The following is a 96,180-nucleotide window of genomic DNA, read 5'->3' as shown; positions in this document are numbered from 1 at the left end:
TGCGCGGTGTCCGCCGTGCTGCCGGCCGCCGCGCTGTTTTCCTCGGTCATCTGCGCGATGCGTTCCACCTGCTGGGCGATGCTGGAGCTGGCTGCGCTCTGCTCGCGGATCGCCTCCGAGATCTCGTTCACCATCGCCACCGTCCGCTCGGCGCCGTTCTCGATCTCCCGTACCGAGCGCTCCGCTTCCTCGGCGTGGCCGACGCTGCCCACCACCTGTTCCACCGCGGTGTTCATCCCCTTCACCGCGTTGCGCGCGCCATTCTGCATGCTGGCCATGGTGGCCGAGATTTCCTGCGTCGAGGCGGCCGTGCGCTCGGCCAGCTTGCGCACTTCGTCCGCCACCACCGCGAAGCCCCGCCCCTGCTCGCCGGCGCGGGCGGCTTCGATGGCGGCATTGAGCGCAAGCAGGTTGGTCTGGTCCGCCACTTCCTTGATCACCGCCACCACCGCGTTCACCTTGGCGCTCTCCGCATCCAGGCTGGCGACGATGTCCGCCGCCTCGCTCACCGCGCGCTCGATGCGCTTGATGTCGCTCAGCGTCTTGCCGATCACCTGGGCTCCGGTCTGGGCGACCGCGCCGGAGTGGGTGGCGAGTTGATTGGCTTCGCCTGCACGGTCGGCCACATGGTTGATGCTCACCGTCATCTCTTCCACCGCCGCCGCCATGCTGGACGAGGCTTCGCTCTGCTCGCCCGAACTGGTGGAAACCTGGTTCGCCGAGGTGGCCAGCCGGCCGGCCGCCGCCGAAACGTCGCCGGCGTGGCGCACCATCTGGCCCAGGCTCTGCTGCACCGTGTCCAGCAGGCCGTTGAAGGCGCGGGTGGTGTCCGCCACTTCGTCGTTGCCGCTCACCGCGACCCGCCGGGTGAAGTCCAGGCTGCTGGAGACGCTGGCCACCACCTCCTTCATCCGGTTCAGGGAGCCGACCACCGTGCGGTAAGTAAGGAAGCCGAAGGCAATGCCGACGATGGCCGCGCCCAGGATCACCCCGGCCAGCACCCAGACGCTGTGCCGGGCACTCGTCTGGGCCTCGGCGGCAAAGGTCTCAGCCATCCACTTGTTGTAATCGGCATGCGCCTCGAAGGCGTTCACCGCGCCATCCACCGTAGCGCGCGCCTTGGCGATCACCGCAAGCGCTTCATCCCGGCGGTCCAGCCGCGATAGCGGCAGCACTTCTTCGAGGAATTTGTAGTACTCATCGACGCGGGCCTTGTCGTCTTCCAGCAGGCCGCGATCGGTCTCGTCCCAGACGAACTTGTCGTACTGGGCGAGCTTCTCGGCGATCAGCTTGCGGCTGAGTTCGATTCGGCGGTCCAGATCTTCCATCTGATCGGCGTTGTTGCTGGCGATATGCGCCAGCACCCGGGTGCGCAGTTCGAAGAAATCCCGCGAGGCGGCGTTGATGAGCTGGATGCTGGGCAGAACGTTATCGCTCTCCTGCCGCAAGGTCTCCTGCAGGCGCTGCATCTGCACCAGCGCCACACCTCCCACCGCGACCAGCGCGCCGACCAGCAGCAGGATCAGCAACGCCATACGTTTTGCAATCGTCAACTTCTCACCTCGTTCAATCGGATCCCCGGCCGGAGAGCGCGCAAACAAAAAGGGCCGGCACCACCAGAGGCGGGCCGGCCCGGTCATGGCATACCACCTTATCGGCAGCGTGCGAAACGAGTTTAGGGATGGATGATTGAGACCTCAAGCAGGCCGGCCGCGGCGGCCCGCATCACGGGCATACCGCCAGCTCAGACCCGGTAGCGCGCCACTTCGCTACGCATTGCCTCGGCCAGGCTGTTCAGTTCGTGCGCGGTGTCCGCCGTGCTGCCGGCCGCCGCGCTGTTTTCCTCGGTCATCTGCGCGATGCGTTCCACCTGCTGGGCGATGCTGGAGCTGGCTGCGCTCTGCTCGCGGATCGCCTCCGAGATCTCGTTCACCATCGCCACCGTCCGCTCGGCGCCGTTCTCGATCTCCCGTACCGAGCGCTCCGCTTCCTCGGCGTGGCCGACGCTGCCCACCACCTGCTCCACCGCGGTGTTCATCCCCTTCACCGCGTTGCGCGCGCCATTCTGCATGCTGGCCATGGTGGCCGAGATTTCCTGCGTCGAGGCGGCCGTGCGCTCGGCCAGCTTGCGCACTTCGTCCGCCACCACCGCGAAGCCCCGCCCCTGCTCGCCGGCGCGGGCGGCTTCGATGGCGGCATTGAGCGCAAGCAGGTTGGTCTGGTCCGCCACTTCCTTGATCACCGCCACCACCGCGTTCACTTTGGCGCTCTCCGCATCCAGGCTGGCGACGATGTCCGCCGCCTCGCTCACCGCGCGCTCGATGCGCTTGATGTCGCTCAGCGTCTTGCCGATCACCTGGGCTCCGGTCTGGGCGACCGCGCCGGAGTGGGTGGCGAGTTGATTGGCTTCGCCGGCACGGTCGGCCACATGGTTGATGCTCACCGTCATCTCTTCCACCGCCGCCGCCATGCTGGACGAGGCTTCGCTCTGCTCGCCCGAACTGGTGGAAACCTGGTTCGCCGAGGTGGCCAGCCGGCCAGCCGCCGCCGAAACGTCGCCGGCGTGGCGCACCATCTGGCCCAGGCTCTGCTGCACTGTGTCCAGCAGGCCGTTGAAGGCGCGGGTGGTGTCCGCCACTTCGTCGTTGCCGCTCACCGCGACCCGCCGGGTGAAGTCCAGGCTGCTGGAGACGCCAACTACCACCTCCTTCATGGAATTGAGCGCCCCAACCACCGTCCTGTATGTATAAATACCCAAAGCCATCCCGGCGGAGGCTGCGACAAAGATAACAACTGCCATCAGCCAGAAACTGCGTCTCGCTCCTGCGCTGGCCTCCTCCGCATAGTCCTCCGCCATACGAGCGTTGAAATCGATGTGCGCGTCCACCGCCTTCACCACCCTGGCACTTATCTGGCGAGCACTGGCACCCATTGCTAACGCTTCGTCCTTCCGGCCCTCGCGCGACAGCGCCAAGGATTTATCGATCAGTCCGTAGTAATCCCGGATCGCCACCTTGTCCTCTTCCAGCAAGGCGCGATCGGCATCGTTGGAGATGAACTTCTCGTAGTCCCGCAGCTTCTGGTCTATCGCCTGGCGGCTGGCAGTTATCGCCTTGTCCAGTTCTTCCATGGTCTTGCTGTCGGTAGAGGCGATGTGAGTCAACATGCGGGTACGCAGATCAAGGAAGTCTCGCGCAACCCCTCCAACTGTCTGGATGCTGGGCAGGATGTTCTCACTCTCATAATGAATCAGCTCCCCCATGCGGCCCACTTGCATCAGCGCCACTGCGCCGACGACCAACGCGGCACCGACCAATAACAGTACTAATAGGAAGATCCGCCTCGCTATCGTCATTCCCTTCTCCTCATCAGTTGATCTTTCGTTCTACCAGCAGACCATCTCGCGCCATCCTCTCCGGAACAGCTCAACTTCCTTCATCTTGGCTCAATATCGGCATAACTCTCGTGCGAATTTAACTATGTCTAAAGAAATAAAACGCATCGCCGTCCAGCCACCTTCGCAACAACGCGCCGAGGTCGTCAAACGCTGACAGCCTCGGCGCAAACCGCCATAATTGCGCCCCGCTCTGTGCAGTAATTCCGCTTTTTCCCCACCGCCGTGTCCCTGTCCCCTGCCCTGCTCCTGCTCGGCCCCACCGCCAGCGGCAAGACTGCCGCCGCGCTCGCGCTGGCCACGGAAATGCCGGTGGAGATCATCAGCGTAGACTCCGCGCTGGTGTACCGCGACATGGACATCGGCACCGCCAAGCCGAGTGCGGCGGAGCAGGCGAGCTGCCCGCATCATCTGATAGACGTGGTCACGCCTGAAGAGGCCTATTCCGCGGCGCGCTTCTGCGCCGACGCCGCCCGCTTGATGGCGGAGATCACCGCCCGCGGCCGCATTCCCTTGCTGGCCGGCGGCACCATGCTGTACTTCAAGGCGCTGCGCGAAGGCTTGTCCGACCTGCCCCCGGCACACCCCGCGATGCGCGCCGCCATCGACGCCGAAGCCGCCGCCCGCGGTTGGCCGGCGCTGCATGCCGAGCTCGGGCGGCTGGATCCGGACGCCGCCGCCCGGCTGGAACCTACCGACGCGCAGCGCATCCAGCGCGCGCTGGAGATCGTCCGCCTGACCAGCCGGCCACTAGCCGAAAGTTATGCCCGGCGCGAGGCCGGCGAACTGCCCTGCCGCCTGCTGCCGATCGCGCTGGTACCGTCGGACCGCAGCGTGCTGCACCAGCGCATTGCCGACCGCTTCGAACAGATGCTGGACGGCGGCCTGCTCGCCGAAGTCGCCATGCTGCGCGAACGCTATGCGCTTACCCCCGACATGCCCTCGATGCGCTGCGTCGGCTACCGCCAGGCCTGGGCCTACCTGGATGGCGAATGCGATCTCGATACCCTGCGCTTCACCGGCATCGCCGCCACCCGCCAGCTCGCCAAGCGCCAGCTCACCTGGCAGCGGCAGTTCCGCGAAAACTGGCCCGACATGGCGGAACTCGACTGCCTGCGCCCCGACCTGGCCAGCGCGGTGAGAGACACCGCCCTGCGCCTGCTCGCCGCCTGAACCCTCAAGAAAGGAATTTCCATGGACCGCTCCGCCTTCGAACGCCAGGTTGCCGACGACGTCGCCCGCTGGCTGGACGATGTCGTCATCGGCGAGAACCTCTGCCCCTTCGCCGCCCGGCCCCGCGCCGAGGGCCGCATCCGCATCCACGTCAGCGCCGCCGCCACCGAGGAGGCGGTGCTGGAAGACATGCAGAAGGAACTGGAGCACCTCTCCGACACGCCGGTGAAGGAGCTGGAAACCACGGTGATGGCGCTGCCTGACGTGCTCGCCGATTTCGACGACTACAACCAGTTCCTGGACCTGGTCGACCTCTGGCTGCAGCAATTCGGCTGGGAAGGCGAATTCCAGGTGGCGAGCTTCCACCCCGACTACCAGTTCGCCGAGACCGAGCGGGACGACGCCGGCAACCTCACCAATCGCTCGCCCTGGCCGCTGCTGCACCTGATCCGCGAGGAAAGCCTGGAGGCGGCCCTGGCCCACTTCCCGGACCCGGAAAACATTCCGGCGCGCAATGTGCAGCGGATGGAATCGCTGACCGCGGCCGAACGGCAGAAGCTGTTTCCCTACCTGTTCGGCTGAGCGCTGGGCGGTTTGCGTGCGCCACAGCGTTATCGGCAGCCGCTGGCGCAGGGCAATCCGTCAGTACAGCAACGCAAACGAAAGGCGCCCCCCCTGGGGGAGCGCCATGAAGGTTCGGATCAAGCAGAGGAAAGCGGCAGGGATTCCGGCCGCCGGATTCAGACCGCCACCCGCACCGCGGCGGAAGCCTGCTGGCCGCTAGGCAGGGCTGCGTTCTGCAAATAAAGCTGCACCGCCTGATTGCCGGCACTGGACGCGGCGTCCGCCGGGGTGTCGGCCCTGGCCGCACCGGCCAGCCCCGGAGGCCCGCTGGCGGCGCTATTGGCCGCATTGGCCGCATTTCCTTGGGCCGGAGCAGCCGTAGCGGCCGCGTTGGCGATGCCTTCTATTTCAGCGGTACGCGCCAAGGCTTCGGCTCGCTCACCGGCCGTGGTGGGCGTTACCGCAGTGGCGAGTTGCACATCGGGCCGGGTCAGCGGCTCGGTGCGCTGCATCTGCTCGGCGGCAGCCAGCATCTCGCTACGCTGAGCCTCCAAGCGCTGAGCCTCGAGGCGTTGGGCCTCCACCCGCTGCGTCTCGGCCGCGGTCTGCTGGATCTCGTTGTTGCGCGCCTCAGTCTCGGTGCGCTGCACATCCTGCCGGCGCTCTTCGGCGGCTGTCCGCTCCAGCTGGTCGGAGCGCGCGGCTTCCTGCACCCGCTCGGTCTCGATACGGCGCTCTTCGGCCGCTTCCTGCTGGTCGTTACGCAGCGCAGCTTCCGCCCGTTGCGCCTCCGCTTGGCGGTCTGCGGCGTCCGCCTGCTGCAGCTGGCGGTCGCGCACCACTTGCTCGGCCTGCTCGGCCTCGGTCCGCTGAGCCTGTGACTCGGCTCGCGCCTGTTGCGCTTCGCGGGCAGCTGTGTCGGCGCGGTCGGCCTCGACTTGCCGGTTGAGCGCCTCCGCGCGGTCGGCCTGGGTCTCGTTTGCCGCGGCTTCCGCCTGCTCCGCCTGAGCCTGCGCCGTTTCCGCACGCTGCGCGGCGGCTTCCGTACGCTGGGTTTCGGCTTCCCGGGTGGCCGCATCGACCTGGGCAGCCTGGGCCTGCTGCGCAGGATCCACGGCGTCGGGCTGGTTCAACGGATCGGCGGCGCCGGCTGCGTTCGCTTGCTGGATGGCATCCGCCGCCGTGAGGGGACGGGCAGTGACGGCTTCAAGCCCGGATGCGGGCGTTTCCGCCACCCTCAGGGCGGCCGCGGCCTGCTCCACTGCTTCCGGCCGCATCAGCACATCGTTGGCGCCCTGGGCATCTGCATTCTGCAGCGCCGCCCGCGCCTGCTCCAGCGCACTCGGCGAGGCCGAGCCCTGCTGCAGCTGCGCCGGCTGCTCATTCGCCGCCTGGGCTGCAGCCTCGGCCTGAGCGGCGACCTCATTCAGGCCACTCCCGGGGGATAAGCCGGCGGTGGAGCCGGCCGCCAGCCGGGCGGTAGTCGTGGCCTCAACAGTAGGCATGGCATCCGGCGCCGGGGCACTGGCCTGCTCGGCAGCCTGGAGCAGGCCGGGGCGGGAAGCGGGTTCCGCATTTGCCTCCAGCGCTGCGGCCTGACGGCCCTGCGCGCTGAGGTCGACGACGGCGCTCGGTCCGGCTGGCAGGACATCCGCCGTGAGCGCCGTTTCAGTGACGCCCACGCGCGCAGCCCCGACCATTTGCACGGCCGGGTCATAGACGGGCGAGATGCGTAACGAAGTGTCGATCACTTGCAGCTCCAGCTTTCTCTGGCTGACAACGGGCTCAAGCGTGGGCGGAGAGCTTGCCCTCCACCTGCACTACGGCCGGGCTGGGATCCCGGCGCTTGAATAAAGTATAGACGGTGGGCACAACGAACAAGGTGAACAAGGTCCCGAGCAGCAGCCCGCCGACGATGACCCAACCGATCTGCTGCCGGCTCTCGGCGCCGGCGCCGGTGGCCAGTGCCAGCGGGATGGCGCCCAGCACCATGGCGCCGGTGGTCATCAGGATGGGCCGCAGCCTCAGCACCGCCGCCTCGGTTACCGCCTCACGCATCGCCGTGCCGGTTTCGCGCAACTGGTTGGCGAACTCGACGATCAGGATGCCGTGCTTGGTGATGAGGCCGACCAGCGTCACCAGGCCGATCTGGCTGTACACATTGAGCGTACCGCCGGTGAGGTAGAGCGCGCCCAGCGCACCGGTCATCGACAAGGGTACCGTGAGCATGATGATGAAAGGGTCGCGGAAGCTCTCGAACTGGGCAGCCAGCACCAGGTAGATGAAGGCGAGCGCGAGACCGAAGGCCAGCGCCAGGCTGGCGGAGCTGGTCTTGAACTCGCGCGACTGGCCTTCGTAGTCGAAGGCGTAGCCGGCGGGCAGGATGCGGGCGGCGGCCTCTTCCATGTAAGCCAGCGCCTCGCCCAGGGTGTAGCCGGGCGCCAGGTTGGCGGAGATGGTGACCGCGCGGCGCTGGCCGAAGTGGTTGAGCTCGCGCGGGCTCACCGTCTCGTTCACCCGCACCAGGCTGGAGAGCGGAATCATCTCGCCGCTCTTGCCGCGCACGAAGATGCCGCTGATGTCGCGCGGATCGGCGCGGGCGCCGGCGCCGACCTGCACGATCACGTCGTACTGCTCGGCGTCCTTCTTGTAGCGGGTGACCTGGCGGCCGCCCAGCATGGTCTCCAGCGTGCGGCCGATGACGTCCACCGGCACGCCGAGGTCGGCGGCCTTGTCCCGGTCCACCTCCACCGCCAGCTCCGGCTTGGTCAGCTTGAGGTCGGTGTCGGGCGAGACGAAGCCGGGGTTCTTGCGCATCTCGTCCAGCATGCGCTCGGTGTATTCGTTGAGTTCCTCGTAGCTGGCGGAGGTGACGATGACGAAGCCCACCGGCCGCACCCGCGGACTCTGGCCGAAGGCGGCCGGCAGCACCGGGAAGGCGTGGATGCCGGGAATGGCACGCAGCTTGGGGTCCAGCTCGGCGGCGATGGCGCTGGACTTGCGCGTGCGCTCCGCCCAGTCGACGAAGGACGCGTAGGAGATGCCTTGGGACACGGTCGGGTTGCCAACTGCGACCATGTAGCCGGAGATCTCCGGCAGGCCGGCGTACAGCGCCTCGATCTCGGCAGCGTAGCGGCTCATGTAATCCACCGTGGCGCCTTCGGGGCCGGAGAAGCTGGCGAGGATGCGGCCCCTGTCCTCCACCGGCGCCAGCTCGGTCTTGAGCACGCCCAGCAGCAGCACCGAGCTGCCGGCCACCACTGCGAAGGCCAGCATCACCAGCCAGCGCAAGTCCAACGCCCGGGTGAGCGCGCGGCGATAGGCGGAAGTCAGCCCTTCGAGGAAGCGTTCGATGCCGACATAGACCGCGCCATGCTTCTTCTCGTGGCGCAGCAGCTTGGAACACATCATCGGCGACAGCGTCAGCGCGACGAAGCCGGAGACGATGACCGCGCCGGCCAGGGTCAGCGCGAACTCGGTGAACAGCTTGCCGGTGCGGCCGGTCATGAAAGCGACCGGCGCGTACACCGCCGCCAGGGTGACGGTCATCGCCACTACCGCGAAGCCGATTTCCTTGGCGCCGCGGAAGGCCGCCGCCACCGGCTCCATACCCTCTTCCACATGGCGGTAGATGTTCTCCAGCACCACGATGGCGTCGTCCACCACCAGGCCGATGGCCAGCACCAGCGCGAGCAGCGTCAGCGTGTTGATGGAAAAGCCGAACACCAGCATCAGCGCAAAAGCGCCGATCAGCGACACCGGGATGGTCACCAGCGGCACCAGCATCGCCCGCCAGTTGCGCAGGAAGAAGAAACACACCACCGCCACCAGCACCACCGCTTCCCAGATGGTGGAGAACACCGACTTGATGGAGCGCTCGATGAACACGGTGGAGTCGTTGGCGATGTTCATGCGCATGCCGGCGGGCAGTTCCTCCTCCAGCCTGGGCAGCATCTCCATCAAGCCGCGCTTGAGGTCCAGCGGGTTGGCGGTGGACTGCTTGATGAGACCGATGGACACCGCCGGCCTGCCCATGAAGCGCACTGAGGTGCGTTCGTCCGCCGCCGCTACCTCCACCCGGCCGATGTCGCGGATGCGCACCGGGTAGCCGGCCGGCGTCGCCGGCTCCCGCACCACCACCGCACCGAACTGCTCGGCCTCGGCCAGGTCGGTGCGCGCCACCACCGAGAACTCGCGCTGCCGGCTTTCGATGCGGCCGGCCGGCAGCTCCACGTTCTGCTTGCGGATGGCGTCTTCCACGTCCTGCGGGGTAAGGCCGTAGGCGGCGAGGCGGTCGCGGTCCACCCAGATCCGCATGGAGTAGCGGCGCTCGCCATAGAGGCGGGCATCCGCCGCGCCCGGCAGGGTCTGCAGCCGCGGCTTGACGATGCGGTTGGCGAAGTCGCTGACTTCCAGCGGGGAATGGCGGTCGGAGGAGAAGGCGACCCAGATGATGGGGTTGGCATCCGCCTCCACCTTGGCGATCACCGGCTCGTCCACATCGTCCGGCAGGCGGCGGCGCACCCGGGAAACGCGGTCGCGCACGTCGGCGGCGGCACTGTCCGGGTCGCGCTCGATGCGGAAGCGCACCGTGATCTGGCTGCGCTCCTGGCGGCTGATGGAGGACAGCACGTCCACCCCTTCGATGCCGGCCAGCGAATCCTCCAGCGGCTTGGTGACCTGGGACTCGACGATCTCGGCGCTGGCGCCGGTGTAGGTGGTATCCACCGTGACCACCGGCTCGTCGATGGCCGGGTACTCCCGCACGGTGAGCCGCGACCAGGACATGATGCCCACCAGCAGCACCAGCAGCGACAGCACGGTGGCAAACACCGGCCGCTTGATGCAGATCTCGGACAGGACCATCGCCGCCGCCCTCAGCCCGCCGCCGCGGCCGCCGAAGGCGCGGCGATGCTGTCGCTGGCGGCGCCGTTGCCGCCGGACCGCAGCACCCGCACCGTGGCGCCGTCGCGCAGCTTCTGGTGGCCGGCGGTGACCACGGTGTCGCCTGGCACCAGGCCGCGCACGATCTCCACCTTGGCACCGCGCCGGCTGCCGGTCTCCACCTCCACCCGGCGCACCACGTTCTGGTCCACCCGGTAGACGTACTGCACCGTGCTGGAAGACGGCATCAACGCCTGTTCGGACACCACCGCCACCGACGGCCGCTCGCGCAGGATGAGGCGCACGCGGGCGAACATGCCGGGCCGCAGCCGGCCCTCGTCGTTGGCCAGGCGGGCGCGCATCACCACCGAGCGGCCCTGGGCATCCACCAGCGGGTCGATGGCATCCACCGAGGCGGCGAAGGACTGGCCGGGCAGCGCGTCGCTGCTCACCTCAACTGCCTGGCCGGGGCGGATACGCTGCAGGTAGTGCTCCGGTAGGCGGAAATCCACCTTCAGCGTCTTGATGTCCTCGAGGTTTACCAGCGCCGCGCCTTCCTGCACGTAATCGCCGACGCTGACATTGCGGATGCCGACCACGCCGGCGAAGGGCGCACGCAGCCGGGTGCGCTCGTAGCGGGCCTGCGCCAGCGCGGTGGTGGCGCGCGCCACCTCCAGCCGCGAGGCAGCTTCGTCCCGCGCGCTCTGGCTCACGAACTTGCGCGAGAACAAGTCTTCCGAGCGCCGGTAGTCCGCCTCCGCCAGCGACAGGCTGGCCTTGGCCTGCTGCAGTTCCGCCTGCTGTACCGCCGCATCCAGCTCCACCAGCACCTCGCCCTGCTTTACCGCCGTGCCCTCGCGGAAGCGGATGGCCGAGATGCGCCCGGCCACTTCCGGCCGCAGCACTACCGCCTCGTTGGACAGCAGCGAGCCCACGGCGCTGACGTCATCCGGCATCGCCTGGGTGGCGACCACCTCCACCTCCACGCCGATGGCTGCCGCAGCCTCGGCCGGCGCCGCGGCAGCGCTGCCCTTGGGAGAGACCGGCGCACGGTTGGCATACCAGGCGTAGGCGCCAAGGCCGGTCAGGCCGACGATACAGAGAGCGAGTACGAGGGGACGGCGAGACGACATGGGGGAGGGAAATTCCAGCGAATGGGGAAAGCAGTGAAAACGCAGGGGAAGCCAAGGATTGAAACAGAAAAAGGCGTGCAGATTGTTGCATATCGTAGCCGGCCGGCTATGCGCTTCCTCTGCGTTCCATCTCACGCGAACTGCCAGTTTCGGAGTGCCGCCCGGCGCTGTGGTTCCGCGGCTTTGGGCAGCCGGACCGCCACCGCGGCACAACCTTCCGCTCCCGGACAGATGGCCATTGCTGAAGCAGCCGCATCGCCCGTCCCGTGAAGCGGACCGCCGCCGCGGAAAGCCAGGACGAAAAAAAGCCCGCGGCGCATCAGGCGCCGCGGGCTGGGAGAGGTGCCGGGCCGGCCTCAGCCGACGATGGTCTGGGCTTCGCCCTCGCCGCGCTTGTCGATGCGGCCGATGCGATACACCGTCTCGCCGGCGGCGCTCAGCTGGGCGGTCACCTTGTCGGCATCCGCCTCGGCCACCACCACCGCCATGCCGATGCCGCAGTTGAACACCCGGTACATCTCCTGGATGTCCACGTTGCCGGCCTGCTGCAGCCACTGGAACAGCGGCGGCAGCGCCCAGCTGGCGGCGTCGATGCGGGCGGTCAACTCGTCGCGCAGGATGCGCGGCACGTTCTCGGTGATGCCGCCACCGGTGATGTGGGCCATGCCCTTCACCGCGCCCGGCAATGCCTGCATCAGCGCCAGCAGCGGCTTCACGTAGATGCGGGTGGGCGCCATCACCACGTCGCGCAGCGGGCGGCCGTGGAAGTCGGCATCCAGGTCGGGCTTGGCGACATCGATGATCTTGCGCACCAGCGAGTAGCCGTTGGAGTGGGCGCCGCTGGAGGCCAGGCCGAGGACCACGTCGCCGGGGATGATGCGGCTGCCGTCGATGATGTCCGCCTTCTCCACCGCGCCGACCGCAAAGCCGGCGAGGTCGTACTCGCCGTCCGGGTACATGCTGGGCATCTCGGCGGTTTCGCCGCCGATCAGCGCGCAGCCGGCCAGCTCGCAGCCCTGGGCGATGCCCTGGACGACAGTGGCGGCGGTGTCCACGTCCAGCTTGCCGCAGGCGAAGTAGTCGAGGAAGAACAGCGGCTCGGCGCCTTGCACCAGGATGTCGTTCACGCTCATCGCCACCAGGTCCTGGCCGACGGTGTCATGCTTGTTCAGCTGGAAGGCCAGCTTCAGCTTGGTGCCCACGCCATCGGTGCCAGACACCAGCACCGGCTCCTTGAACTTCTTCGACAGCTCGAACAGCGCGCCGAAGCCGCCGATGCCGCCCAGCACTTCCGGGCGCATGGTGCGCTTGGCGAAGGGCTTGATGCGGTCCACCAGGGCGTCGCCGGCGTCGATGTCTACGCCGGCGTCGCGGTAGGAAAGGGAAACTTGCTGGGACGGATTCGGAGCGGTCAAGATCGTTCCTCTGACTTGCAGGATGCGGGTTTCGGGCCGGTCGGCATGCGACGGAACTTGAGGGTGCAGGGCCAACTGGCTACATTTACGGGTTTCGCGGGTAATCTGCCCCCGCGCCAAGCCCGCGATTTTACTTGAAAATGACCCCGCGCCGCGCCGATCGTCTGCAAACCGCCGCATGGGCCGCAGCCGGCCTCGCCCTCGTCGGCCTGTTCTGGCTGCTGAGCCCCATCCTCACGCCCTTCGTGGTGGCCGGAGTCTTCGCCTACATCTGCGATCCGCTGGTCGGCTGGCTGGTACGGCGGCGCCTGCCACGGCCGCTGGCGGTACTGCTGGTGATCCTGATCGCCTGCCTGGTGCTGGTGGCCCTCACCCTGGTGCTGGTGCCCATGGTGTATCGCGAGGCGATGACGCTGGCCCAGCGCCTGCCCGATCTCATCGAGCTCTTCAATCACCATGTTTCGCCCAAGCTGCGCCAGCATCTGGGCGTGCAGCTGCAGCTGGACGCCAGCCAGCTGCGCAAGCTGATGACCGAGAACTGGTCGACCGCGCAGGATCTCATCCCCATCCTGCTCGCCCATCTGAAGACCGGCGGCCTCGCCCTGGTCGGCATGCTGGCCAACCTGTTCCTGATCCCGGTGGTGATGTTCTACCTGCTGCAGGACTGGCCGCGGCTGATCGCCGGCCTGGAGCGGGCGGTGCCCCGCCCGTGGCTGCCCCGCACCCTGCGCATCATCGGCGAGATCGATTCGGTGCTGTCCGAGTTCCTGCGCGGCCAGCTGTCGGTGATGCTGCTGCTGGCGGTGTTCTACAGCCTCGGCCTGTGGATCGCCGGCCTCAACTTCGCGCTGCCGGTGGGCGTACTCACCGGCCTGCTGGTGTTCATTCCCTACGTCGGCTTCGGTGGCGGCCTGGTGCTGGCCATCCTCGCCGCGCTGCTGCAGGGCGACGGCTGGTCGCCACTGATCGGCGTGGCGGTGGTCTATACCATCGGCCAGGTGGTGGAGAGCTTCGCCCTCACGCCCTACCTGGTCGGCGAGCGCATCGGCCTGCATCCGGTGGTGGTCATCTTCGCGCTGATGGCCTTCGGCCAGCTGTTCGGCTTCGTCGGCGTGCTGGTGGCGCTGCCGGTCAGCGCCGCGCTGCTCGTGGGTCTGCGCGAGGTGCGCAGCGCCTGGTTCTCCAGCGCCCTCTATCGCGGCCATCCGGGGCCAAGGGAATGAAGCCGGTGATGAAGCAACTCGTTCTCGACATCCATCCGGACGCGCCCCCCACGCTGGACAATTTCGTCGCCGGCAACAACACGGAGCTGATCGCCGCGCTCTCCCTGCTGGCCGCACGCGACCAGGCCCTGCCCGCCCGCCACCTCTTCCTGTGGGGCGCGCCCGGCAGCGGCCGCAGCCACCTGCTGCGCGCCACCGTGGCGCTGGCCGAGGCCGCCGGCCGGCCGGCACATTGTCTGGCCGGTGCCACCCAAGGCGCCCAGCTGCCGGAGACGCCCGGCGCGCTGGTGGCGGTGGACGATGTGGACCGCCTGTCGCCAGACGCCCAGATCGGCCTCTTCAATGCCTTCAACCGCTCGCTCGCCAATGGCCAGTCGCTGCTGCTCTCCGGCGCCAGCGCGCCACTGGGGCTGACGCTGCGGGAGGACTTGCGCACCCGCATCGGCCAGAGCCTGATCTACGAAGTGCAGCCGCTGGACGACGACTCCCGCAGCGCCATCCTGCGTACCCTCGCTGGCCGCCGCGGCCTGCCGCTGGCCGACGAGGTGGTGGACTTCCTGCTGCGCCACGGCCGCCGCGACCTGCCCAGCCTGCTGGCGGTGCTGGACGCGCTGGACACCGCCTCGCTGGAACGCAAGCGCCCGGTCACCGTGCCGCTGCTGCGCGAAATGATGCAGCAGGGCCTTTCCATCTGAACGGCCGCCAAGCGCTCCGCTCACTCACCTGGAACACATTGTGGATCTCGTACTTTTCGACCTCGACAACACCCTGCTCAATGGGGACTCCGACTTCGCCTGGGCCCAGTTCCTGATCGCCAAGGGCGTGCTCGACCGCGAGGTGCAGGAGGCGAAGAACATCGCCTTCTACGAGGACTACAAGGCCGGCACGCTGGACATCTTCGCCTTCCTCGACTTCCAGCTCGCCCCCCTCGCCCGCCATCCGCGCGCGCAGCTGGACGCCTGGCACCGGGAATTCCTGGAGACCTCGATCCGGCCGATGATCACGCCGCAGGCGCGCCAACTGGTGGATGGCCACCTCGCCAGCGGCGCGCTGGTCGCCATCGTCACCGCCACCAACAGCTTCGTAACCGGCCCCATCGCCCGCGAATTCCGCATTCCCCACCTGGTCGCCACCATTCCGGCGCAGGAAGGCGGCGCTTTCACCGGCAAGGCGCGCGGCGTGCCCGCCTTCCAGGCCGGCAAGATCGAGCGGGTGGATGCCTGGCTGGAGTCGCTGGGCCTCTATGCCGGCAGCTTCGAGCGCAGTTGGTTCTACAGCGATTCGCGCAACGATCTGCCGCTGCTGGAGCGGGTGAGCAACCCGATCGCGGTCGATCCGGACGACACTCTGCGCGCCCACGCGGTGGAACACGGCTGGCCGGTGATCTCGCTGCGCGCCTGAGGCGCCACCGGCCACGGACGCAAGGCGAAACGCCCCGGAAATCCGGGGCTTTTTTCTTTCCGCCGCGTCAGCCGACCGTGGTGGTGGTATCCGAGTAGCCGCTCATGAGCCCCGCTCCCGCGCTTGACCAAGTTCCCGCTACCGCTGACGACCCCGTTCAGGTCGAAGTCGTTGCGGCCGAGCACCGTCTGCGCCGAATTGAGCACGGTCGCATTGCCCGCATTCGGAGCCGACTATTTATCTCCAAGGAGAAAACTCAATCGACATCGATCCAACTCAGCGAATATCGCGGCGGCGCCATCTGGCGGATTCCAAACCACACCATCCGGCAACTGACGGTGTAACCCGAAAGGATCAATCCCCGAGTGCAACGGAAGAAGCAGGCCGTCCGTCGCGACGCAACAGATCCCAGGCCGGCGAAGCAAGGGCTTCCAGCCCCACCTCCGGGCGAGCCGCCGCTATTTCCGCGCCTTGCCTTGGGTTATGATCCCCGCCTTATGTCGCAAGAACCCGCCACCTTCCGATGATCCGCAAGCTGCTGCGCAAGGTCTTCAACCGCACCGCGACCCCGCCCGCACCCGAACCCGCCCTCATCCCGGTAGAACAGCACGGCATCCGCCGCGACCAGTTATCCCCGGCAGCGCGCAAGGTCTGTGCGGTATTGCAGGAACACGGCCACAAAGCCTTCGTCGTCGGCGGCGCCGTCCGCGACCTGCTGATCGGCCATCCGCCCAAGGATTACGACGTCGCCACCAGCGCCACGCCCGAGGAAGTGCGCGGCCTGTTCCGGCGCTCCCGCGTCATCGGTCGCCGCTTCAAGATCGTTCACGTGATGAGCGGGCCGGAGACCATAGAGGTCTCCACCTTCCGTGCCAGCCAGGACGCGGTCACCGACGAGCACGGCCGGGTGCTGCAGGACAATGTGTTCGGCACCCAGCCGGAGGACGCCACCCGCCGCGACTTCACGGTGAATGCGCTGTACTACGACCCCGGCACCGAAACCATCGTCGACTACCACCACGGCGTGGCCGACATCCAGCAGAAAACCCTGCGCATGATCGGCGACCCGCCCACCCGCTACCGCGAAGACCCGGTGCGCATGCTCCGCGCGGTACGCCTGGGCGCCAAGCTGGGCCTGACGCTGGACCCCGCCGCCCGCGGCCCCATCCGCGAAATGTCGGTGCTGCTGGAGAACGTTCCGGCCGCGCGCCTGTTCGACGAGATGCTGAAGCTGCTGCTCTCCGGCCACGCGGTGAAGTGCCTGCAGCAGCTGCGCGAGCAGGGCCTGCACCACGGCCTGCTGCCGCTGCTGGATGTGATCCTCGAACAACCGATGGGCGAGCGCTTCGTCTGGCTGTCGCTGGAGAACACCGACGAGCGCGTCCGCCAGGACAAGCCGGTCTCCCCCGGCTTCCTCTTCGCCACCCTGCTGTGGCACGAGGTGCTCGCCGCCTGGGAGGCCAAGAAGCGCGCCGGCGAGCATCCGCAGCCAGCCCTGTTCGCCGCCATGGACGAGGTGCTGGACGCCCAGGCCGGCAAGCTGGCCATTACCCGCCGCATCGTCGGCGACATCAAGGAAATTTGGGCGCTGCAGCCGCGCTTCGACAAGCGCTCCGGCAAGATGCCCTACCGCCTGCTGGAACAGCCGCGCTATCGCGCCGCCTGGGATTTCCTGCGCCTGCGCGCGCAGTCCGGCGAGATTCCGATGGCCGTACCCGACTGGTGGGACCGGTTCGCCCACGCCGGCCAGGACGACCGGGAGGCGCTGCTGACCGAAGCTCCCGCCACCGAGGCACCGGCACGCAAGCGCCGGCGTCGCCGGCGCAAGCCGGGCAGCGGCGAAAGCGCCCCCGCTCCTGCCGAAGCCTCGTGAGGCAGGCCGCCTGCGGCGGCGGCGCGCCTCAAGCGGTCCGTGCCTATATCGCCTTCGGCGCCAACCTCGGTGACCCGGCGGCCGCATTCGACCAGACCCTGGCGCAGCTGAGCGCGCTGGCAGCCACCCGCCTCGCCGGCCGCTCCCGGCTCTACCGCAGCGCACCGGTGGACGCCCCCGGCCAGCCGGATTACATCAACGCCGTCATCGCGGTGGATACCGGCCTGGCGCCGCTGCAACTGCTGCACGCCCTGCAGGAGCTGGAACTGGCCGCCGGGCGCAGCCGGGCCTATCGCAACGCGCCCCGTCCGCTGGACCTGGACCTCCTCCTGTATGGCGAGACCCGGTGGCACGATGGCGAGCTGACCCTGCCCCACCCGCGCATGCATCAGCGCGCCTTCGTACTGCGCCCGCTGGCCGAGCTCGCTCCCGGCCTGCACATTCCCGGCCACGGCGATCTGGCGACCCTGCTCCCGGCAGTGGCGGACCAAGCCGCAATCCCCCTGTAACGCACCCCTTCAAGAGTTCCGGCATGCCGTCCTGGTTGCAATCGATTCCGGTGTGGGCCCAGACCGCGGGCCTGCTCACCCTCGCCAACGTGTTCATGACCTTCGCCTGGTACGGGCACCTGAAGAACATGCAGCATCGCGCCTGGTATCTGGCGGCGCTGGTCAGCTGGAGCATTGCCCTGTTTGAGTACATGCTGCAGGTGCCGGCCAACCGCATCGGCGCAAGCAGCCTCACGCTGCCGCAGCTGAAGATCATGCAGGAGGTCATCACCCTGCTGGTCTTCATCCCCTTCGTCGTGCTCTACATGAAGCAGCCCCTCAAGCTTGACTATCTCTGGGCCGCCTTGTGTATGCTGGGCGCGGTCTATTTCATCTTCCGCAGCTGATTGTCCATGCTCGACAAAGCCCGCTACATCGTGGTCGAGGGGCCCATCGGGGCCGGCAAGACCTCCCTCGCCCGCCGCCTGTGCGACCGGCTCCCGGCCGAAGGCATGTTCGAGCAGCCGGAAGCCAACCCCTTCCTCGGCCGCTTCTATCAGAATGCCGACCGCTGGGCGATGTCCACCCAGCTCTCCTTCCTGTTCCAGCGCATCGACCAACTCGCCGCCCACATGGCCACGCCCCCGGCGGACGAGGACCGCCGGGTGGTGTCCGATTTCATCCTCGACAAGGATCCGCTGTTCGCCGGCCTCAACCTCGCCGAAGAGGAACTGGCGGTGTACCAGCGCATCTTCGACGCCATGAAGCCACCGGCGCCGCCGCAGCCGGACCTGGTCATCTACCTGCAGGCCCGGCCGGACACGCTGATGGACCGCATCCGCCGCCGCGGCCTCGATGCCGAGCGGCGCATCACCGAGCACTACCTGGAGCGGGTCGCCGAGCGCTATGCCCGCTTCTTCTACCAGTACGATGCCGCGCCCCTCTTCGTCGTCGATGCAGGCGTGCTGAACCCGGTGGACAAGGACGAGGATTTCGAGCTGCTGCTGGACCGCCTGCGCCACATGCGCAGCTACCGCGAGTTTTTCGGCTACGCGGAATGAGCGGGCGAAAAGCAATGCACCAAAGCAGCTAACACCCTTGTGCATTGCACCAGTTTGGGGAAAACTCGCGCCTCCGCACAGGAGTCTCCCATGAGCTATCTGCAGGACGACAAACCCGTCACCTTGTTCGAGCTGGGCAGAATGCGCGCCGAAGGCCGCAAGATCGCCATGCTTACCTGCTACGACGCCAGCTTTGCTGCGCTGCTCGAGCGTGCCGGCGTGGACGTTGCGCTGATCGGCGATTCGCTGGGCAACGTCCTGCAGGGCCAGAAATCCACGCTGCCGGTCACCCTGGAGCAGATGGCCTACCACACCGAGTGCGTGGCCCGCGGCAGCAACCGCCTCTTCGTCGTCACCGACATGCCTTTCGGCAGCTACCAGGAGAGCCCCGAACAGGCGATGCGCAATGCCGCCCGCCTCATGGCCGCCGGCGCGCAGATGGTGAAGCTGGAAGGCGGCGAATACATGGCCGAGACAGTGCGCTTCCTGGTTGAGCGCGGCGTACCGGTCTGTGCCCACATCGGCCTCACCCCGCAGTCGGTCCACCAACTGGGCGGCTATCGGGTGCAGGGCCGCGGCGAGGATGGCGCCGCCCGCCTGAAGGCGGATGCGCTCGCGCTGGAGCAGGCCGGCGCCGCGCTGGCCGTGCTGGAAATGGTGCCCGCCACGGCCGCGGCCGATATCACCGCCAGCCTGAAGAGCATGGCCACCATAGGCATAGGCGCCGGGCCGCAGTGTCACGGCCAGGTGCTGGTGCTGCACGACATGCTGGGCGTCTATCCCGGCAAGAAGGCGCGCTTCGTCAAGAATTTCATGGCCGGCGCCGCCAGCATCGAGGAAGCGGTAGCGGGCTATGTGGCCGCGGTACGCGACGGCAGCTTCCCCGCCCAAGAGCACTGCTACTGAGCAGTCGATTCCTCCCCCGCAGATCCCCAGCATGCAGATCCATACCACGATAGAAAGCCTGCGCGCCGCCCGCGCCAAGGCCGGCAAGGTCGCCCTGGTGCCGACCATGGGCAATCTCCACGACGGCCACATCACCCTGATGCGCCAGGCCGGCAGCCACGCCGACAGCGTGATCGCCAGCATCTTCGTGAATCGCCTGCAGTTCGGCCCCGCCGAGGATTTCGACAAGTACCCGCGCACGCTGGCGCAGGACTGCGAGAAGCTAGAAGCCGCCGGTGTCGCCCACCTGTTCGCGCCGGACGAAACGGTGATGTACCCGCAGCCCCAGCGCTACCACGTCGACCCGGCGCCCGCCCAGACCAGCATCCTCGACGGTGAATTCCGCCCTGGCCATTTCCGCGGTGTCGCCACCGTGGTGCTCAAGCTGCTCAACATCGTGCAGCCGGACGTAGCGCTGTTCGGCAAGAAGGACTACCAGCAGCTGATGGTGCTGTCGAACATGGTCCGCGAGTTCGCGCTGCCGGTGGAGGTGCTGCCGGGCGAAACCGTGCGCGCGGAAGACGGCCTCGCCCTCTCCTCCCGCAACGGCTACCTCTCTGCCCAGGAACGCGCCGAGGCGCCGCGCCTGTACCACCTGCTCTCCACCATCTGCCAGGCGGTGCGCGGCGGCGACCACGACTTCCTCAAGCTCGAAACCGATGCCATGGACGAACTCGCCCGCCACGGCTGGGTGCCTGACTACATCACCGTGCGCCGGCGCGCCGACCTGCAGCCGCCGGTACACGCCGACGACCCGCTGGTGGTGCTGGCTGCCGCGAGGCTGGGCCGCACCCGCCTGATCGACAACCTGGAAATCTGAACACCGCCGCCCTGACGCGCAGGACGCTGCGCCAAAAGCCTTGCGGCTTGTGGTAATAATGGCCGCCATCGCGGCCGCCTCCCGGCCGCAGCGTCCCGTTCCAGAGCAATGAGTTCACTTCCCGGAAGTCCGCCCCTCGGCGTCGCCGACGCCCGATCCGCCATCCTCGAACGCGTCCGGCCGCTAAGCGGCGTCGAAATCCTGCCCTTGCCCGCGGCGCTCGGTCGCGTACTCGCGGCCGACGTCATTTCCCCGCTGGACGTCCCCGCCCACGACAACTCGGCGATGGACGGCTACGCCCTGCGCGCCGCCGACCTAGCCATCAACAGCGAAAGCCGGCTGCAAGTGGCCGGCACCGCCCTCGCCGGCAAGCCCCATGACGGCGAACTGGGCAGCGGCCAGGCCATCCGCATCATGACCGGCGCCGTCGTCCCTGCCAGTGCCGACACCATCGTCATGCAGGAAGTAGTGCGGCGGGAGGGCGAACTGCTGTTCGTGCCCCCCGGCCAGCAGGCCGGCCAGAACCTGCGCCGGCGCGGTGAAGACCTGGCGGCGGGCAGCATCGCCCTGCCCGCCGGCCGTCTGCTCGGCCCGGCCGAGCTCGGCCTGGCGGCATCGCTGGGGCTGGCCGAACTGAGCGTCCTCCGGCGGCCCAGGGTGGCCGTGTTCTCCACCGGCGACGAGATCGCCTCCATCGGCACGCCACTCGCCGCCGGCCAGATCTATGACAGCAACCGCTACACCCTGCACGGCCTGCTCACCCGGCTGGGCTGCGAGATCGCGGACCTCGGCGTGATCCCGGACCGCCCTGCCGAGCTGGAAGCGGCCTTCCGCCACGCCGCCGCCAACGCGGATGCGATCGTTACCAGCGGCGGCGTTTCGGTGGGCGACGCCGACTTCGTGCGCGACATCATGGCCCGGCTGGGCGAAGTCGCCTTCTGGCGCATCTCGATGAAGCCTGGCCGGCCGATGGCCTTCGGCCGCCTCGGCGCGGCGCTGCTGTTCGGCCTGCCCGGCAACCCGGTGGCAACCATGGTGGCCTTCTACCAGTTCGTGCGGCCGGCTCTGCTCAAGCTGATGGGCGTGTCGCCCACCCCCGAGCCGCAACTGTTCGAGGCCGTCAGCAGCGAGACCATACGCAAGCCTGTGGGCCGCACCGAATTCCTGCGCGGCCGCCTGAGCCGCGTGGACGGCCGCCTCAGCGTCAGCCTTACCGGTGCGCAGGGCTCGGGCATACTGCGCTCCATGTGCGAAGCCGACTGCTTCATCCTGCTGGACGAAGCCCGGGGCGATGTGCAGGCCGGCGAGACAGTGCCCGTGCAGCCCTTCCACGGACTGATTTGAATTACCCACCAGGACAGCCCATGACCCAGGACGAACTCAAGAAGGCCGCCGCGCTGGCCGCGCTCGACTACATCGAAGAAGGCAGCATCGTCGGCGTCGGCACCGGCTCCACGGTGAACCATTTCATCGACGGCCTGGCCGGCATCAAGTCACGCATCCGCGGCGCCATCTCCAGCTCCGAGGCCAGCGCCCGCCGCCTCGCCGCGCACGGCATCCCGCTGCTGGACCTCAACGACGTCACCGAACTGCCGGTGTACGTGGACGGCGCCGACGAAATCGATAGCGGCTTCAGCATGATCAAGGGCGGCGGCGGCGCGCTGACGCGCGAGAAGATCGTGGCCGCGGTCGCCAACCGCTTCGTCTGCATCTGCGACGCCAGCAAGCTGGTGTCTCCGCTGGGCCGCTTCCCGCTGCCGGTGGAGGTCATCCCGATGGCCCGCGCCCAGGTTGCCCGCGCGCTGGCCGCGCTGGGCGGAGAGCCGCGCCTGCGCGAAGGCTTCGTCACCGACAACGGCAACATCATCCTGGATGTGCACGGCCTCTCCATCACCGATCCGCTGGCGCTGGAGAACCGCATCGACCAGATCGTCGGCGTCGTCACCAATGGCCTGTTCGCTCGCCGCGGCGCGGATATGCTGCTGCTCGCCGGTGCCGGCGGCGTCGAGCGCCGGGCCCGCAGATGAAGCCGCCAGGCTGAAACAAATCCTTAACCCGGGCGTGCTAGCCTGCCCCACTCTTGGATAGTGCAATGGCGAAAATGAGCGAACATACCCACAAGCAGTTCGATGCCGAACTCGAGGCGATCCGCACCGGCGTGCTGCAGATGGGCGGCCTGGTGGAAACCCAGGTTGCCAACGCCCTGGAAGGACTGAAGACGGGCAACGTCGGCCTGCTCGACCGCGTCATCGAAGGCGACCACCGCATCAACCTGCTCGAAGTCGACCTGGGCGAGGCCTGCCAGCACATCATCGCCAAGCGCCAACCGGCGGCAGTGGACCTGCGCCTGGTGATGACGGTGATCAAGTCCATCTCCGACCTGGAACGCATCGGCGACGAGGCCAAGAAGATCGCCAAGGCCGGCAAGCGCCTGCATGCCGGCGAAGTGCCCTTCATGCCTCGCGTCGAACTCGGCTACGCGGCCGGGCTGGCGCTGGACATGCTGCGCAGCGCGCTGGACGGCTTCGCCCGCGCCGACGTCACCAACGCGCCCGTCATCAAGAGCCAGGACGAAGAGGTGGATGCCAGCTTCAAGGGCATCATGCGCCAGCTCATCACTTTCATGATGGAAGACCCGCGCACCATCTCCAACAGCCTGGAAGTGCTGTTCATCGCCAAGTCGATCGAACGCATCGGCGACCATGCAAAGAACATTTCCGAATACGTGGTTTTCCTGGTGCAGGGCCGCGACATCCGCTATGCGAAGTCGGCCCAGAGCGCAGCGGCAAAGGGCGAATAAGCAACGCCTGAGGGCTTGGGCAGCATCCGAAAGCGCGATCTGAAGCAAAAAGGGATGGCCCGCCAGGGCCATCCCTTTTTCATTACGGCGGCCGCCCCTTGAGACGGCCGCACGGCAAGGCGTTTACTGAGCCGGGGGCGGCACGAAGCCGCCGATCTGATCCGCACCGCCGTCGAAGAAGTGCTTCTCCATTTGTTCGGCGAGGTATTTGCGCGCACGCGGATCCATCAGGTTCAGGCGATTTTCGTTGATCAGCATGGTCTGGTACTTCACCCACTGCTGCCAGGCTTCCTTGGACACGTTTTCAAAGATCCGCTTGCCGAGCTCGCCCGGCACCGGCGGCAGGTCCAGCCCTTCCGCTTCCCGGCCGAGCTTTACACAGTTGACCATGCGAGCCATCGTTTCTTCCTTCCCTGAAAAGTTCATCAAATTCGGAGCACTGCATTTTAGCAGCCCGGGCGCCACCGGCGCGGCATCGGGCTACGCAGCTTCCGTGCCCGGCTAGCGGCTTCCGGTATTCAGGGGCGCAGCCAGATTGTTCTTGGGGTGCGCCACCGACCACTGATTGCGCCCACCGCTCTTGGAGCGGTACATCGCCTCGTCCGCCGCCGCCATCAAGGCCTCGCCGTCGCGGCCATGGGCGGGATAGAGCGCGATGCCGATGCTGGCTGTCACCCCCACCGTTTCGCCGCAGAACTCGAACTTCAGCGCATCCACTCCATCGACCAGGCGTCCGGCGAGTTCCGACAATTCGCGCTCATTGGTGTCGGGAACCAACACACCGAACTCGTCGCCGCCGAGACGGAAGAACATCTCGTTGCGGCGAACGATACGCCCCACGCCCTCGGCCAGACCGATCAGCACCTCGTCGCCAGCCTGGTGACCGAAACGGTCGTTGATCGGCTTGAAGCCGTCCAGGTCTATCGCCACCAGGCCCACCTGCACGCCATGGCGCTCGGCTTCCGCCAGCAGGCGCTCCAGTTCTTCGTGGAAGCGGCGGCGGTTGTAGAGATTGGTCAGCGGATCGCGCTCGGCCAGCGACACCAGCTGGGCAGCGATGCGGCGCTGCTCGGTGACGTCCTCGTAAATCCACACCCGGCCGATGCCGCGCCGCCCTTGCCCGCCCTCGACCACCGCCGAGATGTCGGTGACGATGCGGCCATCGCGGAAGCGCTGCTCATGCCGGTCGCTGACCGCGACGCGGGCGCCAACGATGGCCTGGACATGAGCGAAAAAGGATTCCGGCTCTTCCAGCAGCGCCCCCACCTTGCTCTGCAGCACCACGTCGCGCATGCCGATCAGGTTCTCGTCCGGCGGGAAGCCCCAGATCTCCAGCATCGCGCGGTTGAAATAGAGCACCCGGTGATCGTGGTCGATGAACAGGATGCCGAGGCGGATGACATTCAGCAGCGCCGCCAGGCGCTGGCGTTCGTCGTTGCTGCGCGACAGGTAGTGCTCGCGCAGCGCCTGGGCGCGGCGCAGCTCGGCCACCGTCTCCAGCAGCTTGTACTCCGCCTCCTTGCGGCCCTGGATGTCTTCCGCCGACATGCGCAGGCCTTCGATCTCGCCATCCTCGCCGATCACCGGCCGCCAGTGGCAGGCCACCCAGCCGAAGCTGCCATCGCGGCGCACCAGCCGCATCTCGAAGTCGTGCTGACCGCCGCCGGACAGCACCTGGTCGGCCACCCGCATGCAGTAGCGACGGTCCGATTCATGGACGAGGAAGCTGATGGCCTCCTCCGCCGACAGGCAATCCGACGGTGAATAGCCGGTCAGGCGCTCGATGGAGGGGCTGATCCAATTCAACCGGCAACGGCGGTCGAACAGCGCCTCGACGCCATAGACGCCTTCCGCCACCTGGCGCAGCAGGGCGAGGTGGTGGGAGGCATGCTCGATCTGGCGCAAGGGGCAGGCGCGCTCCGGCGTCTGTTCTTCATCGCCCACCCGGCCGATGGCGCCGGCGGCATGCAGGCCGTCGATGCGCGCCGCCAGCTCGGCCGCTTCCAGCTGGCGGCGGGTGACCTCGGCCTTCAGGTGACAGCGCATGGCAAAGGCGGCGAGCAGGCCAGCGCCCAGGGCCGAGGCTCCCGCCGGCCCCCAGCTGTCGGGAGGCGCCAGGCCGGCGCCCAGCATCACCGCCAGGGCGACACCGACGCCACTCAGGGCAGGCAGCACCTGCGGCGACATCATGCCCCCCTGTCCCGAGCGGGCTGGGCGAAGGGAAGCAGGAGCCCGCAGATCTGCTTCATAGGTTCTTCACGAACACCTTGGAGCGACGCTGGAAGTTGTACAGCTCGCGCTTCTGCCGCGGTAGCGCCTCCGGCCCGATTTCGTTGAAACCGCGTTCGCGGAACCAGTGGGCGGTGCGGGTGGTGAGCACGAACAGGCGCTCCAGGCGTTGTACCCGGGCGCGTCGCTCTATACGGCGCAGCAACTGGTCGCCCAGGCCGGCGCGACGGTACTCCGGCGTGACCGCCAGGCAGGCCAGCTCGGCGGCGTTGTCCTCGCTGAAGGGGTAAAGCGCCGCGCAGCCGACCAGCACTCCATCATGCTCCACCACGGTGAAGCGCTCTATCTCCTGCTCCAGCAACTCCCGGCCGCGCCGCACCAGCGTGCCATCCGCCTCCATCGGGCTGATCAGCGCCACCAGCGCGCCGACGTCCTCCACCGTAGCCTCGCGCAGGCGGAACAGGGGATCGCGCGACAACACCGTGCCGACGCCGGCGTGGGTGAAGAACTCCAGCAGCAGGCCGCCATCCTTGTCGCGGTCTATCAGGTGGGCGCGGGAAACACCCTTGCGCACCGCGCGGATCGCGCAGGGCAGGTAGAGGTGCAGATCCTCGGTCAGGCCCTCGCCCGCCTCCAGCTTGCTCTGCGCCTCGTCGGCGGTGACGGACTCGATCAGCTTGCCATCGGCGTCCAACAAGCCCGGCGCGTCGCACAGGTAGATGAGCTTCTCCGCCTTAAGGGCCACCGCCACTGCTTCCGCCACCTCTTCCATGCACAGGTTGAAGATCTCGCCGGCAGGCGAGACACCCAGTGAGGTGATCAGCACCACGTTCTGCTGGTCGAGGTCGGCGTTGATTTCCTCGGCGATGACCTTGCGCACCGCGCCGGTGTACTGGAAGTCCACCCCGTCCACGACGCCGAAGGGGCGCGCAGTGATGAAATTGCCGCCGGTCACCCGCATGTAGCTGCCGGCCATGGGCGTGTTGGGCAAACCTTGCGACAGCAGCGCCTCGACTTCGAAGCGGGTCACCGCCATCGCCGCCTTCACGCACTCCAGCGCCGCCGCGTCGGTTACCCGCAAGCCGTTGTGGAAGCGCGGCTCCAGCCCGCGGCGGGCGATCTCGATATCGATCTGCGGCCGGGCGCCATGCACCAGCACCAGGCGGATGCCGAGGGCCGCCAGCAGGTTGCAGTCGTAAGCCAGGCTCTGGGCGCCATCACCCGCCACCACCTCACCGCCGAAGCCTACGACGAAAGTCTTGCCCCGAAAGGCATGGATGTAGGGGGCTGCGCCCCGGACCCAGGAGACGAACTGGGAGGTGGAAGCATCGACGGCAGCGACGCTGGCCGCCGCAGCTGCAGGCTGTGCGGGAGAGGATTCGGCGTTCAAGCGTTTACCTGGCAAGTATCCAGGGGCTGGCAGGGAGGATATATCGCTCACGGCGCAGCCTCCCGGAGGGTTTTCATGACCGGATTCTAGCGGAAGCATGACTGCTTGTTGGCTGCTACACAGTGGCAGGTTTGCAACATTTGATTCGTCTCCACAACAGCAGCCGCCACGGCGCTCACTTGCCTAACGCTGCCTCCAGGCGCTCGCATAGCGTGCGCAGCACCTTGATACGGGCGTAGTACTTGTTCTCCGCCTCCACCAGGTTCCAAGGCGCAATCTCGGTGCTGGTGCGATCGACCATGTCGCACACCGCGTGGGCGTAGTCCTCCCACTTCTCGCGATTGCGCCAGTCTTCCTCGGTGATCTTGAAGCGCTTGTGGGGCTCGGCCTCCCGTTCCTTGAAGCGGACAAGTTGCTCGTCCTTGCCGATGGCCAGCCAGAACTTCACCACCACCGCGCCGGCGCCGACGAGCTGATCCTCGAAGTCGTTGATCTCGGCATAGGCGCGCATCCAGTCCGCTTCGGAGCAATAGCCCTCGACGCGCTCGACCAGCACCCGGCCGTACCAGGAGCGGTCGAACAGCACCACCTTGCCCTGCCGCGGCAGATGGCGCCAGAAGCGCCACAGATAGGGCTGGGCGCGCTCTTCCTCGCTGGGCGCGGCCACCGGCACGATGCGGTACTGGCGCGCATCCAGGGCGGCGGTGACGCGCCGTATGGCACCGCCCTTGCCGGCCGCGTCCGAGCCCTCGAACACCACCACCAGCGAGCGCTTGCGGAACGCCGCCTCCCGCGTCAGCAGCGCCAGCCGGCCCTGGTAGCGCTCCAGTTCGTCCTCGTACTGCTTGCGCTTCATCTCCTGGCGCAGCTTGAGGCTGCCGAGCAGGTCCAGGGTATCCATCGCAGTGGCCAGCGGCGGGGCCACCTGGCGCGGCGTCCAGGGATGATGGGCCAGTTCCAGCCGGCGGCGCAGGATCTGCAGCAGGCTGCGGCCGACGAAGAGGGCGCGGAAACGCGGGTCGCTGCCATCCACGATCTGCCAGGGCGCGTCGCCGGTGCTGGTCTGGCGCAGTGCGTGGCTGGCGACGTCGCGGTAGCGGTCGTAGTCCTCGTAGAAACGCCAGTCGCGCTCGGTGACTCGCCAACGGGTGCGCGGGTCCTTCTCCAGTTCCTTCAGCCGCGCCTTCTGGCCGGGTTTGGAAAGATGGAACCAGAACTTCACCAGTAGCACGCCTTCGCGCACCAGCATGGCCTCGAAGCGGCGGATCTCGGCCAGGCGCTGCTCCAGGCGTGCCTTCTTGCGCTTGTGGAGAACGGCGTCGGTGATCGGATCGGTGTACCAGTTGTTGAAGAGCACGCCGATGCGCCCCTTGGGCGGCAGCGCGCGCCAGAAACGGTACATGAAGGGCCGCTCCGCCTCTTCCTCGGTGGGCGAGTCGAAGGCCCAGGTCTGGATGTGGCGCGGGTCCATCCACTCGTTGAGCAGATTCACCGTTTCGCCCTTGCCGGCGCCATCCATGCCGTTGATCAGCACCACCACGGCGAAATTCTTCAGGTCCAGCAGCTCGAACTGGGCGTCCAGCAATGCGGCGCGCAGCGCAGGCACCGCGGCGGCATAGCTTTCCTTGTCCGTCTTGTGACCAAGCTCGGCGGATTCGAACATGCGCGGCGACTCCTGGAAGAGAGGGGAAAAAAGTCAGCAGACGCGGCGCTCAGTCCACCGCAGCGGCGAGATCGCCCCACAGAGTCTGCAGCGCCGCCAGCGCGGCCAGACCAGCCGTCTCGGTACGCAACACCCGCGGACCGAGACCGATCGCCATGCAGCCGGCGGTGCGGCATTGCGCCAGCTCGGTCTCGCTCCAGCCGCCTTCCGGGCCAATCAGCAGATGAACCCGCCCGTCCGGTCGCGGCAGCTTGGCAAGCACGCCCTCGCCGCCCGGAGCCAGCACTAGCTTGAGTTCGTCCCGGTGCGCCGCCAGCCAGGCGTCCAGCGTTGTGACGGGCGCGACTTCGGGAACACGGTTGCGGCCGCACTGCTCGCAGGCGGACACCACCACCTGTTGCCAGTGGACGCGGCGCTTGTCGGCACGCTCGCCAGCCAGCTTCAGCACCGAGCGCTCGGTGGCCAGCGGCACGATGCCGGCGGCGCCCAGTTCCACCGCCTTCTGCACGATCCAGTCCATCTTGTCGCCACTGGCCAGTCCCTGTATCAGCATCAATTGCAAGGGCGACTCCCGCTCCACTTCGCTGCACGACTGGATGGATGCATGGACGCGCTTGCCCTCCGGCCGCAGCGTGGCAATGCACTCGCCGCCCTCGCCGTCGAACAGCACCAAGGGCTCGCCCTCGCGCAGGCGCAATACACGCAGGGCGTGATGAGCGATGGATTCGGGGAGGAGCACTTCACCGCTGTCGGGCAGGCGGCCAGGGAAATGGAAGCGTGAAATCATCGTAAGATTATAGGCGCGCGCCTTTCCCGGCTGACACGCCTGGCGTCCCGACCCCATTGCCGTTCCCCAGCGGCACACCGCCCGGACTCTCCTGGAGTTGACATGTCCACCGCCGCCCAACGACTCGCCCGCGCTCGCGCCCTCGAATCCCTGGCCCGTGACATCGCCCGCGAGGAAATCCTGCCGCGCTACCTGAAATCCGCGCGCAACCGCAAGGCCGACGGCACCCTGTTCACCGAAGCCGACCTGGAATCCCAGCGCCGCTTCAGCGAGGCCCTGCCTCAACTCATTCCCGGCCCGGTGCTGGGCGAGGAAATGACCGCCGAAGAGCAGGCCCGCCTGTGGAGCGAAGGCCGCCGCGGCCTGTGGTGCATAGACCCGATAGACGGCACCACCAACTTCGCCAACGGCATCCCCTTCTTCGCCGTCTCCATTGCCTATCTGGTGGATCATGAGCCGCGCTTCGGCGTGGTGTACAACCCCATCACCGACGAATCCTTCTATGCCGCGCAGGGCGCCGGGGCCTATCTCAATGGTGCGGAACTGCCTCTGCGGCCGGCCGCCGCCCGCTTGGCCGACGCCGTCGCCGGCGTGGATTTCAAGCGCATCAGCCACCACCTGGGCGACGAGTTGGCCGTCCGCCCGCCCTACTACTCCCAGCGCAATTTCGGCTCCAGTGCGCTGGAATGGTGCTTCGTCGCCGCCGGCCGGCTGGACGTCTACATCCACGGCGGCCAGATGCTGTGGGATTACGCCGCCGGCCGGCTGATCCTGGCCGAGGCCGGCGGCGAGGCCGCCGCGCTGGACGGCGGCTCGCTGATGGCCGGTCCGGCGGTAAAGCGTGCAGTGGTGGCCGCTGCCAGCCCGGCGCTGTTCACCGAATGGCGCACCTGGCTGCAGTCCCACTCCTGATCCGATCGCCCGCCATCCCTCACGCTGCGCCGCACAAGCCCGCGTTATCATCCCGGGATTGCAGCCGTACGGAAACGCCATGTCCGAAACCAGTTCCGCCATCCAATCTGACCGCCAGGAGCGCCGTCGCTACCTCAACGTCCGCGACATCTTCGAGGAAGCCTGCAACCTGGTAGCGCCCTTCTTCGCCCCGGAGAACCGCTGGGCCAACGTCACCCTGGACCACCTCGCCTACCGCGTGGTGCGTGACCACTACCCGGATCTCTCCTTCGAGGAAGTCCACGTGCTGGTGGTCGCCGCGCGCCGGGTGCATGGCGGCGACATCCGCTGACGCCCTCCTTTCCCGATCCACGACGCCGCAGCAGCCGGAGCCCGCCATGTCCATGAAACACCCGATCATCGCCGTCACCGGCTCCTCCGGTGCGGGGACGACCACGGTCAAGCACACCTTCCAGGCGATCTTCCATCGGGAAAACGTGAACGCGGCCATCGTCGAGGGCGACAGCTTCCATCGCTACACCCGCAGCGAGATGAACGCGCAGATCGAAGAGGCCGAGCGCCAGGGCCTGCGCGGCGCCAGCCATTTCGGTCCGGAAGCCAACCTGCTGGAAGAGCTGGAGACGCTGTTCCGCGCCTACGGCGAATCCGCCACCGGCCGCCGCCGCTACTACATCCACGACGAAGCCCAGTCCATGCGCTGGAACCTTCCCATGGGCAGCTTCACCGAATGGGAAGACCTGCCTGTGGGCACCGACTGCCTGTTCTACGAAGGCCTGCACGGCGCGGTAGTGACCGACAAGGTGGACGTCTCGCGCCATGTGGACCTGCTGATCGGCGTGGTGCCGACCATCAACCTGGAGTGGATCCAGAAACTGCACCGCGACACCCGCGAACGCGGCTACTCCGCCGACGCGGTGCAGGACACCATCCTGCGTCGCATGCACGATTACGTGCATTACATCGTTCCGCAGTTCTCCCGCACCCACATCAATTTCCAGCGCATCCCGGTGGTGGACACCTCCAACCCCTTCATCGCCCGCGACGTGCCGACCCTGGACGAATCCATGGTGGTGATCCGCTTCAAGGACCCGCGCGGCGTGGATTTCCCCTACCTGCTGCGGATGATCCACGACGCCTTCATGAGCCGCGCCAACACCATCGTGATCCCCGGCGGCAAGCTCGACCTGGCGATGCAGCTCATTCTCACGCCCTTGATCTGGAAACTGATGGAACGCCGCCGGCAGTGGGTTTGAGAGCGGCGCCGGACCCGCATCCCACGCCATGCGGGAAAACCCGGATTCACCTGATGTGCCAAAGACTTACATCTCCGGAAACACTGGCGGCCCTGTAAAGGGCCTGCGAAATCGGCGATAATGCCGGTTTTTTCCAGCCGCCCCACCCGGCTTCGAGGAAACCATGCAGTCGTCCAGAAACGTCAAGCCCCCGGTCTTCAATCCCCTCACCGGAGCCATCCGCGCCCTGGCGATGGATGCAGTGCAACAGGCCAACTCCGGCCATCCGGGCGCGCCGATGGGCATGGCGGAAATCGCCGAGGTACTGTGGCGGCACCATCTCAAGCACAACCCGGCCAATCCGCAGTGGGCCGACCGCGACCGCTTCGTGCTCAGCAACGGCCACGGCTCCATGCTGGTTTATGCCCTGCTGCACCTCAGCGGCTACGACCTGCCGATCGAAGAGCTGAAGCGCTTCCGCCAACTGCACAGCAAGACGCCGGGCCATCCGGAATACGGCTACACCCCGGGCGTGGAGACCACCACCGGCCCGCTGGGCCAGGGCATCACCAACGCGGTCGGCATGGCCATCGCCGAAAAGGTGCTGGCGGCCGAATTCAACCGCCCCGGCCATGAGATCGTCGACCACCGCACCTGGGTCTTCCTCGGCGACGGCTGCCTGATGGAGGGCATCAGCCACGAAGCCTGTTCCCTCGCCGGCACCCTGGGCCTGGGCAAGCTGGTGGCCTTCTACGACGACAACAACATCTCCATCGACGGCCATGTGGAAGGCTGGTTCACCGACGACACGCCGAAGCGCTTCGAAGCCTACGGCTGGCAGGTTATCCGTGACGTGCAGGGCCACGACGCCGCCGAAATCGAAGCCGCCATCCAGCAGGCCAAAGCGAACACCTCCCAGCCCACGCTGATCTGCTGCAAGACGGTGATCGGCGCCGGCGCGCCCAACAAGCAGGGTGGCCATGATGTGCACGGTGCGCCGCTGGGAGCCGCCGAGATCGAAGCCTGCCGCGCCTACATCGGCTGGAGCCATCCCGCGTTCGAGATCCCGGCCGACGTCTATGCTGCCTGGGATGCACGCCCGGCCGGCGCCAGCGCCGAATCTGCATGGAACGACAAGTTCGCCGCCTACGCCGCAGCCTTCCCCGAACTCGCCGCCGAGTTCAAGCGCCGGGTGCAGGAGCGCAAGCTGCCGGCCGACTGGGCCGCCCACGTCGAAGCGGTGCTCACGAAGGTCACCGAAAAGGGCGAGACCATCGCCACCCGCAAGGCCAGCCAGAACAGCATCGAAGCCTATGCGCCCAAGCTCCCTGAACTCATCGGCGGCTCGGCCGACCTGGCCGGCTCCAACCTCACGCTGTGGTCCGGCGCCAAGGGCGTCAGCCGCGACAGCGGCGGCAACTACATCTACTACGGCGTGCGCGAGTTCGGCATGGCGGCCATTGCCAACGGCATCGCGCTGCACGGTGGCCTGATTCCCTACACCGCCACCTTCCTGATGTTCAGCGAGTACGCCCGCAACGCCCTGCGCATGGCGGCACTGATGAAGGTGCGCCAACTCTTCGTGTTCACCCACGACTCCATTGGCCTCGGCGAGGACGGCCCCACCCACCAACCGGTGGAACAGACCGCCACCCTGCGCCTGATCCCCAACATGGACGTCTGGCGCCCCTGCGACACGGTGGAATCGGCCGTCGCCTGGGCCCACGCCATCGAGCGTGCCGACGGCCCCTCCTGCCTGCTGTTCTCGCGCCAGAACCTGCCCTTCCAGACCCGCGACGCGGCCCAGGTCGCCGACATCCGCCGCGGCGGCTACGTGCTGTCCGAGGCTGCCGGCGGCAAGCCGGCCGCGGTCATCATCGCCACCGGCTCTGAAGTGGCGCTGGCCATGGCGGCGCAGAAGGCGCTGGCCGGCGAAGGCATCGCGGTGCGCGTGGTCTCCATGCCCAGCACCAATGTGTTCGACCGCCAGGAAGGCGCCTGGCGCGCCAGCGTGCTGCCGGCAGGCGTGCCGCGGGTGGCGGTGGAAGCCGGCGTCACCGACGGCTGGCGCAAGTACGTGGGCCTGGAAGGCGCGGTGGTCGGCATCGACCGCTTCGGCGAATCCGCGCCCGCCAGCGAGCTGTTCAAGTATTTCGGTATCACTGCCGAGGCAGTGGCCGCCGCGGTCAAGGCCGTGCTCTGAGCGCGCCGGCCATCACACAGATTCGTAGAGAGGAGAGACCCCCATGTCCATCAAGGTTGCGATCAACGGCTTCGGCCGCATCGGCCGCTGCACCCTGCGTGCCATTTACGAGCAAGGCCTGCAGAGCGAACTTGAAGTCGTCGCCATCAATGCGTCCGGTGACCTGGCCACCAACGCCCACCTGCTGAAGTACGACACCACCCACGGCCGCTTCGCCACCGCAGTGGACACCGAAGGCGAGAACACCCTCATCCTCGACGGCCGCAAGATCCCCTTCTACTCCACCAAGGATCCGAAGGGCGTGAACTGGGCCAGCCACGGCGTGGACGTGCTGCTGGAGTGCACCGGTGCCTACACCACCAAGGCCAAGGCCCAGGCGCTGCTGGAGCAGGGCGCCAAGCGCGTGCTGATCTCCGCGCCGGGCGGCGACGATGTGGACGCCACCATCGTCATGGGCGTGAACGAGAACGTGCTCAATGCCGGCATGACGGTGGTTTCCAACGCCTCCTGCACCACCAACTGCCTGGCCCCGGTGGCCAAGGTGCTGGCCGAGAGCGTCGGCATCAAGCAAGGCCTGATGACCACGGTGCACGCCTACACCAACGACCAGGTCACGGTGGACGTGCGCCACAAGGACCTGCGCCGCGCCCGTGCCGCCGCCGCCAACATCATCCCCACCAAGACCGGCGCAGCCAAGGCCGTCGGCCTGGTGCTGCCGCAACTGGTGGGCAAGTTCGACGGCTTCGCGCTGCGCGTGCCCACGCTCAACGTTTCGCTGGTGGACCTCACCTTCACCGCCGAGCGGGCCACCACCAAGGAAGAGATCAACGAGCTGATGACCGCCGCCGCCAAGGGCCCGCTGAAGGGCATCCTGGCGGTGAACACCGAGCCGCTGGTGTCCTCCGACTTCAACCACACCACGGTGTCCTCCACCTTCGACGCCACCCAGACCCGCGTGATCAAGGGCGAGGATGGCTCGGTGCTGGTCAAGGTGCTGTCCTGGTACGACAACGAATGGGGCTATTCCTGCCGCATGCTGGACGCGGCGCGCGCCTGGATGGCAGCGCGCTGACCACAGCCCTGGGCAAACGGCCCGCCCGGCATCCGGGCGGGCTTTTTTCATGTCGCCGGCCGGCGCGGCACAGGCCGCTCCACCCGCCCTCTCCGCCGGTCGGACGACAGATGGCATACACGCTAGAATACGGCGCTTTCCCGGCCACTGACCCGGTCCTCCCGTGCCCCGCAACGCCTCCAACCCGGTTCGCATCGCCATCAACGGCTACGGCCGCATCGGCCGCTGCTTCCTGCGCGCGCTGTACGAATCTCCCTGGCGCGATGAATTCGAAGTAGTCGCCATCAACGAGCCGGCCGACCTCGCCAGCATCGTCTACCTGACCCGCTTCGACTCCACCCACGGCCGCTTCCCCGGCCAGGTGGACGCCACAGCGGACGCACTGCTGATCGACGGCCGCCGCATCGCCGTCAGCCATGCGACCACGCCGGAGGAAGTCGACTGGGCGGCGCTGGGCATCGACCTGGTGGTCGAATGCTCCGGCCGCTACGCCAGTCGCGCCGAACTGCAGCGCTTCATCGACGCCGGCTGCCCGCGGCTGTTGCTCTCCCACCCGGCCAACAGCGGCGAGGATGTGGACGCCACCGTGGTCTTCGGCATCAACCACGACGCCCTGCGCGGCAACGAACGCATCGTCTCCAATGCCTCCTGCACCACCAATGCGGTGGTCCCGGTGCTGGAACTGCTGGACCGCGCCTTCGGCGTCGAGCACGTCATCCTCACCACCGTGCATTCGGTGATGAACGACCAGCCGCTGATCGACGGCTACCACCACACCGACCTGCGCCGCACCCGCTCCGCCATGCAGTCCATCATCCCGGTCTCCACCGGGCTGGCGCGCGGCGTGGAACGCCTGCTGCCGCGCCTGGCCGGCCGGGTGCAGGCCAAGGCGCTGCGGGTACCGACCACCAATGTATCGGCCATCGACATCGCGCTGTCGCTGCGCGAGGCGGTGGACGTGGCCGCGCTCAACGCCTTGCTGCGCGGGGCCGCCGGCAGCAGCCACGCCGGCCTGCTCTCCTACTCCGAGCAGCCGCACGCCTCCATCGACTTCAACCACGAGGCCTATTCCGCCATCGTGGACGGCGGCCAGACGCGGGTGGGAGGCCCGCGCATGGCCAGTCTCTTCATCTGGTTCGACAACGAATGGGGCTTCGCCAGCCGCCTGGTCGACGTCGCCCGCCACTGGCGCGCGCGCTGGCAGCCGGCCGGCTGAAGCCGCAACAAAAACCACCCTGGAGCCCCGGAATGAAAGTACTCAAGCTCACCGACATCGACGTACGCGGCAAGAAGGTCTTCATCCGTGCCGACCTCAACGTCCCGCAGGACGAGGCCGGCAACATCACCGAGGACACCCGCATCCGCGCCTCCATCCCGTCCATCCAGTACTGCCTGGACAATGGCGCGGCGGTGATGGTGACCTCTCACCTCGGCCGCCCGACCGAGGGCACGGTGGGGCCGGACGACACCCTGGCGCCGGTCGCGGTGCGCCTGGGGCAACTGCTGCACAAGCCAGTGAAGCTGATCACCGACTGGGTGGATGGCGGCTTCACCGTCGAACCCGGCCAGATCGTGCTGCTGGAGAACTGCCGCTGCAACAAGGGCGAGAAGAAGGACGACGAAACGCTGGCGACCAAGATGGCCGCGCTGTGCGATGTTTACGTGAATGACGCCTTCGGCACCGCCCACCGCGCCGAAGCCACCACCCACGGCATCGCCCGCTTCGCGCCGGTGGCCTGCGCCGGCATCCTGATGGGCGCCGAGATCGACGCCCTGTCCAAGGCCCTGCACGAGCCCGCTCGCCCGCTGGTGGCCATCGTCGGCGGCGCCAAGGTGTCCACCAAGCTCACCATCCTCAAGACCCTGGCGCAGAAGGTGGACCAACTCATCGTCGGCGGCGGCATCGCCAACACCTTCCTGCTCGCCGCCGGCAAGCGCATCGGCGAATCCCTGGCCGAGCCGGAGATGGTGCGCGAGGCCCACCAGGTGATGGACATCATGAAGGCCCGCGGCGCGGAAGTGCCGCTGCCGGTGGATGTAGTGGTGGCGGACGAAGTCTCCGCCTTGGCCCGCGCCAACCGCATCCCGGTGGACGAAGTCGGCCCGCACGACCGCATCCTGGATTTCGGCCCGAAGAGCGCGGCCAAGCTGGCGGAGATCATCGCCCACGCCGGCACCATCGTCTGGAACGGCCCGGTCGGCGTATTCGAACACTCGCAATTCGCCGGCGGGACCAAGATGATGGCCTCGGCCATCGCCCACTCGGAGGCCTTCTCCATCGCCGGCGGCGGCGACACCCTGGCGGCCATCGCCAAGTTCCACATTGCCGACGACGTGGGCTACATCTCCACCGGCGGGGGCGCCTTCCTCGAATTCCTGGAAGGCAAGAAGCTGCCCGCCATCGCCGCGCTGGAAGCCCGCTTCCCCGGCTGAAGCCCCTGGCCGCAACATGAAGGAGGGCCGCCCGCGGGCGGCCCTTTGCTTGCATCGCCAGTAAAAGCAGGCCCGGGCGGCCCACAGGTGTATGCTGAGCCATGACCACCACGGCTACGGCCACCAATGCGATGGACAAGGAGCTGTGGGCGCGCTGCTGGCGCGAAGGTGCAACCCCCTTTCATCAGGACGAGGTCAATCCTCACCTGCGCCGTTTCTGGCATGAACTGAAGCTGGACGAGAAAGCCCAGATCTTCGTGCCGCTGTGCGGCAAGAGCCTGGACATCGTGTGGCTGCTGGAGCAGGGCCACCGCGTGCTCGGCGTCGAGCTCAGCCCGGTCGCCGTCCGCGCCTTCTTCCGCGAGAACCGCATCCGCCCCACGCGCAAGAAGCATGGCGCCTTCACCCGCTGGCACAGTGAAAGGCTGGAAATACTCTGCGGCGACTTCTTCGACCTCGCTCAGGCGGACCTGGCGAACGTCGCCGGCGTCTACGACCGCGCCTCCCTCACTGCGCTGCCCGAAGAGCTGCGGCTGCAATACGCCGCCCATCTCCACCATCTGCTGCCGCCTGCCATCAGAATGATGTTGCTGACCACCGAAGACCCCGAGGGGGACGAAACGGGCGCGTCGCCGCAGGTCGCCGAGGAAGTGAGCCGGCTGTATGCGGCCGGCTTCGACATCGCGCTGAGCCATGTGGAACACGTGGTGGGTGAAGCCATTCCCGGCCAGACCGGCACCCTGATCCCGCTCGACGAGAAGGTCTATCTACTCAGGGGCAGAATGGGCGGCCCGCAAGCCGCGCCCTTTCCCGGCGGCGGACCCGCCATCAATTGATCGGGTGGAAACGCGCCAGGTCGGTCTTGCGCCGGCCGCTCGCCTGGCGCCGCTCCTCATGGCCCTGCTCGCCGATCATGTAGCTCTTGTTCGCATACACATCGCGCCGGTTGCGCACCCGCCTGTCGTCGAAATGGACGTAGACGCAGTTGCAGTCCCCCCGCGAGCAGTTCGGCATCGGCAGGCGCGGCGCCTCGGCGGCGAGGAAGCGGCGGCCGCGCACATGGCGGGCGGCCTCGCAGGCCTGGCTGCCGGACTGGATGCATACAGCATGATAGGAAGCCTTGTAGGGGTTGTGACGCACCGGCATCCCCTCCTCCTGTTCGCGGCGCATCAGCATCAGCACCACGGCTACCAGCATTCCCGCTGCCAGCAGGGCAAAGAACATTGCAGCGTCCATTTCATGGATCCTCCTTCCACATCATCAGCATAGGACATCGTCGGTTTTTCGCCTCGCCGCGGAGATCGCCGGGACGCCTGCCGGCGGTAGCGCTAGAATCCCCGCCAGCCGGGCATTTCCGGCGGCGCCCCGGCCCGGGAGGCCGCGCGGCACAGGAAAAACACAGGAGACAGCATGTCCCGCCACACCAAGATCGTCGCCACCCTTGGGCCGGCCTCTTCCGACCCTCAGGTGCTGGAGCGCATGGTCCACGCCGGCATTGACGTCGTGCGCATGAACTTCTCCCACGGCAAGGCGGAAGACCACATCGCCCGCGCCAATCTGATCCGCGAAGCCGCCGCCCTGGCGGGCCGCCCTGTGGGCATTCTCGCCGACCTGCAGGGCCCCAAGATCCGCGTTGGCCGCTTCGAGAATGGCAAGGTGACGCTGAGCCGGGATGCTGAGTTCATCCTCGACGCCCAGTGCGTGACAGGCAACGAGCAGCGCGTCGGCCTGGACTACAAGGACCTGCCGCGCGATGTGAAGCCGGGCGACGTGCTGCTGCTGGACGACGGAAGGCTCAAGCTCATCGTCAGCCAGGTACGCGGCAGCGAGATCCACACCGTGGTGCGGGTGGGCGGCGAACTCTCCAACAACAAGGGCATCAACCGCCAGGGCGGCGGCCTGACCGCGCCGGCGCTGACCGCCAAGGACATGGACGACATCAAGACGGCAGCGCAGATCGGCGTCGATTTCCTCGCCATCTCCTTCCCCAAGAGCGCCGCCGACATGTACATGGCGCGCCAGCTGATGCGCGCCGCCGGCGGCGATGCGCTGCTGATCGCCAAAATAGAGCGCACCGAAGCGGTGGCCAACCTGGAAGAGATCCTGGACGCCTCCGACGGCATCATGGTGGCCCGCGGCGACCTGGCGGTGGAGGTGGGCGACGCCGCGGTGCCGGCGCTGCAGAAGAAGATGATCCGTGCCGCCCGCGACCGCAACAAGCTCACCATCACCGCGACCCAGATGATGGAATCCATGATCACCAGCCCGGTCCCCACGCGCGCTGAAGTCTCGGACGTGGCCAACGCGGTGCTGGACGGCACCGACGCGGTGATGCTGTCGGCCGAGACCGCCGCCGGCAAGTACCCGGTGGAGGTGGTGGAAGCGATGAGCCGCGTCTGCCTGGAGGCGGAGCGTTCCGCCGAAGTCAGCCTGGACCGGGAGGTGCTCAACCGGGTGTTCACCCGCATCGACCAGTCCATCGCCATGGCCGCCATCTGGACCGCCTGGCACCTCAAGGTGAAGGCCATCGCCTCGCTGACCCAGACCGGCTCCACCGCGCTATGGATGAGCCGGCTCAACAGCGGCGTGCCCATCTATGCCCTCACCCCTGAGATCCGCGCCCGCAACCAGATGACGCTGTACCGCGAGGTCTATCCGCTGCTGATGAGCCAGACCCACTACGACCGCGACCTGTTGCTGTGGGAAGCCGAGCAGGTGCTGCTCGACCAAGGCGTGGTGGATTACGGCGATCTCATCGTGCTCACCATAGGCGAACCCATAGGCGCGTCCGGTGGCACCAACACCCTCAAGATCGTGCGCGTCGGCGAGCACAAGGCACCCGGCCACGAGTGACCGCTGCCTCCGGCCGGCGCTGCGCACCGCCCCGGCCGCTTTGTCTCAAAGCGTATATGCCGCTTACGGCGGCTGGGCCGGGCGCGATAAAATGCGCATCTAACTACGCCCACGCATTCAATCCAACAGCCCAGTCCGGCCCCCGCCGGCACCCTCGGAGAATTCCAATGCCCCTCGTTTCCATGCGCCAGCTGCTGGACCACGCCGCCGAGAACGGCTACGGCCTGCCCGCGTTCAATGTGAACAATCTCGAGCAGGTCCAGGCCATCATGGAGGCGGCGGCCGAATGCGACAGCCCGGTGATCATGCAGGCCTCCGCCGGTGCGCGTAAATACGCCGGCGAGGCTTTCCTGCGCCACCTGATCGACGCCGCCGTCGAAGCCTATCCGCAGATTCCGGTCGTCATGCACCAGGACCATGGCCAGAGCCCGGCAGTGTGCCTGGCCGCCATCCGCTCCGGCTTCTCCAGCGTGATGATGGACGGCTCGCTGATGGAAGACGGCAAGACGCCCTCCTCCTATGAGTACAACGTCGAAGTCTCGCGCAAGGTCGTCGAGATGAGCCACGCCATCGGCGTCACCGTGGAAGCCGAGCTCGGCTGCCTCGGCTCCCTGGAAACCGGCATGGCCGGCGAGGAAGACGGCATCGGTGCCGAAGGCAAACTGGACCACAGCGCCCTCCTTACCGACCCGGACCAGGCCGCCGACTTCGTCAAGAAGACCGACTGCGACGCGCTCGCCATCGCCATCGGCACCAGCCACGGCGCCTACAAGTTCACCCGCAAGCCCACTGGCGACATCCTCGCCATCGACCGCATCAAGGCCATCCACGCCCGCCTGCCGAACACCCACCTGGTGATGCACGGCTCCAGCTCGGTGCCGCAGGAACTGCTGGAGATCATCCGCCAGTACGGCGGCGACATGAAGGAGACCTACGGCGTGCCGGTCGAGGAAATCGTCCAGGGCATCAAGTACGGCGTGCGCAAGATCAACATCGACACCGACATTCGCCTGGCGATGACCGGCGCCATCCGCAAGTTCTTCGTCGAGAACCCCTCCAAGTTCGACCCGCGCGAGTTCCTGAAGCCCGCCCGCGAAGCCGCCAAGCTGGTATGCAAGGCCCGCTTCGAGGCATTCGGCAGCGCCGGCCAAGCGTCGAAGATCAAGCCGGTGCCGCTGGAGAAGATTGCCGCCCGCTACAAGGCTGGCGAGCTGACACAGGTCGTGCGCTGAACGGCCACGAGCGACACCCGGCCGCCCGGCAGCCGCCGGGCGGTTTTTTTTCGTCTGCCGCGTAATACGCACGCTCTCCGACGCCACCCGCCTGCCGCATAATCCCGCCGTGCATACCCCTACCGGAGCACGGAAAGCGATCATGTCCGGCAAGCCCAACGTCAAACTCAGCGTCACCTTCGAATTCGACCTCGCGCTACCCGAGTCACTGACCCAGGGCGGTCATGAGGCTTTGTGCAAGCAGTTGCACCAGTTGCTGGGCAGCATGGTGTTCCAGGGCATGCCCACCGTTACCGGCAAGCAGCTGGCCCAGGTAGGCGGCCGCATCCTCGCTCACCACCACCACCTGGAGGCCACCGACCTCGGCACGCCGACGCTCGCCCCGGCCCTGCTCGCGGAGGCCGCGCCCCATCTCACCGACGAGGAGTTGCCGCAGCTCGCCCGCCGCGCCGCCGGCCGCCTGCCCAACGGCGAGGAAGAGCAGCGCGCCTTCCTGCGCCGGCAAGCCCTGGCCCTGGTTAACGAATACCGCATGGTGCCCTGCGTGGTCAGCGCCAGGCTCACCTCCGGGACGGATGCCGAGTTGGCGGCTCGGCTCAATCTCACCAACGGCAGCGTGCTGGTGGGCGAACGCGACCGCCAGCAGCGCCTGCACCCCAAGCAGGAAGCGCTGGAAGTCATCGTCGTCCACGGCGGAGCCAGCGCCCGCCTGCCAGCCAGCTGCGCGGGTCAGACCTTGAGTGGGCCGGTGATTGAGGTCGCGGTAATGGAGCTGGCACGCCACCGCGCGCTGCTGCAAGCCGCCTGGCAAGCCGGAGAAGGCAAGCCGTGAGCCGGCACTGCTTCACCTATGGCTCCCTGATGTGCTCCGACATCATGTTCGGCGTGGCCGGCTTGGTACTGGAATACGAAGCCGCCATCCTGCATGGGCACCGACGCCATCCCGTGCGGGGCGAAGCCTATCCCGGCATGGTTCCCGCCGCAGGCGCGCACGTGGCCGGCGTGCTCTACCGCAACGTTCCGTCCACCGCCCTCGCTCGCCTGGATGCCTTCGAAGGCGAGCAATACCTGCGGCTCCAGGTGAAGGTGGAACTGGCCGATGGCCGTATCGAGGACGCAGACACCTACGTTTTCCGCCCCGAATTCGCCCATCTGCTAGTCGCTGGCGAGTGGGATTTCGACGGTTTCCTGGCCGAAGGCAAGCAGCGTTTCGAACGCCAGTACCTGGGCTTCGGCCGGGTGTGAGCCGAACCGCCGCAGGCACCGCTTGACGCGCACGCCCGCGGGCTGAACATCGGCTTGCCCGCGCCCCGGCAGGCGGCCACGGTGGCCAGCGATATGCCCCGCCCCGGCCACCTTGCCTTCAATAGGCCTCGGCGTGCCCTTCCCACATGTCGGCGGTGAAGCGCACCACCCGGTTGCGACCGCTCTCCTTCGCCCGGTAGAGCGCCACGTCGGCGAACTTCACCGCCTGCCAGAAGGTTTCGCTGTCTTCCGGGTACATGGCAACACCGATGGAGATGGTCTTCTGCAGCATGGTGCCGCCCACCGGAGTGCGCAGCCTCTCCACCGCGCTGCGGATGTTCTCCGCCACGCCCAGCGCCGCCTCCGGAGGGGCATCCTGCAGCACCACCAGGAATTCCTCGCCACCGAAGCGGATCACCATGTCCGAGGCCCGCACCGACTGCCGCAGCACGCCCGACAGCGCCTTCAGCACCACGTCGCCGGCGTCATGACCCAGGGTGTCGTTCACTACCTTGAAGTAGTCCAGGTCCAGCAGCAGCACCGCCAGCGGGATGTTGCGGCGGTGGGCGTTGGCCATCAGCGTATCGACGTACTCCTCCAGGAAGCGGCGGTTGTTGAGGCCGGTGAGGGCATCGCGCAGCGAGGAATCGCGCAGGGTTTCGGTGAGGCGCTTGGCCTCCAGCACCGGCGCCATCTCGCGCAGATAGACGTTGATGTAGGGGATGCAGCTCTCCAGCCTGGCCGACTGGCTGGCCGGCGCCACCAGCTGCACCACGCTGCCCACCGAGCCAGACTGCATGATGGGCACGCAGTAGTGGCGCAACGGCTCGTTGCCCTCGGTGGTCGAGCGGAAGGCATAGCAGATGCCCGGCCGCGCCAGCCCGTCCACCGCATGGCCGGAACGTTTGACGCGGCACATGTCGCTGCGCACCAGGATCTGCGGATCGCACCAGCGGCAGGGCGCGCCGGCCTCGCCATCCACCATCACCGGGTCGAGTTGCTTGGGGCCGGTGACGTCGTAGAGGGTGTAGCTGCGGATGTCGAATCGCTCCGCCAGCACCTGGCCGAAGCGGTCGAAGATCTCCGCCTTGGTTTCGTCTTCCTCGATGGCCTGCTTGAAGGTGGAGGCATCGGCCAGGCCGTTCACCATGTCTATGGTGGTTTCCAGCTGGTTCTCGTCCGCCTGCGGGGTCCGGCCGGTGAGCTGCGACACCCGGCCGCTGATGCGGCTCAGCCCATCGTCCAGGAAGCCCAGCAGGCGGTTGGTCTGCACCGCGATGTGGCCGATCTCGTCGTCGGTGCGACAAGCCACCTCGCCTTTGAAGTCGCCCTTGAGCGCCCGCTCCACCGCCTGCTCCACGGCCTGCGCGGTGCGGCCTACCGGCAGGATGAGGCGGCGGGCAATCAGGATGGCGAAGAAGGAGAACAGGCCGACGGTGAGGATCAGCCCGGCGATGGTGTACAGCGCCTGGCGCTTCAGCTCTTCCAGCGACAACTCCATGGTCACCGCGCCCAGCACCGAGCCCTCCGGCACCTGGTGGCACTGCAGGCAGTTGGGCGTACCGCGGGCAGAGGCGGCGAAAGGAATGGTGCCGCGGAACATCGGCGTGCCCAGTTCGTCGGTGAGGATGTAGCGCGCCTTGCCGTCCGCCAGCACCAGGCGCTCAATCTCGTCCGCCGGCAGTTCGCGCAGCAGGCCGGCACCGAACTGCCGCGTCACCTCCGGCGAGCGCACCACCCGCGCGCTGTGCAGGCCCTTCACCTCCATCAGACGCTCGAGGAACTGCTCCCGCTTGTCGATCACGCCATGGATCATGGCTTCGGTGAGGTGCACCCGCACCACCTCGGCGGCGGTGCGCACATGCGCGGTCGAGGAGGCAATGGAATAGCTGCGGAATGCGTAAAGGCTGATCGCGATCAGCATGACCAGGATGCCCAGCGCAACGCAGACGAACAGCAGAGTGATCTTGCGATTGAGATTCATGCCCCCTCCAGGCTGCCCCTAGCCAGCGGGCCGCGATTATCTGCGTACTAGTCCATTTGGATTATGCAAAATATCAACTCCTTGAAGAAAAGAATAAATCACGGAGTCACGCATTCTGTTCGTGGCAGGAACGCCCCCGCCGGGCGATGCACGCACGCCGCCCGGGGCAGGCATCGGCTAGGACGAAAGTGAGGCGGCCGCGACCTCAGCCGTGTCCAGCCCCGGAGCTCCACTCGAACCTCTCCCAGCCGCATCCACCCGGCAGGCTGCCACCGGAGCAACGCCGACCCCGCGAGAGACTTGCGGCGCACGCCAGCGAAAACAGTGCGTTAAATCTATGATCATGCGATAAGCACAGCCTCCACTGCTCCACCTTCGCCCCCCGGCGCATGCAGAAAAACAAGGACTCATGCCCATGCCCACCCACCCAGGCCGGAATCCAGGCCCGGCCCCCCGTCGGCTTCTTGCCGCCCGCCCCGGCTGCGAAGCGTCCCGCAACCGCAGCATCCTATCCGCGGCGCTCATGATGCTGACCGCCTGTACGCTGACCGGAGGAAGCGCTTGGGCGGAGAGCCCGATGCTGGTGGACGACGCCGCCACTTCCGGCCGCGGCAGGGGCAACCTGGAAACCGCTGGCTTCGACGACGGCAGCCACCACGGCATGGGCGCCAGCCTTGCCTACGGGCTGAGCGAAACGCTGGAACTGCAACTGGCGCTGGCGGCCTCGCGCGCCCATGGACAGGGCACGGACGCCCGGATGGCCCACGGCGGCCTCGGCATGAAATGGGTTCCCTGGCAGACGGAGGCCGGCCTCGCCGCCGGTCTGCTGCTCCAGTACTACGCGCTGCGGCCGGACGACAAGGAAGACGGCGACGACGAGCATGGCCGCTCCGCGGATCTGCTGCTGAGCTGGCAACAGCCGCACGGTTCGCTGCTGCATCTCAACCTCGGCCACGAATGGACGCGCACCGCCGGCGAGGCGGAAGACGCCACCCGCTGGGGGCTGGGCCTGGACCTGCCACTGAGCGAAACCAGCAGCCTGACGCTGGAGCGCTTCGGCCAGACGCATGCCTGGCCGGGCTACCAGATCGGTCTGCGTCACCTTGCCAGCGAGGCGCTCAAACTCTATGGCGCAGCCGGCCGCAGCGACGGCGTGGCAATTTGGAACCTGGGGCTGAGCTGGGAATTCTGAATCCGCCAGCCGGCAGGGCAAGGCAGACAGCCCAGGGGAGGCCTGGCCGCTGGCACGGCTGCAGGACGATGCAGCAGTCAGCGCCACTCGCACGGCGGGCCTTGCGCCCCTCGCGAACACTTTGCGGTTTGCCGGCTGCCGACATTCCCGTCGTCTCAAGCGCCGCTGCGCGGCAGCAAGTCCTCCAGGAAGGCCGGCCGGCCGAAGCAGTAACCCTGCACGGTGGCGATGCCGGTGTGGCTGCGCAGGTAGTCCAACTCCTCCACCTCTTCCACCCCCTCGGCCACCATGCTGATCTGCAGCGCGCGGCAGACCGACTCGATGGCCTTGAGGATGCCCTGGCTGCGGGCCCGCTCATGGATGCCGGTGATGAAGGCGCGATCCACCTTCAACTCGTCGGCGGTGATGTCGGCCAGCGTGGACAGCGAGGAGTAGCCGGTGCCGAAATCGTCGATGGACACCCGCACGCCGAGCGCGCGCAGCCGTGGCAGCACCGCGTCCTGGAACTGCTGGGCGGCGACCAGCGCATCCTCGGTGAGTTCCACCACCAGCCGCCGGGCAATGCCGCTGGCGGAGATGGCGGCCAGCAGGCGGTCGATGAACTGCATGTCGCCCGCCTGCTGGGCGGAAACGTTGAAGCTCACGCTGATACCGGCGCCATAGTGGCGACTCAGGCACGGCAGTTCGCGGGCGATGTCGTCCAGCACCTGTAGGGTGATTTCGTCCAGCAGGCCGAGTTCGCCAGCCATCTCTATGAACACGCCCGGCGGCTGGATACGGCCATCCGGCTCCACCCAGCGCACCAGCGCCTCGAAGCCGACCACTGCCTCATCCGCCAGCCGCACCTTGGGCTGGTAGGCGTTGCGGAAATGGCGGTCGCGGACCGCGGCGCGCAGGCTCTGCTCCAGGTCCATGCGCGCGGTGAGCGCGTGGCCCATGCTGGCATCGAAGTAGGCCACGCTGCCCTTGCGCAGGCTCTTGGCCTGGTAGATGGCGCTGTCGGCGCAGCGCCTCAGGGTCTCGTAGTCGCCGCCGTGCGCCGGGTAGAAACTCACCCCCATGGAGGCGGAGGTCAGCAGTTCGTGGCCTTCCACCACGAAGGGCCGGCGGCAGGCTTCCAGCACCCGCTCTATCACCCGTGCCACCTCGGCTTCGTTCTGCGCCGGATCGACCAGCAGCAAGAACTCGTCGCCGCTGATGCGCGCCAGCGTGTCGCTGGGCCGCAGCGCCTCCGCCACCCGGCGGGAGAAGGCGATCAGCAACTGGTCGCCCATGCCGTGGCTGTAGTAGTCATTCACCTGCTTGAAGTTGTCGATGTCGATGAAGGCCAGCGCGAACATGCCGCGCTCCTGGTGGGCGCGCACCGCCTTGTCTACGATCTCGTTCATCAGCGCGCGGTTGGCCAGGCCGGTGAGCGGATCGTGGAAGGCGTGGCGCTGCATCTCCTCCTCGAAGCGTTTGCGCTCGGTGATGTCCAGCGAGGTGGAGAGCATCAGGTATTCATCGAAGATGCGCACCGGCGTGCCGGTGAGCAGCACGGTGCGCGCCTCTCCATCCAGCGTCACGCTGCGCTCGCGGGTGTAGGGCAGGCCACCGGCCAGGCGCTCCCGGTAGCGGGTGAGGCGCAACTGGGCCTCCTGAGCCTGCTCGCCTTCCGGCCGCAGGTGCGGCGGCAGTTCGCCGAGCACCTCCTCCACCCTGGCACCCAGCAGCCGGGCGCCGGCGTCGTTGACGACCAGCAGCCGCCCGGCTTCGTCCTGCACCGCCACGCCCACCGGCATCGCCCGCACCAGCTCCTGCAGCAGGTCGGCGTTGCGCTTGGCCACCTGCTCGCTCTGGCGCAGCTGCCGGCTCAGCTCCAGCAGGCGCCGGCTCTCGGCCGCGCTCTCGGCGGCGTAGCGGCTGGCCAGCGCGTGGGACACCAGCACCGAGTAGCGCCGCGCCAGTGCGACATTGCCGCGGTCGAAGCCCGGCAGCCCCGGCTCGCGCAGCAACAGCAGGATGCCGCGCCGCTCGCGCACGCGCACCGGCACCAGCAGCGCCGAGCCGGCCGGCGACAGGCCGAGGCCGGCGGCCACCTCCCATTCCGGCAGCCCGGAAGTGGAGAAGGTGGCCACCACCTTGCCGCCCATCACCTTGCGGAACAGGGCCGCCACCGGCCAGCGCGAATGCAGCAGCCGCGCGTCTTCGGCGACGATGCACTCCAGCGCCTCGCCGCCCCCTTCCGGCTCGGCCAGCATCAGCGCCTGGGAGAAGGTGAAGACCTTGCGCAGCGAGGAGAAGACGCGGACGAAGGGGTCTTCCTCGCCCTCCACGCCGAGCAGGGACTCGAGCGCTTCCAGCAGTTGCTGCACGTCCGCGCCAGCCTGGCGCAGGGCGTCGTAGTCCCGCCGCAGGGAGAGCAGCGCCTCGCGCAGGGCCTCGTTGCTCTCGGCGGGCGGGACGGGGGAGTCGAATGACATGAAGAAGTCCAGAAGCGGGGCCGGTTCGTTCAGCGGGCGAAGACCACCGCCGAGATCATCAGGTTGCCGTGCACATTGCTGTCTATCAGGCAGCCCTGTTCGCCGAAGGTAAAGCAGCCGAGGAAGGGCGCGCCATGCAGGCTTTCGGCGATGGCGCCGGCGACCTCGCCGATTTCCTTGTCCACCGCCATCTTGCAGCCGCCGCAATACACCACCAGCGCGCCGGCCACCGCCAGCGCGTCTGGCAGGCTGCGGCGGGCCTGGCGGCTGACGCGGCCGGCGCGCTCTATCAGGCGGCGGCGATCGCCGCGCATGGCGAAGAGCCGCGTGCCGGCGGCCACATCGCGGAACACCCGCAGGCCGCCTGCCGGCGTGACCGACTCCGGGTGTATCAGCAGGTAGTGGGTGACGCCATCGATGCGGCCGCCATCGGTGGCAAGCGGAAACATCGTGGTCTGCTGCAGGATGGAGCCGCCGCGTTCCAGTTCGGCGGCGATCACCCCGCCGGTCCAGCGGTTGTACACCGCGGCGGCAGGTTCGCCGTCGATGGAGAGGATCTCCCGCCCATGCCCCTGGGTGACCACGCCGCTGGCACCGTCGGGCTGGAAACCGATGCCGGTCACCACCCCGCTGGGCCCTGCCGGTTCATAGCCGCCCTGGAAAGCGAAGCCGACCGCGGCGGAGGGGAACAGCACGCCGACGACCAGACCGTCGCTCAGGGCACCCGTCGGCCCCAGCTGGCGCCAGCGCCCGGCCACCGTTTCGTCGGCCGAGGTGCCGCCGATGATGGGGCAGGTGTTGCCCACCACCCGCCGCAGCCCCTCCAGTACCGCCTCCTCTTGACCGGGCGCCTGGTAGATCCATACCAGCTCGGGCAACTGCCCTTCGCAGCCGCAGCTTGCCAGCGCCTGCCCCAGCAGCGCCTCGGCCGCCGCCGCCGGATCGTGTCCCAGCGGCCCGGCGGCGGCGCCGTATTCGCCGGCGGCATCCTCCAGCACCAGCAGGCCTATGCCCTGCTCGTCGATGACGCCGCGTTCGGTCATCAGCCCACCGGCGGAGCTGCCGCCCACCAGGGCGGCCTGCGGAAAATGGCGTCGCAGCTCGGCGGCCAACAGGTTGTCGTCGTGCCCGCAGCCGTAGAAGGCCACTACCATCTGCGCCCCGCGGGCGCCCTCGGGCAATTGCGCCGTCAGTTTGCGGAAAACCTCCGCGGTATCCCCGCCACGCGCCGCGCAGCTATGCACTCTGTCCATGTTCGCGCCCTGCCCCCTTTGATGTGGAACGATGGCTGGAAGCCATTCAGCGCACCTCGGGCCGCCGTTCCACGCATGACGAAAAGATGAAGACGCATAATCATATCGGCATCCGCCGGGCCTCTGCCATGCAGCACTGCACGCCCCGGCTCCGGTGGTGACGGCGCGCCCGCCGTCCAGGATCAGAACAAGGCGGCGAGCACGCGGGCGGCCCGCGCCAGCGCCTCGTCGCCGGCGCGCAGCAGCGGCGGCCTCAGCACGTCCTCCAGCAGCGCCTGGCGCGCCAGCATGGCCTTGATGATGCAGGGATTGGGCTCGGCGAACAGGGCTTCGATCAGCGGCACCAGCGCGTGGTGCAGCGCCCTGGCCTCGGCCAGCCGTTCGGCCGCCACCGCGCGCTGCATCGCCACGAAGCGCTCCGGCAACAGATGCGCCGCCGCCGAGATGGCGCCAGCACCGCCCAGGCAAAGCGTGGGGAATATCTGCGCGTCCTCGCCGGCCAGCACCTGCAGCCGGCCGTCCACGATCAGCGCGCGGGTCTTCTCCGCCGAGCCGCCGCAGTCCTTCACCGCGCGGATGTTGGGATGGGCCGCCAGCGTCAGCAGCGTATCGGTGGCCAGGGCCACGCCGGTGCGATAGGGAATGTCGTACAGCACCAATGGCGCCCGCGAGCGCTCGGCCAGTTCGTGGAAATGGGCGACCAGCGCCGCCTGCGAGGGGCGCACATAGTAGGGCGCGGGGCACAGCACCGCGGCCAGCGGCAGCTGGTTGAGCCGCGCCAGCCGGGCGTGCAGCCGCGTGGTGTTGTTGCCGGCCAGGCCGCACATCACCGGCAGCTTGCCCGCGGCGGCGAGCACGCAGTCCAGCACCGCGTCCTGCTCGCCTTCGTCCAGCGCGGCGGCTTCGCCGGTGGAGCCCAGCGCCACCACGCCGGCCACGCCGGCGGCGCGGTAATGCTCCACCAGCCGACGCAGCGCCGCATGGTCAACACTGAAGCTGGCATCTGCCTTGAAGGGTGTCACCAGGGCAACCCAGATACCGGAGAAATCCGACATGGAAACGTACTCCTACGCAAAGACCGGCATGAATGCCGTCGGATCATGCGGCGAGACTACGTGGGTACCTGGAGGGCGCGCTGCCATCCGGTCCTGCCGTCCCGTCGCCCGTCCGACGGAACAGCAGCTCCGGTCAGACGAGCGGCTGTTTTTTGGCTTTTTTGGACTGCATCGCACCTGCGAGCGCAGCGCTGCCGGAAACGGCAACGATGGCGGGGGAAAGGTGGGCGATACAGACCATGGCGCGGATTGTAGCGCCGCCGCCGGCGCCCGAGAACCGCGGGCAGGAAGAAAACGCTGCGCTGCCGCATCCGGCTTCCGCTACGGCAGCGGCAGGGCCGGCTTGCCCACCATCAGGAAATACACCCCGACCATGGCGACGAAGGCGGGATAGCCCAGCCACTCCCAGTAACGGGCGTAGCGCCAGTACAGGGGCGGCAACGCGGTGCCGGCGGCGGCAGCCTCTTTCGCCATGGTCGCCAACCGCAGCTGCAGCCACACTACCGGCAGCCAGCACGCGCCGGCCAGCAGGTAGAGCGCAATCGAGGCCATCAGCCAGGGCGTGCGCCAGGGCCAGCCTGCGATATGCATCAACCAGAGACCAGTCAGCGGCTGGATGAAGGCAGCGGGCGTGGTGAACCACCAGTCAGCGCGCACCACCAGCCTGGAGACGGTGGCGATGGAGGCCACCGAACCGGAGCGGTTGGCGAAGAACAGGTAGAAGGCGGTGCCGAAGCCGGTGCCCACCAGCAGCACCGAGGACAGGATGTGCAGCGTCTTGATGAAGGCATAGAGCGTCATGGCCGCCTTTCCTCCGCGTAGAGCAGGAACAGGATTGCGAGTATCGGCAGGTTCTTCAGCACCGGACCGAAGGGGTGGGCAAGGAAGGCCGGCAGGGCAATCGCGATGACGATGGAGTAAGCAGCCACCAGCAGCATCTGCGCCAGCCATAGCCGCCGACCCGGCCGGAACAGCGTGGCAAGGCCCATGCCCAGGTCCAGCAATACCGCGCCGTGGAAAGCGGCCAGCGCCGGCGCGCCCTGCAGTCCGACGTCGGCCAGCAGCGCCAGGCTGCCGCTACGGGGATAGACGAACAGGCAGACCAGTGCAGTGCCCAGCCAGACCGCCGCCAGCGCCAGCCGGAGCAGCATGGGTCGCCAGCTGGCGAGGGCCTGCACGCGGGCCGTTTCCGCTTCAGCAGCGGACACGAAATCGCTCACGCCCCTGGGCGGCCGCTGCAACAGCTGGCGGCTGGCGCCATCGTCGGTCGTGTTGCCGGCTTCCAGCATCGACAGGGTGTCGCGGGTGAGCAGCGAGCCGGGGAGGTGTTCCCCTAGGCTTGCGGCCAGCCGCATCGCCCAGGCGGGCATCGGGAAAGTCCAGGCCGGCGGAAAACCCATCGCCGCGCGGTAGTACGCCAGCATCTGCCGGTAGGTGCAGATTTCGGCCCCCACCAGCGCCACGCACTGTCGCGCCGGCGTGGCCGGATCCAGCAGGCGCAGCGCAGCTTCGGCCACATCGTCGATATGCACGGCCCGCAGCGGCTGCTTGCCGCCGGAGGGCAATGGCAGCAGCGGAGAACTCGCCAGCAAGCGGAAGAAGCTCGCGGACTTCCCCCTCGGGCCATAGACCAGCCCCGGCCGCAGGACCTGCCAGCCGATGGGGCACGACATCAGGAACGTGTCCGCCGCCAGCTTGCTGGTGAAGTAGGCGCTCTGGCCGCTCTCCACCCCCAGCGCGGAGATCTGCAGCACGCGCGAGACGCCGCTGCGCGCGCAGGCGGCGAACAGCGCCGCCGGGGCGCGGTGGTGGATGGCGTCGAAGCGCTGCCCGCCCCGCTCCATCAGGATCCCCGCCGCATTGACCACCGCATCCACACTCCGCAGCAGAGGGAGCCAGTCTTCGACGCCGAGCATGCGGCCAAAGTCGACCTCGACTTCGCCCTGCCGCGCCGGCCTGCGCACCGCCCTCAGCACCTCGTGCCCGGCCATTTCCAGCCGTCCGGCGATCTCCCCGCCGAGGAAGCCGCCCGCGCCACAGACCATGATGCGCATCACGGCAGCTCCCGCTGCGGCAGCCGCCGCCACACCGCGCGCGTCGTCACCGCCACCGCCGCCAGCACGCCGAGCACGCTCAGGGAAGCCACCCGCCTGAGCGCCTCCTGCAAGGGGGCGGCGCTCAGCGTGCCGCCGAACAGCAGCACCGCGCACAGCGGCGTCAGCACCATCAGCAGGCCCAGCGTGCGCACCCAGTAATCGGCACGCGCCTCGGTACCGCACAGATCCAGCAGGATGCCGCGGGTCGCCTCCTTCAGATGGAGATGAACCAGATAGCCCAGCAGCGGCGGCAGCGCCATTTGCACCAACAGGAAGAACAGCAGCGAAGACATGGAAGACTCCTTCATCAACGAGAAGAAAACCGCGATATCCCTGCACCGGAGAACAGCACTCGCTGGGCTGTGGGCGCTTGCCGCGGGGCGCCCTGCGAAAAGCTGCGCCCATCTATAAATGCAGTTATTTCTGTAAAAACAGAAATAACTCAGCCAAAAAAACGGGCGATCCGCCCGTACTGCTGCAAGCGGTCCAATGCCCGGACCGCTTGCGCCTCAAGCATCCTTCTTTCTCACCGCCCGGCTCAGCTTGGCGCCCACACCCAGGGTTTTCATCAGCGTTTCCGGCTTCAGCCTGAGCATCTCGTCCGACCAGGTGGTCAGGATCTCCATGAACTCCAGGGTCTCGCGGATGCGCCGCTCGGTGCCATCGTCCTCCGCCGGGAGTTGCGGATCGTCCAGGCAGGCGCGCAGCACGCCCAGCGTCGGGTCGATCTCGCGCTGCCGCCGTCCCTCGACGATGAGCTTGAACAGCTCCCAGACGTCGGTGGAGGTCTCGAAGTGGTCCTTGCGGTCGCCCAGCAGGTGCACCATGCGCACCAGCTTCCACGCCTGCAGCTCCTTGAGGCTGGTGCTGACATTGGAGCGCGCCACATTCAGGGTCTGGGCGATTTCCTCCGCATCCAGCGGCCGCCCGGCGAGGTAGAGCAACGCATGTATCTGCGCCACTGTGCGATTGACGCCCCAGCGGGAGCCCATCTCGCCCCAGTGCAGGATGAAGCGTTCAGCGATCGGTTTGAGTTCCATGCGCTGGAATCTAGTCGCGTCAGTAATTTCTGTCAACACAGAAATTACTGACGCGCACCGCTTGGGAAACCGCCTGCCCCCGTCCGGGAAAAGTGGGACGCCCGCCGGGCGCCCCCTTTTCCGCGCCGGCGCGCATCTATTGCTTGAGATTCCGCAGCGCCCGCTTGCAAATGCGCGCCGTCGCCGGATGGTCGCCTTCCGCGAGCCAGCCTGCGCACAGGGCGGCGACCCAGTCGGGTCGGGTCTTGCCGGCGTCGTTCAGCCAGTTGCCGACGGAATCCTGCACATAGGCCGCCGGATCGGCGCGGAGCGCCTGCAGGATGGGCAAGGCCAGTTCGGGAGCGCTCTTGAGGCGGGCGATGTGGGCGCACCAGACGCCGCGCGGCCGCAGTGCCTCGCAGGCGAAGCGGCGAAGGCGCTCGGAGGGCTCGGTGGTCCACCGGGTGAGCAGCGCGAGGGCGGTTTCCAGTTCCGCCGCGAGATGGCCGCGCAGCGCCAGCCAGGCCCATTCGCGCACGCCGAAGTGGGGGTCGTCCGCCAGCGGGCGGATGGCGTCCAGGCGCGCGGCCAGTCCGGCACCGGGCGTGGCGGCGAGCAGGAAGCAGGCCCAGCCGCGGACGGTGTCCGAGGAGTGCGCCAGACAGCGCGCCAGGGCTGCCTCGCCGCCGTGCCGCTGCAGCAGCGTGCCGATGGCGCTCATGCGCTTGAGGATGCCCGCTTCCTTGCCGGGCAGATCATCGGCCGGCAAGCCGGGGAAGACCGCCAGCAGTAGCCGCTGCTGATCCAGCGCGAGAATCTCGGACAGGGTAGCGCTGGCCAGCGTGCCGGCTTCCAGCGCAGCCAGATGTTCCGGCGGCACCGCGGCGACCCGGTTGGCGCCGGTGCGGGGTCTGGCTGTGGGCGGCGTACTGGCTGGCGCCGCATGCGGACTCCTCGGCGGGCTCATCGCTGCGCCTCCCCGGCCGCGACCGCGCCGGTACGGGCGGCAACGCGGGCAAGCAGGTCGGACAACACCCGCCGCTCCTCCGCGCCGATGTCACCCAGCAGGCCGGCGATCCACTGCGCATGCTGGGCGAACAAACGCCTCGCCAGGCGCTTGCCGGCAGGGGTGAGGCAGACGGCGAGGCTGCGGCGGTCGGCCAGTTCGGCGCGGCGCGCCACCAGCCCTTCCCGCTCCAGCCCATCCACCAGGCCGGTGACCGTGGCGCGGCTGACGCCGGCGCGTTCGGCGAGCAGATTGGGCGGCAGGCCCCGCTCGGCAGCGTCGAGCAGGAAGAGCAGGATGAAGCGGCCTTCCGACAGCCCGTGCGGCGCCAGCAACACGGCGCAGTCGCGGTCTATCGCGGCAGCCACCGACAGCAGCTGGAAGCACAGGCGGATGCCGTCCACGTCCGGCAACTGGCGGCGGTTCGCTTCGTCCAGCAGGGCAAGGTATTTCTGTTCGAGGCCTTGCGCGGGATTGGAAGTGATTTCATTCATAGCCGCCATATTATATGGCAGCTAATCATATCGCCATCAGCATGGCGAGCCACCTATTGCATCAAGCCCAATTCCCCCAGCACGGTTCGCACCAGGCGCTCGCGCAAGGGCGCCTGGGCGATGCCATCGGGCATGTCGATGTTGAGGGCGAAGTAGCTGCGCTGCGTGCCGCGCTCTACCCAGCCGACGTACCAGCCCAGCGAATCCCGGCCGCCGCCGGTCCAGCCGGTCTTGGCGTACAGGCGATAGGCCGGCGTTTCCTCCCGCAGCATCAGCTCGCGGCCCAGGCGCTGGCTGCGTTCGGACAAAGGCAGCGAGCCGGCGAGGAAACGGCGCAGGAAATCCACCTGCTCCACCGCCGAGATGCGCAGCCCGCCATCCAGCCAGAAGCGCTCCAATACCGGGCCGGTCTCGGCGTTGCCATAGCGGAAGTCGCGCACGAAGGCGGCCATGCGTTCGGCGCCGACCTTGCGGGCGATGTCCTGATAGACCCACACCGCGGACACCTTGAAGGCGCTCTCCAGCGTCTGGTCGCGGTTCCAGTCGGGAAACTCGCGCTGCACGCCGTCCCACCGCCAGGGCTGGGCGGCGTCGGCGGCGACACCGGTTTCCAGCGCGATCAAGGTGTTGGGAATCTTGAAGGTGGAGGCCGGCAGGTAGCGCGCATGGGCGCGGCGGGAGTCGGAAGCGATCCAGCGGCCGCTGGCCTCGTCCATGACGACGATGGTGCCGCGCACGCCGGCGGCCTGGAAGTGGCGTTCCAGCGCCGGCCGGTCTTCCCAGCGCTCCACGCCGGCGGCCGCGGCGGGCGGGACGAGGTTTGCCGCCAGCAACAGCAGGACAGCGGCAGCGCGGCTGGCGTACCGCCCAAGGAATGCAGATTTCATGACGAACTCCGGAAAGGGTTGAAAGGCAGCGCCAGTATCGGCAGCGGCCAGGCGCGCCGCTGCCCTCTTCCCGGTTACGCCCGTTGCAACACCGGCAGGCTCACCAGTTCGGCGCGCAGTTGCGCCAGCTCCTGCGCGTAGGAACGGCGCAGCGCGGCATCGCGCAGCTTGCGCACTTCGTGGGCGATGCGGCGGCACAGCTCGGCGCATTCCACCCGCCGCTGCTCGCGCGCCGCATGGGTGGCCCAGACCAGGAAGAAGGCGCAGCGCTGGTCCACCGGGATCTGCGAATGCACCGCCCGCCGGCCGCGCCAGGCCTGCTCGGCGAAGTCGGTATAGCCGGCCGCCGCCAGCGGCATGCCCTGCTCCGCCGCCAGCGCGGCGAGTTCGGCATAGGGCAGGCGATTCACCGCAGTGAGCCGCAGCAGGAAGACAACATTGAGCAGCGAGCGGGTGGCGATCTGCCAGCGGGCGCAAATGGCGTCGCTGAGCAGCAGCCAGCGCACCGCCTCGCGCACCGGGCCGCCCTCGGCGGGTTGGTCACCCTCCTCGCCGCCGAACAGGCCGGCTTCATACAGCCGCCCCAGGGTGTTGGCGAGGTTGGCGGCAGTCACCTGCAACTGCTCGGGCGCTGCCGCCAGCGCGGCGCAGCGTATGGCCTCGCCGAAGCAGGCGACCGCGGCGGCGGCCTGCGGCGCCGCGCGCTGCCGCAGCGCCAGTTCGCGCAGCACCATGCCGCGCAGGTTGAGGTAGTCGTTGCGCAGGGCGAGGTCCACCGCCAGGCTGGCCGGTTCCACTTCGTCCAGCCGTGCCAGCGCGGCGGCGGCGTTGCCCAGGCCGCCGTAGATGTGCCAGGCGGACAGCAGCTGGATGCGCGCTTCGATCAGGCGGCGCTGCTGTGGCACCAGCCGCGGGCTGGTGGCGAGGGCGGAGAGTTCGCGGAGGTCGTCCTGCAGCGCCGCCCAGTCGGCCAGGCGGCGGGAGATGCGGGCGCGGCGCACGGCGATGGCGGCGCGGTCGGCGACGTCGTCCGCCGACAGCTGGCTCAGGGCGCGGGCGAGTTGCTGGCGCGCCGGGTAGAGCTCACCACGGTCCAGCAGGTGGTCGGCCTGGGCGAGGGCGTCGATGTAGGCCAGCGGCGGCAGCGTCACCGGCGCGCTCGTCGCCTCGCCGCCCACGCGCGGCGGACGCAGCAGCGCGGCCAGGGCGGAAGGGCTCGCCGGCTGGCCGGCGATGCGGAAGGCGCAGCGCGCCGCCAGCGCTTCGTCCAGCCAGTAAGGGCCGGCGCTGGCCGCCGCATGGCCAACCAGGCCTTGCAGCGGCGTGCCGGCGAGGCTGCGCAGCGCGCGCCACAGCTGGGTGCGATGCAGCTCGGCAAGGCCGCCGATGCGGTCGCGCAGTTCCGCCCGGCTGCAAGGCCGCTGCGGCGTGGCGCCGCCCTCGCCGCGCACTTCCAGCAGCGCCGCCAGCAGCAGGGAAAGCATGCGCCCCGGCAGCGGCCTGCCGGCGATCAGCAGGCCGCGGACACCGAGTTCGACATCGATCATCAAGCGCGCTCCAGCGTAAGAAGCGGCGATTGTCCGCCCTGCTCCCACCGCGATCGGTACGGAGCCGGCGTAACGCGCGTTACACCGCCTCGCATGCGGGGTCGGCGTCGGCTGGCAGCGGCAGTTGGAGGTCTGCGGCCAGGATGACGGCGGCGGCCTCCGGCGTCAGCTGCCGCACCGCGACGTCCACCGACATGCCCAGGTAGTCGTCCGCCGCACCGAACCAGGCGCCGGCCACCGGCGCCGCCTGCTCCGGCGTGCGGGTGTAGGCGACGCGGATGAGATCGGTGCCGCCATAGAGCGTATTGGTGGGATCGAAAGGCACCCAGCCGGCACCGGGCAGATAGACGTGCAGCCAGGCATGGGTGGCGCCGGCGCCGCGGGTGACGGCGCCCGTATCCGCGCTTTCCGGCTGGCGGGCGCCCTGCTGCAGTCCGCCGGCGGCTGGAGCCGCGGGAGAAGCAGGCGCGCCGCTGCCGTCGTCCAGCGCCTTGTCGTACAGGTAGCCGGAGACGAAGCGGGCAGCCAGGCCGAGGCCGCGGGCGGCTTCCATCATCAGCAGGGCGAAGTCGCGGCAGGTGCCGCTGCCCAGCGCCAGCGTCTGCGCCGGGCGCTGGGTGCCCATGGCGTCGCGGGCGGCATAGCGGAAATCGGCGCGTATGCCTTCGGCGATGTTGCGCAGCACGTCCTGGGTGTGGATGACGCCGCGCGCCGGCAGGAAGGGCTGCACCCAGGCGCTGACCGCCGCCGCGTCGTCCGGGTATTGCAGCGGCAGGAAGGGGGCGAGATCCAGCTTGTCGTCGGAGGAATATTCGAAGGGGTAATCCTGCGCCTCCGGCGCCACCGGCAACTCCAGGTTGTGCACGCCGAAATGCTCGATGACGAAGCGCGCCGCCAACCGCAGCTCGGTCGCCGGCCCCACCGGCTCCACCACCGCCACCGAGTTGGAGAACACGTCGTGTATCCAGTACTGGCGCGCCGGCGGCGATACCACCAGCCCGGCCTGCAGCACCCGCAGGTCATGCGCGGCGCGCGGCCGGAACATCAGCTTGTGCGGCGAGAACGCCACCGGGTTGGCGTAGCGGTAGGTGGTGATGTGCTCGACCTCGATGAAGACCGACATGCCGCGCTCCCCTTGATCCGGCGTCGCATCGCGCGCCGCCCGTGTTCCTCTCCGCCGGCCGCCGGCTCAAGCGCCATCGCGCAACTGCAGCGCCTTGTACTCCAGGAACTCCTCCAGCCCATACACGCCGTTCTCCCGCCCCAGGCCCGACTGGCGGTAGCCGCCGAAAGGCGCGCGCGGATTCCAGGCGCCGCCGTTGATGTCCACCTGGCCGCTGCGGATGCGCCGCGCCGCCGCCAGCGCCCGCGCATCGCTGCCGGCCCACACCGCGCCGCCCAGGCCGTAGGCGGAATCGTTGGCGATGCGCACCGCATCGTCATCGCCGTCGTGCGGCAGGATCACCAGCACCGGGCCGAAGATTTCCTCCTGTGCCACGGTGGCGCGGGTGTCCTCGCACACCAGCGCGGTGGGGGCAACGAAGTAGCCCTGCTCCAGCCCCGCCGGCGGCTCGGCGCCGCCGCAGACCAGGCGGGCGCCCTCCTCGACACCGCGGCGGATGTAGCCCTGCACCCGCTCGCGCTGCGCCGCCGACACCAGCGGGCCGAGGCGGCTGCCGTCGGCGAAGGCCGGGCCGGACGTCATCTTCGCCATCGCCCCAGCAGCCAACGCCGCCGCCTCGTCCAGCCGCGCGCGCGGCACCAGCAGCCGGGTGTGGGCGGAGCAGGTCTGGCCGGAATTGAGCAGGCAGTTGGACACGGTGGCCTTCACCGCCGCGCCCAGGTCGGCATCCTCCAGCACCACCGCGGCGGACTTGCCGCCTAGCTCCAGCGCCACCTTCTTCACCGTGGCCGCGGCCAGTTCGGCGACGCGGCGGCCGGCGCGGGTAGAGCCGGTGAAGGACACCATGTCCACCCGCGGATCGGCGGCCAGCACCTCGCCCACCACCGGCCCGTAGCCGGTCACCAGGTTGAACACGCCCGGCGGCAGGCCGGCTGCGGCGATGATCTCCGCCAGCAGGAAAGCATTGATCGGCGCCACCTCGGAGGGCTTCAGCACCACGGTGCAGCCGGCCAGCAGCGCCGGCGCCACCTTGAGGGTGATCTGATTGAGCGGGAAGTTCCACGGCGTGATGGCGCCGACCACGCCCACCGGCTCGCGCACCACCAGCGAGTTGCCGACGCGCCGCTCCCACTCGAAGCCGTCCGCCAGTTCGGCGTAATGCCGCCAGTGCCACAGCGGGCCGCCCACCTGCACCCGGGCGGCGAGCTTCAGCGGCATGCCAACCTCGTGAGCGATGGCCTCCGCCAGCTCGCCGCTGCGCGCCTCCACCCCGGCGGCGATGCGGGCGATGGCCGCCGCGCGCTCGGACACCGGCGTCGCCGCCCAGCCGTCGAAGGCGGCGCGGGCCGCGGCCACCGCCGCCTCCGCATCCGCCACCGAGCCTTCCGGGATGCGGGCATAGAGGCTGCCGTCACTGGGGTCGATGACGTCGATCAGCCCGCCGCCGGCGGGTGCGACCCAGCGGCCGCCGATGTAGAGGGTGTCGCGTACCAGCGTCATTTCAGCGCTCCTGAATAAAGTCTGCGGCGATTGTAGCCGGGGCCGGATGACACGGCCGGCGGCACCTCCCGCGCCGGGCGACGGCCGGTGCGCGACGCGCGACCCGGCGCGCAAGGCAAGACCAGCAGCTGGGTATTCAACCGCCGGGTTAACCATGGAAAATCCAACTCTTGCCCTTGCCTCCGGAGCCCGCCCATGAGCACCGCCCTGCTGCCCGCGGTCGAGATCACGACCGCCGCCCACCCCACCCATGCGGTGATCTGGCTACACGGCCTGGGCGCCGACGGCCACGACTTCGAACCGGTGGTGGATGAGTTGGACCCCTCGGTGCTGCCGCCTACCCGCTTCGTCTTCCCGCATGCGCCGGTGCGGCCGGTGACCATCAACGGCGGCTACCGGATGCGCGCCTGGTACGACCTCGTCACCAGCGACTTCTCCCGCCGCCGCGAAGACCCGGCCGGCGTGCACGAATCCGCGCAACAGCTGACGGCGCTGATCGCCCACGAGAACGAGCGCGGCATCGCCGACGAGCGCATCGTGCTCGCCGGCTTCTCCCAGGGCGGCGCGGTGGCGCTGCACACCGCCCTGCGCCACCCGCGGCGGCTGGCCGGCGTGCTGGCGCTGTCCACCTACCTGCCGCTGCCCGACACCCTGGCCGCCGAAGCCGCGCCGGCCAACAAGGACCTACCCATCTTCATGGCCCACGGCCACGGCGACACCGTGATCCCCTACGACTTCGCCGAACGCTCCGCCCGGCTGCTACAGGACGCCGGCTACCCGCTGGCCTGGCATCCCTACTTCACCGAGCACAGCCTGTGCCTGGAAGAAATCCGGGATGTGGAGGCCTGGCTGGCGCAGGTGCTGGGCGGCTGAATTCCCCAGCTCCAGCGGCGCGCCCGGGCGGAAAGGCAGCGGGCGCCGCGCGCCGCGGATTCATACCTGATTCGTGGGATTCCACCACCAGCGCGTTTTCCTATCTTGCTCCTGCCGGCCGGCGCCCTTTGCTGCCGGCGCAGCCGCCAACCGGCGGCCGCCACCCGACAGGAGTGTCCTCATGGCTTTCGTACTCAAACCCGGATCCAGCGGCCAGGCAGTGTCCGCCCTGCAGCAGAGGCTGGTGGACATCGGCGCCCTCAAGGCCACCGCCGCCGACGGCTCGTCCAACGTGGACGGCCGCTTCGGCCAGATCACCCGGCAGGCGGTGATTGAACTGCAGAACAAGCACGGCCTCTATCCCGACGGCCTGGTCGGCCCGAACACCTCTGCCGCGCTGGACCTGCCCGCCCCCGAACCCCAGGCCGAGCCCAAAGCCAAGCATGTGTTCACCGCCGCCCAACTGAAAAAGCTCGCCGAACTTGTGGATGGCCTGCTGCCCACCGGCCCGCTGGACCTGTTCGACGACCGCGCCATCGCCTGGCTGGTGGAGAAGCTGGATGGCGCACTGGCCAAGCTGCTGCCGCCGCATGTGCTGGCCTTCATCAACGATCTCTCCCAAGGGCTGGACGGCGACCTTGCTGCGGTCAAGCGCCGCCTGGGCGAGCAGTTGAACCGGGCAATCAACGTGCCGCTGCTGTCGGAGGAGACCGAGGGCCGGATCATCGCCACCTTTGTGGACCTGGTATTCGATGCGCTGCAACTGGGCCGCAGCTTCGATGCGGCGCTGGCCCGCATCGCGCCCAAGGCCACCCGGACGTTATGAAACAGCCGTGGCCAGCGGGAAACCCGCCGGCCACGTTCTCCGGGCGCCCCGCCGCACCGGGCGCGCCCTCACAACACCCGCTTGAACCAGTACAGCGACAGGAAGGCCGCCAGCAGCGCCAGCAACACGCCGAGCGCCGAGAACAGCGCGCTCACCTCGGTCTGCTGCGTCTTCATCACCAGCCGGCTGCCTAGGTTGCGGTAGATCTGCTCCAACTCGCTGGCGCTGGTGGCATGGAAGTAGTCGCCACGGGTGGCGTCGGCCACGCCCTTCAGCGTTGCCTCGTCCAGCCGCACCCGCATGGACCAGCCTTCGTAGCCCACCACCTCGCCTTCCGGCGTGCCGATGCCCACGGTGTAGACGCGCACGCCACGGTCGGCCACGAACTGCGCCGCCTCCTCCACCGCCGGGCCGGCGGTGCGCTGACCGTCGCTGAGCAGCACGATGGCGGCATCCGGGTAGGAGCCGGGCGCCACCGGCGGCGGCTTCGGCGGCTTGGGTGGCGGCGGCGTGCTGCCGGGGCGCAGCGGCGGCGCCTCGCCTTCGCCGGTGAGGGCCTGGATGTCGATGCCGGCTTCGGGAAAGATGGCCGCCAGCGCCACCAGCAGGCCGCTGCCCACCGCGGTGCCGCGTTGCAGCTGGAAGCGGTCTATGGCGGCGTCGATTTCCTCATGGTTGCGGGTGGGCGGCTGCACCAGCGCGGCGGTGGCGGCGAAGGCGACCACGCCCACCCGGGTGCTCTTGGGCACCGCGGCAACGAAACTGTGAGCGGCCGCCTGGGCGGCGGCGAGGCGGTTGGGGCCGACATCGGCGGCGCGCATGCTGCCGGAGATGTCCATCGCCAGGATGATGGTGCGTTCCTCTTGCGGCAGCGTGAGCACCGCCACCGGCCGCGCCATCGCCACCATCATCGCCGCCAGGCCGAGCAGGAACAGCAGCGGCGGCAAATGGCGGCGCCAGCCGCGGTTGCGGCTCAAGGCCTCCTGTACCAGGGCGAGGCCGGCGTGGCGCAGCATGGTGGCGTGCTGCTGGCGCAGGATGCTCACGTAGAGCAGCACCAGCAGCGGCAGTAACAACAGCAGCCAGAGCAGACGGGGCCAGACGAAACTCATCGCGCACCTCTCCTAGCCGGCGCCCAGGTGCCCGGGCAGGCCGCCGCCGGCGCTGCGGCTGCGCCAGCGCCGCAGCTCGGCGAAGCGCATCACCGCGTCGGCAAGGTCATCCTCGGTACCCAGCTCCAGCACGTCCACCCCGGCGGCGGCGAAGCTGCGGCGCAGCCCGGCCTCCCGCGCCTCCGCCTGTGCGACGAAGCGCTCGCGGAAGCGGCGGTCGTGGGTATCCACCTGCAGCTGTTCGCCGGTTTCGGCGTCCTCGAACACCAGCAGGCCGAGATCCGGCAGTTCGTGTTCCAGCGGGTCGTGTACCCGCACCGACAGCAGCTCGTGGCGCTGCGTGAGCTGGTGCAGCGGGCGCTCCCAGCCGGCGGCGCCGATGAAGTCGGAGACGACGAACACCAGCGAGCGCCGCGGCACCACCTTGAGCGCGCTGGCGAAGAAAGCGGCGAGGTCGGTCTCGCCGCTGGCCTCGCTTTCCGGCCGGTTGGTGAGGGTGCGCAGCAGGTGCAGCACGTGGCGCCGGCCGCCGCGGGCGGCGATTACCTTGTCCACCTTGTCGCCGCACAGTACCGCGCCCACCCGGTTGCCGTTGCGGGTGAACAGCCGCGCCAGCACGGTGACGAACTCCACCAGCACGGTGCGCTTCTTGGCCTGGGAGCCGAAATCCACCGAGGGGCTGAGGTCGAGCAGAAACCAGGCCGCCACCTCCCTGTCCTCGTTGTACTGGCGCAGGTAGGGCGTCTGCAGGCGGGCGGTGACGTTCCAGTCGATGTGGCGCACGTCGTCGTGGTGCTGGTACTCGCGCAGGTCGGCGAGGTCCAGGCCGAAGCCGCGGAAGAGGGAACGGTAGTCGCCCTGCAGCAGGCCGTCCAGACGGCGGATCACCGTCCATTCCAGGCGCCGCAGCAGGCACTCCGGGTCAACGCGCGCCGGGGCGTCCATGGCTTTCCAGGGGCTTTTCAGGCGCAGGCAGGCGGGCGGTGATGCGCTCTATGAGTTCGTCCGCCGTCAGCTCGTCGGCCAGCGCCTCATAGCTCAGCACCAGGCGGTGGCGCAGCACGTCCGGCACCAGGTCGGAGAGATCCTGCGGCAGCACGTAGCTGCGGCCGCGCAGGAAGGCCAGCGCCCGCGCGCCTTCGACCAGGTGGATGGAGGCGCGCGGGCTGGCGCCCCAGGTGATGTAGGGCGCCACATCCTCGATGCCGTAGCGCTCCGGATCACGGGTGGCGGCCACCAGCCGCACCGCGTACTGCACCAGCGAGGGATCCACGTAGGCGCCGCGGCAGTCGCGCTGCAGCATGGCCAGCTCCTCGGTGCTGGCCATGGCGGCGATGGTGATGGCGGGGCCAGTGACGCGCTCGACGATGGCGCACTCCTCTTCCTCGCTCGGGTAACCCACCAGCACCTTCATCATGAAGCGGTCCACCTGGGCTTCCGGCAGCGGGTAGGTGCCTTCCGTCTCCACCGGGTTCTGCGTCGCCAGCACCAGGAAGGGATTGGGCACCTTGTGGGTCTCGCCGGCGATGGTCACCTGGCGTTCCTGCATCACCTCCAGCAGCGCGCTCTGCACCTTGGCCGGGGCGCGGTTGATCTCGTCGGCCAGCAGCAGGTTGGCGAACACCGGCCCGAGCGAGGTGGTGAATTCGCCGCTCTTCTGGTTGTAGATGCGGGTACCGACCAGGTCCGCTGGAACCAGGTCGGGAGTGAACTGGATGCGCTTGAAGCTGCCGCGCATGGTGGCGGCCAGGGTCTTCACCGTCAGCGTCTTGGCCAGGCCGGGCACGCCTTCCACCAGCAGGTGGCCCTGCGCCAGCACCGCCACCAGCACCCGTTCGAGGAAGTGGTCCTGCCCCACCACCACCCGCTTCACCTCGTACAGGATGCGCTCCATCAGCGCCGCCACCCCGTTCTGGTCCGATTCCCTGGTACTCATGCGCTTCCCCCTGGCGGCCGGTGGCCGCAGCGATGATCGCGGCCACGGCCGCATGCGGTGCCCGCGGGCACCTCCCCAAGCGTCAGAACGGCGACAGACCCGCCGCCCCCGCCGCGCTTTCTATCGGCACCGCGAAGGCGATGCCGACGAAGAAACCCTGGTCGGTGGGATTGAGGATGCCGGTGACGATGCCCACCACGTCGCCCTCCATGGTCACCAGCGGGCCGCCGGAGCTGCCCGGGTTGGCAGCGGCGTCGAACTGGATCAGGCGGGTAAGCGGCTCGCGGTCGTCGGCGGCACGGAATTCACGGTTGAGGCCGGAGACCACGCCGGTGGTCACCGAGGGGCCGATGTCGAAGGGGAAGCCCACCGCCATCACCGGCTGGCCGAGGGCGAGCTCGCTGGCCGGCGCCATGGTGGCGGCCACCAGGTCGTCCGGAATCGCGCCGGCCTGCAGCACCGCGAGGTCGTGCTCCGGGCGGGCGCCGATCAGGGTGGCGGAGGCTTCCATGCCGTCGTGGAAGATCACCTTCAGCCGCTTGGAGCCGGCCACCACATGGAGGTTGGTGAGGATGATGCCGCTGTCCACGATGACCACGCCCGAGCCTATGCTCTGCGCCTCGTCCTTGACCGCGTCCGGCTCCGTCTTGCCGTCGCCGGCCTTGTCGGCGCCGCCGCCCTTGCCCTTGCCTGGCTTGTCGCTCTTCGCCTGGTGCTGCGGTGGCGCCGCGCTGGCGTAGGCGCGCACCCGCACCACCGAGGGCCGGATCTTGTCGTAGGCCTTGGCCGCGGGCGCGGCCACTCCGCGCTGCTCCAGCGTCTTCGCCACCACCTTCTCGATATCCTCGGCGGCGGGAACATGCGGCGCGGTCTGCATGCCCACATAGACACCCACCGGCAGCAAGGCGGCCAGCAGGCCGGCGAAGAACAGCACCGGCTTACGCCCGAAGAAGGCACGCAGGCCGCGGGGCCGGGCCGCCGCCACCGGTGCTGCGGTCGCGGCGGGCGCCGCCGGCGGACAGGGGCGGGACGCAGTGGAATCGGGGGAGCTTGCAGGAGAGGTGGAAACCGAGGTGGAAGCCGCGGGAGCCCCGCCGGCCGGTGTGCGCGCACGCCCCTTCCCGCGGAACGAAGCTGCGCTGCTGCTGTAGAGCGGCGTTCTTCCCATGTGGCAATCCTCCACCGGTCGGTCGGCCCGGCACCGGGGCGCGCAGGAGCGGGCCGTCAGCGGGGCGATGGCAGGTGTGACTGTAGCGCTTCGGAGAAATTCCGTCGCCGCCGCAATAAGCTCCGAAAGCGCCCCAGGGGCCTGCCTGCGAGCGCCTTCCGCCGCCCTTGTCCCTGCGGCCGATGCGGGCGGCGAAGCCGGAACGCGGTGCTACAGTGAAACGGAGGCACCGGACACGCCGGTGGCGGATGTTCAGGCCGGCGCCCTGCCGGAAGGAGACGCCATGACCCTGATGTGGCCCGATCTGATCTGGCTGGCGCTGGCCCTGCCGGCGCTGGTGGCGGCATACGTATTACTGCTGCGGCGGCGCCGCCGCGCGCCACTGCGCTATGCCAGCCTGGCGCTGCTGCGGCCGGCGCTGGGGCGCGCCCAATGGCTGATGCGCCACCTGCCCGCGCTGCTGCTCCTGCTGGCCATTGCCGCCGCGGTGGTGGCCATCTCGCGGCCGAGCGCAGTGGTCACCCTGCCCTCGGAGCAGCGCACCATCATCCTTGCCATCGACGTGTCGCTGAGCATGAGCGCCACCGACATCGCGCCCGACCGGCTTGCCGCAGCCCAGGCCGCGGCCCGGGAGTTCGTCCGCGCCCAGCCCTCGGACGTGCGCGTCGGCATCGTCTCCTTCGCCGGTACCGCCACCGTGGTGCAGCCGCCCACTGACAACCGCGACGACCTCATCGCCGCCATCGACCGCCTGCAGCTGGACCGCCACACCGCCATCGGCAGCGGCATCATCGTCTCCCTCGCCACCCTGTTCCCCGAGCGCGCGATAGACCCGGACCAGACGCTGATCAATGGCCGCCGCGGCGGCCCGCCCTCGGCCGCCCCCCCGCCGGCGGCGGACGCGGTGGCGCCGGCCTCGTTCAACTCCGCGGCGGTGATCCTGCTCACCGATGGCCGCCGCACTACCGGCCCCGACCCGGTGGACGCCGCCCGCATGGCCGCCGAGCACGGCGTGCGCGTCTTCACCGTCGGCTTCGGCACCTCGGAAGGTGCGATGGTGAGCAACGAAGGCTGGTCGGTGTTCATGCGCTTCGACGAGGACACGCTGAAGGCCATTGCCGACATCACCCAGGCGCGCTACTTCCACGCCGGCACCGCGGCGGAACTGCAGCAGGTCTACCAGGACCTCAACGCCCGCTTCGTGCTGGAGCGCAGAGGCACCGAAATCACCGCCCTGTTCGCGGCGGCCGCCGCCGCGCTGATGCTGGCGGCGGCGCTGGTGTCGCTGACGCGGGTGAATCGGTACGCCTGAGGACTGCGGGCCTGAATGGGTGGGCCGGCCGCATTTCAGCCAATCAACCGGACGCGGCATGGTTTCTCCCTTATCCCTCTCCCGCGAGGGAAGAGGGGGTAACACCCGCGATGAAGCTTGGCTTGGCCGCGGCGTTCCTCCCACCTGGCCTTCACCTCCCAGCCTCAACTCCTCATCACCTTCAACGCAAGCCGCGCGTCTCCGCGAACAACCGCAGCAAACCGAACAGCGCCGCGATGCTGGGCACCTGCACGCCAACCCGGCCGGCGATCTCGTGCACCACGCCGATCAGCGCATCCACCTCCAGCCGGCGGCCGGCTTCCACGTCCTGCAGCATGGAGGTCTTCATCGCACCCAGCTTGCGGGTGACGGCATTGCGCTCCTGCGGCGACTGCGCCACCGGACAGCCGATGCGTTCGCCGACCTCGGCCGCCTCGCGCATCACCGCCACGCAGAAATCGTTCACCAGCGGGTCGTCCAGCATGCGATCGGAGGTGGCGCCGGTGAGGGCGGAGATGGGGTTCATGGTCATGTTGCCCCACAGCTTGAACCAGATGTCCTGCTGGATGCGCTCGGACAGCTTCACCTCCAACCCGGCGCCGGACAGCAGTTCCGCCGCCGCGCGCAGTGGCGCCGAGGGCGCGCCGCCGGCCGGTTCGCCCAGGATCAGGCCGTTGCCGAAGCCGTGGCGGCACACGCCCGGCGCCGGGGTGTTGCAGGCGATGTGCACCACGCAGCCGATCACCTGATTGCTGGGAATGCGCCGGCGCAGGCCGCCGTCCGGGTCCACCGTGTCCAGCGTGGCGCCGGCCAGCGGGCCGGGGAGTCCGTCGAAGAACCACCAGGGCACGCCGTTCATGGCCAGCAGCACCTTGGTATGCGGGCCGAGCAGCGGGCCGATGGCATCCGCCACCGCCGCCAGCGCCGGCTGCTTCACCGCCACGATCACCAGATCCTGCGGCCCGAGTTCGACCGGCTCGGCCACCGCGTGGATGGGGAAGTAACGGCGGCTGCCGTCGGCTTCCTCCAGCCCCAGGCCCTGCTCGCGCAGCGCGGCCAGGGTGTCGCCGCGCGCCACCGCGTTGAGGCCGTGGCCGGCGGCGGCCAGCCGGGTGCCTATGAGTCCGCCGACCGCGCCGACGCCGTAGAGACAGATCTTCACTGCGGGAATCCTCCTCGTCTTGTCCTTATCGCGCGCCGCTCGCCGGCCGCGCCTCAATAACGGTAGCCGGGATCGACGCGCTCGACCAGCCGGGTGAAGGCCGCCAGCGCATCTTCGCCGGCGCCGAAGCGGGGGTCGAAGTTGAGCGAATCCGCCACGCACTTTTCCAGCACCGGCCGCGGCAGCGTTATCACCTCACCCATGGACTGCGCCGCCAGCTGCACCTCGCAGGCGCGCTGCACCAGCCACAGCAGGGCGAAGGCCTGCGCCGGCGTGGCGCCCATCACCACCGGGCCGTGGTTGCGCAGCAGCAGCACCGGCTTGCCGCCGGCGCTGGCGAGGATGCGCTCGCCCTCGTCCATGTGCACCGTGATGCCCTCGAACTCGTGGTAGGCCACCTTGCCGTAGAGCTGGGCGGCGTAGAAGTTGCTGAAGGAGAGACCCTGCCTGAGGCAGCACACCGCCTGGGTGGCGGTGGTATGCACATGCATGACGCAGTGGGCGCCTTCCACCTGCGCATGGATGGCGCTGTGGAAGGTGAAGCCGGCCGGGTTGATGGGCCAGTCGGCGTGGCCGACGACGTTGCCATCGATGTCCACCTTGACCAGGTTGGAGGCGCAGACCTCGCTGTAGTGCAGGCCGAAGGGGTTGATGAGGAAGTGCTGCGGCTCGCCCGGTACCCGCAGCGAGATATGGTTGTAGATGGATTCGTCCCACCTGAGGTAGGCGAAGATGCGGTACATCGCCGCCAGTTCCACCCGCGCCTGCCATTCGGCGGCGCCGAAGCGCGCCGGGCGGTTGTAGTCGCGTCTATTGTTTTCCATGTCGTCCTTCCTCCGTTCCTGTCTATCGATTGCCCGGCGCCGGGCGAGCGCTTCCGCCCGGCGACCAGGCGTTCAGCGTGCGGCGGTGGCCGCCGGGTTCCGGCCCGCCAGCGCCCGTGCGGCGGCGAGCAGGGCAGCGCCATCCACGCCCTTGGCGCGCACCTCCTCCACCCAGTCGCGCTCCACGGTGGCGCTACGCTGGCGCAGTTGCTCGTAGTCGGCGCCGTCGAGCAGGGTGACGGCGTGGCCGGCGGCCTTGACCTTGGTTCGCGCCGCCTCGATGGCACCATCCCAGGCGGTGCCGAAGCGGGCCGACAGCGCGGCGCCGCTGTTGCGGTCGAGGATCTCGCGCAGGTCTGCCGGCAGCGCGGCGTACTTGTCCTTGTTCATCAGCACCACCAGCACGGTGGCGCCCAGCGCCGGCTGGTCCGCCGGGGTCTCCATGTGGAAGCGGGTGACCTCGTCCAGCTTGGTCGGCACGATGACTTCCCACACCGCCGAGGCGCCGTCCACCACGCCCTTGGCGATGGCCTCGGTCATCTGCGCCGGCGGCATCGCCACCGGCATCGCGCCCAGCGCCGCCAGCGTGCGGGAGATGGCGCGGTTGGGCGCGCGCAGCTTCATGCCGCGCAGATCGTCCGGGCTGTTCACCGGCTTGTTGGCGGTGTGGATGTTCATGCCGCCGTCGCCATGCATGGCGAGCACCTTGTAGCCGGCATACTCCTCGCGCAGGTTCTGCTCGTAGAAGGCCCAGACCATCCTGGCCTGCGCGGTGCCGCCCAGCGGCATCACGCCGGGCAGCTCCAGCGCCTCGGTGCGGGGGAAACGGCCGGGCGAGTAGCCGGGCGCGGTCCATACCACGTCGGCCACGCCGTTCCTCGCCTGGTCGGCGAGCTGGCCGGGGGTGCCGCCGAGCTGCATCGCCGGGAAGAACTGGCACTTGATGCGGCCGGCGGATTCCCGGGTCAGGGTGTCGCACCACGGCGCCAGCACCTCTTTCTGCGCCAGCGCGACGCCGGGCAGGAAGTGGGCGAGGCGCAGGGTGACTTCCTCGGCGGCGGTGGCGGGCAGGCTGGCAGCGGCGGTAATCAGGGCCGAGGCGGTGAGCAGGGCGAAACGGGAAAGACGCGGTCCGCGCATGGTTGTCTCCTTTATGGGCAGAAACCGCCGGCGAACGGATGCGCGGGCGGCATCGCCATGCTAGGAATCCGGCCCAACCGCCGGCTACCCGAAAACGGCGGACGCTGTACGGATCCGGCCGAAATATTCACGGGAGCAGGCCGCCACCGCAGTGGGGCGCCTTCCCTTGCCCAGTCCTCCCGGCAGGGCCTTCACCCCAGGAGCGACCAGCCGATTGATTCCTCCCGCGGAACAGTGTGATTCGCCAGCCGCGGTTTTTCCCGCCGGTGGATACGGCGACAATCACCGCCATGCTCCGGGGGCCCACCCCGGCCCCTCAAAACAAAAGCAAGGAAACACCATGAGCGCCAACGACGCCGCCCTCGACCTCATCTTCCGCAACGCCCGCAGCGTTAACCGCTTCACCGACCAGCCGGTGTCCGACGACACCCTGCGCCAGCTCTACGAGTTGCTGAAGTGGGGCCCGACCTCGATGAACTGCCAGCCGGCGCGCTATGTGTTCGTCAAGAGCGCCGAGGCCAAGGCCAGGCTCAAGCCGGCGCTGATGGGCGGCAACGTGGACAAGACCATGGCGGCGCCGGCCACCGTCATCGTCGGCCTGGACACCCGCTTCTACGAGCAGCTGCCCACCCAGTGCCCGGCCATTCCCGGCGCCCACGATATGTTCGCCGGCAACGCCGCGCTGGCCGAAGCCACCGCCTTCCGCAACAGCAGCCTGCAGGCCGCCTACCTGATCATCGCCGCCCGCGCGCTGGGCCTGGACTGCGGCCCCATGAGCGGCTTCGACGCCGCCAAGGTGGACGCCGAGTTCTTCCCCGGCGGCGACTACAAGACCAACCTGCTGGTGAACCTCGGCCACGGCGACGCCGCCGGCAACTACCCGCGCGGCCCGCGCCTGGCCTTCGACGAAGTCGCCCGCATCGTCTGACCCGCCAGCACGCCCGGCACCCCCAGCCCCGCCGCCGGCACCCCGCCGGCCGCGGGGCTGCCGCGTTCACCCCGCCCGGTCGGCCGAGAAGGTCTCGAAGAACAGCGCCCGCAGCCAGGCGTTGCCGGGGTCGTGCTGGAAGCGCGGATGCCAGCTCTGGCGCAGCGCCAGTGCCGGCAGCTCCACCGGCGGCGGCAGGCAGCGAATGCCGGCGTGGGTGCCAAACACCCGCGCCATGTGCTCCGGCACGGTGGCGATCAGGTCGCTGCCCTCGATCAGCATCGGCAGCGTCAGGAAGCCCTGGGTCATCATGAAGAAGCGCCGCTTCAGGCCCTGCGCCTGCAGCGCCCATTCGAAGATGTCCTCGTCGCGGCCGAAGGGCATCACGCCGACGTGCTCGGCGGCGAGGTAGGCCTCGCGCGCGATGCGCTCGCCGTAGCGCGGGTTGTCGCGGCTGACGATGCACACCAGCGGATGGCGCACCAGCTGCTGCTGGTACAGGCCGTCGGCGGTCAGCGGCAGACTGCCGATGGCGAGGTCGATGTCGCGCCGCTCCAGCGCCGCCGGCAGCTCGCGCGGCATCAGCCGCAGCACCCGCAGGCGCGCATGCGGCGCCCGCTCGCGGAAGCGCGGCACCAGCCGCGGCATGAACACCAGCTCGGCCATGTCGGTCATGCTCAGCGAGAACACCCGCCGCGACTGCGCGGGGTCGAAGCCCGCTCCCGGCACCAGGCGGGCGCGCACGCCCTCCATCATCTCCGCCACCACCGGCGCCAGCTCCAGGGCCTTCTGCGTCGCCACCATGCGGGCGCCGCTGCGGACGAACAGCGGATCGTTGAAATAGACGCGCAACCGGCGCAGCGCATGGCTCATCGTCGGCTGCGTCATGCCCAGCGCCTCGCCGGCGCGCGACACGCTGCCGTGGGTGAGCAAGGCATCCAGCACCGGCATCAGGTTGAGGTCCAGTTCGCGGAAGGACATCCGGCCTCCATGCATGGGAACGCGGTCGTGCTGCGGGACAACATGAATCACTAACATATTAGACATGTCCGCCAGCGCATTTACCACCCCCGCCGCCCCTTCCTAGACTTGCCTCCATCGCCGGCCCCTCAGCGCAGGGCGCGGCAACACAAGAACGAGGAGACAGAGACATGACCCGCCCCAGCGCCAAGCTCATCCAGGCCGCCCAGGCCGCTTCCCGCCGCCTCGCCGACCGCGACACCCCCTTCATCTACAACGCCTGGTACGTCGCCGCCTTCGCCGAGGAAGTCGGCGAGGCCCTGCTCCGCCGCACCCTGCTGGGCAAGCGGGTGGTGATGTTCCGCACCAGCGAGGGCCGCGCGGTGGTGCTGGACGACCGCTGCCCGCACCGCTCCTTCCCCCTCTCCGCCAGCCGCCGCGACGGCGACACCATCGTCTGCGGCTACCACGGCCTGCGCTTCGACAGCCACGGCGACTGCGTGGAAGCGCCGTCGCAGTCGCCCTGTCCCAAGGGCATAGGGGTGCGCGCCTACGCGGTGGTGGAGCACGGCCCGCTGCTGTGGATCTGGATGGGCGACCCAGCCGAGGCCGACCCGGCGCAACTGCCGCCCGCCGCCTGGATCACCGACCCCGCCTGGGAAACCTCCCACGGCTACATGGACCTGCGCGCCAGCTACGTGCGCCTGCACGAGAACCTGCTGGACCTCACCCACCTCAGCTTCCTGCACGCCGCCACCATAGGCACGCCCGACTATGCCGGCGCCGCCTACCAGACCGAACTGGGCGACGGCCGCTTCGCCCTGGTGCGCAACGTGGTGCCGACCTCGCTGCCGCCGGTGTGGGGCGAGCCCACTGGCCTCTACGGCAAGCCCACCGCCGCCCGCATCGCCCGCTCCGAGTTCCACTCGCCGGCCATGCATGAGGTGAACGTGGCCTTCTACGATACCGCCCTGCCCGCCGAAAGCCGGCCGGAGTTCCGCATCCGCACCGCCCACCTGCCCACCCCGGAAACCGCCACCAGCACCCATTACTTCGTGGTGCACGGCCGCGACTTCGCCCAGCAGGACGCCGCCATCACCCACGCCATGCACGAACGCCTGTTCGCCGCCTTCCACGAGGACGTGGTCGGCCTGGCGCTGCAGGAAGAACTGCTGGCCAGCGCCGACGAGGACTTCCACGAGATGTCGCTGGCGGCGGACGGGCCGGCGATCGCGATGCGCCGCTACATCAAGGCGCGGGCGGAGGCGGAGATGGCTGCGCGGGCGGCGGCGAGGCAGGCGGAGGGCAGCGTGGCGGCACGGGCGCAGCCGCAGCCGGCGTGAAGAAGCGGATACGGTGACTGCGGTCCAAGCATTCACACAAACCGCCCTTGCTGCCCCCCATGGTTGAGATAAGCCCTCACCCCACGGCGACCGCATCTTTTCCCCCTATCCCCTCGGGGGGCAGGCGGAAGAGCGAAGCACTGCTTCGCCCGCCGGAGCGCCCTGGGGCATGCAGGCCACATGGCCCGCGGACCCGGGGGAGGGGCGCCCTGAAGGGCCGGCTGCGCCAGCCCAATCGTTCCTCCATTGACCAACCCAAACGTGGGCAAGCGTTCTAGCTGGGCCGCCCACCCCCACCCCCGGCACGCACCCAGCAGAGGCGCGGCCCCCCGGAGAGAGAGACATGTACGAAGTCGTGCTCACCCGCAAGCAGCGGGAAGCCGAAGGCATCTTCAGCTTCCGCCTGGAACGCCCCGACGGCGGCGCCCTGCCGGCCTTCGAGGCCGGTGCCCACATCGACCTCACCATAGACATCGCCGACGAGGGCGCGCCCGACGACCCACTCGGCGCCCGCCCCGGCCGCCAGCTCATCCGCCAATACTCCCTGTGCAACCCGCCGCCCGCCGGCGCCGCCGACCACTACCTCATCGGCGTGCTGGACGACCCCGCCTCCCGCGGCGGCTCGCGCGCCCTGTGCCGGCAGCTGGAAGAAGGCCGGCGGCTGCGCATCTCGGCGCCGCGCAACCTCTTCGCCCTCGCGCCGGAACCCGCGCCGGCGCTGCTGGTGGCCGGCGGCATCGGCATCACGCCCATCCTCGCCATGGCCGAAGCGCTGACCGCCGCCGGGCGCGACTACCGCCTGCACTACTGCGCCCGCCGCCGCTCCCAGGCCGCCTTCCTCTCCCGCCTGGCCACGGCGCCGCACGCTGCCCGCAGCCGGCTGCATTTCGACGACGAACAGCCCTTCGACGCCGCCGCCGCGCTGGCCGGGGCGCCGGCCGGCGCGCACCTCTATGTCTGCGGCCCAGCCGGCTTCATGGACCACCTCGCCACCACCGCCCTCAACCTGGGCTGGGAGGCGGACCGCCTGCACCGCGAGCACTTCGGCCGCGCCCCGGCCGTCGTCGACAGCGGCGACCTGCCCTTCGAAATCGAGCTCGCCAGCACCGGCGCCCGCATCCCGGTGGCGGCGGACGAATCCGTCACCCAGGCCCTGGCCCGCGCCGGCATCGACATCCCGACCTCCTGCGAGCAAGGCGTGTGCGGCACCTGCCTCACGCGGGTGCTCGCCGGCCAGCCGGACCACCGCGACCAGTTCCTCACCGCAGAAGAGCGCGCCGCAGCAGACCACTTCCTGCCCTGCTGCTCACGCGCCCGAGGCCCGCTGCTGAAGCTGGATCTCTGATCCCGCCGGCAGCGCCGTTCCACCGCCCCGGCCGCCGGCCGCGGCGGCAGCAGCACCCACCAGAGAAGAAGGAGACGACAGCATGAAATCCACCCGCCAACCCACGCCGGCCGCGCCGGCCGCCCGCCCCAGCCGCAAACCCCGCGCCGCCGTGCTCACGCTGGCCGCCGCGCTGGCCGCCCTCGCCCTCCCGGCCGCCCACGCCCAGGAAGTCACCCTCAAGGTCGCCCACTTCCTGCCGGCCAACGTCTCCGGCCACCAGAAGGTGCTGGTGCCCTGGTGTGCCGACATCGCCCGCGACTCCCAGGGCCGCATCGCCTGCCAGTTCTACCCGGCGATGCAACTGGGCGGCACGCCGGCGCAGCTGGTGGACCAGGTCAAGAACGGCGTCGCCGACGTGGTGTGGACGGTGCCCGGCTACTCCGCCGGCCGCTTCCCCGCCATCGAGGCCATGGAGCTGCCCTTCGTCATCAGCGACGCCAGCCGCGGCGGGCTCGCCACCTGGCAGTACTACCAGCGCCACGCACAGAAGGAGTTCGAAGCCTACAAGGTGCTGGCGATGTTCATCGACGGCGGCGTCACCCTGCACACCGGCCGCAAGGAGATCAAGGCGCCGGCCGACATCGAAGGCCTCAAGTTGCGCGCCCCCGGCCGCATGGCCTCCAAGACCCTGGCCGCGCTCGGCGGCCAGCCGGTGGCGATGCCGCCGGCGCAGATGACCGAGGCCATCGCCAAGGGCGTGGTGGACGGCGCCATGGGCGGCTGGGAGTTCGTGCCCTCGACCAAGCTGGACGAAGTCACCCGCTTCCATGTCGATCCGCCGGCCGGCCAACCCTTCCCGGTCGCCACCGTGCTCACCATCCTGATGAACAAGGCCAAGTACGAGCGCCTGCCGGACGACCTCAAAGCCGTCATCGATAAGCACAGCGGCGAAGCCCTGGTCGTCCGCGCCGGCCGCAACTGGGACGACGAAACCGAGGCCGCCCGCGCCAAGGTGCTGGCCGGTGGCGGCAAGATCCACCGCTTCAGCGAGGACGACATGCGCGCCATGCGTGCCGCCACCGCCAAGGTGGACGAGGAATGGATCGCCGAAGTCAGCCGCAAGGGGCTGGACGGCAAGGCGCTGGCCGCGACCGCGAGGGAATTGGCCGCGGCGCCCTGAGGCGGCGGCCAGCCCAGCGACAAGCCCCGGAGCCGGGGCGGGCACCACCCGCTCCGGCCCCTTTTCAGCCCCTTTTCAGCCCCTTTCCCGGCCCTTTCCCGGCCCTTTCGTCTTCCCGGCTCCGCCACTTCCGGCGCGCAAGGAACCCGCGCCGCCTTCCGCGCCACCAAGGGCCATCCCCTGCCCGGAAGTGCCGCCATGACCGACCGCCGCGACCTCCTCCTCGGCCTGGGCGCCGGCCTGCTGCTGGCCAGCCGTCCCGGCCTCGCCGCCGAAGCCTGCGCCCCCGCGGTGTGCAAGACCTGCGGCCCCACCGGCAGCGCCACCGCCGGCCCCTTCTATGTCGCCAACGCGCCCTCGACCATGGACATCAACCTGCTGCGCGCCGCCGGCACGCCGATGCAGGTCGCCGGCCTGGTGCTGGGCGGCAACGACGGCCGCACGCCGCTCGCCAACGCGGTGGTGGAGCTGTGGCATGCCGACAGCGACGGCCGCTACCACCCGGAAGACAACGGCGACATCTCCCGGTACCGCGCCGAGGAGATCAACCTGCGCGGCCAGGTCCGCAGCGACGGCCAGGGCCGCTTCGCCTTCACCAGCATCGTTCCCGGCAACTACGCCAACCGCCGCCGCCACCTGCACTGGCGCCTCTCCGCCGGCGGCCACCGCCCGCTGGTCACCCAGACCTACTGGCAGGACGAACGCGACACCGCGCTGGCGCGCCGGGACCCGGTAGACCGCAACCCAGAAGACTGCCGCTGGCTGAGCTTCCGGGAACGCGGGGGCGTCATGCAGGCCAGCGTGGTGTTCGTGCTGCAGATGCTGGCCTGAGGCTGGACGATGGCAGCCGCAGCGCTAGCACGCGGGGCGCCCCTCTGCTCTTGTTAAGCCGGCGGTTGAATACACAACAGCCCTTCGGGCCGAGCCTGTCGAAGTCCGCGACGCTCTTCGACAGGCTCGGTCTCCCTTATCTGATTGCCGGCTCAATAGCTGCCCCGCCGCAGCGTCGCCGATGGTGTTTCACCGTAGCGGCGGCGGTAGTCGGCGGCGAAGCGGCCTAGGTTGCCGAAGCCGCGGCGGATGGCGATCTCGGCGACGGTGTCGGCAGGGCCGGCAGCGAGCAGGTCCTGCCGCGCGCCCTCCAGGCGCAGCTCGCGCAGCCAGGCCATCGGGCTGGTGCCGCGGCTGTCGCGGAAGGCGGCGCTGAGAGTGCGGATGCCGACGCCGGCGGCGGTGGCGATGTCGGCCAGGGTCAGCGGCTGGCCGGCGTGGGCGCGCATGTAATCCTCGGCCCGGCGCAGGTGGCGCGGCGCCGGCGCGGGCAGTGGCCTGTGCAGCAGCGCCGACTGGCTGTGGGGCACTTCGGTGAGCAGGTAGAGCGCCACCATTTCCTCCAGTTGGCGCAACAAGGCGGCGCCAGGCGCCACCTGCGCCCAGCCCAGCACCAGCCGCAGCAGCGCCAGCCAGCGCGCCTGCGCCGGCAGGCCCGCCGCCAGCGCCGGCTGGAACAGTGGCGGCGCAGCGTCCGCCTGCCCGCTCAGCGCGGCCCACTTGGCCGCCAGCAGGCCTTGTTCGATGCGCAGGTTGAGGCGGCAGCTGTCGGCGGAAAAGCGCTTCCTCACCGGCGTGGCGGCGGAATCCAGCACCACCATGCCGGCGCCGCCGCGATGCACACCGCCGCCGGCGACGATCTCGGAGGCGCCCTCCAGCTGGGTGGTGATCAGGGTGAAACCGCCGGCCGCCTGCTGGTCCAGCTCAACCTCGGTGCCGAAGCGTAGCCGCGCCAGCTCCAGCGCCCCCAGGCGGCGGCACTCGAAACGCATGTCGAAGCGGCGGCCATGCACGCTCAGGCGATGGTGGCTGTAGGCGGAGCGCAAGCGGGCTGAGGCCTCCGCCGGGTCGCGGCAGCGGATGAAGGACGCCGCGGCCGCGGCAGCATTCCCCGCCGCCTGCGCACAGGGGCGAAACAGCGACGCGGCCTCGCGGCCGAGTTCCCGGGTGTGAGCGTGCTGCTGCATCCCTGCCTCCTTGCTTCGTCCGCCGCCGGCGGGCGCCGGGAGATTGGTCCTGTCCATGAAACAGTGCCTTATCCGCCACCCGCTTTTTCCCCGCCGAGCACCCTTCTATGATGGCAAGCCCCGACTCGACCTTCCGCCAGGCACCGCCCCGCCGGAAAGACCATCATGACCCTGCATTACATCTTCGACCCCCTGTGCGGCTGGTGCTACGCCGCGGCCCCCTTGGTGAAGGCTGCGCGCAGCCTGCCTGGCCTGCGCGTCGCATTCCACGGCGGCGGCATGATGATGGACGGCGACCGCCGCCCGATCACGCCGCAGTGGCGGGAATACGTGATTCCCCACGACCGCCGCATCGCCGCCGTCAGCGGCCAGCCCTTCGGCGAGGCCTATTTCGACGGCCTGCTGCTGGACCGCGGCGCGGTCATGGACTCCGCACCGCCAACCACCGCCATCCTCGCCGCCGAGGCCATCGCCGGCCGCGGCCTGGACATGCTGGATCGACTGCAGCGCGCCCACTACGTGCAGGGCAGGCGCATCGCCGAGCCGGCGGTACTGCACGCCATCGCCACCGACATGGGCCTGAGCCCGGTGGAGTTCGACCACGCCTATGCCGACCTGGAAGGCGGCCCCACCCGCAACCACGTCGCCGCCAGCCGCGAGCTGCTGGCCCGGGTCGGCGGCCGCGGCTTCCCCACCCTGGTGCTGGAGACCGACGACCGCAAGTTGCAGGTGCTGGACCTCTCCACCTGGCTGGGCAAGCCGGACGCCTTCCGCGAACACCTCGCCGGCCGCCTGCCCGCCACCGCACCGGCACAAGTGGAAGCGGAAGCGCCCTTCTGCGGCGTGGATGGCTGCACGCCGGAAGCCTGAAACCGGCAAGCCATCCGGACGCCGCCTGGATGGCGGCACCGCCTCACCGCAGCGGCATGTGCGGAAGCCGGCCACACGCCCCCTTCGAAACAAAGCGCCGCCGCCCGTCGATCCGTTGCGGCGGCGCTGCTTACTCGCGCCGGCTTACAGCCCGCCCATCGCCAGGTACTTGGTTTCCAGGTACTCGTCGATGCCGTGGCTGGAGCCTTCGCGGCCCAGGCCGGATTGCTTGATGCCGCCGAAGGGCGCCACCTCGGTGGAGATCAGGCCGGTGTTGATGCCCACCATGCCGTACTCCAGCTTGCCGGACACCCGCCACACCCGGCCGATGTCGCGGGAGTAGAAGTAGGCGGCGAGGCCGAACTCGGTGTCGTTGGCCAGGCGGATGGCCTCTTCCTCGGTGTCGAAGCGGAACAGCGGCGCCACCGGGCCGAAGATTTCCTCCTTCGCCACCCGCATCGCCGGCGTCACCTCGGCCAGGATGGAGGGCTCGTACCAGGTGCCGCCCAGCGCATGGCGCTTGCCGCCGGCCACCACCCGGGCGCCCTTGGCCAGCGCGTCGCCCACCAGTTCCTCGACCTTGGCCAGGGCGGCCTCGTCGATCAGGGGGCCCTGGGTCACGCCGTCGTCGAAGCCGTTGCCCACCTTCAGCTTCGCCACCGCGGCGGCCAGCTTTTCGGCGAAGGCGTCGTACACACCGGCCTGCACCAGCAGGCGGTTGGAGCAGACGCAGGTCTGGCCGGTGTTGCGGTACTTGGAGGCGATGGCGCCGGCCACCGCCGCGTCCAGGTCGGCATCGTCGAAGACGATGAAGGGCGCATTGCCGCCCAGTTCCAGCGACAGCTTCTTGATCGTCGGCGCGCACAGCTCCATCAGCAGGCGGCCGACCTCGGTGGAGCCGGTGAAGGTGAGCTTGCGCACCGTCGGGTTGGCGGTGAATTCGCCGCCGATGGCGCTGGCCTTGCCGGTGATGACGCTGAACACGCCCGCCGGCACGCCCGCCTCTTCCGCCAGCACCGCCAGCGCCAGCGCCGACAGCGGCGTCTGCTCCGCCGGCTTGACCACCATGGTGCAGCCGGCCGCCAGCGCCGGGCCGGCCTTGCGGGTGATCATCGCCGCCGGGAAGTTCCACGGCGTGACCGCCGCGCACACGCCCACCGGCTCGCGGGTGACGACGATGCGGGTGCCGGCCAGCGGCGAGGGCACCACCTCGCCGTAGGCACGCTTGCCTTCTTCGGCGAACCACTCGATGAAGGCGGCGGCGTAGGCGATCTCGCCGCGGGCCTCGGCCAGCGGCTTGCCCTGCTCGGCGGTCATCAGCCGGGCGAGGTCTTCCTGGTTGGCCATCATCAGTTCGAACCAGCGCCGCAGCACCTTGGCGCGTTCGGCGGCGGTGGTCTCGCGCCAGGCCGGCAGCGCGCGGTCGGCAGCCTCGATGGCGCGGCGGGTTTCGGCGGCGCCGCAGCGCGGCACGCTGGCGATGGTCTCGCCGGTGGCGGGGTCGGTGACCGGCACGGTCTCGCCCTCATCGGCGCCCACCCACTGGCCGGCGATGTAGCAGGCCTGGCGCAGCAGCGCCGGATTCTTCAGCTGGAGCATGGTGTTCTCCTTGTTACGGGCCGGCGCGCGGACTGGCGCCAGCAGATGGATCTGATGTTGTTCTTTGCCCCGCAAGCCCGGCCAGGCTCAGGCAGAAAGGGCCGGTCTGCCAGGCTGAGCGCCGCCGGAATACAGGGCTGGCAAGCCGGAGCACCGCCTGCCCGCTCCGGTGGCGCCAGGCTGGCGCCGCCGGCATGGGCACACACGCCCCTCCCGCTCAATAAGCCGCCCCCGCCGCCCCGCTCTCGCCCTTGAAGGACTGCGCCAGGCGCAGCGCGGCGTTGCGCAGCAACAGGGTATCGACGCCGACGGCGGCGAAACGTGCCCCTTTCTCACAATAGCCGCGGGCGGTGGCGGGGTCGGAGGCGAATACGCCGGCGGCCTTGCCGGCGGCGGCGATGCGGGCGAGCGCGTCTTCCACCGCGGCTTTCACCTCCGGGTGGCCGGGCTGGCCGAGGTAGCCGAGCGAGGCGGCGAGGTCGGAGGGGCCGACGAAGATGCCGTCCACGCCCTCCACCGCGGCGATGTCCTCGATGGCGGCGAGGCCGGCGCGGGATTCCACCTGCAGGATCAGGCAGACCTCTTCATCCGCGCGGGCGAAGTAGTCCGGCACGCCGTTCCAGCGCGCCGCCCGCGCCAGCGCGGTGCCGACGCCGCGGATGCCGGCCGGCGGGTAGCGGGTGGCGGCGACCAGGGCGCGGGCCTGCTCGCCGGATTCCACCATGGGCACCAGCAAGGTCTGGGCGCCGATGTCCAGCAGGCGCTTGATGGCGGCGGTGTTGTGGTCGGCGGTGCGCACCACCGGGCTCACCGGGTAGGCGGCCAGGGCCTGCAGCTGGGCGAGGACGGTGCGCAGCTCGTTGGGGCCGTGCTCGCCGTCCACCATCAGCCAGTCGTAGCCGGTGCCGGCGACGATCTCGGCGCTGTAGGGGTCGGCCAGGCCGAGGAACAGGCCGATCAGCGGCTGGCCATCGGTGGGCGCCGCCAGGGCGCGCTTGAAGCGGTTTTCGGGCATCTGCATGGGAGAACTCTCGCGAAGGCGGACGGGCTGGGCGCGCGGCGGCTCAGACGAAGCGGCAGGCGATGCAGCCCAGGGGGCCGTAGTCTACGTGGAAGGTGTCGCCGGCGCGCGCCGCCACCGGCCGGGTGAAGGAGCCGGCGAGGATGACCTGGCCGGGCTCCAGCGCGACGCCGTGGGGCGCGAACTTCTTCGCCAGCCAGGCGATGCCGTTGGCCGGGTGGTTGAGCACGCCGGCGGCCACGCCGGTCTCCTCGATGACGCCGTTGCGGTAGAGCAGCGCCGCCACCCAGCGCAGGTCCACATCCATCGGCTTCACCGCACGGCCGCCCATCACCAGGCCGGCGTTGGCGGCGTTGTCGGAGATGGTGTCCATGACGCGGCGCGGGCGCTTGCTGTCGGGGTCGATGCGGTGGCAGCGGGCGTCGATGATCTCGATCGCCGGAATCACGTAGTCGGTGGCGGAGAGCACGTCGAACACGCTGACGTCCGGCCCCTCCAGCCTGTCCTTGAGGATGAAGGCCAGCTCCACTTCCACCATCGGCAGGATGAAGCGCGACAGCGGGATGTCGGCGCCCTCGTGGAAGAACATGTCGTCCAGCAGGGTGCCGTAGTCCGGCTCGTCGATCTGGGAGGATTGCTGCATCGCCCGCGAGGTGAGGCCGATCTTGTGGCCCTTGATCGTGCGGCCCTCGGCCAGCTTCAGCCGTATGCCCTCGCGCTGCACCGCGTAGGCGTCGGCGATGGTGATCTCCGGATGGTCCAGCGAGGGCGCGCGCACCTGCTCGCGGGTCTTTTCGGCCTGGTGCAGCCGCAGCGCGACGGCGGCGATGGTCTCTTGGGGCAGCATGGTCTTGTCCTCTGATGTGGGGCGCCCGGCCGCTCAGGCCTTGCGGTAGCGGGCGTGGATGTTGTTGTGCTTCCAGGTGCCGGCCTCGGAGAACTCCTGCAGTTCCAGCGACAGCGCCAGGTAGCGGCGGTCGAAGAGCGCGGCGAAGTGGGCCTTCATCATGTCGAACAGCTCGTCGCCGGTCTTCTGCCGCGCCTCCGCGCTGCGGCCGGCGCCGATCTTGACGGTGGCATGGACGAAGGCGTCATCCGCGCTGCCGTCGGCGACGCAGAAGTCGGTGAGTTCGATGGCGCGCGAGCGGATGCCGCCGACCGGGAACACGCCCTGGGCGATCATCACCGCGTTGGCCTTTTTCAGCAGGCCGCGGAGGTCGCCCTCGGCGCGGAGGTTGGCGGAGTATTCGAAGATGAGGTGGGCCATGGTGCGGGAGTCCGTGGAAGGTGTTGGGGGGCGGCTTCGCAAGGTCGGGGGAAATGGGAGTGGAGGCGGTTCAGTCGGCGTTGGCTTTTAAGTCCCTCTTCCCTCGCGGGGGGTAGGCGGGAAAGCGAAGCACTGCTTCGCCCGCCAGAGCCCCCTGTTGCCTGCAGGCAACAGGGCCGGGGTGCGGAGCGGGGGTTGGAGAGAGGGGGACGGCCGTTCGGCACTCCAGGCCGGGTAAGCCCCTGCGGGGCGCCCCCTCTCCCCCCTCCTCCCCGCGAGGGGAGGAGGGGGAAAGGCGCCGGTGGCTCGGAGGGGTATTGCGTTTCAACTCGCCTCCCGCCTTCAGCTCAGACCGGAAACACCGCGTTGATCTGGCCGGTGCCGGAGCTGCCGAAGAAGGGGGTGACCACTTCCACCTTGCCGCGGTATGCGTCCCAGCCCAGCGCGCCCAGCAGCATCGCGGTGTCGTGCATGAAGCCTTCGCCGTGGCACTTGTCGGCGTACTCGGGGAGCATCGCGCAGAAGGTCTGCCAGTCGCCGCGCTGCCACATGTCCACCACCGCGTGGTCCATGGTCTCCAGGAAGGGGCTCCACATCTTGTGCATGAACTCTTCGGCGACGCCGTTCTGGGCGAAGCGGTGCGACAGCGAGCCGCTGGCGAAGAAGGCGACCTTGCCATCGTAGTGGGCTTCCACCGCCTTGCGCATGGCCGCGCCCAGGCGTACCGAGTCCGCCAGGTTATGCACGGTGCACAGCGCCGATACCGACACCACCTTGAAATGCTGATCGGCGTTCATGTAACGCATCGGCACCAGGGTGCCGTACTCCAGCGCCAGCGTGGTGGCATCGTGGGCGCGGGTATTCACGCCCTCGGCGGTGCACACCTCGGCCAGCAGCTTGCCCAGCGCCGGGTTGCCCGGGTAGGCGTAGGGCATGTTCTTGATGAAGTGCGGCAGCTCGTTGCTGGTGTAGATGCCTTCGAAGTGCGGCGCGCAGTTCACGTGGTAGCCGCTGTTCACCAGCCAGTGGGTGTCGAAGACGACGATGGTGTCCACACCGAGTTCGCGGCAGCGGCGGCCGATCTCGATGTGGCCGTCGATGGCGGGCTGGCGACAGCCCTTGTGCGGGCCGTCCAGCTCGGACAGATACATCGACGGCACGTGGGTGATCTTGGCGGCGAGGGCGAGTTTGCCCATGGTGTTCTCCTCTTGCGCTTTCCTGTGGTTATGGAACTCCGGGTCGCTCTCTGCCGGAGCCGGCGGCGGGCCGCGTTCTGTGCGCGCTCGGCCGCCGTGTTGCTGTTGTTTCCCTGCCGGGCCGTCAAACCACCGTCCGCAGGGGGACGGTGGCGGTGATGCAGCGACTCACAGGCCCCTCACACGCCCCACCTTGGAATCGGGTGGCTGCCATACGAAATCGCCACGTTCTTGGCCTCGCAGAACACTTCGTAGCTGTAGTGGTTGCCCTCGCGGCCGGTGCCGGAGGCCTTGGTACCGCCGAAGGGCTGCCGCAGGTCGCGCACGTTCTGGCTGTTGACGAAGGTCATGCCAGCCTCGATGGCCTTGGCCATGCGCAGCACGCGGCCGGTGTTCTCGGTCCACAGGTAGGAGGACAGACCGTAGGGGGTGTCGTTGGCGATGCGCACCGCCTCTTCCTCGGTCTTGAACGGGATCAGGCACGGCACCGGGCCAAAGATCTCGTCCTGGGCGATGGTCATGCGGTTATCCACGTCGGCGAACACTGTGGGCTGCACCCAGTTGCCGCCGGCCAGGTGCGCCGCCACCTCCGGTTTGCCGCCGCCCAGCACCAGGCGGGCGCCCTCTTCCTGGCCGAGCTCGATGTAGCGCGTGACCTTCTCGTAGTGGCCGCGGCTGATCATCGGGCCAATGATGGTGTTGGGGTCCAGCGGGTCGCCCACCGTCAGCTTGGCCGCGCGGGCGGCAAAGTCGGCGACGAAGCGCTCGTAGATGCTGTGCTGGACGATGATGCGGCTGCCGGCGGTGCAGCGTTCGCCGTTGTTGGAGAAGATCATGAACAGCGCGGCATCCAACGCGCGTTCGTAGTCAGCATCGTCGAAGATCACGAAGGGCGACTTGCCGCCCAGCTCCATCGAGAACTTCTTCAGCCCGGCGGACTTGACGATGCGGTTGCCGGTGACGGTGGAGCCGGTGAAGGAGATGGCGCGCACGTCCGGGTGGCTGACCAGCGCCTCGCCGGCGGTGTGGCCGTAGCCGTGCACCAGGTTGAACACGCCCGGCGGAATGCCGGCCTCCAGCACCAGCTGCGCGAGGCGCGTGGCGGTGAGCGGCGAGAGTTCCGACATCTTCATCACCGCGGTGTTGCCGAAGGCCAGGCAGGGCGCGGTCTTCCAGGTGGCCGTCATGAAGGGCACGTTCCACGGCGAGATCAGCGCCACCACGCCCACCGGCTGCCACAGAGTGTAGTTGAGGTGGCCGGTGTCGGAATCGTAGGTTTCGCCGTGCTGGTGCTGGATGAGTTCGGCGAAGTAGTAGAAGTTGTCCGCCGCACGCGGGATCAGCGCCTTCTTGGTCTGGCCGATGACCTGGCCGCAGTCGCGCGTTTCCAGCTCTGCCAGCTCCGGCACATGGGCGGCGATGAGGTCGCCCAGGCGGCGCAGCAGGCGGGCGCGCTCCTTCACCGGGGTGGCGGCCCAGGCGGGGAAGGCGGCCTTGGCGGCGGCCACCGCGGCGTTCACTTCGTCCTGGCCGCCGCTGGCGACGCGGGCGAGCACTTCGCCGGTGGCGGGGTTGAGGGTGTCGAAGGTCTCGGCGCTGCCGACTTCGCGGCCGCCGATGAGGTGTTGAATCGTGCTCATTGTGCGTGTGCTCCCTGGCCGGCGGCGCCGAACCAGCCGGCGTCGTCCACGATGGTGTTGGTGAGGCAGCCTATGCCCTCGATCTCGGTGTCGACCACGTCGCCGGCCTTGACGTCGGCCAGCCCTTCCGGCGTGCCGGTGAGGATGAGGTCGCCGGGCGAGAGCGTCATGAAGGACGACAGGTATTCGATCAGCGTCGGCACGTCGAAGATCATGTCGGCGGTCGTGCCTTGCTGGGTGGTGACGCCGTTCACCCGGGTGGTGAGGCGCAGCGCCATCGGGTCCGGCACGTCGGCGCGGTCCACAAGCCAGGGGCCGAGCGGCGTGCAGGCGTCGCGGTTCTTCACCCGCAGGTTGGGGCGGTACCAGTTTTCGAGGTAGTCGCGGATGGCGTAGTCGTTGGCGACGGTGTAGCCGGCGACATGGTCGTAGGCATCCGCCTTGGAAATCCGGTAGCCGGCCTTGCCGATCACCACCGCCAGCTCGCACTCGTAGTGCATGTAGGTGGCGTCCGCCGGGCGGCGGCTGAAGCTGCGGTGGCCGGTGAAGGCGTTCGGCCCCTTGAGGAAGACCAGCGGCGCTTCCGGCGCCTTGAAGGCCAGCTCCTTGGCGTGGTCGGCGTAATTGAGGCCGAGGGCGAACACGGTGCGCGGCTGCACCGGCGGCAGCCAGGTGACTTCCGCCTGGCCGACGATGCGGCCATCGGCCAGCCGCAGCTGGTCCGCACCGTGAGGCCGCGCCTCGTGGATGCCGCCCTGCCAGGCGATGCGTGCGCGCTTCATCGTGCTTCCTCCGCAATGCTGAATGCCAGCGCGCCCAGCGCGCCGCCGTCGATGCGCACCTTCGTGCCGGGCGCAGCCTGCGGCGACTGGTATTCCACGCCGACCAGCAGCACGTCGCCGGTGTGCAGGGTCATGAACTCGGACACGTCGGCGATCAGCTGCGGCACGTCGCGCAGCAGGTCCGCCAGCGTGCGCTCGGCCACCGGCAGGCCATCGAAGAAGGTGTGCAGCGTGAGGTGGGCCAGCGTGCCCGCCTCCGCCACCGGCACCACCCGGGCGGCGACCGGGCAGGCGCCGTCGAAGCACTTCTCACGGATCGCTGGCCGGTAGTAGCTGGCGTGCGGCAGGCTGAGGTCGGCCACCAGCAGGTAGCCGGCCACCGTCTCCAGCGCATCGGCCGGCGTGCGGCGCGCCGCCGGCGCGCCGAAGACGATGCCGACGGTGGCCGCCACTTCCACCCGCGCCTCGCCCTGCGGCAGGCGCACCGCGGCGCCCTCGGCCGCCAGGGTATTGGCCGGCTTGATGTAGAGCACCGGCGCCCTGGGTGCGCCCTTGTAGGGCGCTTCAGCGGCAGCGGCACCCAGGCGGGCCACCGAGACGCGGTCGTTCATCACCACGCCGTACACCGTGCCGGCCAGCGGCAGGGGTTTGCTTGTCATCGTGTGTGTCTCCTCAACCCAGTGCATGCACCAGCCACAGCGCGAGGCCAGGCACGAACACCAGCAGGATGATGCGCGCGAAGTCGGAGGCCAGGAAAGGCATCACCCCCAGGGCGGTGTCCTTCATCGGCACGTCGCGCGCCAGCTTGTTGATCACATAGAGGTTCATGCCCACCGGCGGATGCACCAGGCCGATCTCCACCACCATCAGCGCCAGGATGCCGAACCAGATGGACTTGTCCGCCTGGCTCATGCCGAAGAAATCCAGGCCCATGATCATCGGGTAGAAGATGGGAATGGTGAGCAGGATCATCGCCAGCGAATCCATCACGCAGCCCAGCAGCACGTAGATGGCCAGCACCGCGAACAGGATGGCCAGCGGCGGCATGCCGGAATCGCGCGCCCAGTTGGCCAGCTCGGTGGGCATCTGCGACAGCGCCAGCGCCGAATTCAGCAGATCGGCGCCGATCAGCACCATGAAGATCATCGCAGTGGCGTGAGCGGTGCCGAGAATGCTCGCCGACAAGCCCTTCCAGCGCATGCCGCCGGTGACGAAGGCAAGCACGCCGCAGGCTGCCGCGCCGATGGAGGCCGCTTCGGTGGGATTGGCCCAGCCGCCGTAGATGCCGACGATGACCACCAGGAACACCAGCAGCACCGGGATGATGCCGACCTGCGCCTTGATCATCTCGGCCACGCTGGCCTTCTCCCCGGCCGGGCCGGCTTCCGGGTTGCGGCTGACGATGATGCGGATGACGAGGATGTAGCCCAGCGCGGCGACGATGCCGGGAATGACCGCGGCGACGAACAGCTTGCCGATGGACTCCTGCGTCAGCACCGCATAGATCACCAGCGGTACCGACGGCGGAATCAGGATGCCCAGCGTGCCGCTGGCCGCCAGCGTGGCGGTGGCGAGCTTGCCGGAATAGCCGCGCTCGCGCAGTTCCGGCAGCGCCACCTGGCCCATGGTGGCGGCGGTGGCCAGCGAGGAGCCGCAGATGGCGCCAAAGGCAGCGCAGGCGGCGGTGGAAGCCATCGCCATGCCGCCCTTCCAGTGGCCGATCAGCGTGCCGGCGGCACGGAACAACGCCTTGGACAGGCCGCCGTGGGTGGCGAACTGGCCCATCAGGATGAAGAGCGGGATCACCGCCAGGTCGTAGTTGGAAAGCCGGGCATAGACCAGGTTGTTCAGCGTGTACAGCAGACCGTCCGCCATGCCGCTGTTCATCACCAGGTAGATGCCGGCACCGGCGATGAACATCGCCATGGTGATGTGGATGCGCACCGACAGCATCGCCATCAGCGCGCCGAAGCCCAGTAGGCCGACCGCAGTGCCGCTCATTTGGCCACCTCCGGCCGGGCAGCCCGTTCCAGCCCGCTGGCCAACGGCATCGCCTGGCGGCAAAAGAAGGCGCTGGCCGCGCGGTAGAAAGCGCACAGCGAAGTCAGCGCCAGGCTGGGCACCAGCGCCGCCACCGGAATCCACACCGGCAGCGATACCAGCGTGGTCACCTCGCCCGCCTCATGGATGGAGATGGCCGACAGCGCGGTGCGCCAGGCCAGCACCGCCACCGCGATGGCGAGGATGAGGTCGGCGCTGCCGTCCATCCAGCGCTTGCGCGCGGCCGGCAGGTGCTCGGTGAAGAAATCCACCTTCAGGTTCTCGCCCATCAGCGCGCAGTACGGCAGGAAGGCGGCAGCCGCGACCGCGGTGCCCGCCTGCATCAGCTCGATGTCGCCGTTCACCGAGCCAAAGCCCAGCTTGCGGCCGACGATGGACACCAGCGACATCGCCATCAGGCCGAGAAAGAGTGCACCGCCGGCGTAAGCCAGCAGCCTGCAGATCCCGCTCAGCGCGGCCTCCACCGCGCCGCGCTGCCGCAACTCGGGCGGCAGCCCCATGGGTTCGTTCATGGCTGTCTCCTCCGTGCTTTCTTGTTATTGGCCGCTGGCCAGCGCGCGGGCAGCATCGGCCAGCTTTCGGCCATCCACGCCCTTGGCGCTCACCTGCTTCACCCACTCTTCTTCAACCGGCTGGGCGGCCTTCTTCATCGCTTCCAGGTCGGCGTCGGAGAGTTGCACCACCGCGTTGCCGTGGCTCGCCACCTTGGCGCGGGTGGCGGTGGCCACCTCGTCCCACACGCGGCCGAAGTTCGCCACCAGCGCGGCGCCGCTGTGCTTGTCCACCACCGCCTTGAGATCGGCCGGCAGGCTGTCGTACTTCTGCTTGTTCATCAGCAGCGCCAGCACCGTGGTGGAGGGATAGGGCTTGCCCGCCGCCGGCTGGGCGTGGAACTTGGCCACTTCGTCCAGCTTGGTCGGCAGCACCACTTCCCAGGCGCCCATGGCGCCATCCACCACGCCCTTGGCGATAGCCTCGGTGACCTGCGCCGGCGGCATCGCCACCGGTTCGCCGCCGAGCGCGGCCAGGGTCTTGGAGGCCATGCGGGTGGGCGCGCGCAGCTTCAGGCCGGCGATGTCCGCCAGGCCCTTCACCGGCTTCTTCGCGGTATGCAGCGCCACACCACCATCCACGTGCACCGCCAGCACCTTGTAGGCGTCGAATTCCGCCTTGGCGTACTGCTCGTAGTAGGACCAGGCCGCGCGGCTGCCGCTGCTGGCGTCGGAGACGACGAAGGGCAGTTCCAGCGCCTCGACCAGCGGGAAGCGGCCGGCGGAGTAGCCGGGCGCGGTCCACACCACGTCGGCCACGCCGTTCTTCACCTGGTCGGCGAGCTGGGCGGGGGTGCCGCCGAGCTGCATCGCCGGGAAGAACTGGCACTTTATGCGGCCGCCGGAATCCTTGGCCAGCGCATCGCACCAGGGCTGCATCACCTGCTGCTGGGCCGGCGCCACCGAGGGCAGGAAATGGGCGATCTTGAGGGTCACCTCCTGCGCGAACGCGGGCAGGGACAACACGCAGGCGGACGCCGCGACCAACAGGCGCTTGTTCATCTCTTCTCCTCTCTCCTGACACGTGCCTGGGCGGCACGATTACTTAATATGTTAGCAATTTGATCACTAAGATATTAGTGAGTCAACTGCTAGAATCGAGGCCAAGGAGATTTATGATGAATGACCGCATTCCCCGCAGCGCGGCCCGCAAAGCCGCAGCAGAGACAGGACAAGGCAACCCAATGAGCGCCCCCATCGCCCACCGCAACCTGCCGCAGTTGCTGCTGAAAGCACGCGAAACCCTGCTCGCCCACTTCCGCCCGATCATCACCCACTTCGGTCTCACCGAGCAGCAGTGGCGGGTGATGCGCACGCTGAGCGAACAGGGCGAGATGGAGCCGCGGCAGATCTGCGAAGCCTGTCAGATCCTCAGCCCCAGCCTCACCGGCGTGCTGCTGCGCATGGAGGAACTCGGCCTGGTGGAGCGCCGCCGGGTGCCGGAAGACCAGCGCCGCATGCTGGTCAGCCTCACCGCCCGCAGCCTGGACATCATCGGGCGCATGGCGCCGCTGATCGAACAGCAGTACCGCCGGCTGGAAGAAGCGGTGGGCAAGCCGCTGCTGGACGAAACCTACGCCCAGCTCGACCGCCTGCTCTCCACCCGGCTGGACGCGGTAGCCACGGTGGAGCTGCCGCCCTGTGACGCGCCGATGAGCGCCCCGGCCCGCCGGCGCAAGGCGGCGAACGAGGACGAAGCACGCGACTGAACTCCCCGCGGTTCCGCTGCAGCGCGCAATGAAAACGCCCCGCGCACAGGGCTGCCGAAAAGCCGGCCAAGGGCTTAAGCTTGGCGACCGCAAAGAAAAAACAAGCGCGCGGCAAAGACCGCGACGCAAGGAGACAGAGCATGGACTTCCCCCGACCGGAGGCAGCAGCCGGCACGTCCGGCGTCGCCGTCAACTCCCCAGCCCGCTGGGCCGATCTCGTCAACACCCGCTTCCTGCCGCTGGAGGTTCAGCCGCGCCGGCGCGACCGCTTCCGCGCCCAGCTCGACGTGGTGGCCGGTGAATCCGCGCTGCTCGCGCTGGTGCAGTCCGACGCCCATCGGGTGGAGCGCACCGCTCACCACGCCGCCCACGCCGAGCGCGGCTGGTTCAAGGCGCTGTGGCAGATCGACGGCCGCAGCGAAATCGCCCAGGGTCGCAACCGGGCAAGCCTGCAGGCCGGCGACTGGACGGTGTACGACACCGCCCTGCCCTACCGGGTGGACATCGACGACGGCGCCCGCTTCGCCGTGCTCCTGCTGCCGCACGAGCGCTGCCCCGAATGGCGAGGCGTGGCCGACCACCTGTGCGGCGCCGCGCTGCAGGCGGACGCCGCCTCCCGCGGCGCCCTCTACGCCCTGCTCTCCCTCGCCGGCAATGCCGCGCCCGAGGGGCTGCGCGGTGCGGATGCGGTGGTCGACGCCGCCACCCAGCTGCTATCGCTCTCCCTGCTGCAACAGGCCGCCACCCGCGCCGCCGGGGACCGCGGCGGCCGCCGCCTCGCCGAAGCCCGCCGCCATGTGCTGGACCACCTGGATGACCCCGCCCTCGGCCCCGACAGCCTCGCCGCCGCCCTGCACGTTTCCCGCCGCTCCCTCTTCCTGCTGTTCCGCGACCACGGCCTCACCCCGGCCGGCTTCATCCTCGACACCCGCCTGGAACGCTGCCGCGCCGCCTTGGCGGACCCCGCCCGGCAACACCGCACCATCACCGACATCGCCCTGGACCACGGCTTCACCGACAACGCCCAGTTCAGCCGCGCCTTCAAGAGCCGCTACGGCGTAGCGCCGCAAACCTGGCGGCGGGGGCTGTCGGAGTAGGCCAGAACGCAGCAGCCCGTAGCCACAAGGCGGCTGCTTCAGCCCAGCCGCCCGAATTACCAGCACGCCGGCGTTCCCCCCCTCTCCCGCAAAAGGAGAGGGGCGCCCCTCCTCCCCCATCCAACGAAATTTTCACAAGCCCTGGGGAATACTCCTGCCGCGGGAGTGGAAAGAAAGCTGCCGCGCTTGCCGGAGCCTTCCATGCGCCTGCCTCGTAAACCCCTGAACTGGCTGCTCATCGCCGCCGCCGTGCTGGTCTTTCCGCCGCTGGGGCTGGCCGGCTGGAAGCACCTCTATCCGACGGTGACCGGCGACGGCTGGCAGTCGCGCGTCTACGCCGACGAGATTGAACGCGTCAGCGCCCTGATACGCGACACCGACGGTGTGCTGCTGGCCTCGCAGGAATACCTGCACGGCAAAGGCACGGTGCTGCGGCTCACCGCCGACGGCAAGCGCACCGCCATCGTCACCGGCCTGTACAAGCCGGACGGTTTCGCCAGCTATCGCGGCGGCATCGCCATCGGCCAGGAAAACGACGGCAAGGAACTGCTGTGGCTGCATGAGGGCAAGACCGAGCCGCTGTTCACCGGCAACAGCATCGAAGGCGTCGCCAGCGACGGCAAACTGCTCTACGCCATCGAGGACCGCGACGACGGCCGCCTGCTGCGCTACGACGCCACCACCGGCAAGGTCGAGGTGCTGCGCGAGCACCTGCAGCAAGCCGAAGCCATCGCCGTCTGCCCGGATGGCCGCCTGCTCTACACCGAGAAAAAGAAGGGCCATGTGAAGCAATGGCAGGCCAGGGGCGAGGACAACACGCTGGTCGGCGGCCTCAACGAACCCGGCTTCCTGCTGTGCGATACCAAAGGCGTGTGGATCACCGAGGACACCACCCACATGGCCCGCCTGCTGCTGCTCAAGCCGGACGGCGAGCTGGAGACGGTGCTCAGCCACCTGCGCTCGGCGCAGACCATCCTGCCCGAAGGCCACGGCCACTACCTGCTGGCCGAACAGGGCCGCAACCGCATCCTCGAAATCGCGCCGGCAGACGACGCCTCCTGAGGCGCCCGCCAGGCCCGCTACCCCGCGTCACCCCGGGGCGGCCGAGCCAACTCCCCACCCGATCCGCCCCTCACCCTCCGCCCGCTTCCTCCATGCCGCTCAACGCCCCCCAGACCAACGACACAGCCGCGCCCGCCCCCCTTTCCCCGCAGCGCCGCAGCCCCCTCCACAGCCACCTCCGCTTCACCCTGCAATCCGGCCTGGTTCTGCTGCTGCTATTCACCCTGCTGCGGGTGGCCTTGCTGATCTACAACCGGGAGCAGATCGGCCACGCCTCGCTGCCCACAGTGATGGAGGCCTTCCTCAACGGCCTGCGTTTCGATCTGCGGCTGGTGGCCTATCTGCTGCTGCCGCTGGTGCTGGCCACCGTCTCGCTGCGCAGCATGGCCGCGCGGCGGCCGCTGCGCTGGTGGCTCACCGCCAGTGCCAGCCTCTGCCTGTTGCTGGGGGTGATGGAACTGGACTTCTACCGCGAATTCCACCAACGGCTGAACGGCCTCGTCTTCCAGTACATGGCGGAGGACCCGAAGACGGTGCTAAGCATGATCTGGTACGGCTTCCCGGTAGCGCGCTACCTGCTCGGCTGGGCGCTGCTGAGCTGGCTGCTGGCACAGGCCTTCGCTGCGCTGGACTACCTCAACCCCATCGCCGCCGCAGACAAGCCCGGCCACAACAGCGCCCCCGCCATCCGCCGCGCCGCCGCGCTGCTGCTGTGCCTGTTCGCCACCGTGGTCGCCGCCCGCGGCACCCTGCGCCAGGGCAGCCCGCCGCTGCGCTGGGGCGACGCCTACACCACCGACTCCATGTTCGCCAACCAGCTCGGCCTCAACGGCACGCTGACGCTGATCGCCGCCGCCCAGAGCCGCATGTCCGAACAGCGCGACAAGATCTTCCACGGCAGCCTGCCGCCGGACGAAGCCAAGGACATCACCCGCGGCCTGCTGCTGACGCCTGCCGACACCCTGGTGGATGCCGGCACCGCGCCGGTGCGGCGCGACGACCATCCGCCCGCCGACACCGCGCTGCCGGAAGTGCGCAACGTGGTCGTCATCCTGATGGAGAGCTTCGCCGGCCACTACGTCGGCGCCCTCGGCAGCCGCGACGCCATCACCCCGGCCTTCGACGCCCTGGCGAAGGAAGGCCTGCTGTTCACCCGCTTCTTCTCCAACGGCACCCATACCCACCAGGGCATGTTCGCCACCATGGCCTGCTTCCCCAACCTGCCCGGCTTCGAATACCTGATGCAAACGCCGGAAGGCGGCCACAAGTTCTCCGGCCTGCCGCAGCTGCTGAGCCCGCGCGGCTACCGCGACCTCTACGTTTACAACGGCGACTTCGCCTGGGACAACCAGTCCGGCTTCTTCAGCAACCAGGGCATGACCACCTTCATCGGCCGCGCCGACTACGACAACCCGGTGTTCTCCGACCCCACCTGGGGCGTCTCCGACCAGGACATGTTCGATCGCGCCGCCCAGGAGCTGGCCCGGCTGCCCGCCGACAAACCCTTCTACGCCCTGCTGCAGACGCTCTCCAACCACACGCCCTACGCCCTGCCCAAGGAACTGCCGGTGGAGAAGGTGAGCGGCCATGGCTCGCTGGACGAACACCTCACCGCCATGCGCTACGCCGACTGGGCGCTGGGCCGCTTCTTCGAACAGGCGCGCAGGTCGCCCTACTACAAGCACACCCTGTTCGTCGTCGTCGGCGACCACGGCTTCGGCAGCCCGGAACAGCTCACCGAGATGGACCTGCACCGCTTCAACGTGCCGCTGCTGCTCATCGCCCCCGGCCTTCAGGAACGCTTCGGCAGCACCCGCGACACCGTCGGCACCCAGGTAGACATCGTGCCCACCATCGCCGGCCGCCTCGGCGACACCCGCCACCAGTGCTGGGGCCGCGACCTGCTGGCGCTACCGGCGGACGACCCCGGCTTCGGCATCATCAAGCCCTCCGGCAGCGACCAGACGGTGGCCATCGTCCGCGGCGACCACATCCTGGTTCAGCCCAAGGGCCTGCCGGTGCGCGAGTACGCCTACCGCCTCGGCGCCAACCCCGCCAGCCAGCGCCTGGAAGGTGCCGCCGACGAAGCCGAACTGAAACGCCAGCTGGACGCCTACATCCAGACCGCCACCGCCGCCCTGCTGGAGAACACCGCCGGCGTGGCCGATGCGCGATGACAGCTGAAAAGCGCGTCCGGATACTCCAGCGATTTCGATGCCGGGCCGTGGCTGACACAGTGCAGCCCGGCTGCTCTCACCAGATGAACACGGTCCGGCGGCGGCGAACCTGTTGCAGCCGCATTAGGGCCAGGCGCAGACGCGCTGCGTACCAACGGCGCATCCACCACCTTCTCCCGAACGGAAAAACCCGATCAAGGCCACCGGTGGTCCAGCCAGCGCCTTCCTCAAGGCCGGGCCGGACAACCTTATTGTCATATCCTGTAACACGCATTATGATTTTTGCATTGCCGCCATAGCAGTTCCCAGCGCAGCGCCCTCCCGGCGCGCCCTCCAGCCCCCCGCGCGGCCTGCAAGGACCGCCCCCATGCCCCACCAGTCCGCCCTGCGCTTCACCGTCACCCTCGGTGACACCGCCTTCGAGGTCATCGAATTCACCCTCGACGAAGGCCTCTCCCAGGGCGACCGCCTGGAACTCGAACTCGCCAGCCCCGACCCCGCCCTCGACTTCGCCACCCTCCTCGACGCCCCCGCCCACTTCACCCTCTGGCACGCCGGCACCCCCCTGCGCCACCTCTGGGGCCAGGTCTCCACCTTCGAACAGGCCGACACCGGCTTTCGCCGCACCCGCTACCGCGCCCTGGTCGAACCCCGCCTCGCCCGCCTCTCGCTCTGTGCCAACTGGCGCATCTTCCAGCACCAGACCGTGCCCGCGATCCTCCAGCGCCTGCTCGCCGGCCACGGCCTCAGCGCCTACGCCCAGCACCTCACCGAGCCCCACCTGCCCCGCGAGTACTGCGTGCAGGCCGGCGACACCGACCTCGACTTCCTCCTGCGCCTGGCCGCCGAAGAGGGCCTCTTCCACCGCTTCGACCACCACGCCGACGGCTGCACCCTCCTCCACGGCGACAGCCTCCAGGGCCAGGGCGGGATCGAGGGCGGGCCCGTCCTCTACAACGCCACCGCCGGCGGCGACCCCGCCGGCCCGGCGCTGCG

Annotated in this window: 88 protein-coding genes; 42 read left to right on the top strand and 46 right to left on the bottom strand. The window is 68.9% G+C overall.

Annotated features, from left to right (window positions below; translation table 11 throughout):
* A partial coding sequence (locus C7389_RS15510; RefSeq protein ID WP_246034787.1) for a methyl-accepting chemotaxis protein occupies positions 1-1,535 on the bottom strand: 1,535 nt, incomplete at its 3' end.
* 209 nt (positions 1,536-1,744) lie between these two features.
* Entirely contained in the window at positions 1,745-3,355 is a 1,611-nt protein-coding gene (locus C7389_RS15505) for a methyl-accepting chemotaxis protein (protein WP_133593084.1), read from the bottom strand.
* Positions 3,356-3,619: 264 nt separating this feature from the next.
* Here C7389_RS15505 and miaA point away from each other — a divergent pair, with 264 nt between their 5' ends.
* Complete coding sequence (miaA, locus tag C7389_RS15500; protein WP_133593082.1) at positions 3,620-4,567, top strand: tRNA (adenosine(37)-N6)-dimethylallyltransferase MiaA; 948 nt, start codon at positions 3,620-3,622, stop codon at positions 4,565-4,567.
* Positions 4,568-4,588: 21 nt separating this feature from the next.
* Positions 4,589-5,149 carry a DUF1415 domain-containing protein gene (locus C7389_RS15495; protein WP_133593080.1) on the top strand — a complete coding sequence of 187 codons (561 nt, stop codon included), beginning with the start codon at positions 4,589-4,591 and terminating at the stop codon, positions 5,147-5,149.
* A 158-nt stretch (positions 5,150-5,307) separates the two neighbouring features.
* Here C7389_RS15495 and C7389_RS15490 read toward each other — a convergent pair whose 3' ends face one another.
* From C7389_RS15490 to purM, 4 genes are all read right to left on the bottom strand, one after another.
* Positions 5,308-6,882 carry a hypothetical protein gene (locus tag C7389_RS15490; RefSeq protein WP_133593078.1) on the bottom strand — a complete coding sequence of 525 codons (1,575 nt, stop codon included), beginning with the start codon at positions 6,880-6,882 and terminating at the stop codon, positions 5,308-5,310.
* 34 nt (positions 6,883-6,916) lie between these two features.
* The gene (locus C7389_RS15485; protein ID WP_133593076.1) at positions 6,917-9,997 is read right to left on the bottom strand and encodes an efflux RND transporter permease subunit; all 3,081 of its coding nucleotides are present in this window, start codon (positions 9,995-9,997) and stop codon (positions 6,917-6,919) included.
* Positions 9,998-10,008: 11 nt separating this feature from the next.
* Positions 10,009-11,148 carry an efflux RND transporter periplasmic adaptor subunit gene (locus C7389_RS15480; protein WP_133593074.1) on the bottom strand — a complete coding sequence of 380 codons (1,140 nt, stop codon included), beginning with the start codon at positions 11,146-11,148 and terminating at the stop codon, positions 10,009-10,011.
* 356 nt (positions 11,149-11,504) lie between these two features.
* Positions 11,505-12,563 carry a phosphoribosylformylglycinamidine cyclo-ligase gene (gene purM, locus C7389_RS15475; protein WP_133593072.1) on the bottom strand — a complete coding sequence of 353 codons (1,059 nt, stop codon included), beginning with the start codon at positions 12,561-12,563 and terminating at the stop codon, positions 11,505-11,507.
* Positions 12,564-12,703: 140 nt separating this feature from the next.
* Between purM and C7389_RS15470 the strand changes: the two genes are divergently transcribed.
* The 13 genes from C7389_RS15470 to phoU all read left to right on the top strand — a co-directional run bounded on the left by C7389_RS15470 (position 12,704) and on the right by phoU (position 23,174).
* The gene (locus C7389_RS15470; RefSeq protein WP_133593154.1) at positions 12,704-13,786 is read left to right on the top strand and encodes an AI-2E family transporter; all 1,083 of its coding nucleotides are present in this window, start codon (positions 12,704-12,706) and stop codon (positions 13,784-13,786) included.
* Positions 13,787-13,794: 8 nt separating this feature from the next.
* Positions 13,795-14,481: a DnaA regulatory inactivator Hda gene (hda, locus tag C7389_RS15465; protein ID WP_133593070.1), complete on the top strand. Its 687-nt coding sequence runs from the start codon at positions 13,795-13,797 to the stop codon at positions 14,479-14,481.
* 40 nt (positions 14,482-14,521) lie between these two features.
* The gene (locus tag C7389_RS15460; RefSeq protein ID WP_133593068.1) at positions 14,522-15,187 is read left to right on the top strand and encodes a histidinol-phosphatase; all 666 of its coding nucleotides are present in this window, start codon (positions 14,522-14,524) and stop codon (positions 15,185-15,187) included.
* A gap of 104 nt (positions 15,188-15,291) precedes the next feature.
* A complete protein-coding gene (locus C7389_RS15455; RefSeq protein WP_133593066.1) occupies positions 15,292-15,531 on the top strand; it encodes a hypothetical protein in 240 nt (79 codons plus the stop codon).
* 179 nt (positions 15,532-15,710) lie between these two features.
* Positions 15,711-17,060 (top strand): polynucleotide adenylyltransferase PcnB, encoded by a 1,350-nt coding sequence (gene pcnB / locus C7389_RS15450; protein ID WP_133593065.1) that lies wholly within the window; start codon positions 15,711-15,713, stop codon positions 17,058-17,060.
* A complete protein-coding gene (gene folK, locus C7389_RS15445) occupies positions 17,057-17,569 on the top strand; it encodes a 2-amino-4-hydroxy-6-hydroxymethyldihydropteridine diphosphokinase (RefSeq protein ID WP_133593063.1) in 513 nt (170 codons plus the stop codon). Before pcnB ends, folK begins: the two co-directional genes overlap by 4 nt.
* Positions 17,570-17,592: 23 nt before the next feature.
* Positions 17,593-17,955, top strand: coding sequence for a DMT family protein (locus tag C7389_RS15440; protein WP_133593061.1), 363 nt, complete (start codon positions 17,593-17,595; stop codon positions 17,953-17,955).
* A 6-nt stretch (positions 17,956-17,961) separates the two neighbouring features.
* Positions 17,962-18,609, top strand: coding sequence for a deoxynucleoside kinase (locus tag C7389_RS15435; protein ID WP_133593059.1), 648 nt, complete (start codon positions 17,962-17,964; stop codon positions 18,607-18,609).
* A 90-nt stretch (positions 18,610-18,699) separates the two neighbouring features.
* Positions 18,700-19,515: a 3-methyl-2-oxobutanoate hydroxymethyltransferase gene (panB, locus tag C7389_RS15430; RefSeq protein WP_133593057.1), complete on the top strand. Its 816-nt coding sequence runs from the start codon at positions 18,700-18,702 to the stop codon at positions 19,513-19,515.
* 31 nt (positions 19,516-19,546) lie between these two features.
* Positions 19,547-20,374 (top strand): pantoate--beta-alanine ligase, encoded by an 828-nt coding sequence (panC, locus tag C7389_RS15425; RefSeq protein ID WP_133593055.1) that lies wholly within the window; start codon positions 19,547-19,549, stop codon positions 20,372-20,374.
* A gap of 108 nt (positions 20,375-20,482) precedes the next feature.
* Positions 20,483-21,718 carry a molybdopterin molybdotransferase MoeA gene (gene moeA / locus C7389_RS15420; RefSeq protein WP_133593052.1) on the top strand — a complete coding sequence of 412 codons (1,236 nt, stop codon included), beginning with the start codon at positions 20,483-20,485 and terminating at the stop codon, positions 21,716-21,718.
* 20 nt (positions 21,719-21,738) lie between these two features.
* Positions 21,739-22,401, top strand: coding sequence for a ribose-5-phosphate isomerase RpiA (gene rpiA / locus C7389_RS15415; protein WP_133593050.1), 663 nt, complete (start codon positions 21,739-21,741; stop codon positions 22,399-22,401).
* A 74-nt stretch (positions 22,402-22,475) separates the two neighbouring features.
* Entirely contained in the window at positions 22,476-23,174 is a 699-nt protein-coding gene (gene phoU / locus C7389_RS15410) for a phosphate signaling complex protein PhoU (RefSeq protein WP_133593048.1), read from the top strand.
* A 123-nt stretch (positions 23,175-23,297) separates the two neighbouring features.
* Here phoU and C7389_RS15405 read toward each other — a convergent pair whose 3' ends face one another.
* The 5 genes from C7389_RS15405 to C7389_RS15385 all read right to left on the bottom strand — a co-directional run bounded on the left by C7389_RS15405 (position 23,298) and on the right by C7389_RS15385 (position 29,243).
* The gene (locus C7389_RS15405; RefSeq protein WP_133593152.1) at positions 23,298-23,573 is read right to left on the bottom strand and encodes an oxidative damage protection protein; all 276 of its coding nucleotides are present in this window, start codon (positions 23,571-23,573) and stop codon (positions 23,298-23,300) included.
* 102 nt (positions 23,574-23,675) lie between these two features.
* Positions 23,676-25,364 (bottom strand): sensor domain-containing diguanylate cyclase, encoded by a 1,689-nt coding sequence (locus C7389_RS15400; RefSeq protein ID WP_246034785.1) that lies wholly within the window; start codon positions 25,362-25,364, stop codon positions 23,676-23,678.
* Positions 25,365-25,419: 55 nt separating this feature from the next.
* A complete protein-coding gene (gene argA / locus C7389_RS15395) occupies positions 25,420-26,793 on the bottom strand; it encodes an amino-acid N-acetyltransferase (RefSeq protein ID WP_133593046.1) in 1,374 nt (457 codons plus the stop codon).
* A 175-nt stretch (positions 26,794-26,968) separates the two neighbouring features.
* On the bottom strand, positions 26,969-28,456 hold the full coding sequence (pap, locus tag C7389_RS15390) for a polyphosphate:AMP phosphotransferase (protein ID WP_133593044.1): 1,488 nt from the start codon (positions 28,454-28,456) through the stop codon (positions 26,969-26,971).
* A gap of 49 nt (positions 28,457-28,505) precedes the next feature.
* Complete coding sequence (locus tag C7389_RS15385; RefSeq protein ID WP_133593034.1) at positions 28,506-29,243, bottom strand: 16S rRNA (uracil(1498)-N(3))-methyltransferase; 738 nt, start codon at positions 29,241-29,243, stop codon at positions 28,506-28,508.
* 102 nt (positions 29,244-29,345) lie between these two features.
* Here C7389_RS15385 and C7389_RS15380 point away from each other — a divergent pair, with 102 nt between their 5' ends.
* The 8 genes from C7389_RS15380 (at position 29,346) to C7389_RS15345 (ending at position 37,931) form a co-directional block, all read left to right on the top strand.
* A complete protein-coding gene (locus tag C7389_RS15380) occupies positions 29,346-30,155 on the top strand; it encodes an inositol monophosphatase family protein (RefSeq protein ID WP_133593032.1) in 810 nt (269 codons plus the stop codon).
* A gap of 79 nt (positions 30,156-30,234) precedes the next feature.
* Positions 30,235-30,486: a hypothetical protein gene (locus tag C7389_RS15375; RefSeq protein ID WP_133593030.1), complete on the top strand. Its 252-nt coding sequence runs from the start codon at positions 30,235-30,237 to the stop codon at positions 30,484-30,486.
* A gap of 46 nt (positions 30,487-30,532) precedes the next feature.
* The gene (locus C7389_RS15370) at positions 30,533-31,408 is read left to right on the top strand and encodes a phosphoribulokinase (protein ID WP_133593028.1); all 876 of its coding nucleotides are present in this window, start codon (positions 30,533-30,535) and stop codon (positions 31,406-31,408) included.
* A 163-nt stretch (positions 31,409-31,571) separates the two neighbouring features.
* On the top strand, positions 31,572-33,590 hold the full coding sequence (tkt, locus tag C7389_RS15365; RefSeq protein WP_133593026.1) for a transketolase: 2,019 nt from the start codon (positions 31,572-31,574) through the stop codon (positions 33,588-33,590).
* Between the two features lie 43 nt (positions 33,591-33,633).
* On the top strand, positions 33,634-34,662 hold the full coding sequence (gap, locus tag C7389_RS15360) for a type I glyceraldehyde-3-phosphate dehydrogenase (protein ID WP_133593024.1): 1,029 nt from the start codon (positions 33,634-33,636) through the stop codon (positions 34,660-34,662).
* Positions 34,663-34,825: 163 nt separating this feature from the next.
* The gene (locus C7389_RS15355) at positions 34,826-35,878 is read left to right on the top strand and encodes a type I glyceraldehyde-3-phosphate dehydrogenase (RefSeq protein WP_133593023.1); all 1,053 of its coding nucleotides are present in this window, start codon (positions 34,826-34,828) and stop codon (positions 35,876-35,878) included.
* Between the two features lie 32 nt (positions 35,879-35,910).
* Positions 35,911-37,095, top strand: a complete 1,185-nt coding sequence (locus C7389_RS15350) for a phosphoglycerate kinase (RefSeq protein ID WP_133593021.1) — start codon at positions 35,911-35,913, stop codon at positions 37,093-37,095.
* A 101-nt stretch (positions 37,096-37,196) separates the two neighbouring features.
* A complete protein-coding gene (locus C7389_RS15345) occupies positions 37,197-37,931 on the top strand; it encodes a thiopurine S-methyltransferase (RefSeq protein ID WP_133593019.1) in 735 nt (244 codons plus the stop codon).
* Here the strand turns inward: C7389_RS15345 and C7389_RS15340 are convergent.
* A complete protein-coding gene (locus C7389_RS15340; RefSeq protein ID WP_133593017.1) occupies positions 37,924-38,331 on the bottom strand; it encodes a hypothetical protein in 408 nt (135 codons plus the stop codon). The genes C7389_RS15345 and C7389_RS15340 overlap by 8 nt on opposite strands.
* A 174-nt stretch (positions 38,332-38,505) precedes the next feature.
* Between C7389_RS15340 and pyk the strand changes: the two genes are divergently transcribed.
* The 4 genes from pyk to C7389_RS15320 all read left to right on the top strand — a co-directional run bounded on the left by pyk (position 38,506) and on the right by C7389_RS15320 (position 42,425).
* Positions 38,506-39,948 carry a pyruvate kinase gene (gene pyk / locus C7389_RS15335; protein WP_133593014.1) on the top strand — a complete coding sequence of 481 codons (1,443 nt, stop codon included), beginning with the start codon at positions 38,506-38,508 and terminating at the stop codon, positions 39,946-39,948.
* A 167-nt stretch (positions 39,949-40,115) separates the two neighbouring features.
* Entirely contained in the window at positions 40,116-41,180 is a 1,065-nt protein-coding gene (gene fba / locus C7389_RS15330) for a class II fructose-bisphosphate aldolase (RefSeq protein WP_133593012.1), read from the top strand.
* A 142-nt stretch (positions 41,181-41,322) separates the two neighbouring features.
* Positions 41,323-42,012, top strand: coding sequence for a hypothetical protein (locus C7389_RS15325; protein WP_133593010.1), 690 nt, complete (start codon positions 41,323-41,325; stop codon positions 42,010-42,012).
* Positions 42,009-42,425 carry a gamma-glutamylcyclotransferase family protein gene (locus C7389_RS15320; protein ID WP_211342517.1) on the top strand — a complete coding sequence of 139 codons (417 nt, stop codon included), beginning with the start codon at positions 42,009-42,011 and terminating at the stop codon, positions 42,423-42,425. Before C7389_RS15325 ends, C7389_RS15320 begins: the two co-directional genes overlap by 4 nt.
* 118 nt (positions 42,426-42,543) lie before the next feature.
* Here C7389_RS15320 and C7389_RS15315 read toward each other — a convergent pair whose 3' ends face one another.
* Entirely contained in the window at positions 42,544-44,409 is a 1,866-nt protein-coding gene (locus tag C7389_RS15315; protein ID WP_133593008.1) for a diguanylate cyclase, read from the bottom strand.
* Between the two features lie 577 nt (positions 44,410-44,986).
* Here C7389_RS15315 and C7389_RS15310 point away from each other — a divergent pair.
* The gene (locus C7389_RS15310) at positions 44,987-45,601 is read left to right on the top strand and encodes a hypothetical protein (protein WP_133593005.1); all 615 of its coding nucleotides are present in this window, start codon (positions 44,987-44,989) and stop codon (positions 45,599-45,601) included.
* A 155-nt stretch (positions 45,602-45,756) separates the two neighbouring features.
* Here the strand turns inward: C7389_RS15310 and C7389_RS15305 are convergent, their stop codons facing one another.
* From C7389_RS15305 to C7389_RS15250, 13 genes are all read right to left on the bottom strand, one after another.
* Complete coding sequence (locus C7389_RS15305; RefSeq protein ID WP_133593003.1) at positions 45,757-48,063, bottom strand: putative bifunctional diguanylate cyclase/phosphodiesterase; 2,307 nt, start codon at positions 48,061-48,063, stop codon at positions 45,757-45,759.
* 29 nt (positions 48,064-48,092) lie between these two features.
* Positions 48,093-49,316: an FIST signal transduction protein gene (locus tag C7389_RS15300; RefSeq protein WP_133593001.1), complete on the bottom strand. Its 1,224-nt coding sequence runs from the start codon at positions 49,314-49,316 to the stop codon at positions 48,093-48,095.
* 182 nt (positions 49,317-49,498) lie between these two features.
* Positions 49,499-50,371: a 4-hydroxy-tetrahydrodipicolinate synthase gene (dapA, locus tag C7389_RS15295; protein WP_133592999.1), complete on the bottom strand. Its 873-nt coding sequence runs from the start codon at positions 50,369-50,371 to the stop codon at positions 49,499-49,501.
* A gap of 321 nt (positions 50,372-50,692) precedes the next feature.
* The gene (locus tag C7389_RS15290; RefSeq protein WP_133592997.1) at positions 50,693-51,172 is read right to left on the bottom strand and encodes a DUF2269 family protein; all 480 of its coding nucleotides are present in this window, start codon (positions 51,170-51,172) and stop codon (positions 50,693-50,695) included.
* Entirely contained in the window at positions 51,169-52,425 is a 1,257-nt protein-coding gene (locus tag C7389_RS15285; protein ID WP_133593146.1) for an SDR family oxidoreductase, read from the bottom strand. The genes C7389_RS15290 and C7389_RS15285 overlap by 4 nt, the downstream gene beginning before the upstream one ends.
* A complete protein-coding gene (locus tag C7389_RS15280; protein ID WP_133592995.1) occupies positions 52,425-52,760 on the bottom strand; it encodes a hypothetical protein in 336 nt (111 codons plus the stop codon). The genes C7389_RS15285 and C7389_RS15280 overlap by 1 nt, the downstream gene beginning before the upstream one ends.
* A gap of 216 nt (positions 52,761-52,976) precedes the next feature.
* Entirely contained in the window at positions 52,977-53,507 is a 531-nt protein-coding gene (locus C7389_RS15275; RefSeq protein WP_133592993.1) for a GbsR/MarR family transcriptional regulator, read from the bottom strand.
* A 136-nt stretch (positions 53,508-53,643) separates the two neighbouring features.
* Positions 53,644-54,453 (bottom strand): HEAT repeat domain-containing protein, encoded by an 810-nt coding sequence (locus C7389_RS15270; RefSeq protein WP_133592991.1) that lies wholly within the window; start codon positions 54,451-54,453, stop codon positions 53,644-53,646.
* Positions 54,450-54,986 (bottom strand): MarR family winged helix-turn-helix transcriptional regulator, encoded by a 537-nt coding sequence (locus C7389_RS15265; RefSeq protein WP_133592989.1) that lies wholly within the window; start codon positions 54,984-54,986, stop codon positions 54,450-54,452. Before C7389_RS15265 ends, C7389_RS15270 begins: the two co-directional genes overlap by 4 nt.
* A 53-nt stretch (positions 54,987-55,039) precedes the next feature.
* Positions 55,040-55,873 carry a class D beta-lactamase gene (blaOXA, locus tag C7389_RS15260; protein ID WP_162851753.1) on the bottom strand — a complete coding sequence of 278 codons (834 nt, stop codon included), beginning with the start codon at positions 55,871-55,873 and terminating at the stop codon, positions 55,040-55,042.
* Between the two features lie 74 nt (positions 55,874-55,947).
* Positions 55,948-57,420, bottom strand: a complete 1,473-nt coding sequence (locus C7389_RS24895; protein ID WP_162851752.1) for a hypothetical protein — start codon at positions 57,418-57,420, stop codon at positions 55,948-55,950.
* A 79-nt stretch (positions 57,421-57,499) separates the two neighbouring features.
* A complete protein-coding gene (locus C7389_RS15255) occupies positions 57,500-58,543 on the bottom strand; it encodes a transglutaminase family protein (protein WP_133592985.1) in 1,044 nt (347 codons plus the stop codon).
* 66 nt (positions 58,544-58,609) lie between these two features.
* Positions 58,610-60,043: an aldehyde dehydrogenase family protein gene (locus C7389_RS15250; RefSeq protein WP_133592983.1), complete on the bottom strand. Its 1,434-nt coding sequence runs from the start codon at positions 60,041-60,043 to the stop codon at positions 58,610-58,612.
* A 195-nt stretch (positions 60,044-60,238) separates the two neighbouring features.
* Here C7389_RS15250 and C7389_RS15245 point away from each other — a divergent pair, with 195 nt between their 5' ends.
* Together C7389_RS15245 and C7389_RS15240 are read left to right on the top strand one after the other, a co-directional pair.
* Positions 60,239-60,916 carry an alpha/beta hydrolase gene (locus C7389_RS15245; protein ID WP_133592981.1) on the top strand — a complete coding sequence of 226 codons (678 nt, stop codon included), beginning with the start codon at positions 60,239-60,241 and terminating at the stop codon, positions 60,914-60,916.
* Positions 60,917-61,097: 181 nt separating this feature from the next.
* Positions 61,098-61,742 carry a peptidoglycan-binding domain-containing protein gene (locus tag C7389_RS15240; RefSeq protein ID WP_133592979.1) on the top strand — a complete coding sequence of 215 codons (645 nt, stop codon included), beginning with the start codon at positions 61,098-61,100 and terminating at the stop codon, positions 61,740-61,742.
* Between the two features lie 68 nt (positions 61,743-61,810).
* Here C7389_RS15240 and C7389_RS15235 read toward each other — a convergent pair whose 3' ends face one another.
* From C7389_RS15235 to C7389_RS15220, 4 genes are all read right to left on the bottom strand, one after another.
* Positions 61,811-62,854: a VWA domain-containing protein gene (locus C7389_RS15235; protein ID WP_133592977.1), complete on the bottom strand. Its 1,044-nt coding sequence runs from the start codon at positions 62,852-62,854 to the stop codon at positions 61,811-61,813.
* A gap of 12 nt (positions 62,855-62,866) precedes the next feature.
* On the bottom strand, positions 62,867-63,799 hold the full coding sequence (locus C7389_RS15230) for a DUF58 domain-containing protein (protein WP_133592975.1): 933 nt from the start codon (positions 63,797-63,799) through the stop codon (positions 62,867-62,869).
* Positions 63,777-64,790, bottom strand: a complete 1,014-nt coding sequence (locus C7389_RS15225; RefSeq protein ID WP_133592973.1) for an AAA family ATPase — start codon at positions 64,788-64,790, stop codon at positions 63,777-63,779. Before C7389_RS15225 ends, C7389_RS15230 begins: the two co-directional genes overlap by 23 nt.
* An 82-nt stretch (positions 64,791-64,872) precedes the next feature.
* Complete coding sequence (locus tag C7389_RS15220; RefSeq protein WP_246034782.1) at positions 64,873-65,775, bottom strand: S1C family serine protease; 903 nt, start codon at positions 65,773-65,775, stop codon at positions 64,873-64,875.
* 466 nt (positions 65,776-66,241) lie between these two features.
* Between C7389_RS15220 and C7389_RS15215 the strand changes: the two genes are divergently transcribed.
* Positions 66,242-67,270, top strand: a complete 1,029-nt coding sequence (locus C7389_RS15215; RefSeq protein ID WP_133592969.1) for a VWA domain-containing protein — start codon at positions 66,242-66,244, stop codon at positions 67,268-67,270.
* A gap of 181 nt (positions 67,271-67,451) precedes the next feature.
* Here the strand turns inward: C7389_RS15215 and C7389_RS15210 are convergent, their stop codons facing one another.
* The 3 genes from C7389_RS15210 to C7389_RS15200 form a co-directional block, all read right to left on the bottom strand.
* The gene (locus C7389_RS15210) at positions 67,452-68,432 is read right to left on the bottom strand and encodes a 2-dehydropantoate 2-reductase (protein WP_133592967.1); all 981 of its coding nucleotides are present in this window, start codon (positions 68,430-68,432) and stop codon (positions 67,452-67,454) included.
* Between the two features lie 53 nt (positions 68,433-68,485).
* A complete protein-coding gene (locus tag C7389_RS15205) occupies positions 68,486-69,256 on the bottom strand; it encodes a class II aldolase/adducin family protein (RefSeq protein ID WP_133592965.1) in 771 nt (256 codons plus the stop codon).
* Positions 69,257-69,328: 72 nt separating this feature from the next.
* Positions 69,329-70,396 carry a TRAP transporter substrate-binding protein gene (locus C7389_RS15200; protein WP_133592963.1) on the bottom strand — a complete coding sequence of 356 codons (1,068 nt, stop codon included), beginning with the start codon at positions 70,394-70,396 and terminating at the stop codon, positions 69,329-69,331.
* Between the two features lie 340 nt (positions 70,397-70,736).
* Here C7389_RS15200 and C7389_RS15195 point away from each other — a divergent pair, with 340 nt between their 5' ends.
* The gene (locus tag C7389_RS15195) at positions 70,737-71,324 is read left to right on the top strand and encodes a malonic semialdehyde reductase (RefSeq protein WP_133592961.1); all 588 of its coding nucleotides are present in this window, start codon (positions 70,737-70,739) and stop codon (positions 71,322-71,324) included.
* A gap of 66 nt (positions 71,325-71,390) precedes the next feature.
* Here C7389_RS15195 and C7389_RS15190 read toward each other — a convergent pair whose 3' ends face one another.
* Positions 71,391-72,305 carry a LysR family transcriptional regulator gene (locus tag C7389_RS15190; RefSeq protein WP_162851751.1) on the bottom strand — a complete coding sequence of 305 codons (915 nt, stop codon included), beginning with the start codon at positions 72,303-72,305 and terminating at the stop codon, positions 71,391-71,393.
* 170 nt (positions 72,306-72,475) lie between these two features.
* Here C7389_RS15190 and C7389_RS15185 point away from each other — a divergent pair, with 170 nt between their 5' ends.
* The 4 genes from C7389_RS15185 (at position 72,476) to C7389_RS15170 (ending at position 76,965) form a co-directional block, all read left to right on the top strand.
* Positions 72,476-73,627: an aromatic ring-hydroxylating oxygenase subunit alpha gene (locus C7389_RS15185; protein ID WP_133592957.1), complete on the top strand. Its 1,152-nt coding sequence runs from the start codon at positions 72,476-72,478 to the stop codon at positions 73,625-73,627.
* Between the two features lie 343 nt (positions 73,628-73,970).
* Positions 73,971-74,972, top strand: a complete 1,002-nt coding sequence (locus tag C7389_RS15180) for a PDR/VanB family oxidoreductase (RefSeq protein WP_133592955.1) — start codon at positions 73,971-73,973, stop codon at positions 74,970-74,972.
* A gap of 82 nt (positions 74,973-75,054) precedes the next feature.
* Entirely contained in the window at positions 75,055-76,134 is a 1,080-nt protein-coding gene (locus C7389_RS15175; protein ID WP_133592954.1) for a TRAP transporter substrate-binding protein, read from the top strand.
* A gap of 198 nt (positions 76,135-76,332) precedes the next feature.
* Complete coding sequence (locus C7389_RS15170; protein WP_133592952.1) at positions 76,333-76,965, top strand: dioxygenase family protein; 633 nt, start codon at positions 76,333-76,335, stop codon at positions 76,963-76,965.
* Between the two features lie 152 nt (positions 76,966-77,117).
* On the opposite strand, the gene C7389_RS15165 is transcribed toward C7389_RS15170, so the two are convergent.
* The gene (locus C7389_RS15165; protein WP_162851750.1) at positions 77,118-78,152 is read right to left on the bottom strand and encodes an AraC family transcriptional regulator; all 1,035 of its coding nucleotides are present in this window, start codon (positions 78,150-78,152) and stop codon (positions 77,118-77,120) included.
* Positions 78,153-78,317: 165 nt separating this feature from the next.
* Here C7389_RS15165 and C7389_RS15160 point away from each other — a divergent pair, with 165 nt between their 5' ends.
* Positions 78,318-79,022 carry a DsbA family protein gene (locus C7389_RS15160; RefSeq protein ID WP_211168287.1) on the top strand — a complete coding sequence of 235 codons (705 nt, stop codon included), beginning with the start codon at positions 78,318-78,320 and terminating at the stop codon, positions 79,020-79,022.
* A gap of 144 nt (positions 79,023-79,166) precedes the next feature.
* Here the strand turns inward: C7389_RS15160 and C7389_RS15155 are convergent, their stop codons facing one another.
* The 11 genes from C7389_RS15155 to C7389_RS15105 form a co-directional block, all read right to left on the bottom strand.
* Positions 79,167-80,621 carry an NAD-dependent succinate-semialdehyde dehydrogenase gene (locus C7389_RS15155; RefSeq protein WP_133592946.1) on the bottom strand — a complete coding sequence of 485 codons (1,455 nt, stop codon included), beginning with the start codon at positions 80,619-80,621 and terminating at the stop codon, positions 79,167-79,169.
* A 217-nt stretch (positions 80,622-80,838) separates the two neighbouring features.
* Positions 80,839-81,642: a 4-hydroxy-2-oxoheptanedioate aldolase gene (hpaI, locus tag C7389_RS15150; protein WP_133592944.1), complete on the bottom strand. Its 804-nt coding sequence runs from the start codon at positions 81,640-81,642 to the stop codon at positions 80,839-80,841.
* A 43-nt stretch (positions 81,643-81,685) separates the two neighbouring features.
* Positions 81,686-82,489, bottom strand: a complete 804-nt coding sequence (hpaH, locus tag C7389_RS15145) for a 2-oxo-hept-4-ene-1,7-dioate hydratase (RefSeq protein ID WP_133592942.1) — start codon at positions 82,487-82,489, stop codon at positions 81,686-81,688.
* A 33-nt stretch (positions 82,490-82,522) separates the two neighbouring features.
* Positions 82,523-82,909 carry a 5-carboxymethyl-2-hydroxymuconate Delta-isomerase gene (locus C7389_RS15140; protein WP_133592940.1) on the bottom strand — a complete coding sequence of 129 codons (387 nt, stop codon included), beginning with the start codon at positions 82,907-82,909 and terminating at the stop codon, positions 82,523-82,525.
* 347 nt (positions 82,910-83,256) lie between these two features.
* On the bottom strand, positions 83,257-84,105 hold the full coding sequence (hpaD, locus tag C7389_RS15135; protein WP_133592938.1) for a 3,4-dihydroxyphenylacetate 2,3-dioxygenase: 849 nt from the start codon (positions 84,103-84,105) through the stop codon (positions 83,257-83,259).
* A 179-nt stretch (positions 84,106-84,284) separates the two neighbouring features.
* The gene (gene hpaE / locus C7389_RS15130; protein WP_133592936.1) at positions 84,285-85,745 is read right to left on the bottom strand and encodes a 5-carboxymethyl-2-hydroxymuconate semialdehyde dehydrogenase; all 1,461 of its coding nucleotides are present in this window, start codon (positions 85,743-85,745) and stop codon (positions 84,285-84,287) included.
* The gene (locus C7389_RS15125; RefSeq protein WP_133592934.1) at positions 85,742-86,527 is read right to left on the bottom strand and encodes a fumarylacetoacetate hydrolase family protein; all 786 of its coding nucleotides are present in this window, start codon (positions 86,525-86,527) and stop codon (positions 85,742-85,744) included. Before C7389_RS15125 ends, hpaE begins: the two co-directional genes overlap by 4 nt.
* On the bottom strand, positions 86,524-87,186 hold the full coding sequence (locus C7389_RS15120; RefSeq protein ID WP_162851749.1) for a fumarylacetoacetate hydrolase family protein: 663 nt from the start codon (positions 87,184-87,186) through the stop codon (positions 86,524-86,526). The genes C7389_RS15125 and C7389_RS15120 overlap by 4 nt, the downstream gene beginning before the upstream one ends.
* Before the next feature lie 13 nt (positions 87,187-87,199).
* Positions 87,200-88,528: a TRAP transporter large permease gene (locus C7389_RS15115; protein WP_133592930.1), complete on the bottom strand. Its 1,329-nt coding sequence runs from the start codon at positions 88,526-88,528 to the stop codon at positions 87,200-87,202.
* On the bottom strand, positions 88,525-89,100 hold the full coding sequence (locus tag C7389_RS15110) for a TRAP transporter small permease (RefSeq protein ID WP_133592928.1): 576 nt from the start codon (positions 89,098-89,100) through the stop codon (positions 88,525-88,527). The genes C7389_RS15115 and C7389_RS15110 overlap by 4 nt, the downstream gene beginning before the upstream one ends.
* A 24-nt stretch (positions 89,101-89,124) precedes the next feature.
* Positions 89,125-90,141 (bottom strand): TRAP transporter substrate-binding protein, encoded by a 1,017-nt coding sequence (locus C7389_RS15105; RefSeq protein ID WP_133592926.1) that lies wholly within the window; start codon positions 90,139-90,141, stop codon positions 89,125-89,127.
* 182 nt (positions 90,142-90,323) lie between these two features.
* On the opposite strand from C7389_RS15105, the gene hpaR reads away from it, so the two are divergent.
* From hpaR to C7389_RS15080, 5 genes are all read left to right on the top strand, one after another.
* Positions 90,324-90,848 carry a homoprotocatechuate degradation operon regulator HpaR gene (gene hpaR / locus C7389_RS15100; RefSeq protein ID WP_133592924.1) on the top strand — a complete coding sequence of 175 codons (525 nt, stop codon included), beginning with the start codon at positions 90,324-90,326 and terminating at the stop codon, positions 90,846-90,848.
* 140 nt (positions 90,849-90,988) lie between these two features.
* Positions 90,989-91,945 (top strand): helix-turn-helix domain-containing protein, encoded by a 957-nt coding sequence (locus C7389_RS15095; RefSeq protein ID WP_133592922.1) that lies wholly within the window; start codon positions 90,989-90,991, stop codon positions 91,943-91,945.
* A gap of 201 nt (positions 91,946-92,146) precedes the next feature.
* Positions 92,147-93,007 (top strand): SMP-30/gluconolactonase/LRE family protein, encoded by an 861-nt coding sequence (locus C7389_RS15090; protein ID WP_133592920.1) that lies wholly within the window; start codon positions 92,147-92,149, stop codon positions 93,005-93,007.
* A 92-nt stretch (positions 93,008-93,099) separates the two neighbouring features.
* Positions 93,100-95,184: an LTA synthase family protein gene (locus tag C7389_RS15085; protein WP_133592918.1), complete on the top strand. Its 2,085-nt coding sequence runs from the start codon at positions 93,100-93,102 to the stop codon at positions 95,182-95,184.
* Between the two features lie 367 nt (positions 95,185-95,551).
* The coding region (locus tag C7389_RS15080; protein ID WP_281275390.1) for a type VI secretion system Vgr family protein at positions 95,552-96,180 on the top strand (629 nt) is incomplete at its 3' end.

The sequence above is a fragment of the Azoarcus indigens genome (assembly GCF_004361735.1).
In the GTDB taxonomy this organism is placed as follows: Bacteria; Pseudomonadota; Gammaproteobacteria; order Burkholderiales; family Rhodocyclaceae; genus Azoarcus; species Azoarcus indigens.
The sequence above is the reverse complement of the archived record's forward strand: the minus strand, read 5'-3'. Positions and strand labels throughout refer to the sequence as shown.

What these genes read in the sequence shown, in the direction of transcription:
- C7389_RS15505 (WP_133593084.1), bottom strand. Translation starts at nt 3,355, where the DNA reads ATGACGATAGCGAGGCGGATCTTCCTATTAGTACTGTTATTGGTCGGT.
- C7389_RS15495 (WP_133593080.1), top strand. Translation starts at nt 4,589, where the DNA reads ATGGACCGCTCCGCCTTCGAACGCCAGGTTGCCGACGACGTCGCCCGC.
- C7389_RS15485 (WP_133593076.1), bottom strand. Translation starts at nt 9,997, where the DNA reads ATGGTCCTGTCCGAGATCTGCATCAAGCGGCCGGTGTTTGCCACCGTG.
- C7389_RS15480 (WP_133593074.1), bottom strand. Translation starts at nt 11,148, where the DNA reads ATGTCGTCTCGCCGTCCCCTCGTACTCGCTCTCTGTATCGTCGGCCTG.
- C7389_RS15470 (WP_133593154.1), top strand. Translation starts at nt 12,704, where the DNA reads ATGACCCCGCGCCGCGCCGATCGTCTGCAAACCGCCGCATGGGCCGCA.
- hda (WP_133593070.1), top strand. Translation starts at nt 13,795, where the DNA reads ATGAAGCAACTCGTTCTCGACATCCATCCGGACGCGCCCCCCACGCTG.
- C7389_RS15455 (WP_133593066.1), top strand. Translation starts at nt 15,292, where the DNA reads ATGAGCCCCGCTCCCGCGCTTGACCAAGTTCCCGCTACCGCTGACGAC.
- pcnB (WP_133593065.1), top strand. Translation starts at nt 15,711, where the DNA reads ATGATCCGCAAGCTGCTGCGCAAGGTCTTCAACCGCACCGCGACCCCG.
- C7389_RS15440 (WP_133593061.1), top strand. Translation starts at nt 17,593, where the DNA reads ATGCCGTCCTGGTTGCAATCGATTCCGGTGTGGGCCCAGACCGCGGGC.
- C7389_RS15435 (WP_133593059.1), top strand. Translation starts at nt 17,962, where the DNA reads ATGCTCGACAAAGCCCGCTACATCGTGGTCGAGGGGCCCATCGGGGCC.
- panB (WP_133593057.1), top strand. Translation starts at nt 18,700, where the DNA reads ATGAGCTATCTGCAGGACGACAAACCCGTCACCTTGTTCGAGCTGGGC.
- panC (WP_133593055.1), top strand. Translation starts at nt 19,547, where the DNA reads ATGCAGATCCATACCACGATAGAAAGCCTGCGCGCCGCCCGCGCCAAG.
- moeA (WP_133593052.1), top strand. Translation starts at nt 20,483, where the DNA reads ATGAGTTCACTTCCCGGAAGTCCGCCCCTCGGCGTCGCCGACGCCCGA.
- rpiA (WP_133593050.1), top strand. Translation starts at nt 21,739, where the DNA reads ATGACCCAGGACGAACTCAAGAAGGCCGCCGCGCTGGCCGCGCTCGAC.
- phoU (WP_133593048.1), top strand. Translation starts at nt 22,476, where the DNA reads ATGAGCGAACATACCCACAAGCAGTTCGATGCCGAACTCGAGGCGATC.
- C7389_RS15405 (WP_133593152.1), bottom strand. Translation starts at nt 23,573, where the DNA reads ATGGCTCGCATGGTCAACTGTGTAAAGCTCGGCCGGGAAGCGGAAGGG.
- C7389_RS15400 (WP_246034785.1), bottom strand. Translation starts at nt 25,364, where the DNA reads ATGATGTCGCCGCAGGTGCTGCCTGCCCTGAGTGGCGTCGGTGTCGCC.
- pap (WP_133593044.1), bottom strand. Translation starts at nt 28,456, where the DNA reads ATGTTCGAATCCGCCGAGCTTGGTCACAAGACGGACAAGGAAAGCTAT.
- C7389_RS15385 (WP_133593034.1), bottom strand. Translation starts at nt 29,243, where the DNA reads ATGATTTCACGCTTCCATTTCCCTGGCCGCCTGCCCGACAGCGGTGAA.
- C7389_RS15380 (WP_133593032.1), top strand. Translation starts at nt 29,346, where the DNA reads ATGTCCACCGCCGCCCAACGACTCGCCCGCGCTCGCGCCCTCGAATCC.
- C7389_RS15375 (WP_133593030.1), top strand. Translation starts at nt 30,235, where the DNA reads ATGTCCGAAACCAGTTCCGCCATCCAATCTGACCGCCAGGAGCGCCGT.
- C7389_RS15370 (WP_133593028.1), top strand. Translation starts at nt 30,533, where the DNA reads ATGTCCATGAAACACCCGATCATCGCCGTCACCGGCTCCTCCGGTGCG.
- tkt (WP_133593026.1), top strand. Translation starts at nt 31,572, where the DNA reads ATGCAGTCGTCCAGAAACGTCAAGCCCCCGGTCTTCAATCCCCTCACC.
- gap (WP_133593024.1), top strand. Translation starts at nt 33,634, where the DNA reads ATGTCCATCAAGGTTGCGATCAACGGCTTCGGCCGCATCGGCCGCTGC.
- C7389_RS15350 (WP_133593021.1), top strand. Translation starts at nt 35,911, where the DNA reads ATGAAAGTACTCAAGCTCACCGACATCGACGTACGCGGCAAGAAGGTC.
- C7389_RS15345 (WP_133593019.1), top strand. Translation starts at nt 37,197, where the DNA reads ATGACCACCACGGCTACGGCCACCAATGCGATGGACAAGGAGCTGTGG.
- C7389_RS15340 (WP_133593017.1), bottom strand. Translation starts at nt 38,331, where the DNA reads ATGGACGCTGCAATGTTCTTTGCCCTGCTGGCAGCGGGAATGCTGGTA.
- pyk (WP_133593014.1), top strand. Translation starts at nt 38,506, where the DNA reads ATGTCCCGCCACACCAAGATCGTCGCCACCCTTGGGCCGGCCTCTTCC.
- fba (WP_133593012.1), top strand. Translation starts at nt 40,116, where the DNA reads ATGCCCCTCGTTTCCATGCGCCAGCTGCTGGACCACGCCGCCGAGAAC.
- C7389_RS15325 (WP_133593010.1), top strand. Translation starts at nt 41,323, where the DNA reads ATGTCCGGCAAGCCCAACGTCAAACTCAGCGTCACCTTCGAATTCGAC.
- C7389_RS15315 (WP_133593008.1), bottom strand. Translation starts at nt 44,409, where the DNA reads ATGAATCTCAATCGCAAGATCACTCTGCTGTTCGTCTGCGTTGCGCTG.
- C7389_RS15310 (WP_133593005.1), top strand. Translation starts at nt 44,987, where the DNA reads ATGCTGGTGGACGACGCCGCCACTTCCGGCCGCGGCAGGGGCAACCTG.
- C7389_RS15305 (WP_133593003.1), bottom strand. Translation starts at nt 48,063, where the DNA reads ATGTCATTCGACTCCCCCGTCCCGCCCGCCGAGAGCAACGAGGCCCTG.
- C7389_RS15300 (WP_133593001.1), bottom strand. Translation starts at nt 49,316, where the DNA reads ATGGACAGAGTGCATAGCTGCGCGGCGCGTGGCGGGGATACCGCGGAG.
- dapA (WP_133592999.1), bottom strand. Translation starts at nt 50,371, where the DNA reads ATGTCGGATTTCTCCGGTATCTGGGTTGCCCTGGTGACACCCTTCAAG.
- C7389_RS15290 (WP_133592997.1), bottom strand. Translation starts at nt 51,172, where the DNA reads ATGACGCTCTATGCCTTCATCAAGACGCTGCACATCCTGTCCTCGGTG.
- C7389_RS15285 (WP_133593146.1), bottom strand. Translation starts at nt 52,425, where the DNA reads ATGCGCATCATGGTCTGTGGCGCGGGCGGCTTCCTCGGCGGGGAGATC.
- C7389_RS15280 (WP_133592995.1), bottom strand. Translation starts at nt 52,760, where the DNA reads ATGTCTTCGCTGCTGTTCTTCCTGTTGGTGCAAATGGCGCTGCCGCCG.
- C7389_RS15275 (WP_133592993.1), bottom strand. Translation starts at nt 53,507, where the DNA reads ATGGAACTCAAACCGATCGCTGAACGCTTCATCCTGCACTGGGGCGAG.
- C7389_RS15270 (WP_133592991.1), bottom strand. Translation starts at nt 54,453, where the DNA reads ATGAGCCCGCCGAGGAGTCCGCATGCGGCGCCAGCCAGTACGCCGCCC.
- C7389_RS15265 (WP_133592989.1), bottom strand. Translation starts at nt 54,986, where the DNA reads ATGAATGAAATCACTTCCAATCCCGCGCAAGGCCTCGAACAGAAATAC.
- blaOXA (WP_162851753.1), bottom strand. Translation starts at nt 55,873, where the DNA reads ATGAAATCTGCATTCCTTGGGCGGTACGCCAGCCGCGCTGCCGCTGTC.
- C7389_RS24895 (WP_162851752.1), bottom strand. Translation starts at nt 57,420, where the DNA reads ATGATCGATGTCGAACTCGGTGTCCGCGGCCTGCTGATCGCCGGCAGG.
- C7389_RS15255 (WP_133592985.1), bottom strand. Translation starts at nt 58,543, where the DNA reads ATGTCGGTCTTCATCGAGGTCGAGCACATCACCACCTACCGCTACGCC.
- C7389_RS15250 (WP_133592983.1), bottom strand. Translation starts at nt 60,043, where the DNA reads ATGACGCTGGTACGCGACACCCTCTACATCGGCGGCCGCTGGGTCGCA.
- C7389_RS15245 (WP_133592981.1), top strand. Translation starts at nt 60,239, where the DNA reads ATGAGCACCGCCCTGCTGCCCGCGGTCGAGATCACGACCGCCGCCCAC.
- C7389_RS15240 (WP_133592979.1), top strand. Translation starts at nt 61,098, where the DNA reads ATGGCTTTCGTACTCAAACCCGGATCCAGCGGCCAGGCAGTGTCCGCC.
- C7389_RS15235 (WP_133592977.1), bottom strand. Translation starts at nt 62,854, where the DNA reads ATGAGTTTCGTCTGGCCCCGTCTGCTCTGGCTGCTGTTGTTACTGCCG.
- C7389_RS15230 (WP_133592975.1), bottom strand. Translation starts at nt 63,799, where the DNA reads ATGGACGCCCCGGCGCGCGTTGACCCGGAGTGCCTGCTGCGGCGCCTG.
- C7389_RS15225 (WP_133592973.1), bottom strand. Translation starts at nt 64,790, where the DNA reads ATGAGTACCAGGGAATCGGACCAGAACGGGGTGGCGGCGCTGATGGAG.
- C7389_RS15215 (WP_133592969.1), top strand. Translation starts at nt 66,242, where the DNA reads ATGACCCTGATGTGGCCCGATCTGATCTGGCTGGCGCTGGCCCTGCCG.
- C7389_RS15205 (WP_133592965.1), bottom strand. Translation starts at nt 69,256, where the DNA reads ATGGAAAACAATAGACGCGACTACAACCGCCCGGCGCGCTTCGGCGCC.
- C7389_RS15200 (WP_133592963.1), bottom strand. Translation starts at nt 70,396, where the DNA reads ATGCGCGGACCGCGTCTTTCCCGTTTCGCCCTGCTCACCGCCTCGGCC.
- C7389_RS15195 (WP_133592961.1), top strand. Translation starts at nt 70,737, where the DNA reads ATGAGCGCCAACGACGCCGCCCTCGACCTCATCTTCCGCAACGCCCGC.
- C7389_RS15190 (WP_162851751.1), bottom strand. Translation starts at nt 72,305, where the DNA reads ATGTCCTTCCGCGAACTGGACCTCAACCTGATGCCGGTGCTGGATGCC.
- C7389_RS15185 (WP_133592957.1), top strand. Translation starts at nt 72,476, where the DNA reads ATGACCCGCCCCAGCGCCAAGCTCATCCAGGCCGCCCAGGCCGCTTCC.
- C7389_RS15180 (WP_133592955.1), top strand. Translation starts at nt 73,971, where the DNA reads ATGTACGAAGTCGTGCTCACCCGCAAGCAGCGGGAAGCCGAAGGCATC.
- C7389_RS15175 (WP_133592954.1), top strand. Translation starts at nt 75,055, where the DNA reads ATGAAATCCACCCGCCAACCCACGCCGGCCGCGCCGGCCGCCCGCCCC.
- C7389_RS15170 (WP_133592952.1), top strand. Translation starts at nt 76,333, where the DNA reads ATGACCGACCGCCGCGACCTCCTCCTCGGCCTGGGCGCCGGCCTGCTG.
- C7389_RS15165 (WP_162851750.1), bottom strand. Translation starts at nt 78,152, where the DNA reads ATGCAGCAGCACGCTCACACCCGGGAACTCGGCCGCGAGGCCGCGTCG.
- C7389_RS15160 (WP_211168287.1), top strand. Translation starts at nt 78,318, where the DNA reads ATGACCCTGCATTACATCTTCGACCCCCTGTGCGGCTGGTGCTACGCC.
- C7389_RS15155 (WP_133592946.1), bottom strand. Translation starts at nt 80,621, where the DNA reads ATGCTCCAGCTGAAGAATCCGGCGCTGCTGCGCCAGGCCTGCTACATC.
- hpaI (WP_133592944.1), bottom strand. Translation starts at nt 81,642, where the DNA reads ATGCAGATGCCCGAAAACCGCTTCAAGCGCGCCCTGGCGGCGCCCACC.
- hpaH (WP_133592942.1), bottom strand. Translation starts at nt 82,489, where the DNA reads ATGCTGCCCCAAGAGACCATCGCCGCCGTCGCGCTGCGGCTGCACCAG.
- C7389_RS15140 (WP_133592940.1), bottom strand. Translation starts at nt 82,909, where the DNA reads ATGGCCCACCTCATCTTCGAATACTCCGCCAACCTCCGCGCCGAGGGC.
- hpaD (WP_133592938.1), bottom strand. Translation starts at nt 84,105, where the DNA reads ATGGGCAAACTCGCCCTCGCCGCCAAGATCACCCACGTGCCGTCGATG.
- hpaE (WP_133592936.1), bottom strand. Translation starts at nt 85,745, where the DNA reads ATGAGCACGATTCAACACCTCATCGGCGGCCGCGAAGTCGGCAGCGCC.
- C7389_RS15125 (WP_133592934.1), bottom strand. Translation starts at nt 86,527, where the DNA reads ATGAAGCGCGCACGCATCGCCTGGCAGGGCGGCATCCACGAGGCGCGG.
- C7389_RS15120 (WP_162851749.1), bottom strand. Translation starts at nt 87,186, where the DNA reads ATGACAAGCAAACCCCTGCCGCTGGCCGGCACGGTGTACGGCGTGGTG.
- C7389_RS15115 (WP_133592930.1), bottom strand. Translation starts at nt 88,528, where the DNA reads ATGAGCGGCACTGCGGTCGGCCTACTGGGCTTCGGCGCGCTGATGGCG.
- C7389_RS15110 (WP_133592928.1), bottom strand. Translation starts at nt 89,100, where the DNA reads ATGAACGAACCCATGGGGCTGCCGCCCGAGTTGCGGCAGCGCGGCGCG.
- C7389_RS15105 (WP_133592926.1), bottom strand. Translation starts at nt 90,141, where the DNA reads ATGAACAAGCGCCTGTTGGTCGCGGCGTCCGCCTGCGTGTTGTCCCTG.
- hpaR (WP_133592924.1), top strand. Translation starts at nt 90,324, where the DNA reads ATGAGCGCCCCCATCGCCCACCGCAACCTGCCGCAGTTGCTGCTGAAA.
- C7389_RS15095 (WP_133592922.1), top strand. Translation starts at nt 90,989, where the DNA reads ATGGACTTCCCCCGACCGGAGGCAGCAGCCGGCACGTCCGGCGTCGCC.
- C7389_RS15090 (WP_133592920.1), top strand. Translation starts at nt 92,147, where the DNA reads ATGCGCCTGCCTCGTAAACCCCTGAACTGGCTGCTCATCGCCGCCGCC.
- C7389_RS15085 (WP_133592918.1), top strand. Translation starts at nt 93,100, where the DNA reads ATGCCGCTCAACGCCCCCCAGACCAACGACACAGCCGCGCCCGCCCCC.